The sequence below is a fragment of the Bacillus salipaludis genome (assembly GCF_030938565.1).
Lineage (GTDB): Bacteria > Bacillota > Bacilli > Bacillales > Cytobacillaceae > Neobacillus > Neobacillus salipaludis_A.
In genome coordinates this window covers 3,801,526-3,916,868 of record NZ_JAVGVR010000001.1, presented here as the reverse complement: position 1 = coordinate 3,916,868, position 115,343 = coordinate 3,801,526, and the positions used below count along the sequence as shown (strand labels likewise).

General features: G+C 38.5%; 114 protein-coding genes, 3 pseudogenes and 1 riboswitch (2 of these 118 only partly in view). Of the genes and pseudogenes, 81 read left to right on the top strand and 36 right to left on the bottom strand.

Annotation, left to right across the window (positions count from 1 at the left end; genetic code table 11):
* Window positions 1-1,126, bottom strand: partial view of an aldehyde dehydrogenase gene (locus RCG21_RS19465; protein ID WP_308913648.1) — the 5' portion only. The gene continues 245 nt to the left of window position 1, outside the view; 1,126 of the gene's 1,371 nt are visible here — the first part of the coding sequence; it begins with the start codon at window positions 1,124-1,126; its stop codon lies off the left edge, out of view.
* 217 nt (window positions 1,127-1,343) lie between these two features.
* On the opposite strand from RCG21_RS19465, the gene RCG21_RS19460 reads away from it, so the two are divergent.
* From RCG21_RS19460 to RCG21_RS19445, 4 genes are all read left to right on the top strand, one after another.
* Complete coding sequence (locus RCG21_RS19460; protein ID WP_308913647.1) at window positions 1,344-1,697, top strand: hypothetical protein; 354 nt, start codon at window positions 1,344-1,346, stop codon at window positions 1,695-1,697.
* A gap of 109 nt (window positions 1,698-1,806) precedes the next feature.
* Window positions 1,807-2,262, top strand: a complete 456-nt coding sequence (locus tag RCG21_RS19455; protein WP_308913646.1) for a hypothetical protein — start codon at window positions 1,807-1,809, stop codon at window positions 2,260-2,262.
* 263 nt (window positions 2,263-2,525) lie between these two features.
* Window positions 2,526-3,467 (top strand): agmatinase, encoded by a 942-nt coding sequence (gene speB / locus RCG21_RS19450; protein WP_133335274.1) that lies wholly within the window; start codon window positions 2,526-2,528, stop codon window positions 3,465-3,467.
* Between the two features lie 127 nt (window positions 3,468-3,594).
* A complete protein-coding gene (locus tag RCG21_RS19445) occupies window positions 3,595-4,176 on the top strand; it encodes a TetR/AcrR family transcriptional regulator (RefSeq protein WP_308913645.1) in 582 nt (193 codons plus the stop codon).
* Between the two features lie 32 nt (window positions 4,177-4,208).
* Here RCG21_RS19445 and RCG21_RS19440 read toward each other — a convergent pair.
* Window positions 4,209-4,747: pseudogene (locus RCG21_RS19440) on the bottom strand (helix-turn-helix domain-containing protein).
* A 241-nt stretch (window positions 4,748-4,988) separates the two neighbouring features.
* On the opposite strand from RCG21_RS19440, the gene RCG21_RS19435 reads away from it, so the two are divergent.
* The 5 genes from RCG21_RS19435 (at window position 4,989) to RCG21_RS19415 (ending at window position 8,316) form a co-directional block, all read left to right on the top strand.
* Entirely contained in the window at window positions 4,989-5,633 is a 645-nt protein-coding gene (locus tag RCG21_RS19435) for an alpha/beta hydrolase (protein ID WP_133335278.1), read from the top strand.
* Window positions 5,634-5,675: 42 nt separating this feature from the next.
* Complete coding sequence (locus tag RCG21_RS19430) at window positions 5,676-6,098, top strand: DoxX family protein (protein WP_133335280.1); 423 nt, start codon at window positions 5,676-5,678, stop codon at window positions 6,096-6,098.
* Between the two features lie 51 nt (window positions 6,099-6,149).
* Entirely contained in the window at window positions 6,150-6,929 is a 780-nt protein-coding gene (locus tag RCG21_RS19425; protein ID WP_133335282.1) for a DODA-type extradiol aromatic ring-opening family dioxygenase, read from the top strand.
* A gap of 144 nt (window positions 6,930-7,073) precedes the next feature.
* Window positions 7,074-7,496, top strand: a complete 423-nt coding sequence (locus RCG21_RS19420) for an OsmC family protein (RefSeq protein ID WP_133335284.1) — start codon at window positions 7,074-7,076, stop codon at window positions 7,494-7,496.
* A 25-nt stretch (window positions 7,497-7,521) separates the two neighbouring features.
* Window positions 7,522-8,316, top strand: coding sequence for an alpha/beta fold hydrolase (locus RCG21_RS19415; RefSeq protein ID WP_308913644.1), 795 nt, complete (start codon window positions 7,522-7,524; stop codon window positions 8,314-8,316).
* A gap of 42 nt (window positions 8,317-8,358) precedes the next feature.
* On the opposite strand, the gene RCG21_RS19410 is transcribed toward RCG21_RS19415, so the two are convergent.
* Window positions 8,359-9,513 carry a glycoside hydrolase family 18 protein gene (locus RCG21_RS19410; protein ID WP_308913643.1) on the bottom strand — a complete coding sequence of 385 codons (1,155 nt, stop codon included), beginning with the start codon at window positions 9,511-9,513 and terminating at the stop codon, window positions 8,359-8,361.
* A gap of 164 nt (window positions 9,514-9,677) precedes the next feature.
* Between RCG21_RS19410 and pepF the strand changes: the two genes are divergently transcribed.
* The 3 genes from pepF to pruA all read left to right on the top strand — a co-directional run bounded on the left by pepF (window position 9,678) and on the right by pruA (window position 14,179).
* On the top strand, window positions 9,678-11,465 hold the full coding sequence (gene pepF, locus RCG21_RS19405; protein WP_308913642.1) for an oligoendopeptidase F: 1,788 nt from the start codon (window positions 9,678-9,680) through the stop codon (window positions 11,463-11,465).
* 120 nt (window positions 11,466-11,585) lie between these two features.
* A complete protein-coding gene (locus RCG21_RS19400; protein ID WP_308913641.1) occupies window positions 11,586-12,161 on the top strand; it encodes a GNAT family N-acetyltransferase in 576 nt (191 codons plus the stop codon).
* A 386-nt stretch (window positions 12,162-12,547) separates the two neighbouring features.
* The gene (pruA, locus tag RCG21_RS19395; RefSeq protein WP_308913640.1) at window positions 12,548-14,179 is read left to right on the top strand and encodes an L-glutamate gamma-semialdehyde dehydrogenase; all 1,632 of its coding nucleotides are present in this window, start codon (window positions 12,548-12,550) and stop codon (window positions 14,177-14,179) included.
* A 56-nt stretch (window positions 14,180-14,235) separates the two neighbouring features.
* Here pruA and RCG21_RS19390 read toward each other — a convergent pair whose 3' ends face one another.
* The gene (locus RCG21_RS19390) at window positions 14,236-15,177 is read right to left on the bottom strand and encodes an AEC family transporter (protein WP_308913639.1); all 942 of its coding nucleotides are present in this window, start codon (window positions 15,175-15,177) and stop codon (window positions 14,236-14,238) included.
* A gap of 200 nt (window positions 15,178-15,377) precedes the next feature.
* On the opposite strand from RCG21_RS19390, the gene RCG21_RS19385 reads away from it, so the two are divergent.
* The 3 genes from RCG21_RS19385 (at window position 15,378) to RCG21_RS19375 (ending at window position 18,681) form a co-directional block, all read left to right on the top strand.
* Entirely contained in the window at window positions 15,378-16,742 is a 1,365-nt protein-coding gene (locus RCG21_RS19385; RefSeq protein WP_308913638.1) for a sigma-54 interaction domain-containing protein, read from the top strand.
* 121 nt (window positions 16,743-16,863) lie between these two features.
* The gene (locus tag RCG21_RS19380) at window positions 16,864-18,459 is read left to right on the top strand and encodes an amidohydrolase (RefSeq protein WP_308913637.1); all 1,596 of its coding nucleotides are present in this window, start codon (window positions 16,864-16,866) and stop codon (window positions 18,457-18,459) included.
* 72 nt (window positions 18,460-18,531) lie between these two features.
* Window positions 18,532-18,681, top strand: coding sequence for a hypothetical protein (locus RCG21_RS19375; protein ID WP_155925791.1), 150 nt, complete (start codon window positions 18,532-18,534; stop codon window positions 18,679-18,681).
* Window positions 18,682-18,711: 30 nt separating this feature from the next.
* Here the strand turns inward: RCG21_RS19375 and RCG21_RS19370 are convergent, their stop codons facing one another.
* Both RCG21_RS19370 and RCG21_RS19365 read right to left on the bottom strand, forming a co-directional pair.
* On the bottom strand, window positions 18,712-19,107 hold the full coding sequence (locus RCG21_RS19370; protein WP_308913636.1) for a spore coat protein: 396 nt from the start codon (window positions 19,105-19,107) through the stop codon (window positions 18,712-18,714).
* 18 nt (window positions 19,108-19,125) lie between these two features.
* On the bottom strand, window positions 19,126-19,416 hold the full coding sequence (locus RCG21_RS19365; RefSeq protein ID WP_133335324.1) for a ferritin-like domain-containing protein: 291 nt from the start codon (window positions 19,414-19,416) through the stop codon (window positions 19,126-19,128).
* 188 nt (window positions 19,417-19,604) lie between these two features.
* Here RCG21_RS19365 and RCG21_RS19360 point away from each other — a divergent pair, with 188 nt between their 5' ends.
* The 4 genes from RCG21_RS19360 to RCG21_RS19345 all read left to right on the top strand — a co-directional run bounded on the left by RCG21_RS19360 (window position 19,605) and on the right by RCG21_RS19345 (window position 23,255).
* Complete coding sequence (locus tag RCG21_RS19360) at window positions 19,605-19,988, top strand: hypothetical protein (RefSeq protein WP_308913635.1); 384 nt, start codon at window positions 19,605-19,607, stop codon at window positions 19,986-19,988.
* Entirely contained in the window at window positions 19,978-20,472 is a 495-nt protein-coding gene (locus tag RCG21_RS19355; protein ID WP_198313181.1) for an aminodeoxychorismate lyase, read from the top strand. Before RCG21_RS19360 ends, RCG21_RS19355 begins: the two co-directional genes overlap by 11 nt.
* Window positions 20,473-20,831: 359 nt before the next feature.
* A complete protein-coding gene (locus tag RCG21_RS19350) occupies window positions 20,832-22,073 on the top strand; it encodes an ATP-grasp domain-containing protein (RefSeq protein ID WP_308913634.1) in 1,242 nt (413 codons plus the stop codon).
* A 129-nt stretch (window positions 22,074-22,202) separates the two neighbouring features.
* Window positions 22,203-23,255, top strand: coding sequence for a YheC/YheD family endospore coat-associated protein (locus RCG21_RS19345; RefSeq protein WP_308913633.1), 1,053 nt, complete (start codon window positions 22,203-22,205; stop codon window positions 23,253-23,255).
* Between the two features lie 177 nt (window positions 23,256-23,432).
* Here the strand turns inward: RCG21_RS19345 and RCG21_RS19340 are convergent, their stop codons facing one another.
* Window positions 23,433-24,818 carry a UDP-N-acetylmuramoyl-tripeptide--D-alanyl-D-alanine ligase gene (locus RCG21_RS19340; protein ID WP_308913632.1) on the bottom strand — a complete coding sequence of 462 codons (1,386 nt, stop codon included), beginning with the start codon at window positions 24,816-24,818 and terminating at the stop codon, window positions 23,433-23,435.
* Window positions 24,819-25,159: 341 nt separating this feature from the next.
* Between RCG21_RS19340 and RCG21_RS19335 the strand changes: the two genes are divergently transcribed.
* The 5 genes from RCG21_RS19335 (at window position 25,160) to RCG21_RS19315 (ending at window position 29,781) form a co-directional block, all read left to right on the top strand.
* The gene (locus RCG21_RS19335; RefSeq protein ID WP_026576387.1) at window positions 25,160-25,483 is read left to right on the top strand and encodes a hypothetical protein; all 324 of its coding nucleotides are present in this window, start codon (window positions 25,160-25,162) and stop codon (window positions 25,481-25,483) included.
* A gap of 318 nt (window positions 25,484-25,801) precedes the next feature.
* Entirely contained in the window at window positions 25,802-26,209 is a 408-nt protein-coding gene (locus tag RCG21_RS19330) for a GNAT family N-acetyltransferase (protein WP_308913631.1), read from the top strand.
* 428 nt (window positions 26,210-26,637) lie between these two features.
* Complete coding sequence (locus RCG21_RS19325; protein ID WP_308913630.1) at window positions 26,638-28,092, top strand: spore germination protein; 1,455 nt, start codon at window positions 26,638-26,640, stop codon at window positions 28,090-28,092.
* Between the two features lie 170 nt (window positions 28,093-28,262).
* Complete coding sequence (locus RCG21_RS19320) at window positions 28,263-28,394, top strand: hypothetical protein (protein WP_268884103.1); 132 nt, start codon at window positions 28,263-28,265, stop codon at window positions 28,392-28,394.
* A 547-nt stretch (window positions 28,395-28,941) separates the two neighbouring features.
* Window positions 28,942-29,781: a YitT family protein gene (locus tag RCG21_RS19315; protein WP_133335340.1), complete on the top strand. Its 840-nt coding sequence runs from the start codon at window positions 28,942-28,944 to the stop codon at window positions 29,779-29,781.
* Between the two features lie 432 nt (window positions 29,782-30,213).
* On the opposite strand, the gene RCG21_RS19310 is transcribed toward RCG21_RS19315, so the two are convergent.
* On the bottom strand, window positions 30,214-30,711 hold the full coding sequence (locus RCG21_RS19310; protein ID WP_133335599.1) for an exosporium protein C: 498 nt from the start codon (window positions 30,709-30,711) through the stop codon (window positions 30,214-30,216).
* A gap of 388 nt (window positions 30,712-31,099) precedes the next feature.
* On the opposite strand from RCG21_RS19310, the gene RCG21_RS33580 reads away from it, so the two are divergent.
* Window positions 31,100-31,657: a CotD family spore coat protein gene (locus RCG21_RS33580; RefSeq protein ID WP_372512717.1), complete on the top strand. Its 558-nt coding sequence runs from the start codon at window positions 31,100-31,102 to the stop codon at window positions 31,655-31,657.
* A gap of 255 nt (window positions 31,658-31,912) precedes the next feature.
* On the opposite strand, the gene RCG21_RS19300 is transcribed toward RCG21_RS33580, so the two are convergent.
* Window positions 31,913-32,542 carry a hypothetical protein gene (locus RCG21_RS19300; protein WP_308913629.1) on the bottom strand — a complete coding sequence of 210 codons (630 nt, stop codon included), beginning with the start codon at window positions 32,540-32,542 and terminating at the stop codon, window positions 31,913-31,915.
* A 422-nt stretch (window positions 32,543-32,964) separates the two neighbouring features.
* Here RCG21_RS19300 and RCG21_RS19295 point away from each other — a divergent pair, with 422 nt between their 5' ends.
* Window positions 32,965-33,372, top strand: coding sequence for a hypothetical protein (locus tag RCG21_RS19295; protein WP_308913628.1), 408 nt, complete (start codon window positions 32,965-32,967; stop codon window positions 33,370-33,372).
* A 265-nt stretch (window positions 33,373-33,637) separates the two neighbouring features.
* On the opposite strand, the gene RCG21_RS19290 is transcribed toward RCG21_RS19295, so the two are convergent.
* Entirely contained in the window at window positions 33,638-33,850 is a 213-nt protein-coding gene (locus tag RCG21_RS19290; protein ID WP_165976263.1) for a hypothetical protein, read from the bottom strand.
* Window positions 33,851-34,333: 483 nt separating this feature from the next.
* Between RCG21_RS19290 and RCG21_RS19285 the strand changes: the two are divergent.
* Window positions 34,334-34,699, top strand: a pseudogene (locus RCG21_RS19285) (DUF3231 family protein); the annotation flags it as partial.
* A 72-nt stretch (window positions 34,700-34,771) separates the two neighbouring features.
* Here the strand turns inward: RCG21_RS19285 and RCG21_RS19280 are convergent.
* The gene (locus RCG21_RS19280; RefSeq protein WP_308913627.1) at window positions 34,772-35,860 is read right to left on the bottom strand and encodes a GerAB/ArcD/ProY family transporter; all 1,089 of its coding nucleotides are present in this window, start codon (window positions 35,858-35,860) and stop codon (window positions 34,772-34,774) included.
* A 434-nt stretch (window positions 35,861-36,294) separates the two neighbouring features.
* Here RCG21_RS19280 and RCG21_RS33575 point away from each other — a divergent pair, with 434 nt between their 5' ends.
* The 13 genes from RCG21_RS33575 to RCG21_RS19215 all read left to right on the top strand — a co-directional run bounded on the left by RCG21_RS33575 (window position 36,295) and on the right by RCG21_RS19215 (window position 48,722).
* Window positions 36,295-36,576, top strand: a complete 282-nt coding sequence (locus tag RCG21_RS33575) for a heterocycloanthracin/sonorensin family bacteriocin (RefSeq protein ID WP_372512716.1) — start codon at window positions 36,295-36,297, stop codon at window positions 36,574-36,576.
* 165 nt (window positions 36,577-36,741) lie between these two features.
* Window positions 36,742-38,700, top strand: coding sequence for a putative thiazole-containing bacteriocin maturation protein (locus RCG21_RS19270; protein WP_308913625.1), 1,959 nt, complete (start codon window positions 36,742-36,744; stop codon window positions 38,698-38,700).
* On the top strand, window positions 38,700-40,640 hold the full coding sequence (locus RCG21_RS19265; protein WP_308913624.1) for a TOMM precursor leader peptide-binding protein: 1,941 nt from the start codon (window positions 38,700-38,702) through the stop codon (window positions 40,638-40,640). The genes RCG21_RS19270 and RCG21_RS19265 overlap by 1 nt, the downstream gene beginning before the upstream one ends.
* 21 nt (window positions 40,641-40,661) lie before the next feature.
* On the top strand, window positions 40,662-42,254 hold the full coding sequence (locus RCG21_RS19260; RefSeq protein WP_308913623.1) for a SagB family peptide dehydrogenase: 1,593 nt from the start codon (window positions 40,662-40,664) through the stop codon (window positions 42,252-42,254).
* 317 nt (window positions 42,255-42,571) lie between these two features.
* Window positions 42,572-43,243 carry a DUF975 family protein gene (locus RCG21_RS19255; protein WP_308913622.1) on the top strand — a complete coding sequence of 224 codons (672 nt, stop codon included), beginning with the start codon at window positions 42,572-42,574 and terminating at the stop codon, window positions 43,241-43,243.
* Window positions 43,244-43,409: 166 nt separating this feature from the next.
* Window positions 43,410-44,411, top strand: a complete 1,002-nt coding sequence (locus RCG21_RS19250; RefSeq protein ID WP_308913621.1) for a macro domain-containing protein — start codon at window positions 43,410-43,412, stop codon at window positions 44,409-44,411.
* Window positions 44,412-44,761: 350 nt separating this feature from the next.
* Window positions 44,762-45,154 (top strand): vWA domain-containing protein, encoded by a 393-nt coding sequence (locus RCG21_RS19245; protein WP_308913620.1) that lies wholly within the window; start codon window positions 44,762-44,764, stop codon window positions 45,152-45,154.
* A gap of 3 nt (window positions 45,155-45,157) precedes the next feature.
* Window positions 45,158-45,412 carry a hypothetical protein gene (locus RCG21_RS19240; protein ID WP_235824815.1) on the top strand — a complete coding sequence of 85 codons (255 nt, stop codon included), beginning with the start codon at window positions 45,158-45,160 and terminating at the stop codon, window positions 45,410-45,412.
* Window positions 45,413-45,596: 184 nt separating this feature from the next.
* Complete coding sequence (locus RCG21_RS19235; protein WP_133335361.1) at window positions 45,597-46,943, top strand: cation:proton antiporter; 1,347 nt, start codon at window positions 45,597-45,599, stop codon at window positions 46,941-46,943.
* Window positions 46,944-47,105: 162 nt separating this feature from the next.
* Window positions 47,106-47,843, top strand: coding sequence for a DUF2161 domain-containing phosphodiesterase (locus RCG21_RS19230; RefSeq protein ID WP_133335363.1), 738 nt, complete (start codon window positions 47,106-47,108; stop codon window positions 47,841-47,843).
* 188 nt (window positions 47,844-48,031) lie between these two features.
* Window positions 48,032-48,211, top strand: coding sequence for a hypothetical protein (locus RCG21_RS19225; protein ID WP_133335365.1), 180 nt, complete (start codon window positions 48,032-48,034; stop codon window positions 48,209-48,211).
* 24 nt (window positions 48,212-48,235) lie between these two features.
* Window positions 48,236-48,385 (top strand): hypothetical protein, encoded by a 150-nt coding sequence (locus tag RCG21_RS19220; RefSeq protein WP_165976277.1) that lies wholly within the window; start codon window positions 48,236-48,238, stop codon window positions 48,383-48,385.
* Window positions 48,386-48,572: 187 nt separating this feature from the next.
* Window positions 48,573-48,722 (top strand): hypothetical protein, encoded by a 150-nt coding sequence (locus tag RCG21_RS19215; protein WP_165976278.1) that lies wholly within the window; start codon window positions 48,573-48,575, stop codon window positions 48,720-48,722.
* 54 nt (window positions 48,723-48,776) lie between these two features.
* Here the strand turns inward: RCG21_RS19215 and RCG21_RS19210 are convergent, their stop codons facing one another.
* A complete protein-coding gene (locus RCG21_RS19210) occupies window positions 48,777-52,103 on the bottom strand; it encodes a trifunctional glycoside hydrolase family 18/polysaccharide deacetylase/glycosyltransferase family 2 protein (protein ID WP_308914281.1) in 3,327 nt (1,108 codons plus the stop codon).
* Between the two features lie 695 nt (window positions 52,104-52,798).
* On the opposite strand from RCG21_RS19210, the gene RCG21_RS19205 reads away from it, so the two are divergent.
* A complete protein-coding gene (locus tag RCG21_RS19205; protein ID WP_308913619.1) occupies window positions 52,799-53,518 on the top strand; it encodes a hypothetical protein in 720 nt (239 codons plus the stop codon).
* 102 nt (window positions 53,519-53,620) lie between these two features.
* Here the strand turns inward: RCG21_RS19205 and RCG21_RS19200 are convergent, their stop codons facing one another.
* From RCG21_RS19200 to RCG21_RS19175, 6 genes are all read right to left on the bottom strand, one after another.
* Window positions 53,621-53,761 (bottom strand): hypothetical protein, encoded by a 141-nt coding sequence (locus RCG21_RS19200; RefSeq protein ID WP_308913618.1) that lies wholly within the window; start codon window positions 53,759-53,761, stop codon window positions 53,621-53,623.
* Window positions 53,762-53,998: 237 nt separating this feature from the next.
* The gene (gene ftsX, locus RCG21_RS19195; RefSeq protein WP_308913617.1) at window positions 53,999-54,892 is read right to left on the bottom strand and encodes a permease-like cell division protein FtsX; all 894 of its coding nucleotides are present in this window, start codon (window positions 54,890-54,892) and stop codon (window positions 53,999-54,001) included.
* Complete coding sequence (ftsE, locus tag RCG21_RS19190; protein ID WP_308913616.1) at window positions 54,889-55,569, bottom strand: cell division ATP-binding protein FtsE; 681 nt, start codon at window positions 55,567-55,569, stop codon at window positions 54,889-54,891. Before ftsE ends, ftsX begins: the two co-directional genes overlap by 4 nt.
* 30 nt (window positions 55,570-55,599) lie before the next feature.
* Entirely contained in the window at window positions 55,600-56,832 is a 1,233-nt protein-coding gene (locus tag RCG21_RS19185) for a glucosaminidase domain-containing protein (protein ID WP_308913615.1), read from the bottom strand.
* Window positions 56,833-57,189: 357 nt separating this feature from the next.
* Window positions 57,190-58,686 (bottom strand): sodium:solute symporter family protein, encoded by a 1,497-nt coding sequence (locus tag RCG21_RS19180; RefSeq protein ID WP_133335375.1) that lies wholly within the window; start codon window positions 58,684-58,686, stop codon window positions 57,190-57,192.
* Window positions 58,683-58,889: a DUF3311 domain-containing protein gene (locus tag RCG21_RS19175; RefSeq protein ID WP_133335377.1), complete on the bottom strand. Its 207-nt coding sequence runs from the start codon at window positions 58,887-58,889 to the stop codon at window positions 58,683-58,685. Before RCG21_RS19175 ends, RCG21_RS19180 begins: the two co-directional genes overlap by 4 nt.
* A gap of 367 nt (window positions 58,890-59,256) precedes the next feature.
* On the opposite strand from RCG21_RS19175, the gene RCG21_RS19170 reads away from it, so the two are divergent.
* The 3 genes from RCG21_RS19170 (at window position 59,257) to RCG21_RS19160 (ending at window position 63,496) form a co-directional block, all read left to right on the top strand.
* Window positions 59,257-60,207, top strand: coding sequence for a ribose-phosphate diphosphokinase (locus RCG21_RS19170; RefSeq protein WP_026572934.1), 951 nt, complete (start codon window positions 59,257-59,259; stop codon window positions 60,205-60,207).
* Window positions 60,208-60,600: 393 nt separating this feature from the next.
* On the top strand, window positions 60,601-61,770 hold the full coding sequence (trpB, locus tag RCG21_RS19165; RefSeq protein WP_133335379.1) for a tryptophan synthase subunit beta: 1,170 nt from the start codon (window positions 60,601-60,603) through the stop codon (window positions 61,768-61,770).
* 217 nt (window positions 61,771-61,987) lie between these two features.
* A complete protein-coding gene (locus RCG21_RS19160; protein ID WP_133335381.1) occupies window positions 61,988-63,496 on the top strand; it encodes a DHA2 family efflux MFS transporter permease subunit in 1,509 nt (502 codons plus the stop codon).
* 44 nt (window positions 63,497-63,540) lie between these two features.
* Here the strand turns inward: RCG21_RS19160 and RCG21_RS19155 are convergent, their stop codons facing one another.
* Window positions 63,541-64,566 carry an acyltransferase gene (locus RCG21_RS19155; RefSeq protein WP_165976281.1) on the bottom strand — a complete coding sequence of 342 codons (1,026 nt, stop codon included), beginning with the start codon at window positions 64,564-64,566 and terminating at the stop codon, window positions 63,541-63,543.
* A 243-nt stretch (window positions 64,567-64,809) separates the two neighbouring features.
* On the opposite strand from RCG21_RS19155, the gene RCG21_RS19150 reads away from it, so the two are divergent.
* The 3 genes from RCG21_RS19150 (at window position 64,810) to RCG21_RS19140 (ending at window position 67,099) form a co-directional block, all read left to right on the top strand.
* The gene (locus RCG21_RS19150) at window positions 64,810-65,721 is read left to right on the top strand and encodes a DMT family transporter (protein ID WP_308913614.1); all 912 of its coding nucleotides are present in this window, start codon (window positions 64,810-64,812) and stop codon (window positions 65,719-65,721) included.
* Between the two features lie 125 nt (window positions 65,722-65,846).
* On the top strand, window positions 65,847-66,170 hold the full coding sequence (locus tag RCG21_RS19145; RefSeq protein WP_133335387.1) for a hypothetical protein: 324 nt from the start codon (window positions 65,847-65,849) through the stop codon (window positions 66,168-66,170).
* A gap of 455 nt (window positions 66,171-66,625) precedes the next feature.
* Window positions 66,626-67,099 carry a hypothetical protein gene (locus RCG21_RS19140; protein ID WP_133335389.1) on the top strand — a complete coding sequence of 158 codons (474 nt, stop codon included), beginning with the start codon at window positions 66,626-66,628 and terminating at the stop codon, window positions 67,097-67,099.
* 7 nt (window positions 67,100-67,106) lie between these two features.
* Here the strand turns inward: RCG21_RS19140 and RCG21_RS19135 are convergent, their stop codons facing one another.
* Entirely contained in the window at window positions 67,107-67,310 is a 204-nt protein-coding gene (locus RCG21_RS19135) for a hypothetical protein (protein ID WP_133335391.1), read from the bottom strand.
* Between the two features lie 176 nt (window positions 67,311-67,486).
* Between RCG21_RS19135 and RCG21_RS19130 the strand changes: the two genes are divergently transcribed.
* The 3 genes from RCG21_RS19130 (at window position 67,487) to RCG21_RS19120 (ending at window position 69,506) form a co-directional block, all read left to right on the top strand.
* Window positions 67,487-68,008 carry a DUF2179 domain-containing protein gene (locus RCG21_RS19130; RefSeq protein WP_308913613.1) on the top strand — a complete coding sequence of 174 codons (522 nt, stop codon included), beginning with the start codon at window positions 67,487-67,489 and terminating at the stop codon, window positions 68,006-68,008.
* 92 nt (window positions 68,009-68,100) lie between these two features.
* A complete protein-coding gene (locus tag RCG21_RS19125) occupies window positions 68,101-68,526 on the top strand; it encodes a hypothetical protein (protein ID WP_308913612.1) in 426 nt (141 codons plus the stop codon).
* Window positions 68,527-68,606: 80 nt separating this feature from the next.
* Entirely contained in the window at window positions 68,607-69,506 is a 900-nt protein-coding gene (locus RCG21_RS19120; RefSeq protein WP_133335397.1) for a TIGR01777 family oxidoreductase, read from the top strand.
* A 64-nt stretch (window positions 69,507-69,570) separates the two neighbouring features.
* Here the strand turns inward: RCG21_RS19120 and RCG21_RS19115 are convergent, their stop codons facing one another.
* Both RCG21_RS19115 and RCG21_RS19110 read right to left on the bottom strand, forming a co-directional pair.
* On the bottom strand, window positions 69,571-70,914 hold the full coding sequence (locus RCG21_RS19115) for a TldD/PmbA family protein (protein WP_133335399.1): 1,344 nt from the start codon (window positions 70,912-70,914) through the stop codon (window positions 69,571-69,573).
* 3 nt (window positions 70,915-70,917) lie between these two features.
* Window positions 70,918-72,306, bottom strand: a complete 1,389-nt coding sequence (locus tag RCG21_RS19110; protein WP_133335401.1) for a TldD/PmbA family protein — start codon at window positions 72,304-72,306, stop codon at window positions 70,918-70,920.
* Window positions 72,307-72,486: 180 nt separating this feature from the next.
* Here RCG21_RS19110 and RCG21_RS19105 point away from each other — a divergent pair, with 180 nt between their 5' ends.
* The 3 genes from RCG21_RS19105 to cysP all read left to right on the top strand — a co-directional run bounded on the left by RCG21_RS19105 (window position 72,487) and on the right by cysP (window position 74,999).
* Window positions 72,487-73,068, top strand: coding sequence for a hypothetical protein (locus tag RCG21_RS19105; protein ID WP_133335403.1), 582 nt, complete (start codon window positions 72,487-72,489; stop codon window positions 73,066-73,068).
* 134 nt (window positions 73,069-73,202) lie between these two features.
* Complete coding sequence (locus RCG21_RS19100) at window positions 73,203-73,703, top strand: hypothetical protein (protein WP_133335405.1); 501 nt, start codon at window positions 73,203-73,205, stop codon at window positions 73,701-73,703.
* Window positions 73,704-73,916: 213 nt separating this feature from the next.
* Window positions 73,917-74,999, top strand: coding sequence for a sulfate permease (gene cysP / locus RCG21_RS19095; protein ID WP_133335409.1), 1,083 nt, complete (start codon window positions 73,917-73,919; stop codon window positions 74,997-74,999).
* A gap of 64 nt (window positions 75,000-75,063) precedes the next feature.
* Here the strand turns inward: cysP and RCG21_RS19090 are convergent, their stop codons facing one another.
* Complete coding sequence (locus RCG21_RS19090; RefSeq protein WP_165976282.1) at window positions 75,064-75,219, bottom strand: hypothetical protein; 156 nt, start codon at window positions 75,217-75,219, stop codon at window positions 75,064-75,066.
* A gap of 413 nt (window positions 75,220-75,632) precedes the next feature.
* Window positions 75,633-77,012 (bottom strand): amidophosphoribosyltransferase, encoded by a 1,380-nt coding sequence (gene purF / locus RCG21_RS19085; RefSeq protein ID WP_308913611.1) that lies wholly within the window; start codon window positions 77,010-77,012, stop codon window positions 75,633-75,635.
* Window positions 77,013-77,166: 154 nt separating this feature from the next.
* Here purF and purK point away from each other — a divergent pair.
* The 7 genes and pseudogenes from purK to purN all read left to right on the top strand — a co-directional run bounded on the left by purK (window position 77,167) and on the right by purN (window position 83,898).
* Window positions 77,167-78,277: pseudogene (gene purK, locus RCG21_RS19080) on the top strand (5-(carboxyamino)imidazole ribonucleotide synthase).
* Window positions 78,278-78,341: 64 nt separating this feature from the next.
* Window positions 78,342-79,061 carry a phosphoribosylaminoimidazolesuccinocarboxamide synthase gene (purC, locus tag RCG21_RS19075; protein WP_133335413.1) on the top strand — a complete coding sequence of 240 codons (720 nt, stop codon included), beginning with the start codon at window positions 78,342-78,344 and terminating at the stop codon, window positions 79,059-79,061.
* Entirely contained in the window at window positions 79,054-79,308 is a 255-nt protein-coding gene (purS, locus tag RCG21_RS19070) for a phosphoribosylformylglycinamidine synthase subunit PurS (RefSeq protein WP_133335415.1), read from the top strand. The genes purC and purS overlap by 8 nt, the downstream gene beginning before the upstream one ends.
* Before the next feature lies 1 nt (window position 79,309).
* On the top strand, window positions 79,310-79,993 hold the full coding sequence (gene purQ / locus RCG21_RS19065; RefSeq protein WP_133335417.1) for a phosphoribosylformylglycinamidine synthase subunit PurQ: 684 nt from the start codon (window positions 79,310-79,312) through the stop codon (window positions 79,991-79,993).
* Window positions 79,980-82,268: a phosphoribosylformylglycinamidine synthase subunit PurL gene (gene purL / locus RCG21_RS19060; RefSeq protein WP_133335419.1), complete on the top strand. Its 2,289-nt coding sequence runs from the start codon at window positions 79,980-79,982 to the stop codon at window positions 82,266-82,268. Before purQ ends, purL begins: the two co-directional genes overlap by 14 nt.
* Window positions 82,269-82,282: 14 nt before the next feature.
* The gene (gene purM / locus RCG21_RS19055; protein WP_308913610.1) at window positions 82,283-83,317 is read left to right on the top strand and encodes a phosphoribosylformylglycinamidine cyclo-ligase; all 1,035 of its coding nucleotides are present in this window, start codon (window positions 82,283-82,285) and stop codon (window positions 83,315-83,317) included.
* On the top strand, window positions 83,317-83,898 hold the full coding sequence (gene purN / locus RCG21_RS19050) for a phosphoribosylglycinamide formyltransferase (protein WP_133335423.1): 582 nt from the start codon (window positions 83,317-83,319) through the stop codon (window positions 83,896-83,898). Before purM ends, purN begins: the two co-directional genes overlap by 1 nt.
* 601 nt (window positions 83,899-84,499) lie before the next feature.
* On the opposite strand, the gene RCG21_RS19045 is transcribed toward purN, so the two are convergent.
* The 3 genes from RCG21_RS19045 to RCG21_RS19035 all read right to left on the bottom strand — a co-directional run bounded on the left by RCG21_RS19045 (window position 84,500) and on the right by RCG21_RS19035 (window position 88,568).
* Window positions 84,500-86,812, bottom strand: coding sequence for a thiamine pyrophosphate-dependent enzyme (locus RCG21_RS19045; protein ID WP_133335425.1), 2,313 nt, complete (start codon window positions 86,810-86,812; stop codon window positions 84,500-84,502).
* Between the two features lie 19 nt (window positions 86,813-86,831).
* Window positions 86,832-87,842, bottom strand: a complete 1,011-nt coding sequence (locus RCG21_RS19040) for a 2-oxoacid:acceptor oxidoreductase family protein (protein ID WP_133335427.1) — start codon at window positions 87,840-87,842, stop codon at window positions 86,832-86,834.
* A gap of 252 nt (window positions 87,843-88,094) precedes the next feature.
* A complete protein-coding gene (locus RCG21_RS19035; RefSeq protein ID WP_133335429.1) occupies window positions 88,095-88,568 on the bottom strand; it encodes a hypothetical protein in 474 nt (157 codons plus the stop codon).
* A gap of 158 nt (window positions 88,569-88,726) precedes the next feature.
* On the opposite strand from RCG21_RS19035, the gene RCG21_RS19030 reads away from it, so the two are divergent.
* From RCG21_RS19030 to RCG21_RS18960, 15 genes are all read left to right on the top strand, one after another.
* Window positions 88,727-89,137 carry a hypothetical protein gene (locus RCG21_RS19030; RefSeq protein WP_308913609.1) on the top strand — a complete coding sequence of 137 codons (411 nt, stop codon included), beginning with the start codon at window positions 88,727-88,729 and terminating at the stop codon, window positions 89,135-89,137.
* Window positions 89,138-89,253: 116 nt separating this feature from the next.
* Window positions 89,254-89,973 carry a TerC family protein gene (locus RCG21_RS19025; RefSeq protein ID WP_133335433.1) on the top strand — a complete coding sequence of 240 codons (720 nt, stop codon included), beginning with the start codon at window positions 89,254-89,256 and terminating at the stop codon, window positions 89,971-89,973.
* Window positions 89,974-90,044: 71 nt separating this feature from the next.
* The gene (locus RCG21_RS19020) at window positions 90,045-90,425 is read left to right on the top strand and encodes a hypothetical protein (RefSeq protein WP_133335435.1); all 381 of its coding nucleotides are present in this window, start codon (window positions 90,045-90,047) and stop codon (window positions 90,423-90,425) included.
* 812 nt (window positions 90,426-91,237) lie between these two features.
* Entirely contained in the window at window positions 91,238-91,438 is a 201-nt protein-coding gene (locus tag RCG21_RS19015; protein WP_026572960.1) for a hypothetical protein, read from the top strand.
* 64 nt (window positions 91,439-91,502) lie between these two features.
* On the top strand, window positions 91,503-93,674 hold the full coding sequence (locus tag RCG21_RS19010) for a transglycosylase domain-containing protein (protein ID WP_308913608.1): 2,172 nt from the start codon (window positions 91,503-91,505) through the stop codon (window positions 93,672-93,674).
* Window positions 93,675-93,818: 144 nt separating this feature from the next.
* The gene (locus RCG21_RS19005; protein WP_133335439.1) at window positions 93,819-94,163 is read left to right on the top strand and encodes a hypothetical protein; all 345 of its coding nucleotides are present in this window, start codon (window positions 93,819-93,821) and stop codon (window positions 94,161-94,163) included.
* Between the two features lie 123 nt (window positions 94,164-94,286).
* Window positions 94,287-94,400, top strand: a riboswitch (TPP riboswitch).
* 140 nt (window positions 94,401-94,540) lie between these two features.
* Entirely contained in the window at window positions 94,541-96,310 is a 1,770-nt protein-coding gene (thiC, locus tag RCG21_RS19000) for a phosphomethylpyrimidine synthase ThiC (RefSeq protein ID WP_308913607.1), read from the top strand.
* On the top strand, window positions 96,288-96,482 hold the full coding sequence (locus tag RCG21_RS18995; protein WP_133335443.1) for a hypothetical protein: 195 nt from the start codon (window positions 96,288-96,290) through the stop codon (window positions 96,480-96,482). The genes thiC and RCG21_RS18995 overlap by 23 nt, the downstream gene beginning before the upstream one ends.
* Window positions 96,483-97,603: 1,121 nt before the next feature.
* Window positions 97,604-98,434 (top strand): basic amino acid ABC transporter substrate-binding protein, encoded by an 831-nt coding sequence (locus tag RCG21_RS18990; protein WP_165976283.1) that lies wholly within the window; start codon window positions 97,604-97,606, stop codon window positions 98,432-98,434.
* A gap of 63 nt (window positions 98,435-98,497) precedes the next feature.
* Window positions 98,498-99,160: an amino acid ABC transporter permease gene (locus tag RCG21_RS18985; RefSeq protein ID WP_133335447.1), complete on the top strand. Its 663-nt coding sequence runs from the start codon at window positions 98,498-98,500 to the stop codon at window positions 99,158-99,160.
* Window positions 99,157-99,879 (top strand): amino acid ABC transporter ATP-binding protein, encoded by a 723-nt coding sequence (locus tag RCG21_RS18980; protein ID WP_133335449.1) that lies wholly within the window; start codon window positions 99,157-99,159, stop codon window positions 99,877-99,879. Before RCG21_RS18985 ends, RCG21_RS18980 begins: the two co-directional genes overlap by 4 nt.
* A 12-nt stretch (window positions 99,880-99,891) precedes the next feature.
* Complete coding sequence (locus RCG21_RS18975) at window positions 99,892-101,097, top strand: M20 metallopeptidase family protein (protein WP_308913606.1); 1,206 nt, start codon at window positions 99,892-99,894, stop codon at window positions 101,095-101,097.
* A gap of 115 nt (window positions 101,098-101,212) precedes the next feature.
* Window positions 101,213-102,394, top strand: coding sequence for an MFS transporter (locus RCG21_RS18970; protein WP_308913605.1), 1,182 nt, complete (start codon window positions 101,213-101,215; stop codon window positions 102,392-102,394).
* Window positions 102,395-102,412: 18 nt separating this feature from the next.
* Window positions 102,413-103,693 (top strand): Zn-dependent hydrolase, encoded by a 1,281-nt coding sequence (locus RCG21_RS18965; RefSeq protein WP_308913604.1) that lies wholly within the window; start codon window positions 102,413-102,415, stop codon window positions 103,691-103,693.
* Between the two features lie 68 nt (window positions 103,694-103,761).
* Entirely contained in the window at window positions 103,762-103,920 is a 159-nt protein-coding gene (locus tag RCG21_RS18960) for a hypothetical protein (RefSeq protein WP_308913603.1), read from the top strand.
* Window positions 103,921-103,979: 59 nt separating this feature from the next.
* Here the strand turns inward: RCG21_RS18960 and RCG21_RS18955 are convergent, their stop codons facing one another.
* The 3 genes from RCG21_RS18955 to RCG21_RS18945 form a co-directional block, all read right to left on the bottom strand.
* Window positions 103,980-104,237, bottom strand: coding sequence for an HPr family phosphocarrier protein (locus RCG21_RS18955; protein WP_133335459.1), 258 nt, complete (start codon window positions 104,235-104,237; stop codon window positions 103,980-103,982).
* Between the two features lie 121 nt (window positions 104,238-104,358).
* Window positions 104,359-104,499 (bottom strand): hypothetical protein, encoded by a 141-nt coding sequence (locus RCG21_RS18950; RefSeq protein WP_165976286.1) that lies wholly within the window; start codon window positions 104,497-104,499, stop codon window positions 104,359-104,361.
* Between the two features lie 39 nt (window positions 104,500-104,538).
* Window positions 104,539-104,664, bottom strand: coding sequence for a hypothetical protein (locus RCG21_RS18945; protein ID WP_268884104.1), 126 nt, complete (start codon window positions 104,662-104,664; stop codon window positions 104,539-104,541).
* A gap of 185 nt (window positions 104,665-104,849) precedes the next feature.
* Here RCG21_RS18945 and RCG21_RS18940 point away from each other — a divergent pair, with 185 nt between their 5' ends.
* Window positions 104,850-105,974, top strand: a complete 1,125-nt coding sequence (locus tag RCG21_RS18940) for an NADH-dependent flavin oxidoreductase (RefSeq protein ID WP_308913602.1) — start codon at window positions 104,850-104,852, stop codon at window positions 105,972-105,974.
* Window positions 105,975-106,001: 27 nt separating this feature from the next.
* Here RCG21_RS18940 and RCG21_RS18935 read toward each other — a convergent pair whose 3' ends face one another.
* From RCG21_RS18935 to RCG21_RS18915, 5 genes are all read right to left on the bottom strand, one after another.
* The gene (locus tag RCG21_RS18935; RefSeq protein WP_165976287.1) at window positions 106,002-106,139 is read right to left on the bottom strand and encodes a hypothetical protein; all 138 of its coding nucleotides are present in this window, start codon (window positions 106,137-106,139) and stop codon (window positions 106,002-106,004) included.
* A 225-nt stretch (window positions 106,140-106,364) separates the two neighbouring features.
* Window positions 106,365-107,447, bottom strand: coding sequence for a C40 family peptidase (locus tag RCG21_RS18930; protein WP_165976288.1), 1,083 nt, complete (start codon window positions 107,445-107,447; stop codon window positions 106,365-106,367).
* Between the two features lie 357 nt (window positions 107,448-107,804).
* Window positions 107,805-108,317 carry a cupin domain-containing protein gene (locus RCG21_RS18925; RefSeq protein ID WP_308913601.1) on the bottom strand — a complete coding sequence of 171 codons (513 nt, stop codon included), beginning with the start codon at window positions 108,315-108,317 and terminating at the stop codon, window positions 107,805-107,807.
* A 30-nt stretch (window positions 108,318-108,347) separates the two neighbouring features.
* Complete coding sequence (locus RCG21_RS18920; RefSeq protein WP_133335466.1) at window positions 108,348-108,725, bottom strand: hypothetical protein; 378 nt, start codon at window positions 108,723-108,725, stop codon at window positions 108,348-108,350.
* Window positions 108,726-108,733: 8 nt separating this feature from the next.
* Window positions 108,734-108,958: a heavy-metal-associated domain-containing protein gene (locus tag RCG21_RS18915; protein WP_133335468.1), complete on the bottom strand. Its 225-nt coding sequence runs from the start codon at window positions 108,956-108,958 to the stop codon at window positions 108,734-108,736.
* Between the two features lie 125 nt (window positions 108,959-109,083).
* On the opposite strand from RCG21_RS18915, the gene RCG21_RS18910 reads away from it, so the two are divergent.
* The gene (locus RCG21_RS18910; protein ID WP_308913600.1) at window positions 109,084-109,959 is read left to right on the top strand and encodes a proline iminopeptidase-family hydrolase; all 876 of its coding nucleotides are present in this window, start codon (window positions 109,084-109,086) and stop codon (window positions 109,957-109,959) included.
* A 208-nt stretch (window positions 109,960-110,167) separates the two neighbouring features.
* Entirely contained in the window at window positions 110,168-111,715 is a 1,548-nt protein-coding gene (locus RCG21_RS18905) for a catalase (protein WP_372512768.1), read from the top strand.
* Window positions 111,716-111,795: 80 nt separating this feature from the next.
* Here RCG21_RS18905 and RCG21_RS18900 read toward each other — a convergent pair whose 3' ends face one another.
* Window positions 111,796-111,942, bottom strand: a complete 147-nt coding sequence (locus tag RCG21_RS18900; RefSeq protein WP_165976289.1) for a hypothetical protein — start codon at window positions 111,940-111,942, stop codon at window positions 111,796-111,798.
* A gap of 408 nt (window positions 111,943-112,350) precedes the next feature.
* Between RCG21_RS18900 and RCG21_RS18895 the strand changes: the two genes are divergently transcribed.
* The 3 genes in view from RCG21_RS18895 to RCG21_RS18885 are tightly spaced (at most 27 nt apart) and all read left to right on the top strand, a layout consistent with a single transcriptional unit that may run on beyond the window.
* Complete coding sequence (locus RCG21_RS18895) at window positions 112,351-113,925, top strand: spore germination protein (protein WP_133335474.1); 1,575 nt, start codon at window positions 112,351-112,353, stop codon at window positions 113,923-113,925.
* A 27-nt stretch (window positions 113,926-113,952) separates the two neighbouring features.
* Window positions 113,953-115,047 (top strand): spore germination protein, encoded by a 1,095-nt coding sequence (locus RCG21_RS18890; RefSeq protein WP_133335476.1) that lies wholly within the window; start codon window positions 113,953-113,955, stop codon window positions 115,045-115,047.
* A protein-coding gene (locus tag RCG21_RS18885) for a Ger(x)C family spore germination protein (protein ID WP_133335478.1) crosses the window boundary here: on the top strand, window positions 115,037-115,343 show its 5' end (the start). Its footprint extends 875 nt past the window's final position; 307 of the gene's 1,182 nt are visible here — the first part of the coding sequence; its start codon is at window positions 115,037-115,039; its stop codon lies beyond the right edge, outside the window. Before RCG21_RS18890 ends, RCG21_RS18885 begins: the two co-directional genes overlap by 11 nt.

The window sequence follows — 115,343 nt, the reverse complement described above, 5'->3', positions numbered from 1 at the left end:
ATGACTGAAATTCATTGCTTTCTGAAAAAAGGTAAAGGGATAGCGGCTTAGGCCGGGCATTTATTTTTTCAACCATTTTTTCGGCAATATCATATTCTAGGACAGGAAGGATGGGACCGAAAATTTCATCCTGCATAACGGAATCATTCCACGATATGTGATCAAGAATGGTAGGTTCAATGGTAAGTGATTTCATTTCCTGCTTTCCACCGTAGTAAACTTCTCCATTGGAAAGAAAACCAAGTAAGCGGTTAAAATGTCTCTCACTGACGATTTTTGTAAATGCTCCACTGTTAAATACATTGTTACTATACAGTTCTTCAATGGCGTTAACCAATGCGTTCAAGAATTCTTCCTTAATGTCACGATGAACATATAAATAATCAGGGGCCACACAGGTTTGTCCTGCATTTAAATATTTCCCCCACGCAATCCGTTTTGCTGCCAATTTTAGATTAGCATCCTTATGTATAATACAAGGACTTTTCCCACCCAATTCGAGTGTTACGGGAGTTAAATTTTTAGCAGCGGCTTCCATGATAACTTTACCGACCGAAACACTACCTGTGAAGAAGATATAATCAAAGTTTTCATTTAAAAGGGCCTTGCTTGTTTCAACGGCGCCTTCAACAACGGTGATATATTCTTCAGGAAAGGTTTGTCCGATTAATGTTGCCAATAGCTTTGAGGTTTGCGGCGTCAGCTCGGATGGCTTTAAAACAGCGCAATTTCCTGCTGCAATTGCTCCAATTAATGGGGCAATCGCAAGTTGGAATGGATAGTTCCATGGGGAAATAATTAAAGTTACACCGTACGGTTCTGGATAGATATAGCTTTTGGAACCAATTTGAGCAAGTGCTGGTTTTACTTTTCTGGGTTTGGCCCATTTTTTAACATGCCTAAGGGAGAAGCGAATCTCCTCTAGAACAATCCCAATTTCGGTTATATAGGAGTCAAATTCGCTTTTATTTAAATCTCTTTTTAAGGCGGCCATGATTTCCGTTTCATTTGTGCGGATCAACTGTCCCAGTGCCTGTAGGGCTTGAATTCGATAGGAAATTTCTTTTGTTTTCCCACTCTGAAAGAAAGTTCGCTGTTTTGTTAATAAATCATGATAATTTTCCAAAATCTCCACCACCTAACCTTGTAATGTTATTTTATCATATTGTTTTTGTGTATAGAAAAAGATGTAAAAGAGCAAAAGGTCGATAAAGGCCAAAATTCATCAGGGAAGCGAAGAATCGTCCTTCATAAGGTCGAAGCGGTCGGCTTATTAGAAATAAAACGGTCGATGAAGGCCAAAACTCATCAAGGAAGCAAAGGGAACGTCCTTCATAAGGTCGATGAAAGCCAAAACTCATCAAGGAAGCAAAGAAACAATCCTTCATAAGGTCGATGAAGGCCAAAATTCATCAAGGAAGCGAAGAAACGTCCTTCATAAGGTCGATGAAGGCCAAAACTCATCAAGGAAGCAAAGAAATGTCCTTCAAAAGGTCGATGAAGGCCAAAATTCATCAAGGAAGCGAAGAAACGTCCTTCATAAGGTCGATGAAGGCCAAAACTCATCAAGCAAGCGAAGAAACGTCCTTCATAAGGTCGATGAAGGCCAAAACTCATCAAGGAAGCGAAGGAACGTCCTTCATAAGGTCGATGAAGGCCAAAATTCATCAAGGAAGCAAAGGGAACGTCCTTCATAAGGTCGATGAAGGCCAAAATTCATCAAGGAAGCAAAGGGAACGTCCTTCAAAAGGTCGATGAAGGCCAAAATTCATCAGGGAAGCAAAGGGAACGTCCTTCATAAGGTCGATGAAAGCCAAAACTCATCAAGGAAGCGAAGAAACGTCCTTCATAAGGTCGATGAAGGCCAAAACTCATCAAGGAAGCGAAGAAACGTCCTTTAAAAGGTCGATGAAGGCAAAAATTCATCAAGGAAGCGAAGAAACGTCCTTCATAAGGTCGATGAAGGACAAATCTCATCAGGGGAGCGAAGAAATGTCCTTCATAAGGTCGATGAAAGCCAAAACTCATCAAGGAAGCAAAGAAACAATCCTTCATAAGGTCGATGAAGGCCAAAATTCATCAAGGAAGCGAAGAAACGTCCTTCATAAGGTCGATGAAGGCCAAAACTCATCAAGGAAGCAAAGAAATGTCCTTCAAAAGGTCGATGAAGGCCAAAACTCATCAAGGAAGCGAAGGAACGTACTTCATAAGGTCGATGAAGGCCAAAATTCATCAAGGAAGCAAAGGGAACGTCCTTCATAAGGTCGATGAAGGCCAAAACTCATCAAGGAAGCGAAGAAACGTCCTTCAAAAGGTCGATGAAGGCCAAAATTCATCAGGGAAGCAAAGAAACAATCCTTTATATGTTCGAAGCGGTCCGCTTATTAGAAATAAAACGGTATAGGTTGCCTTAAAATCTTAAAAATATTTTAAAAGAATTGTTTGACTATTCAATTCCTTCACCTTATAATTTAATTAAACTAACTACCGGTAGTTAATACTTAATTTTAAGGAGACAAATTATCATGAAATACCCATTAAGTCCTGATGTAAAACCAGAATTTTGTACAAGCGGAACGTTTATGCGATTACCAGTTGAACGAGAAAATGCGAAGTTAGCAATCATAGGGATGCCTTTTGATACAGCTGCTTCCTTTAAGGTCGGAGCACGTTTTGCACCGCAAGCTATTCGTCAGTCTTCGATGACATTATTTCCTTATCATCCAGTTCATAAGGTATTTCCTTTTGAAGATACGAATGCCATCGATGTTGGTGACATTTCAGTAGTTCCACATAATATCCATCGCAGCTATCAATTAATTGAAGCAGCAGTGTCTGATTTAATGAACAAAAATATTATTCCTATCGGTTTAGGTGGAGACCACTCTGTGACTTTAGCCAATCTCCGTGCTGCAGCTAAAAAGTATGGACCAGTGGCAATGATTCATTTTGATTCCCATACAGATACTTGGGACACTTATTATGATGAAAAATACTGGCACGGTTCACCATTTATTCGTGCTTATGAAGAAGGATTATTAATCCCAGAAAAAGTATTCCAGATTGGAATTAGAGGAACATTGAACGATCCGGGTGACTTAGATGCCAGCTATGAGTTAGGTTACAAAGTCGTTACTACTCCAGAACTTAGTGAACGTGGTTTTGCAGATGTTTTACGTGAGATGAAAGAAGTAATTGGTGACACACCATGTTTCTTAACATTTGACATTGATTTCGTTGATCCATCCTGTGCACCTGGAACAGGAACATTAGAAGTAGGCGGATTTAGTAGCCTTGAAACATTGAAAATGGTTCGCTCCTTAACTGATTTCAATTTTATCGGTTATGACTTGGTAGAGGTATTGCCATCTTATGACCCAACAGGAATTACCTCATTATTGGCAGCAACGCTTGTTCATGAATTTGCTAGTTTAGCAACCTTAAAGATTAAAAAAGAAACGGTATAAATCTTGAGAAAGTTCTGTTTTGGGCAAAACAGAACTTTTTTTTATGAAGGAAAACTGTCTCCTTTAGACTTTTCGTATCATTAGGGTTTATAATTGACGAAAGATGTAATTTTTTCGGGGGACAGTTATGACAAGAGATAAAATTATTGCAGCAGCATTATCACTTTTCGCAAAAAATGGATATGAAGGAACGAGCTTATCTGAAATTGCAAAGGCAGTGGGGATTCAAAAGCCTTCTATTTATAACCATTTCAAAAGTAAAGAAGAGATTTTTCTGACGATTTACAAGAATATTTTGATGTTTCATGTTCAAAAAATTAAAAATATCATGGATAGTATTAAAGGTTTAACAGCTGAAGAGCAGCTCCTTCAAATTCTTAAGGTAACTTTTGAATATTATATTGAGTTTGAGGATCAATCCACTTTTCTAAATAGAGCAATGGTTTTTCCTCCAGAGTCATTAAAGGAACAATTACACCATCAGTTTTTCCGTTCTGAAGAAGAAATGTCTGATATCTTTCGGACGCTTATTAGGGAAGGGATGGAAAAAGGGGAAATTCGCGAAGGGAATATCGAGGATTTCATCATGTCTTTCTATTGTTTAATTGACGGGATTTTCATTGAATTATCCTTTTATGGTGCTGAAAAGATGAAACCAAGGATTGCAAATATCTGGACAAACTTTTGGTATGGGCTTAAAAATGATTAACAGCTGCGGATATTCGCAGCTGTTTTTTCATCTTAAAACAAATCCCTCAGCTCTGTATCTGAATAAATCGAAATTAATACGACTGCTTTTGTGTCACCGATATTCTTAACAAAATGCGGGACACTTGCATTCCAGCTAAAGGAATCGCCTTCTTCTAAAATAATGGAATCCTCTCCCTGTTCCGCCAGGACTTTGCCTTCTAAGACCAAATGACATTCTTCCCCTTCATGCGCATTCGCTTCCCCCATTGACGCCCCAGGGGGAACTCCACACTCATCATTCGCAATCCGCCTTTTGATGAAATATGTTCGATTTTTAACGTATGAAAAGTTGTTTGCGAACGCTCATTTTTCCTCACTACCCGCATATGGTGTTCTTTTTTTAACAATAAATATGGCAATGGTACTTCCAGAAATTCAGCAATGGTTTGCAAGGTATTAATGGATGGGGAAGTGTTATTGTTTTCCACATTACTGATAAAACCTTTTGAAAGACCAGTACTTTCACACATTTGGGCAATGGTAATTTTTTTTCTCTTACGTATTGCGCGAATTTTTGAACCAATATCCAGAATAACCACCTCGTAAGTTTTCTAATAGGAAACATAATTATATATTAGCAAAAAAATAATTGACATTCTATATGCAATATTGTTATCTTATAAATAAATAATATTCATATTAGGAAATATTATTTCTTTTGAGTTTTGTAATATGAATTTAATATTATTATGTGGATACTAATGTTTTGGATTTTATATTCATAAATAGCCAACCTATTAGTAAAAGAAATAAATGAAAGGATGATCACTCATGAATTCACCGATGATTTATGAACTAAGAAGACCAAAACAAACAGACCCAAATAAAATCTATCCCGCCTTGTTTGTTATGCACGGAATCGGCAGCAATGAACAAAATATGTTGTCTTTAGTAGAGGGACTAGAAGAGAAGTTTTTCATTTTTAGTGTTCGGGGACATTTAACACAGCCGCCTGGCTATGCTTTCTTTACGATTGAAGGCTATGGAAAACCGCATCGATCGGTGTTTGATGAAGGAATTCGCAAGCTAACCAGCTTTATTGATTATGCTAGCGAACAATACCCAATTGATCCAAATCAATTGTATTTGCTTGGTTTTAGTCAAGGTGCAATTGTTTCGATGACGCTTGGTTTAACATTAGGCAATCGGATCAAAGGAATTATTGCACTCAGTGGATATATTCCTGGTTTCGTTAAAGAGGAGTATGATATCAAACCAGTCAATGACTTGTCTTTGTTTATTTCTCATGGTGATATGGATCAGGTTCTTCCATATGAATGGGGAGTGGCCAATGATGAATATTTCAGGGAGTTAGGTGCGGATGTTACGTTCAAAACCTATCATGAAGGACATACCGTTTCATTAATGAACCAGCAGGATTTTATGGAATGGATCATAAACAGTTTAAAGAATTAATTAGAAAAGAATTATAGTGGAAAAATAGAGGAGGAAGAAAAAATGATGAAGAAATATGAGGTTGGTACGATTATTTTACGTGTAATATTAGGGATAACATTTTTTATTCATGGGTTAGCTAAGTTCCAAGGCGGGATTGAAAATATTGTCGGCTGGTTTAGCAGTATGGGATTACCAGGATTCATGGCATATGTTGTAGCTTCTTTTGAAATCCTTGGAGGTATTCTACTTGTTATTGGTTTAGGAAGCAGAGTGGTTGCAGGATTATTTGTTTTGTTAATGGCTGGAGCAACGTTAAAAGTAAAATTAGCAGTAGGTTTTTTAGGAAATGGTCAAATGGCTGGTTATGAATTAGATCTTGCATTCCTTGCAATGGCAATCTTTATCGCAATCAATGGAAGCAAACTGTTTTCGCTCGATTCCCTAATTGTCAAAGGACAAAAAACGAATACAACATCACTTTAATAGGTGAAATCAGAATTTTATTTGGAAATTAAAAAGTGAGGAGGAAATAACATGATACCATCACTGTTTATTGCACACGGTGCACCGTTAATTGCAATTGAAAACAATGAGTATACCCAGTTTATTACCCAGTTGGGTCAATCGATGCCACGTCCAAAAGCGATTGTTGTTTTTTCTGCGCATTGGGAGTCAACTGATCAAAAAGTTAGTGAGGTTGATACGTATTCCACCATTTATGATTTTGGTGGTTTCGACCCGTCTTTATATACGATTCAATATCCCGCAAAAGGAAAATTAGAAATTGCTAAAGAAATTGAAGATTTATTTACCCAAAATGGAGTCCCTTTTCAAATTGAAACGACTCGCGGTTTAGATCATGGCGCTTGGGTAGTGCTTCGGCTGCTTTATCCAAATGCTGATATTCCTGTTATTGCGATGTCCGTTAATCCGAATCTTACACCAGAAGAGCAATATAAAATTGGTAAATCTTTAGCCGTTTTAAGAGAAAAGGATATTTTAGTTATTGGCAGCGGAGGGACCGTTCATAACCTAAGAGCAGTGAAGTGGGCCGACAATGGCGAAGTTGATTCGTGGGCACTGGAATTTGATGAGTGGTTAAGCTTACATTTGAAAAAATGGGATTTAGACTCTCTTTTCAATTATGAAAAGCTGGCTCCAAATGCACAATATGCAGTTCCTCCTTATGGAAATGAACACTTTGTTCCACTTTTTTATGCGATGGGTGCAGCGGATGATGCGAAAAAAGCTACCTTGCTTCATAGAAGTTTTCGTTACGGAAACCTCAGTCACAGTGTTTGGCAATTTGGATAATATTTATTGAAAACAGATCATATTGGTCTGTTTTTTCTTTTTTGAACAAAAAGATTAAAATGCAGGTCCAATAGGGACATTATTAAATAATTGTACTAATATGGTAAATGATTACTAATTTATATAACAGGGGGGTTCTAACCAATGAAGACAAAAATCGAGTGGACCGAGAAAATGGCGTTTTCCAGTACGACTCCATCAGGTCATGAAATCAAAATGGATGCAGCAGAAGAGGTAGGAGGAACAAATAGCGGGGCAAGACCTACAGAATTACTGTTAAATGCGGTTGCGGGCTGTACGGGGATTGATATTATCTCGATTTTGACAAAAATGCGTTTAAATCCAACTAAATTTCACATGGATGTCGAAGGTCAGCGGGCCGATGAACATCCGAAAAAATTTACTGAAATTCATATTCATTATGCATTAGAAGGGGACCTTTCTGAAGATAAGGTACTTCGCGCCATCCAGCTTTCTATGGATAAATATTGCTCCGTATCCCATTCATTAAGTGCGACCATTCATGCAAGTTATTCAATAAACGGTGGGGAAACAAAAAGTATTTAAATGGCTTTGAAAGGAATGTGACGTTATGATGGAGGTAAAATCTATTCAATTGAAAAATGGAACAATGGACTATATCGATGAAGGGAAAGGAATGCCCATTATTTTTCTCCATGGATTTTGTGGCAGCAGCCGTTATTGGGAGAAAGTCATTCCAAGTTTAGCGGAAAAATATCGGGTTATTGCTCCAGACCTCCCGGGGCATGGAGACACAACTATTTTTAAAGAAAATGATACGATTGAAGTCTTTGCTGATGTCATCAAGGAGTTTTTAGCCGAGTTAAATGTTGATAAGGTTACTATGTTTGGTCATTCACTCGGAGGTTACATAACGCTAGCTTTTGCGGAAAAGTATAGTGAACGGTTAAGTGGATTTTCACTAGTTCATTCCACGGCTTTTCCGGATTCTGATGACGCGAAAAAGGGTAGGGAAGCAAATGTTACAAAAGTCCAAGAGCTCGGAATTTCTGTTCTTATAGATGGATTAGTCCCTAAGCTATTTTCGCCTGAAAACGTCGAGAAAAATGCTGAATACGTTGATACGACGAGACAAATCGGGTATTCAACATCGCCTCATGGTGCAATGAGTACCCTTATTGCCATGAAAAACAGACCAAATCGTAATTATGTCTTAGAAGAGACGACACTTCCTGTCTTATTAATTGCTGGTGAAAAGGACCAGATTATACCGAAAGAAAATACCTTTTCTGTTACCAAATCCAATATTAAGCAGAGAATAATCACAGATTCAGGTCATATGAGTATGTATGAGAATCCGAATGAACTCATTTCTGAAATAGACAAATTCCTAATAGAAGTTTAAACAATAAAGCAGTTATCTCCCGAAAAGATAACTGCTTTGCTTTTACTGATAATACGTATATTGCTTTGATTCCATTAAAGTATCATAAATCGAGCTTGTCAAACTATCTTGACCTTTTGTATCATGACCTGCTTCCCACATCATCATGCCGCCGAAGCCATGGTCAAGAGCCAGTTTGGTTTTCAATTTCATCGTGGTTTCACCGTTATAGTAATAAGTGGTGCCATTCATTTGGACAACATTTTTCGTTGCATTTGCCGGATCTTTATGGACAATTGCGGCATAAGAAACCTGCTTAATTTTAGGATTAACTGGCTGTGCGTAAGCCGGGACACCCAAAACGAGCTTTTCGGTTGAAAGATGGTTTACTTTAAACAGGTTTGTCCAATAGTTAACGATTTTCTCCGTTAACGGGTAGGGAGACAAGTTGGACGCATGATAGCCGCCATCCCATTGTCCGTCATAAGCCATAATATTGACATGATCCGTATATTGGAACATCACAGGATTATAGACGATAAAACCAACAACCGTACCGGCTACAGCATGAATCTTAGAATTAACCGCCATGGATAGTTCTTTGTTTTCTGCATGTAATTTGTTGCTTAATTCTTTTGTGAATTTTGTTAAGTTTTCAGCATCAGCTGTCGAACGAGGAAATTCAAAGTCAATATCAATTCCATCAAGTTTTTCACGGTCTGCTAAACTAGTAAGTTCGCTCACAAGTTTTGTCCGGGAAGCTGGATTGGAAATCGCTGCTTTAAAATAATCATAGGATTCCCCGCCGTTCATATGATACCAGCCGCCTACTGCAACCATCGCTTTGACATGATGGCTATGTGCCTTTGAAACCATTGTTCGTAGATTGGTTAGGGCTGTTTTGCCATTGAGTTCAATGTTACCGTCCTTCATGGGATGGGCAAATGAAAAAATAACATGTGTGATTTTGGTGTAATCAACCACATTTGGATCACGAAAATCCTGTACATAGCTGATCAGCACGTTTGATTGCTGTTTTGGTTCTTCCCATTTAGGCAATGCCTTTTGTTCCGGCCTTACCGCCGATTTTGGTACTTGTTCTATTTTAAGCACTTTTGCTTGTTCTACCTTTTTATCAGAATATAAAATTCCCGAAATAAATCCTCCAATAAAAATGATTAAAAGTATAACGGTTAGGAGGATCAAGTGTTTTTTCATGGAGTCCAATTCCCCCCTTATAACTTCACTTATAAAATTGTAACAGAAAAAAAGCCGAATCAGGGCTGGTAATATCTAGTTCAAAACCGAAGTAAAATATTTTAAGTATTTCAATAAAAATGTGATAATAGTAAATAAGAAAATTGTGGTAAAGGAGTCCTAATATGACAACCTATACAAATAGAAAAGAAATTCCTCTAAATGAAAAATGGAATTTGGATGATTTATATGCAGGTCTAAGCAGCTGGGAAAATGATTATAAACAAATCGAAGAAATGGCTGAGAAGCTGAAGAAATTTGATGGAAACATTGTAGATGGGCAATCACTGTACCAATACCTAAAGTTGAGTGAAGAGTTATCTTTTGTTTTTAATAAATTATACGCGTTTGCAATGCTGAAAGTGGATGAGGATACAAGAGAGACCGCTTCTCAAGTCTTACAGGACAGAGCAAAACAGCTAAGTGTAAAGGTAAGTTCATCGACATCCTTTTTCATGCCATTTTTATTAAGCTTAGATGAGGAAACTTTAAACCATTACATTGCTTCAGAAGAGGGGCTTCAATACTTTAAAGAAGATTTATTAGAGTCATTCCGATATAAGCAACATGTTTTAAGTAAAGAGCAGGAGGAACTCCTTTCTCAATTGGGAGAGGCACTTTCCGTTCCGAGTCATACCTTTGGGATGATCAATAATGCAGATATTAAGTTTGGTGAGGTAACGATTGATAATGGGGAAAAAGTAGAATTAACGAGGGGGATGTATTCAAAATTAATTGAAGATGAGGATCGTGAAAAGCGAAGGGAGGCTTACAAGGCATACTATCAGCCATATGTTCAGTTGAAAAATTCGATTGCCTCGACGCTATCCGCTGCCATAAAAAATAATGTGAAGCTGGCAAAAATCCGTCAATATCCATCCGCTCTTGAGAAAGCGCTATTTGGTGATAAAGTGCCTAAAGAGGTATACGAAAATCTGATTCATACGACGAAAAATAATATTGCTCCGATGCATCGCTATACACAAATCCGCAAGGAGAAATTAATGCTTGATGAACTCCGCCAATATGATTTAAGTGTCCCACTCGTCAGCGGTGTAAAGCAAGTGATTTCCTATGAGGAAGCATTTGACATAATGTGTAAAGCATTAGCCCCTTTGGGTGAAAGTTATATCAGCATCCTTAAAGAGTTTAAAGATGGGAGATATATTGATGTTCGTGAAACACCGGGAAAGCGCTCTGGGGCTTATAATCTTGGTGTGTACGGTATCCATCCGTTTATCCTGCTGAATCATCAGGATGATTTGGACAGTTTGTTTACCTTAGCCCATGAATGCGGCCATGGAGTTCACAGCCGGTTGAGTTCAGAACATCAGCCGCAAATCACGGCTAGATATAGTATTTTTGTAGCGGAAGTAGCCTCCACTGTTAATGAAGTGTTGTTAATTAATTACTTATTAAACAATGAAAAGAATCCGAATTTACGAAAACATTTGCTTAATCATTTTATTGATCAATTTAAGGGTACCTACTTTACCCAGGTGATGTTTGCCGAGTTTGAAATGAGGACGCATGAAATGGCGGAAAAAGGGCAGCCATTAAATGTAGAGGTGTTTAATCAGCTTTATGAAGGCTTATTCCGCGAATATAATGGGGATGAGATTGTGTTTGATGAAGAAGTAAAGTATGGCTGGTCACGGATTCCACATTTTTATCGTCCGTTTTATGTTTACAAATATGCAACAGGATTTGCCTCCGCTATTCATTTAGCAACGAAGATTTTAGAAGGCGACCAGCAAACATTGGATTCCTATATCGAGTTTTTAAAGAGCGGCAGCTCCGATTATCCACTAGAATTATTGAAGAAAACCGGAGTGGATTTGACCACTCCATATCCAATCGAAAATTCCTTAAAACGGTTTGGGGAATTAGTGGAAGAGTTTTCGCAACTATAGAAAAAAGCCCACAACGTTTCTATTTAGTTGGAAACGTTGTGGGTTTTTTAGTATGAAAAATTTAAATCAACACATACTTCTTTTATTAGAGCATTGAAATCGATAATAAGGAGTACTATTATGCATTGGTATGAAAAATTAAATCAATATTTTCCCATTGAAGAGATGAAATCACGAGAACATATGGAAACCTTACTAAAGGAACGGTCTAATATTTATCATAAGGATGAGGGACCACTTCATGTAATGATGTATGCAGAGTTAGAGAATTTTCTCTTTATCGATTACCTCTTTGTTTCAAAAGATGCTCGGGGCCAAGGGCTTGGCCATAAACTTTTAGAAAAATTGAAACAGAAAGAAAAGCCAATTATTCTTGAAGTTGAGCCAGTCAATTATGAAGACAGTGATACTGAAAAAAGGCTGCATTTTTATAAGCGTGAAGGTTTTGAACATGCCACGTCAATTGGTTATCGAAGAAAGTCCTTAGCGACAGATGAGATAAATCAAATGGAAATCCTCTATTGGGCCCCTAATCAAGAGTCTGAGGAAATGATATTTGAGGCGATGAAAAAAACATATGATTTAATACATACCTATAAGGATAAACATTTTTATGGTGAATCCTATGAACCGGTTGACGAAGTCCTAACATTCAACGAAAATACAGAAAGCGAAAATATTTTTAACCAACTATAATGATGGATGAGGTTAACAGTTTCTATTCAAATAGACTGTTAACCATTTTTTTGCACAAATCCATAAAATGCAAATTTATTTTGCGCCAAAGAAATGATATAATATGATTTGTGCAAATGAATTTTGCACTAGAATGATAGAAAATCCATTAATCATGCAAAAATTGAAGTTGGCACAGAACTTGCATTATATCTTTACTGAACAACCAACATGGAGGTTTGCAAATTATATAACATACTGTATTTCAAGAATTATTCAAAATACAAAAAGTGTGGTTTCCTATTCGTAAGTAGCAAAAGAATAGAAGAAGTATGTTATAATTTGTCGGTAGAAGAAATTTCTATATTAAAGTAATAAATTTTTTAAACAGAAAGGAACGTGCAAGAATGACTAACGGAATTTTCAAAATCCCAACACCTAAAAATGAGCCTGGTAACACATATGCTCCAGGTACAAAAGAGCGAGAAACATTAAAAGCAGAATTAAAACGACAATCTGAAACAGTAGTCGATATCCCTGTGATTATAAATGGTGAAAATATTAAAACAGATACAGTGAAACAAGTAGTTATGCCACATGATCATCAACATGTTTTAGCAAACTATTCCCAAGCTGGGGAAGAAGAGCTTCGTGCTGCTGTAGAGGCGGCGATGGCTGCAAAAGAATCATGGGAAAATACTCCATGGGAACACCGTGCAGCTATTTTCTTAAAAGCTGCAGATTTAATTTCTGGTCCATACCGTGACGTAATGAATGCGGCTACGATGTTAGGACAGTCTAAAACCGCTATTCAAGCTGAAATCGATTCTGCACAAGAATTAGCAGATTTCTTACGTTTTGGCGTTGATTATGCAAATCAAATTTATCAAATTCAACCTGAAAGTATGAAGAATGTTTGGAATCGTTTAGATTACCGTGCATTAGATGGTTTTGTATTGGCTATTTCTCCATTTAACTTCACAGCAATTGGCGGGAACTTACCATCAGCTCCTGCAATGATGGGGAACGTTGTCGTTTGGAAACCAGCAACAACTTCTATTCTAGCAAACTACTACTTTATTCGTATCTTAGAAGAAGCAGGATTACCAAAAGGCGTAATTAACTTTGTACCTTCTCGTGGTTCACAAGTATCAGAAGTAGTATTAACAGATCCTCGTATGGCTGGATTCCACTTTACTGGATCAACAAGTACGTTCCAAACTATTTGGAAAACAGTGGGAGAAAACATTACAAACTATAAATCTTATCCTCGTTTAGTTGGGGAAACTGGTGGTAAAGACTTTGTATTTGCTCACGAAACAGCACAAGCAGATAAAGTAGTAGCAAATCTTGTTCGTGGTGCATTTGAATACCAAGGCCAAAAATGTTCTGCTGCTTCTCGTGCCTACATTCCAGCTAGCATGTGGGAAGAATTAAAAGCTGGTTTATTGGAAGAAACTGCGAAGCTTAAAGTAGGCGATGTCCGTGACTTTACAAACTTCATGGGTGCAGTAATTGATAAACCTGCTTTTGAATCCATTACAGGTTATATCGACTATGCAGCAGCTTCTGAAGAAGCAGAAATTATTGCTGGTGGTACGTATGATGATTCTGTTGGATATTTCGTACAACCGACAATCATTGTGACAACGAATCCAAATTTCAAAACAATGGTAGAGGAAATTTTTGGACCAGTTTTAACAATCTATGTATATGAAAATGATAAATTAGAAGAAACATTGGATGCGGCAGATACAGCGTCTATGTATGCCTTAACAGGTGCTATTTTTGCACAGGACCGTCAAGCAATTGCTCACTTAGAACGCCGTTTATCTGGTGCTGCTGGTAACTTCTATATCAATGATAAACCAACTGGTGCGATGATTAATCAACAACCATTTGGTGGTTCTCGTGGTTCTGGTACAAACGATAAAGCAGGTTCTGTCTTTAACATGATTCGTTGGACTAGTCCTCGTGTTATCAAAGAAAATTTTGCTCCAACAGCAGAAATTGCCTATCCATTTATGGATGCAGAATAATTTAAATGATCGATAAAAAATCCTCTTACCGTTTGAGCGGTAGGAGGATTTTTTTGTTAATATACACCAATTAAGTTGATTAAAAAGATCATGAGCGGAATCGTAGATAAAGAAATAATCGTCGATATGATAGTTGTCAGTGCACCCATTTCTTCGTCTGCAGAATATTTGGCAAATAGAATGGAAGCAAGGGTTAAGGTTGGCATCATCGACTGAATCAGAAGCGTTTGGATAATCTTTGGATTCAACTCAAAAAAATGGATAAACAAAGCAACTGAAAAGGGTAAAAGGATTAGTTTAACCATCAATGGGATCCACAAATGGTGCCCTTTTTCCCGTACCTTACCACGCTGAAGTGTCATGATCAGCATTCCAATATAAAACATTGCCAGCGGTGTTGCCAGGCCAGCTAGCTGTTCAGTCAAGTGAACAAAAAATGCTGGGGGCTTAAAATTAAAATAAGCGACAACCAAACCAACTACAATGGCAGCAGTAGGCATATTTAGCATTGATTTTAACGTTTGAAGAGCAAATTTTCTATTTTTCTGCAACATGATGACCCCGACTGTCCAAATCGTAAAATCTACTCCGGCATCAAATATGGCGGCATACAAAGCTGCTTCCGGACCAATCAAGGTGGCACATAACGGAATTCCGATAAATCCAGTATTTCCAAGTCCTGACATTAAGGCGATTTCTCGTTTTTTTGTTGAATCTCCTTGGAAAGTAATCGATAGAATCCATCCAAGGGCAATTCCGAGTAGATTAATGAAAATCGATAAACAAAAAACAATGAGCATCGATTTAAAAATTCCAGCATTCAAATCCACTTTAAAAATGCTGAAAAGTATCATGCAAGGCATGGCGATATTAACGATTAAATTAATAAACATCTTCCTTGTTTCGTCATTAAAGGAAAAAGTTTTAGATAGAAGGACGCCTATCAAAATCAATATGGTGATATTTAAGATTGATTGAAAGACGATTGAAAATTCCATATTCCACTTCCTTAATCCACGTAAAATAAACAGATGGATAATTACTGAATTATAATAATATTCACATAATACAGTAAATCTGTCTAGGTGTTTAAGTGGAGCAATTGCTTTTTTTATTGATTTTGTTTTGGAATGAATTGCTATATACTAAAGTAAATAAAAGCAAATCTTTTCTATTTAAAGTAAAAATAGGTGAAAAAATGAAGATTGATGTAAATAATTTTAAGCATTTAAAGGACTATGACAATATTTTGGTAACGGATGAGAACGGAACGATTATTTTCTATGACATGGCCGATCTAAAAGTTTTAAACGAGATGGGTGTTAGACCAGAAGAGTTTATGGGTAAGCATATTCTAAGTTCCTATCAAAATCTTACGTTTGAAAACAGTACGATTATTAACGTTTTAAAAAACGGAGAGGCCGTCTGTAATGTAAAGCAAGAATTAATTGTGAAAAATGGGAATACCCTTGTTCTTGTAAGTTCTACCTATCCGATTAAAGTTCACGATAAAATCATTGGTGCCATCGAGTTTTCTAAACATTATTATTCAAGAGAAAATATACAATCCTTGGAAAAGTTCGCAAGCCACAAAGTCTTTCGAAAAAACAATACAATCTATACGATTGAAAATATGATTACCGCAAATCCAAATATGAAAGCGATTAAAAATAAAATTGGGAAAATCGCTAAAACAAACTCCACGGTTTTAATCTATGGTAAAACAGGGACTGGAAAAGAATTGGTTTCCCAGTCTATTCATAATTTAAGCGACCGGTTCAGCGGTCCCTTTATATCTCTTAACTGTGGTGCGATTCCACCCAACTTGATGGAAAGTACCTTGTTTGGAACCGTTAAAGGAAGTTTCACCGGGGCAGTGGACATGCCGGGGGTATTTGAACAAGCCAATAGCGGGACATTATTTTTGGATGAAATCAATTCACTTGATTTTTACCTGCAGGTTAAACTTCTAAAGGCAATTGAGGAAAAGATGATTAGAAGAATTGGCGGGACAAAAAATATGAATGTAGACATTAGGGTGATTTCTGCCACCAATGAAGACCCTGATTTGTTAGTTTCTGAAAAGCGGCTAAGAGAAGATCTTTATTACCGTTTGGGTGTTGTACAAATTGATTTGCCAACCTTAGCCGAACGGCAAGAGGATATTGAAAAACTGATTAAATACTATATTGATTTTTACAATAATAACATGAATATACACATTGAGGGTGTTGAGCCTGAGGTATTGGAGTGTTTTAAAAAGTATCAATGGCCAGGGAATATAAGGGAACTTAAAAATGCGGTCGAAACTGCTTTTAATAATGTCACCTCTTCTATTATTACAATGGAAGATATTCCGAAGAGAATTCGTGAAAATAAAGAAACACCAGTACCTATTGGCACAGAGAATTTTGATCATCTGAAAGAGGCGGTCGAACATTTTGAAAAAGAAATGATTCAAAGGCAACTAACCAATATGAACGGAAAACTAACGGACGCTGCAAAACGATTGGGTGTCTCCAAACAATTATTGAAATACAAAATGGAGAAATATAAATTATGATGACAAAACGGCTAATAAAAATCTTAGTCGTTTTTTTCTGAATAATAAATCATTATATACCTTTCGTTTCTTGTTTTATTATATAATATATAATATACGGTTTTTCGAGGAGGAAATTTCGATGGCAAAGACCATTTTCACGAATGGAGTATTTTATACACTTGATTCAGAGAATCCAGTGGTGGAAACAGTGGTAGTTGAGGACGGTAGAATTGTAGATTTAGGTTCACATCAGGATATGCAATTGAAATGGGGCAGACACAGTGTACCTACTATTGATTTACAAGGAAAAATGGTTACTCCAGGATTAATTGACAGCCACTTACATTTATCAGGGGTTGCGTTTAACTTTTTAGACTTGGATTTGACAGGCGTGAAGTCGAAAAAAGCAATGCTTGAAAAAATCAGAGAGAAAGCAAGTACCGTTGCACCGGGAAGCTGGCTAGTCGGAATGGGATGGGATGAAAATCTCTTTGAAGATGGAACAACCCCAACGATTGAAGAACTTGATTATGCAGCACCGCATTGCCCGATTTATTTAAAAAGAATTTGCCACCATGCTTTTTTAGTCAATAGCAAGGCCATGGAAAGATCCAATTATTTTTCTTCAATGGAAATTCCGATGGGTGGCAGTATTATCTTGGATCCGATTACAAAAAAACCAACTGGACTAATATTAGAAACAGCTTCGAAATTGTTTACGAACCACATACCAGAAAAAACATATGAAGAGTTAAAACATGGCTTAGGTCAAGCTATGAAATTCGCAGTGAAAAAAGGTTTAACGAGTGCTCATACAAATGACCCACTTTACTTTGGCGGCATTGATCAAACCTATAGATTGTACGATGAGTTGATTAATCAGGAACAATTTGGATTACGCTGCAATTTACTGATTGATTATCCTTTTCTTAAAGATTTAAAAGAAAGAGGGATGTCCGCTGGCTATGGCAATGATAAATTGCGGATTGGCGCGATAAAGATTTTTGCTGATGGTGCATTCGGAAGAAGAACCGCTTTACTTTCGAAGCCATACCAGGATGCTCCTGGACAATTTGGCGAGGCGATGCATGATCAGGAAACCCTTTATCAAATGGTAAAGGATTCCCGTGAATATTCGATGCCAATTGCTGTTCACACGATTGGTGATAAGGCATTGGAAAATGTCTTAGATATACTGGATCAGTTCCCAGCGGTGAACCATCGTGATCGAATAATCCACGTATCGCTTGTTCGCGAAGATTTGATTCAGCGTTTAGCGAATCACAGCCGGATTGCAGATATTCAACCACGATTCGTGGTCGGAGATTACCCTTGGATTAAAGAGCGGCTTGGTATAGAACGTGAGCAGTATTTATATGCTTGGAAATCCTTACTTTCAAGTGGAGTTTTGTGTGCCGGAGGTTCGGATGCACCGGTAGAACCGGTTGACCCATTGCTTGGAATTCACTCGGCGGTAACGCGCAGAGCACCACAGGATCAGCATGAAGGATGGAATGTAAAAGAAAAGTTATCCATGCTTGAAGCGATTCAAGTGTTTACAATTGGCGGTGCCTATGCAACCTCCGAAGAGAATAAAAAGGGAACTCTTTCAAGGGGAAAACTAGCGGATATGACGGTGTTTTCGAAAAATCTTTTTGAAATCCAACATCCAGATGAATTGTTGGATACTACAATTGAAATGACGATGATTGATGGAAAGATTCAAGAGGTTTAGCTATAAATACTTGATTTAATTTAATAAATTTTAGCCATACTAGAAAGGAGCATGAATAGGGAGGTTGATAGCATGTTCGAGGATTTCTTTGGTGATTTTAAAAATTTGTGGGCTGGAAAACCTATCGATGACATTGATATAGAAGAATTTTATCGTTTGGAGTCCAAGCATACAAGAATTCGCCATGATGAGGATTTGCGAGAAGTTATTCGTGTTCATTAAATTTGTGCGTTTCTTTAAAAAAGCCCGGTATCAATTTACCGGGCTTATATCATTGTACGGGAACTGTGAGGAATAGTTGTTAAACTGTTGATACGCCTGATCCAGTTTTTGTTGTTCTTCGGCTTCGAGTTTGTACCAACCGCTTTGAAACATTAAATGATAGAACTCTCGGCAGCTTTGGTGGGTTTCGTTTAGAATTTGAAGTAAGTCGTTATGTAACTGCTGATGACTTGCTTCCCGAATTGCAATATTCAAACTGTCCGTTATATATTTACAAGTGCTTAGGCCGTCATTCAGAAAGTCGCGGTCGTTCATTTCTGGTCCTTTTACTTTGGGCAATTCACCCGTTTGCGGGTTTGCGATTTGATTTGGGTTTTGTGACTGCTGGCTTTGTTGATTTTGCTGAGCTTGTTGATTCTGCATCATTCCACATAAACCTCCTTACTAAATTTGTGATTGTTGCATTTGTTGTGTTTGCTGTGGTTTCGGGATACTTGCCATCGCCATATTGTTATTAACCTGAAGGTGAGTAAGCAATCTTTGATAATGATTTTGATGCATTCTCCCTGCTTTATCGAGTGCCTGTTTAAATTGTGGATTGGTTGCTTGTTGGGCGAGATGATGAAATTTCTTAAAAGCCAAAAGTTCCCAAGATAGCACGTCTTTAATGTAAAGAAGGTCCTTAGTTGTAATTGCCCTTGGAGGAAAGGGAATAGGTGGTTGATTATTTTGCATGACAAAAACTCCTTTCAACTTTTGTTTCTATCTATAGACTTCACCAATACACACCGTTTTATGAAATGTGCTTGAAAAGAACTTCTTTTCTACGACTTTTTGCTTAATTTAAGAGAAATTTGTCGAAAAATCCATCGTTTCCATGTATAATTACAACTTGTGACCACCTAAAAAAGGAGGAATGCATTATGATGGAATGGACAATAGCGGGCTTGTTTGGAGTCTCAGTATTGCTTTTAATTATTTCGCTGACAAAAACAGCTCGAGCTACAAAAGCACAGAATAAAGGAATTGATTTAGTTCACGTTGAGGTTATGAAAGAAATCAATGATTTGCAAGAATCAATTCGGAATATTGAGCTTGATATTGAAGTTGTCATGAATGAAGCAGGAGTTGAACTTTCTCCTAAGGAAAAAGTGTTTATGCGTGAAATACTAGACTTATATAAACGCAATTATTCAATTGAAAGCATTGCTGAGAGAAAACAGGTTTCTGCAGAAGAAATTAAAGAACTTCTTGCTCCTTACCTAAGATCTAAGGATGAAAGGAGAAGTATTTCAAATGCGGGTTAATCTATTGACCAGTTTTGCAGCAGGGATTCTTATTTCTACCACAATAAGCGGCGCTGTTTATTTTACCAATAAAACAGAAGCTTCAACTAAACCTGTTAAGGTAACTGAACAAACCAAAACGGTGACCGTTCAGCCAACAGAAGATGAGATGAAAACTAAGCTTGCAGCAGCAGGTTATGTTGTTCAAACAAAAGCTGATTATGATAAAAATCTAAATGATGCCAAAGCAGCTGCCCAAAAGGCAGCACCGGCAGATGACAATCAATCGAAAAAAACAGTTTACAGAGTTGTTCTGAATGTAGCAAATGGGATGACAAGTATTGATGTCGGCAGGGCACTTGAAAAAGCAAAAATCATTGATAATGCTTTTAAATTCTCGAAAGATATTGAGAAAAAAGGAATTGAAAACAAGTTACGACCAGGTACATTTGTAGTGGATAGTAACATGTCCCGTGACCAGATTATTTCAACGATATTTAAATAATTATTTTTTTAAAATTAAAATCCCTACATGATTAGCTTTTGCTAAGTTTTGTAGGGATTTTTTTTATTAAGAGATATAACCGTCTGAACATTTTACATCTTTTTTATGAGTGTATAGCCTATTGCTAAGGTCTGATCATCCTTTAATTTATTTTTACCTTAGAGAAGGAGTGCTCATATATTAGCAGACGGTCTTTTCTTATTTATAAATATTTTACTTTTTTTGTAAAAATATGATGTTTGTCCATTCCATCCTTGTACTAAAAAAATATAAATACAACGTGAGAGTGTTTTTCTTCCAGATCATTCTTTAATGAGTTAAATCCTTCAAAATACATTGAGGATAGGATGATAAAGCTAATGAAAACCATAGTTTTTATTGAAACTAGTAAATCTGGGTCGAGTAGAGAAGCAATTAAAGCAGCAGAACGACTTGGCTTTTTTACAGTGTTATTTACCAATAAATCAAAATTCATTGAACAAAGAACAGAATTTCCCGATGTCCATCAAATGATATTAGTGAAATTATCCAATTACGATTTATTAAAAGAAAACATCATCAAGTTACAAAAACAAGGTAAACAAGTAAAAGGTATTATGAGTTTTGTAGATCCTTTTGTCCATGTGGCCGCTGCCTTATCACAAGAATTTTGTTGCAGTGTTGTCTCTGTTGATCCAATTTTAAAAATGGAAAATAAAGTTTTAACTCGTAAACTCCTCAAAGACCACAGCATAACTCCTAATTACGCAATATATACACAAGATAAATCCTTAAAGAATTTTATCGAAAAATACAAGAGATATTTACCCCTTATAGTAAAATCTCCATTATCTAACGGATCAAAAGATGTTCTGTTGGCAAATGACGAGAAGGAATTTAAGGCTGCGATAAAACAATTATTAAAGAAAAATGAACAGGTTTTGATCGAGGAGTATCTAACAGGACCTCAATATTTAGTTGAAGCTTTAGTACACAATGGAAATGTGCATATTGTCGCAATAATCGAACAAACAATCAATTTGATTCAACGATTTATCGTAACTGGTTATAGTTTATTTGTGGATATCGAACAAGCTTTTTACGATAAAATCCATGATACAGTAAGTTCCGTTTTAAAGGTTTTTCGAATGGAAAATGGTGCCTGTCATCTAGAAATGCGCTTAGTACAAGGAGAATTGAAATTAGTTGAAATCAACCCAAGAATCTCAGGTGGTGCAATGAATCGAATCATTGAAGTCGGATATGGAATTAATTTAGTAGAGGAAACGATTCAATTAATGTTAGGAAATAAACCAAACCTCACTAAAAAGCATAAGAAGTATGTATATGCACAATATTTAATTGTTGATTCCCTAGGAAGATTAATCAAAGTAAAGGGGAAAAATCGCAGCTCTCAGTATCCCGGTGTAGAAGAGGTGTATATTAAACCCCGAAAAGGACGAATCGTGCGTCCTCCTTTATCAATGGGGGATCGTAATGGATACATTTTGGCATCCTCAGATGTTAAAGGAGAAGCGAAAAAAATAGCCAGGAAAGCAGCAAGCGAAATTACTTTCTATCTTGAACCAATAGACAGATTTCCGGATAGAAATACAATCTGAAGACGTTTTCTTATTCAGTGTGCAAGTCCGAAGTTAGTTAATCGTGAACTTATAATGATTGAACAAAAATTTTAGTTTGAAATGATTATGATTCTGATAGAATTTGAAGAAAGGTGGTAAAGAAGTATAATGACGCTTATTGGAATGCTTCATCACCGGTCAGATCCAAATGATGTAAAGAAGGCGTATGCTTTTGCCGCTGTAGCAAAAGCTGAAGGTGTAAACTTTTTTTACTTTACCCTAGGGAAGGTAAATATAAAAAAGCAAAAAATTCTGGGGCGAACATATGAAAACGGCGAGTGGATTGAAAAGGAGTTTCCCTTTCCTGATGTCATATATAATGCGAGTTCTCCTGTGAGTCATAAAACTGAACAAATCTTTGATTATTTATCTGAGAGGGTTCCGTTTACAAGTCATTCCATCGGAGACAAATTAAGCGTATATAACAGAATAAAACAGGCAAAGGAATTTGAACAATACCTTATTCCTTTTTATAAATTAACTGACATTAAAATGTTTTTGGACATGATCAAACATTATGAAAAGGTTATTATTAAGCCGTTGTCTGGACATCAAGGTGGGGGTGTTGTTTATATTGAATATATTGAAAAATATGGAATAGAGAGTTACAAAATGAATGAGGCAGGATCGATTTCATCTCCTAATGAAAAAGAATTGTTAAACTTGATATCCCAGAAAATTCAGGAACAAGAACACTTAGTACAAAAGTATATTTCAAGTCAAACAGAATCAGGGCATGTTTTTGATTTTCGATTGCATGTTCAAAAAAATAGAGAAGGTAAGTGGGTTATTACTTCTATTTATCCAAGAATTGGACGTTTGGGAACCATTACATCAAATATGGGTAGTGGCGGTTATAGTACTTACCAAGACACCTTTTTAAAAATGGAGTTTGGTGACTCTTGGTATGATATTAAAAGGTATCTTGAACAATTTGCGATAAGCTTTTCTAACCATTTTGATTCTTTATATGAAGTTCCGTTGGATGAATTGGGAATTGATGTCGGAATCGATGAAAACCAAAAATTGTGGTTGTTTGAAGTAAATTGGAGGCCAGGTCCACCAAATATATATAGTGTTGAATTAGATGTAGCTAAAAATACGATCTTATATGCTAAATATTTGGCTGATAAAAATAAACAAAAAAGAGGAAAAAAATAGTATTTGCTTTTATCCCGTCATGCAGCCTAAGGCTGCATTTTTTCTAAAGGAAAAAGGATTTTTATTACTTTTAAGGCTTAGAGAATAAGAGGCCTGCTTCAGGCAATATTGTTAGGTTTCGCGATTTTAAAAAAAAGACGATGTGATTCAATCGTCTTTTCTAATATCTATTATAATCTATCCATTACTTCTTAAATATTCGATCACATCATCGAAGTCTGAGTCATTCCCGCCTGTTTTGAAATAAACAATGTCATTTGGGATTAAAAATGAATCAAAAAATCTCTTCATTTCATCTGCATCTGAAAAATGATAAACATTATTCGGATTTATTCCCGCCTCTATGGCTGGCTTTGCAAAATCTTTTGCAATGAATCCTTTGGTGATTAGAACATCGATCCCCAAATCACCGAGTAAATGTCCTGCTCTTTCGTACTCTTCATCTGCATATTGACCCAATGCTGCCATTCTTCCCAGGACAGCAATTTTTCTTTGGGATGGCAAAGCTATACTGCATAATGTTTCTAAGCCTTTTCTTAAGGAAGCAGGATTTGACTTCCAAGTATCATCCACCAACGTAATTTGTTTCCGTCCCTCAATTATTTGAAAATGGGATCCCATATGATGAAAAGAAGATAATCTCTTTAAAGCATAGCGAAGATCCACTCCTAAGATTGCAGCGGCGGCAAATGCTGCGGCGGCATTATATACATTATGCTCACCAAGACCGGGTATAAATCCTTTAAATTCACTTTCCTTATATTTAATCCTGAAACTCATGCCGGATGAATTATATTGACATTTTTTAATCCTAAAAATAGCATCCCTGTTTTTACCGAAAGTTATAATCTCTCCCTTAAACCTAGAAGTATCAATGAGCTTGAGATATGGATCGTCTGTATTTAGGATGAGTGTCCCCTCATTGTTCATACCTTGCATTATTTTTGCCTTTTCTGCTAGATAATCATCAAAAGATCGAAATTTATCCGTATGGTCCACATCAATCATTGTCATAATCCCAATATTGGGGTAAAAATACCTACACGATTCCATCATATCCCCTTTTGAAGATACAGCTGTTTCAAATACTGCCACATCTGTATGTTCATCTATTCCCATTAAATAAGGAAGGTTGTAATAACTGGCATTTTTGCTGGATATTGTGGCCTGGACATTGTTTGTTTCTTCTAAAATGTGTTTTAGCATTTCTTTGGTAGTAGATTTCCCACATGTACCCGTAATGGCGACTACAGGAAGGTTAAACAGGTGCCTGTAATACGAAGTGAATTTAAAGAAAGAGTCATTTAGGTCCTTTACCATAATGATTTGCTCAGGATTTAATCTATCCATATGAGAAAATGGTGTATCAGTAACAATAAAAACATTCTTGTAATCTATAATGGATTCAACAGGAATCTCTCTATTGTTCCAACGAAAATATAATGTATGACTTCTAATTTCATATCTGTCATAAGTGACCGTTTTGATTCTTATACCTTTTTGCTTTTCATTGGGCTGAATGTTCATTGCGGTTAAAATGTTCTCCAATAATAATGTCTTCAAAATGTTCCTCCTAAGTTCCTTTTTTCGAATAAGGCATCTCCCCAATAATGCTGTTTTGTATAGGAATAAGTGATCGAATCACTTTGAATTCAATAGCTAATGTATCATATGACATGTCCCACAATGCAGGTGTGTGATAAATACTCAGGAAATTAGCGGAAAATGAATAATTGTTAGTCATAAACCTATGAGCCTTTAGAATTTGAATAGCTATTTTGCATAAGCTTATTTATTAATTTAGTAATGTCAGGCTTTAGTGCTGCCACTTCAATTTTCCACTAAACTTTTTCAAGTTTTGAAAATTCAGCTGCCTTCATACATATTTAATGGAGGTGTCGAGATTGAGACATAAAACGAGTGAAATTGAGTGTCTTGTATGCAACGGGATTCATTTTCGAAAGGGTTATTTTGTTCCGGAATATGAAAAGTATGATGATCTAACAAAATATAATGAAAAAGCAGAAGGGAAAATAAAATTCTTTTTGCATTCAGAAGAGAAGAATCCATTATTAAATGTTCCCGAGCAAACGGATTTATTTTCTTACATTTGTGAGGATTGCGGTTTTATCATGAATTTTAATCAGGAAAAACAAGTTGAGAGTAAGAAGGAGGAGCGAATTAGAAAACAAAGGCAAAAAATGTATGATTGGACTAAATTTAAATAGTACCTAAAATGAAGATTCATGTGTATGGAACAAAAAGGGCTAGACACGATTATTTGTAGTGTCTAGTCTTTTCTGATATAAGCATAAACAATTAAGCGGGGAGTCATGCGTCCATCCTTTGATCATTAAATGAAAAATGTAAGGTCCAGGAGGGAAAACATCATTTAAATCTAGAATGCATAGTTTATTCAAATTGTAATAAACTCTATTTATATATGAATCATTTTTGTTAGGATTCTTCCATCATGTATCACTGGCACGATTATTGCTTGTAAATAGGTTGAAGATTATTTTCAACAAATGGGGGATGGATTTATCATGACTGTAAAACGATTGAATAATTTCACGGTAAGAAAGGCTGACAAACAAGATGTTTCTAAACTGTTACCGATCATGCTAAATTACATGATCGATTTTTCCGATGAAAAAATGCATATCCACTTCTTAAACGAAATCTACAACGATTCTACAAAAGGATTACAATTTGTGGCTGAAAAGGATAACAAAATTGTTGGATTCGCAACCTTATATTTTACTTTTGATAGTCTTAAGGACAAGAAAATCGCCCTGCTGCATGATTTATTTGTAATTCCTGAATGCAGAATGGAGAAAGTTAATCAAATTCTATTTGAAACATGCCTAAAATATATTAGAGAAAATGATTTTCTATATATGATCTGTGAAACAACCGAAGGAAATAGCATAGCGAAAAAAGTCTATCAATAAAATCCGGGGCCAGTTTAGGCCCCGGATTTTAACATTTCAAGCTCTTTCTTGAATTTAACCAAGAGGCCAAGGGGCTCATGTTATTAGGAAATGAAAGTGACTGTTGTTAATCGAATCAAATATTGTTTAATGACATGAATCTCACTACTTCGAGATACGCTTTTCAGCAACTAATGTGCTTTTGACGCAATAGGATGTAATAGAACATTAAGGACAAATATCACGATTTTAAATAAAAAGCATTGGAACTAATTGCTTTTTTTGTATAAATTTATTTTCGATTTTATTGCGATACCAAAGTAATAAATTGGCCTTGAAGCCAATTTACCCAAAACAAAATCCGGTGTAAAAAAAGAGTTGTAGTATACATTTTATAAAGCAAAATTTATAAACGACAGGACATACTAAAAATAAAAAGGAATCGAGTTATGACCAGAGCAGATAGTTTAACCTTATCAATAAGTCTAGATAACAATCTTATAGTTTTATCGCAACAATTTAATGGGGGATCCAATCTAAAAATAAGAAAATTAAACGTCGAGGAAGATTTAAAAAGAAAAGCTGCCATTATTTATATAGATGGAATTACAAATATCCAAAACATTCAAGAGAATATATTAGCCCCTTTATTAAAAATGTCGAGCATGGAGAGTATTGAGTCTGTTATAAATGATCATCTTTCAATCATTGACGTAACTGTTGAATCTTCTATCGATGAAATTGCAAAAGGTCTAATAAAAGGGAAATGTTTGGTTCTAATAGACAACTGTAATCAAGGGATTCTTGCAGATGTCGCAAATTGGCAAAAAAGATCTTTGAGAGAACCTGATACACAGCGAACGATTAAGGGGAGCATGGTGGGTTTTAATGAACAATTGAAGGTGAATTTAAACCTTTTGCAGAATATGATCCAAACACCGAATTTGAAGATTGAATCGTTTCAAATTGGAATTGAATCACAAACAGACGTAGCTTTACTCTTTATAGATGGATATGTAGATGAAAAGGTACTCGAAGAAGTGAAAAAGAAAATTAACGGAATTGATGTAACGTATTTATTGGAAGCTCGTGTTATTGAAGACGCTTTGGAGGAGAAAAAAACGTTATTCCCCTTAGTTTTTACATCCGAGCGTCCTGACGTAACTGTATCCGCATTATATGAGGGACGAGTAGTCATTGTTGTAAATGGTATACCTTTTGTATTGATTGTGCCTTGTTTATTTATCCATTATTTTCAACAACCAGATGAATATAATTCAAAAGCTGGACGTTTTGGAATACGGATTTTTCGAATGTTCAGTTGGCTTTTAGCCCTTTTATTACCTGCTATTTATATAGCCATAACTCGGTTTCATACAAATTGGTTTCCTTCTTCATTTGAAAAAAAGTTATTTACAAATTCTGATACATTAATCCCTTTTGTATGGGAAGTTTTGTTTATCCTATTTATTTTTCATTCTCTTCTTGAAGCCACTTTGCGAATTCCAAAAAATACCACTCTTCTTGTTACGCTAATTGGAACAATCACTATTGGCGAGACAGCCGTTTATGCTAAAATCATTCACCCTTTAACAATGATCGTGGTCGGTGTGAACTTTTTGACAGGTATCCATATTGCTAGCGGTGGTTTATGGGGATCTTTAGTTTTACTGCGTCTTGTCTTTATCTGGATTGGGTATTTTTTCGGAATTACAGGCATTCTTATCGGTTTTCTTTTATTAAGTTTTTACATGGCATCGATTAAATCAATAGGTGTTCCCTATTTATCTCCTTTTATTCCATTTCGTCTTCGTGAAATGAAAGACGTAATATTTAGAGGTGATTTACGAGGACTGATTAACAGTAAACATTCCTATCCTCATAAAAAAAATAATGAAAAGTGAGTATTGTACTCATTTTTCCCTAAAGGGCACAGTGTAATAATACGAGGCATTCGTCTTTCCTGTTAAATCCGCATTGGTCATATATAATTTGATGATTCGGGACAAATACCCAGGAATTTATCCGAAAAAATGCATATGTTCTAATGAAAAAGGAAATGAGGAGGATGAAAGTGATTCCTATTTATACAACATATGAAAGAATCGGCCTAGGAGGCCCCGGCTCAGGATTTGGTTATTATCCAGGACTTGGTTTTGGTTATCCACATCATCCGCACCCATACCCATATCATCCATACCATTAACATTATTATAATTTGCCGATAAAAAAGTCCAAATAAAAAATACTACTTCTATGAAACAGGGGGTTCTATTTAAGGGGTTCCCAAATGTTGAAAGACTTAAAAAAGAACCATTTTTGACCACCTTTTACGGTGGCTTTTTTGTTTTACAATAGGTTATCTGAATTTGTGAACAATAAAAGTGAGGAAATTCACGTGACAAGCAGGGGCAATTTGGTCACTGGACAGAAGTTCTGCTGCATAACGGTGCGATAGTTATATGAAATGGATTAGTAGGAATGTTTATATACGGAGAAAGACGCGGGAACGGCGTGAAGAGGGGGACAGAGTGATAACTGCAAACCCTTACCTCTGTATCGAGGGTAAAGAGTAAGAACAATTAACTAAAGCCAAAGAAATAAGATGATTAAAGTTATTTTTGAAAATTGTAATAAAGTTTGAGTAAACTCCTGTATTAAAATAAAAAACAGACTGTTCGATTTAAATGTTCCACGATATAATGGTGAGAGTTTGTGCCTGAGTAAATATTTTATAAGCAGTGAGGTAGTGTATGAAAAAGAGAACCACAGACATTATGTTTATCATTATTGGTGCATTTATTTTTGCGTTAGGTGTTAATTTATTTGTTATTCCAAACGAGCTTGGTGAAGGAGGAGTAACTGGTATCACGATTATTACCTATTATTTATTTAAGTGGTCACCAGGTTTAGTCAACTTAATTCTGAATGCATTTTTATTAATAATTGGTTATAAATTTTTGAATAAGGTAACAACGATTTATACCATTATTGCTGTAGTCTTTAACTCGCTTTTTCTTCATCTGACAGAAGGTTGGAATATTGCTTCTGATGAAATGATGGTGAATGCTATTTTTGGAGGAATCATAATTGGGACCGGGATTGGCTTAATTCTTCGGGTTGGCGGAACAACGGCAGGTACTACCATCTTAGCAAAGATAACACATAAATATTTTGGATGGAGTATTAGCTATGGTCTATTGTTTTTTGATTTAATAGTTGTTTTTTCATCTTATTTTGTCATTGGTGCAGAAAAGCTGATGTTGACAATTATTATGCTATATGTAGGTACGAAAGTGATGGAATTTGTAATCGAAGGCTTTAATCCGAAGAAGGCCATTACGATTATTTCTGATAAACCGAATGACATTGCCAAACAGGTGACTACAACAATGGACAGAGGGGTAACCGTATACTCGGGTCATGGTTATTACACAAAAACCCCAAAGGAAATTCTTTACATTGTTATTAGTAAGCAAGAAGTAATAAAGTTGAAACGGATTGTTCAATCTACTGATCCGAATGCTTTCATCGCTATACACGATGTTCGTGATGTGTTCGGAGAAGGATTTATTGATATTTCAAAAGCTTAATTAGAGGTTGTTTTAAAAGTGTTAGAATTTGTAGAGTTGGTATTAGATAGATACCTAGCTGTTTAAATTACTTTTCTACTGGCAGAGTCAGCCCCTTATTAAGGACTTCTTATTTTGACAATTCTTGTTTAAAAAAGTTGTCTCCTGGAGTGCAGGGTTAATCAAGAACGATATTCTTTAAAGTGCTCAATTCTGCAGCAAGAATTGAGCTGTTTCTTTATGTTAAAGGAGAGATTGCTTTAAGAAAAAAAGAACATAAGGAAATTTTATACAAATATCCTGCACCAAGGGAGATAAAACATTTTTTTAAAAGTTAAAAAAGTCCCGACAAAGGGACTTTTTCTGCCTTTTGTGGCAGTCAGACTTCAAGAAAGGACCATTTAGTTAATTGACTCTACTTTTAATATTACTTGTTTATTTCAGTATCGACTTTTAGTCGTCGGATTTATCAGATTTCCGTTCAATTGCCAACGCACTAAACGAGATAGGACCAACTACAGCTGCTTCCGCACATGGTGTTGCATTTTCAACTGTAAGCACGTACGTATGAGATCCAGACCTAACATTTGTATCGATTGCTTGGAATGTTTCTATATAAAATAATTCCGATGAAGGGTCTGATTCAACTCCCGCCTGTGCTTCAAAAATTTGTGAACCATCGCGGAAAATACGAAATTTTAATTGCGATGTTTCTGTTATACCTTCTACACCTACGGTGGCAATCAATTCAACTCTAGTGTTTCTTTTATGAAAGCTGTTCGGAATAGTTACAATGAGAGTTGCAAGTGTTAGACGATTTGGACTGTGGGGGATAGGTTGGGGTTCGGCATCATTCGTGTTATCCCGTGGTTGTGTTGCTTGGTAATCTACAATTTCAAAAGTTCTGTCTCCTGAGTGAGAGCCTGAGCCAAATCCTTCATCATTCCTCATATCCGCCCAACCGGGATTATTTCTATTATCTAGCATTTAATCACCTCACTTTCAAAGCATGTACCATAATATATTCAGGATTTAAAAGAGTGCTTGGGTAAATGTTGAAATAGTAATAAGAACTACGATTGTAATATATGACATTAAGAAAACTGGATCTACATATAAAGAAGAATTTTTGTTCAACTAATGTGTGCAAGAGTTGAAGATTCAACTGTCATTTGGGCGGCTTTTCTTATTGTGCTAAATGGGCAGTTTTCTTGAATAATTACAATAATCTCATAGTGTGTATCATTTTTACAAAATAGGTAATACACTAGTTCACACAAATTTAAGTCACATAGACTAATGTTGTAACAAGACAATTTTACATGGAGGTCATTTATCGATGATGAGAAAAGAATTTCCGAAAGCAGTGCCGCCCAAGAAGGAATTTCCAAAATCAGTTCCTCACATGAAAGAAATACCAAATGTAATACCGCCTAAGAAGGAAATACCAAATGTAATACCGCCTAAGAAAGAAATACCAAATCTAGTGCCGCCCAAGAAAGAAATACCAAATGTAATACCGCCTAAGAAAGAAATACCAAATCTTGTGCCGCCCATGAAACAAATACCAAACGTAATACCGCCGATGAAACCGATGCCAGCCCAATCCGTTCCACTTCAAGCATGTCAGCCAATATACTGTCCGCCTCAAATGTTCCCTGCTCAGTATGATCCACCACTAGTCTCACCAGGACAACAATATGTAAAAACAAATTTGTTTAATAATGTGGTGACACATGTTCACCCTTCGCATACCACTACTGTTAACAAGCAAATGATTCATCATCAATACTATTTCCCTCACACAGAATCATGTGTAAACGAATGCTGTGAAACACATACGATGTGCGGATTCCCAGTCAACCCTTGTTGGCCGCCTAGACCATTTGGATACTAGCTTCAAATACCTCCGCTATTAGGCGGGGGATTTTTATTACAGTCGTTTTTACCTCGAAAAGGGGCCTAAGGAAATAGCCTGAAGTAGCATGGCAATAATCGCGCTTGGCTGAAGTCCGTTACGGGGGATAGATAGAGCGACCGGCGTGCTATTTCTTTCGAGATAAGCACAGACAGATTCATGTTAAAAAGAGCCCATTTTTGATATGGGGTCTTTGACATAAGCTTATGAAACTCTTGATTCGAAAATCAAACCTTATTTATTAGCGTTGATCTTTTGTTGCAATTGCTGATTCAAAGCTTTTAGTGTTTGATCGATTTTTTGTAATGCAGAATTGACAGCAGCTTTGTCTTTCTTTTGGACGGCTGTGTCTAACTCGTGATAAATAGCAGGGGTTCCTTGTTCTTTTCCTTTATCTTTTTCTTGTTTTTTACCTTCTATTTTATCGAATATTGCGTCTAATTTTTGATGTGCTTTCTGTTTTGTTAATTTTCCATCTTTCACTTGTTGTTCGATAGCATTAATTTCTTTTTTATGAGCTTGATAAGCTACTTGTCGTTTCGCTTTTTCTTTAGTCTCTTGTTTTTGGAAACCTGGTGTTTGTTTTAATTGCTTCACTAAAATGTCACGGTTTACAAGATCTTTTGTTAATTGATCCTTCAGCGAAGCTGTGGCATAATGATTGATTATATTCATGAGCTCTTTCCGCTTTTCGCCTTTGCCATGTTCATAGAGCCCTTCTTGACCTTCTTTTTGATCTTGTTTTTGAACAGACGCGTTTGTTTTTGTAGAACTCGTTGTGTGATTGGAAATGGCTGTACCAAAAGCCGGTACTAATAAAGCTGCCGCTACGGCAGGAGCGATTAAACTAGATTTAACTTTCATATTGTGAACCTCCTCAAATAATCAATTGCCTTACATCATCCAATATAGCCACATAATTTGAACAAACCTTGACCAAGATATGAAAATTAGTCGTATTTTTTATGAAAATTTCAGTCTAATATGTGTCACTTTTGACGTTATTTTGCACCTGTTTTAGTCGTTGTCTTACATGATAAAAAACAAAAAAAGCTATCAAAATCTAATATGATAGCATTTTCGTATTTACTTAATTCTAATAACACCAGTATTCTAAGTAAAATGGAGATATCGGCAGATTAAGCTTTCTTTATTGAGGGAGTTCAGTGGAATATAGACATCATAAATCTTCTCCCTACAAAAGAGGCGTTTTTATTAGTACAACCCCAGTACAGAATTCATATGTATAAAAAAAAGCTTGTTTCATGGAGAGGGGAAATTTGTTTATGGTTTTAGGCAGGATGAAGTCATTTTTAGGTAAAATGGTCAAAATTGATCAAGGTTTTCAAGAAGCAGGGGTTGGAAGGTTATTAGATGTTTATGATGATTATCTTGTCCTACTCACTGAAGAAGATGGGGTTGTTTACTATAATAACGATCACATAGAAAGTGTGACAGAGAATACCAAGGAATTCAATATCGGATTTCCAGAAGATATTGAGTACGATAAAGCTAATAATTTACTAAATCTGTTAGAAAATCAAAAACTAAAATGGATCAAAATAAACAGTGAGGGACCAGTAAAAATAGAAGGAGTTTTATATGATGTAAATAATGATATTATTTCATTGATTTATGATGAAGAGATAGTTTACGTCTCCTTCAACCATCTCCATAATATGAGCATAGACTAGAATTTTGAAAAAATAAAAAATGAAGGCGATTTTTAGGGGTAGGGTGTTATTTTTATTTATAGTGGTAGCCTTTAAAAGGCTGTAAAGGAATACCACAAGATGTATCAAATAATGATTGGAATTTCACACCAAATTCCTTTATTACTCTCTTTTAAAATCCCGAACGGGTGCTTTAGTTGAAGAAAGCCGCTGACTTTTTATCAGAGGCTTTTTTGTTTAATGGAATACCTCCGTGATTAAGTATTTATTCAATCACGGAGGTATTCTAATTATTTAATTCCATTAACAATTCGTGGGCAATGTGTTGTTCCAAATCTTTTGGCTTTTCCAATAGTATCCCTCTACGTGACGCAACTGCAATTATTAGTCCCAATTCATAGTACATATTTCTAGAAACTAATCCTCTTGAAATCATTTTCTTCACTTCATAATAAAATTGAATTAAAAATTCACTTGGTAACTTTTCATACAAAGACACTTTCAAAACACCTACTATTCCTACTTTGTTAATAGGAATAATATCAATTAAAACTGAAATTGAAAAGAGTTTTTGCCAGATTCCTAAATTTGTCCCCGAGTAATCAAGGAAAACACTTGATCATATTAGTGGAATTCAAAATACAAATCCTGGTGATATTATTGAATATAGAAGTGAAGATTAAACTTTTATAAAGGAATATGGCTTGGAAAATTCCAAGCCATTTTTTATACGAATTATAATCAAAAAATATTGGACTTGGCAAAAGCACATCCAAATTTTTCAAGTGTTCCCTCCATTCCTCCCTCTTTTGGGACGGAGTTTATGGATTCAACTGGAATTATTTCAAATTTATTTGGAGATAAAAGACCTCTTAACAGCTCCGAAATCAGCAATCTTTTCTTTAATTCCAAGAAAACTGGATTTGTCAGACCATTAAGTTTGGCTTTTAGTCAAGTAGCAAAGTTGTAAGATGTTCGACATTTCATGGTGAAAAACGTTAGCTTAGCGGGGAAAGATGCTGAAAGCTTTGACACTATTTTAGAAGAGGATCATCTGCCAATTCCCAAAAGATGGGATGGTGAAATTACTGACTCTACCATAAGTCCGTTTTCGGACAAATTGATGATGTCTCACGCAGCGTTTCTAGTCAATACAACTCTATCCTATTATGGTGCAGGATTAGGCTCCAGCTTAAGATTGGATATGATTTTAAACTACTATAAGGTTTTTACCCATGCCATGGAGGCTGGTGTGATTTGTTACAATATTATGGTGAAACATGGATGGTTGGAAAAACAACCGGAAGCGGTTGATAGAAAATCGTTGTCACAGGGTTCAGGGAAATGAAACAATTGTATCCTATAAAAAAATTACAAATTTCCTATTTTAAAAATGAAAAGAGCCAAACCATGGTTCTTTTCATTTTTTCTTCACCTTCTTCTTTAGCAACACCAGAAATAAAAGAATTGGAATATATCCATAATTCATAAAAAAGGATATACTCCCTGTAAAATTGGCGACCATGTATATTTGTTGTCTTGTTTTAAAAAAATTGATTGAGATTAATATGATCAATGAAATAATAAAAACTCCATATTTTTGTTTTAAATTCACCACTTTTTTTACAATGCGACTGGCACACCAAATAGCAATACAAAAATTAGGGAGAATGAGAATAAGCCAATTGGCAATTCCAATGTATTCAAATCTCTCGACAAACGGCATTTCAATGATTTTCCACATCGTCAAAGTGGCCCATCTGTTTTTCTGCAGCTGCCCCTCTGAAAAATAAGAAAACGTTATAAACGTTAGAATCGTATAGAGAATCGTGCTAAATAAGACAGCAAGATGGGCCCATTTCTTTGATTTATCCGGTTGCTTAATGAACGGATAAACAAAAAATAAAATTTCATAGCCGAGATAGGTTAGGGACATTTGATAAGATGCCTTCATTAGGTCCATGATCGAGTGGTCAAAGATAGGCAGTAAATTTCTCATATCCCCATAGGGTACCGTAAATAAAAAAGTAAAAAATAAATATGCAGGAAGAACCACTCCAAAGAATGCCACACCTGTTACGGTTCTAAATCCCCCGAAAACGATATAGATGGCTAAACCGCAGAAAGCTAAGGAAAACCAAAAGGTACTAAAATCATCGAACATCCATACTTGTATGACCTCAATAAATATCCTAAGAGTCGTTATGGCGATCATAATAAAATACAAAACATAGGGGATAGATAAGAGTTTATCGATTTTCTTTCCATATACGAAAGAATGAGCGGTCAGAATATCCCCATTAACCGTTTCCATAATTTTATAAAGCATCCATACTAGAATATGGATGCTTAAACCGGCAATAAGAACCGATATCCATGCGTCATATCCTGCAATTTGGGCAATATAGCGCTGGAAACCAAGTGTTCCTACACCAAACTGCATAGAATGAACAAGAAAGAAAACTAAAAAGGGGGATATCTTTACATGTTCAGGCACCGATTGTTCCATGGTTTATCCTCCGGTTCTTACATCAAAAAGCATATCAAAAATATAAAATTAGGTTTTTATTATTTCCTCATTTGGAATATTTATGAATGACAACCGATGAACTGGAAGGAATAGGTGTTTCCAGATTTTTTCGGATTAGTTTATCCGTTCAACCTAACCCCATATCCTACAACACCTCAAAAATTAGCTTATCAAACTTTTTCTCGAGAACTTCAATGATCAAAAGTACTTACTGGAATGAAAACTATAGGCTTTTTCATCGTGAAATAGGCGCATAAATCAGTAACAGCAACCTAATAAGAATCATAATTTGTTGAAGAGAGTTCACGTAGGATTGGTTGGTTGTATTTACACAAAACTGACAAATTACACTTCGTTAAACTCCGGTTTCAGGTATCCTTAAACCTGATTTTAAATACAAAGGGGAGGAAAAAATGCAGAATTTTCATAATGAGCTGCAAGGGTTGGGTATCGATCCTTATCAAGTTGGTGAATTAGTTCCAATGAATCTACAGAGCTATGATCCGCGTGTGTTTCGCTGTGGAGGCTTTGGTCGCTGTGGAGGCTTTGGTCGTTGTGGAGGCTTTGGCTTCCGTTGTGGAGGCTGCTTCGGTTGTGGGGGCTGTGGCTTTGGTTGCGGCGGCTTTGGTTGTGTCGGATTTAGTTGTTTTGGTATTGGTTTTAGCTGTGTTGGCATCGGTTTCGGATTTATTTAATGGGTTTAGATTCTGGAAAACTGCTGAAAAAAAATATGATTTTGTGAAACAAGTGCCCCTGCCTGTACATGTGCCGCAGGGGCACTTATTTTATCATATTGGACAAAAAATCGTACATAAACTGATAGTGCGCAAGTAGTTACGATTAGAATAAGGAGGAGCCGAATGACAAATCTTACCTCGTCCTCACGTTTGAAGGCTAAAAGGGATACATTTTTTATCCCGGATCCAAAGGGTGGAGTTTATTTTAGAAATAACCTAAATTCATTCCGATTGGAAGGTCAAACCATCTATCAATGGATTGAAAAATTGTTGCCGATGTTTAATGGGGAACAAACATTGGGAGCTTTAACGGAGGGATTAACAGGACCTTACCGTGACAGGGTATATGAGATTGCAGAAACGTTGTTCAAGAATGGGTTTGTTCGCGATGTAAGCAAAGACCTTCCCCATCAATTAAGACGTCCAGTTCTTGAAAAGTATGCTTCACAAATTGAATTCATTGAGAATTTTACGGAATCGGGTGCTTACCATTTTCAAGAATATCGACAGGCTAAGGTTCTCGCTGTCGGCTCAGGGCCCATTTTGGTTTCGTTGGCTTCTGCCTTATTGGAATCGGGGCTGCCCAAACTTAATGTCTTGGTAACTGATACAGTTCCAACCAATAGGCTGCGGCTCCATGAGTTGATCCAGAATGCGAGAAAAATTGATTCCGATGTGGAGTTCGAGGAAGTATCCTATCCTAAAGGAGCCAGGGGAAATTTTTGGAAACAAGTAGTTCAGCCCTATGATTGGATTCTGTATGTGTCACAGGATGGAAATATAAATGAATTAAGGAATCTGAATCAGGTTTGCCAAGAAGAAAAGAAGTCATTTCTCCCTGCTATCTGTTTAGAAAAAGTGGGACTCTCCGGTCCGTTAACCCATCCAGAAACAGAAGTATGCTTCGAGTCTGCATGGCGTAGAATTCATCCATCTCTTGTGGAAGCCGAGGGGGAAATACAGTCATTCTCTTCCACCTCAGGAGCGATTTTGGCAAATGTGTCTGCATTCGAATTTTTCAAGAAGGCTACAGGAATCGCAGGCTCAAACCAAGATCATCAAATTTATTTGCTTAATCTTGAAACGATGGAAGGTGACTGGCTTTCATTCATTTCACATCCCTCGGTAATGTCAAAAAGTTTGAGACCAGGACTGGTTGATGATCTTGATGTAAGACTGAAACAAGAATCTGACAGGAATGAACAAAAGGATTTGCTTGAATATTTCAGTCGATTAACTTCAGAAGAAATCGGCATTTTTCATACCTGGGAGGAACGAAATTTACCACAGCTTCCTCTTTCCCAGTGCTATGTTCAGACCGTTAACCCTGTGTCAGAGGGACCTGCAGAACTACTGCCGGAAGTTGTCTGTTTAGGTCTGACACATGAAGAAGCCAGAAGAAATGCCGGATTGACCGGTATTGAAAGGTATGTTTCAAAAATGATTGATTCACCTGTTTATGGGTTTAGAAATCAGACAGGACATGTTCATGCGAGTCTTCCAGAAGGTTTTATTGGTATTGGTTCAGGAGAAAACATCGCTGAGGCTGTTTGTCGAGGGCTGCAAGCCTATCTGGATGAAGAATTGAAAAATAGAAAAGGGGATCAGCTGAATACGGTTAAGGGTGTACAAATGGGAGCCATAGAAGATAAAAAATGCCGATTTTATTTGAATGCCCTTACTACCTTAAACGGTTCACCTGCCATTGGGTTAAAAGAGGACGTACTTGGATTCCCTGTGGTTTGGGTAAGATCAAAGGGCTGTTGGTACACAGGGGTAGGTTTAAATCCAACCTTGGCATTACAAAATACATTGCAGCAAGCACTTTTGGATGCGCAAAACCAGAAGAATGCCGTAGAGAGACATGAGAAGGAGTCTATGATTTACCTCAAAAAAAATGAAAATAAACTCGAAATCCCTTCTTGTGAGGAAATGACACAATTGGAGCTGTTACAATCTTCCATTCAGGTCTTAAATCGAAACAGCAAACAACTATTGGTTTATGATCTGTCGATTGAGCCGTTTTTAAAACAAGAGTTGGCAGGGGTGTATGGTGTGCAGGTACGAGAGGGGGATTCATAATGACTGCACAGATTCTCATTGACGGAGACGGTTTATTAGCAGAATATGTCTTCGAGCAATTGTCCACTACCTATCAAGTTAGACGTCAAAGCATGAATGAAGAAATTCCCGAAGAAACAGAATTGGCTCTAGTGCTCGACGATGCTTGGTATCCATCCAAACATCGAAAAGCGGATGAAAGATTCAAGGCCGCCGGTATCCCTTGGCTTCGAGGTTTTGTTTCGTTTGGTGAGGGAATTATTGGCCCTTTCGTACGGCCCAGCACTCCGGGATGCTCCCACTGTGCTGACAAACGGCGCTTGCTTGCCGGACCTGACCGCCTTGAAATGTCGGAGATTCAGGCAAGATTGACAATAGGATCAGCTGTCACGCGAGATGCATGGTCATCAAGAATGGGATTAATGCAAATGGCTATCTTCATATGTAACGAAGTGCAGAAAGTTCTTCAAGGAGATTCCTCGACCTTAGAAGAAAGGATGTTCATTACCAATTTGAAAATGTTAACGAACTCCCGTCATTTTTTCTTGCCTGATCCATTGTGCCCGATTTGCAGTCCATTACCTGAAGACTCACCAGAATTAGCTCAAATTAGGTTAGAGTCCAGTCCTAAAATAAATGGTGAAGGGTATCGCTGCCGCTCGATGGATGAATTGAAAACAGTGCTAGTAGATGACTATCTGGATTTTCGTACTGGCATCATGAATGGAAAAATAGAAGATTTCAGGCTTCCATTTGCAGATGTTTTGGTTAATATGCCGTTGTTTGGAGCGGACGAGGGAGTTGCTGGCCGTACTAATTCATATGAAATGAGTGAGTTAACAGCGATTTTGGAGGGGTTAGAGCGATATTGTGGAATTGAACCTCAAGGGAAAAGGAAGAAAGTTTGTGAAAGTTATCAGCATTTAAAGGAAGTAGCATTAAATCCAGCAAGGGTAGGATTTCATGACCAGATTCAATATGCAAAGCCTGGTTTTCCATTTAAACCGTTTCATCCTGATCAACCAATGAATTGGGTCTGGGGTTATTCCTTCATGCAAGAACGTCCTATACTCGTTCCGGAGCTGCTTGCTTACTACAGTTTAGGCAATGGGGAGGGTTTTGTTTATGAAACCTCCAATGGATGTGCATTAGGAGGGAGCTTGGAGGAAGCCATCTTCCATGGCATTATGGAGGTCGTCGAGCGCGATTCCTTCTTGTTAACCTGGTATGCACAGCTGCCCCTTTCACGTCTTGATCCCTATTCTGCTAACGACAAAGAATTAGAGTTAATGGTTGACCGTATACGTGAAGTGTCGCAATATGACCTATATTTTTATAATTCGACAATGGAAAACGAGATTCCTAGTGTTTGGGCAATAGCCAAAAACAGAAGATCCAAGGGTGTCAACCTCATTTGTGCAGCAGGTGCGAATCCTGATCCTGTAAGAGCAGTAAAAAGCGCGATTTACGAGCTCGCTGGAATGATGGTTAGGCATGACGAAATATTGGAGAAAAACCGGCAGAAATATGAAGAAATGCTCAAAAATCCATTTGCCGTCCGGAACATGGAGGACCATGGCCTGCTATACGGTCTGCGGGAGGCAGAGGAACGGCTAAGCTTTTTATTGGATGATCAGCGGCCATTACGAACGTTTGCGGAGGAATTTAAACAGCCTCCGGTGCATCCCGATTTGAAAGATGATCTCCAGGATATCCTTCAGAGGTTTCGCAGTTTAGACCTTGAGGTTATTGTGGTAGACCAAACGACACCAATTACCAAACGGAACGGTTTATACTGTGTAAAGGTGTTGATTCCTGGTATGTTACCAATGACCTTCGGACATCACCTTACTCGTTTCAAAGGGCTAGAAAGGGTCCTCCAAGTTCCAATGAAACTTGGATATTCCAAACAGCCGTTGTTGTATGAACAGCTTAATCCCTATCCTCATCCATTCCCATAATGAAAAGTAGGAGGTGTAAGAGTGAAGCTTGAAACCTTTCTGCATCATCTTCACTTTGATACGGAAAAACTTGCTCCGCCAGATTGGCAAGTGGATTGGGAGGACGCACCACTTCCCTATAAACTGTACCGCGGCTTGCCAGAAATTCCACTATCAGGAGATGTTCCGTTAACTCTCAGGGAACGGGAAGCTCAGGCAGATCCTGGACTGGAGGAGCTCGGGACTTTCTTATGGTATATATACGGGCTTACTCATTATGCACAATTCGCTCAATCCGCCTTCATAGAGGGGACTGAGGAAAATAATGCTGTAAGCTATGCTCAGTTATTCCGGAGATTTGTACCGTCTGGAGGTGCATTGTACCCGAATGAATTATATGTGTATGTAAAGCTGGAGGGTGTACCACAGGGGATTTACCATTACGATGTGGCACATCACCGACTCCTATTGTTGCGGGAAGGAAAATACGATTCCTTCTTATCCAGAAGTCTTGGAAATTGTGATGTTTCTGACTGTTTTTGTACTGTTTTTATCTCGACGGTTTTTTGGAAAAATTTCTACAAATATAATAATTTTTCTTATAGGCTCCAAGGATTAGATGCCGGCGTGTTAATTGGGCAATCGTTAGAAGTCGCCAATCGGATGGGGTTCTCTTCACGGGTATGCTACCAATTTCTTGATCGCTCTATCAATCATTTACTTGGGCTATCTGAACAAGATGAAAGTGTTTATGCTGTGATCCCATTATCTATTCATCCATCTATCTATTGTGATGAAAACGATCATGATGAAGAAAATGTTTCTGCTGTTGAATTATCCCAGGAAGTGCCCTTGCTAAAGCATGAAACCTATAACCGTTCCAAGAGAATCATTGATTACCCGATGCTGAAAGAGATGAATGAAGCATCGTTGCTTGAAACGACACAGTCATTTGTAAATATAATAAAAGAGAGAAGTCGTAGTAGTAATTCCTTAGGTGCGGAGTTAATCATGCTGCCATTTACGGAATCCCCCACATACGATCTTGCATCAATTTGCAGGGAGAGGCGTTCTCCCGATCTTGATTTTATAATAGGGAAAGTTAGTCAAATACAACTATCCACTTTGTTAAAAGAGACTTTTTCCTTCTCTTATCAGAATGACCTATACGACACCAGTGGGGGGCTTGAGACTCGTGTTTCTTTGTACGGCTGTTTTTATAATGTAGAAGGAGTTCCAAATGGCACTTACTCTTATGACAATAACACTCATGGACTTTGTAGAATATCGCAGGGAGATTTTCGGGAGTATTTACAAAATGGATTAACAATGCCCAATTTAAATCTGTTTCAAGTGCCGCTCTGCCTGCATGTCGTCGGAGACAAAAATCACCTTAAGGAGAAATTGGGGTATAGAGGATATCGGATTCAACAGATGGAAGCAGGCATTCTCTTGCAACGCCTGCTCTTGGTTTCATGTGCTTTAGGAATGGGAGGACATCCACTGCTAGGATTCGATGTGAACCAATGTGATGAACTTTACAGAATCAATTCCAAAGGAAAAACCAGCTTAATCCAAATCCCTGTGGGTCCTTATCGTCCACGGGCCTGGTTAAAGGGGAGTTTGCTTAGCTAGGTGAGACATGCGGACTGTAAAAAATAACATAAGTGTAGTTAGGGGCCTTTATAGGCTCTTTTTGTTTAGGCTGTGTTAAAGGACATTGTTGATTTTTAGCCCTGCTGATTGAAGAGGAAGGCACGAAGACTAGAATATGAAGAAGAAAAGGTATAAATCCAAAAAGCATGACATACATTCTAAAAAAATGTAAAATTGAAAGCTGTTTACTACAATTTTGTTAGTTTAAAATAATGATAGGCAGTTAGGTATTAAAAAACTTACCATTTATTGCTTATGATTATTTGCAAATTATGAGAGAAAAGGAGTACAGAAAATTGAATTTAAGCATTTCAGAAATCAAAAGACAGGCAAAACTATCTTTAAAAGGAAAATGGGGATTAGGTGTTTTATTAACGTTCGTACTATTCCTTCTCAATTTTTTATTACCTACACTGGTTGAAATGATGATGTGCGGCGGCCCTGCTGAATGGATTAAGCAAGAGGATACATCGCCAGGAGGAAGTTTTGTAAGTACCCTCATTACAATTGCGCTCATTCCTTTTACGGTTGGTGTGTATTGGTTTTATTTGTCATTGGTAAGACTAAAAAATCCGGAAATTTCTTATGCTTTTTCGATCTATAAGGATGGAAAAACATCCTTTAAAATGATCGGTGTATCTATTTTACAAGGTCTATTTGTATTTTTGTGGTCCTTATTACTGTTTATTCCCGGTATCATTAAAAGTATTGCTTATTCTCAAACCTATTACTTATTACGAGACCACCCAGAATATTCGGTGCTGGAGGCGATCACAGAGAGCAGAAGAAGAATGAACGGGTACAAGTGGAAATATTTCTTATTGGGACTAAGTTTTATTGGCTGGGGGATTCTTTGTTTGTTCACATTGGGAATTGGGTTCTTGTGGTTGGTTCCCTATGTCTCAACAGCAATGGCTGCATTTTATAATGAAATAATTGATATTCAGGACAAAGACATAGAATATTAAGTATTCATCATATCCTAACATCCAAGAGTGGCTGAAAAGTCATTCTTTTTTCATGCAAAAAAATCGATGGAATCAAGAAGTATGAGGTGTTCTATTTTAAAATTCCTTTCATTCTCTAGGATTGTTAGAATAGAAAAAAGATCTCTTATTGGAAAGGAAATAAATTATGCCATTAGAGATTGTTCGCCAGGATATAACAAAGATGAAGGTTGACGCGATTGTGAATGCTGCCAATATAGCGCTGAAAATGGGCGGAGGTGTAAGTGGCGCTATATTTCGTGCGGCAGGTGCAAGGGAGTTACAAGAGGCTTGTGATAAAATTGGGGATTGCAAGGTAGGGGAAGCTGTTATTACTGGGGGATTCCAACTGGATGCAAACTATATCATTCACACACCCGGTCCCATTTGGCAAGGCGGAATACACCAAGAAGCAGCTCTATTAAAGGCATCCTACTCTCATTCCTTGGAGCTGGCCAAAAAGTATCAATGTGAATCAATTGCCTTTCCGTTAATTTCAACGGGCATCTATGGATATCCGAAAGAGGAAGCCTTGGAAATTGCCGTTTCCACGATCAGTTCATTTTTATTCCATCATGATTTACTCGTATATCTCGTTGTTTTTGACAAAAACTCTTTTGGTTTAAGCAAGAAGTTATTTACCTCTATTCATCAATATATTGACAAACACTATGTAGAGGAAGTCGAAAAAGCGTTTCAACGGACCAGAGAAGAACCATACCTATTCGAACAACGGCAAGAAATCGAAAATCTTCAGCAGGAAGTCTATAAAGAAGCAGAGGAATCATTACTAAACCTATTGAATCAACTCGAAGAATCTTTTTCCGAACGGTTGCTTCGATTAATCGATGAAAAAAGAATGACAGATGTTGAGACCTATAAAAGGGCAAATCTAGACCGGCGGTTATTCTCAAAAATTCGGAATGCTGTAGATTATACTCCCAAAAAGAAAACGGCCGTTGCATTTGCCATTGCATTGCAACTGGATTTTAAGGAAACGATTGATCTGTTATCTGCAGCTGGTTATACTTTGTCACGCAGCAGTAAATTTGATGTCATTATTGAATTCTTTATCCATCAAGCGAATTTCAATATTCATGAAATCAATGAAGCTTTATTTGCCTTTGACCAACCCATACTCGGTGCTTAAAATGTCGCTTTTAAAGCGACCCAGGCTGTCGAAATCTTTCGAAAGCCTTTATTTTATTTGCTCTCTTTAATAATTCACTGTGTTAATTTATTGTAATATTATTAGTGTTTGGTCTTTGCAACAAGTCTGCTGATTTCCGCTCCAGGACCTCCCCGCGGAAAGCGAGTGACCGGAGCGAAATCAACAGGTACTTTAGCAGGGACAATCAATAATTTAGCATTTTAGATTTGACAAAGTAAAAAATTGCCGAGAAAATTACTTTTCTCAACAATCTGTGTCGCTTTTAAAGAGACCATCTCTGATTGGATTATTGTTATCCTTTGATTATCAAAGAACGGAGGATGATCAGGATGAAAAAGGATTTAACGGAGTTAGTGTTTATTTTAGATAAAAGCGGCTCCATGGCAGGACTTGAGGCTGATACGATAGGCGGTTATAATGCGATGCTGAAGAAACAACTAAAGGCGGAAGGGGAAGCTGTTGTTACGACTGTATTATTTGATCATGATATTGAATTATTGCATGACCGGATTCATGTGAAAGGCATCTCTCCGATTACCGATGAAGATTATGAAGTGGGTGGTACGACGGCACTATTAGATGCCATCGGTTTAACGATTCAAAAAATCGTGAAGGTGCAAAAGAAAACAATGGAAGAGGAACGGGCTGAAAAGGTACTGTTTGTGATTACCACAGATGGCATGGAAAATGCCAGCAGGGAGTTCTCTAGAGAGAAAATTTAAAAAATGGTGCAGCATCAAAAAGAGAAATATGATTGGGAATTCCTGTTCCTCGGTGCCAATATTGATGCCATCTCTACTGCGGCTCAATTTGGAATCCAAGAGGACTTTGCAGTTGATTATCATGTGGATGAGGTAGGAACACAACTGAATTATGAAGCGGTAAATGAAGCCGTGAGCAACCTTCGAAGTGGCAAAAAGCTTGATCGAAGCTGGAAAAAAGGAATTGAAAGAGACTTTAACGGGCGTACAAAAAAATAATTGGAAAGGAAGACCCCTTTGGCTTCATCTAAATTTCATTTGTCGTAATCGCTATGGGGTCCTATGTCCATAACAATAAATCGACATGTCCAAAATAGTTTGGAATGTCTAAACAATTGCCCTCCACAAACTTGTACGACTCAGCATAGGTTATGTTGTGTACTAAATTTAGGGAGGGTTTAGATTGTTTGATTTTAGTTCTATAGAACTTAGTCACTTTTTATTGGCCACTGCCATCTTGTTAGCATTCGCCCATTTACTGGGCTTTATTGCAGAGCGGTTAATGATTCCCCGCGTGATTGGTGAAGTGGCAGCGGGAATTATCTTGGGTCCTACATTGCTTGGCTACTTTTATCCCCATGCTTTTTCTTGGCTGTTTGCCGGGTTTCCACAGGAAGACCGTATGTTTGGGCTTATGTACCAAATTGGTCTGACACTACTTATGTTCTGCTCCGGGTTAAAATTCCACACTAAATTTAAAAAAGGTGATGGAAAAATTACATCTGTTATTATTCTTGCATCGACCATTCTACCATTTGCACTTGGTTGGTTAGCATCTTATTTAATTGATTTTGGTCAGTTTTTAGGTCCAGCCAATAGTGTATTCTCCATCAAGATAGTCGTGGCCATTTCGATTGCTGTAACATCCATACCTGTTATCTCCAAAATTTTCAATGACCTGGGAATCATGCACTCAAGATTTGCGAAGCTTGTGATCGCCATTGCGGGTGTTCATGATACATTACTTTGGGTGGCTCTAGGAATCGCTACAGCGGTTGCGGGGCATGGGGGACCTGTTACGGCTGGAGCTGTTTTAAAAAGTGTAGGGATTACTGTAGGGTTTATTCTTGTTACTATATTTGTTCTCCGGTTTTTGTTTAAAAACTTAACGATTCGAAACGGGAATTTTTTATTTAGAGCCTCTCATGTAGGATATTTTTTATTTATCATGTTTGTTGTCTCTTCGGTTGCAGGGTATTTGAATATCGATACGATTTTCGGTGCTCTTTTAGCTGGAATAGGCGCAAAAATGGCTTTACCACCCACATTGTTCAAACGATTAGAGCAGTCCGTCTTGCATATTTCATTTTCATGGTTTATCCCCGTTTACTTTGCTGTGGTAGGACTTAAATTAGATTTAGCGAAACATTTTGATTTAGTATTCTTTATTCAATATTTGCTATTTGCGACACTTGCACAATCGATCATTGTATTCCTTGCTTGTAAACTGATACGTCAGGATCGGATTACAAGTTTGAACTTTGCAATGGCCATGAATGCAAGGGGAGGTCCAGGAATTGTTCTTTCAACCGTTGCCTTTTCGGCAGGGATTATTAATCAAGATTTCTTTGCCATTCTCGTAATGCTAGCGCTCATCACCTCATGGCTTGCAGGTTCTTGGCTCCGTTTCGTCTTAAATAAAGGGTGGAGGTTAATGCCAGGGGATGAGGATATCGTTCCTGAAAAAATTAATAACGATAGTGATATTATTCATCTGCAACAACAAATTAAACGCGAAAAATTGGAGTAATTATTGTTTGTATATACAAAGTAGATTGTGCCTCAAAAAAATACAAAAGAAGGTAGAAAAATCTATGAGGGTGGTTCTATCTTCTTTTACATAAACGATTTTGGTTTCTTATTTTTCAATGTTAGAATAATAGGTATAGAAAATAGAAATGGTGACTACATAATGAATGAAGGTAAGAAATTACAAGAAAAAGATTTATATAAACCCATTCAAAAATATTTTTCCCGAGAAGGTTATGATGTCTACGGTGAAGTCAAAGACTGTGATATGGTTGCCGTGAAAGGGGAGGAGCTTGCGATTATTGAATTAAAGCTCACGTTAAGTGTTGATTTACTCATCCAAGCAGCAAAACGCCAGCGCATAACAAATCAGGTTTATGTAGCAATCCCCAAACCCAAATATCGATTAAACTCAAGGCGTTGGGCAGATAAATGTCATTTTATCCGCAGACTTGAGTTAGGTCTTATTGTTGTTTCTCCTTCAGGAAAAGGCTTAAAAGCGGACCTGATTTTTCACCCATCACCATTTCATTCAAAAAAGAGCCGGGGGAAAAGCAAGGGGAAGCGGGCGGCAATTTTGAAAGAAATAAGCGGACGAAGTGCTGACTTTAATATCGGTGGTAGTAATCGGACTAAAATTATGACCGCCTATAAAGAAAATTGTATTCAAATTGCCTGTTTCCTGCGTGAGTCTGGTCCCTTATCTCCAAAGGCACTCCTCCAAATGGGGTCTGGAGATAAAACCTCCTCCATCTTAACAAAAAATTATTATGGCTGGTTTGATCGTATAAAAAGGGGCACCTATTGCCTTAGTGATCAGGGAGCAAAGGACATATTGGAATACCCGGAATTACTAGATTACTATTTAAAAAACATGATAAAAGACGATGAGAGTACCTGAATTATTGGTTTATTTTTTCAAATGTACTTTTGGGCTTTTATTCGCCAATCTTACCTTTAATAATTCCATAACAATTCTTTGGGCTTGTTTATCCAAAAGACAAATTTTAGGCACTAAAATCAAATCTCCTTATATAAGAAAATAAAATTACAAATATAGAGGAAAATAGAAATTGGAGGTGAAATATAGTGCCGGAGAATCAACCAAAAGTAAACATACCTTTTTCACCAGAGGTTATTGCGGTGATGAAAGATGATCCCGTTTTTCCTCAACTTGGACATCAAAGCTTTCCGGAAAAATCGAAACAAACAACTGAATTAGGGAACAAAATTTCAGAAGATCAGGGTTCACCTAATTATCCTGAATGATCGAAGCTAGTTAGGGGGTAAAAAATGGACAATAATGATAAAGTTCAAGATCATATCCAACAACCATTAATGTCAACTGGTACCACGGAGCCTGGGTTTGAAAGGGATACTAATAAGTCTAAACAGGAGACTAAACCTAAAATTGGCGAGACAATTGTGGGAGATAAGGAATAGATTGTAATATATCTGGTGACCTACCAAGCAAAGCGACGCAGCCAAAAAACTTTTGGCTGTTTTTTTCATGTGTGGATTTTAGTCTGAACTTTTTGGACAAAAAAAGGCGGTTTTCATTCGCCCCTTTTTAAGTGATTCAATGTAAAATTATACGTTTCATGAATATTCTATAGGGAGCTAAGGCGAAATGAAGCTTATTTTACCGAGAGGTGTGATGGGGATGGGGAAAAGTTCAAATAACAACAAGAAACAAAATAGCAATAGCAATAGCAATAATAAAAACAAAAGCAATAGTTCGAAAAATAGTAACCAAAAGAATAATAAAAAAAATAAATGATTCATTTGAAAGAAGGTCCTCCCCAAAATAGGGAGGACCTTCTCATAAATTACATTACATATTCTCTTCAATTTTCGCCATATAAGCATCCTGGGTGACATTCCCATTGCGCTTTAATTTATTCCATCCAACGGTAACACCTTTTATTGCCGCGAAAATCGATTTGATCACGACATACGTCATCAGCTGCTTGTACAAGATGCGTTGCAGAAACAAGGAAGCCAATGGTTTCGAGCTTTCTTTTTCCAATCTGAATGCGTATAGAGACGTAGCGAAATCCAGTACATAAAACAGGATAAACCCAATGGAGGCTCTGCCTGGGTGCTCGCCAAAAAGGGCGAGAATGAACAAGAAATCCGCAATCGGCGAGATCGTTTGATAAAGATATTGGAATATCCACATGTTTGGCAGGCCGATATATCCTAATGATGGATGCTTTAAATTAAATAAAGCCCCTCGATGTTTCCATAGGCATTGCAGGGTCCCATAAACCCAACGGTAACGCTGTTTTGCCAAGCTTTTAAGATCCTCCGGAACCTCAGTATAGGCGTAGGCCTTTTCTTCAAATTCAATCTTTTTCCCTTGGCGTAAAAGGGTGAGCGTGATATCGGTATCCTCTGCCAGTGTATCTTCTTGAAAGTATCCCGCTTCTTCCACCGCTGTTTTTCTCCATGCCCCGATTGCACCTGGTACAACCGTAATGCAATTGAGCGCAGCGAAGGCTCTTCTTTCCAGGTTAAAGCCGGTCACATATTCGATATGCTGCCAATTTGTAAGGAGATTTCCCTTATTACCTACCTTTACATTACCTGAAACAGCCGCAACCTTTTCGTTTTTAAAATGGTTCACAAGCAAGGAGATGGCGTTTTCGGCAATGAGTGTATCTGCATCAAGTGCCACTACGATTTCTCCTATTGCTTCTTTAAAACCAAGATTCACGGCGGAGGATTTTCCGCCATTGCTTTTTTTAATTAATCGAACCCGAGGATGGTTAGCAAACGCTTTTTGAACCACACCAGCGGTATCATCCTTTGATCCATCGTCGATGACCAGCACCTCAAATGCAGGATAGTCACTCGATAAAATTGAGTCAATCGTTTTGCAAATGACTTTTTCCTCGTTATAGGCCGCAATCACGACACTTGTAAAAGGGGTAAAGCCAGGATCTACCTCCGTTTTTTTATACCGTTTTACCTGTCTGTTGGAAAGGAAAACAAAGAGCAGCAGACGTAAAATTCCTAAAACGATTGCGGAAAAGAAAAGCACGTTTAATCCTGAACGCCAGCCTTGTACGAGCACAAATATCGCTCGATCATAGACAAAATAAGGTCGGTCTGCATCTGCAAGCGGCATGATCTGATGATGATCTTTTCCAATAAGATCTGAAATGGTAGTAAAGGTATAACCCTGTTGTTTAAGTTCTTTTATCAAGATCGGCAATGCCTTTACTGTATGGGAGCGGTCACCACCGGCATCGTGCATCAAGATAATATTCCCTTCCGGCAGTTGATCCAAGACCTGCTTTACAATCTCTTTACTTGAAGGTCTTTGCCAATCTTCCGAATCAATGGCTTCACCGACCATGGTATAACCCATTTCCTGCGCACGCCATATCGGCAGCAGTTCTTCCCTTGTGCTCGGTTCCGCATCGGCGACATAGGGCGGGCGGAAAAGATTCATCGAATGCCCGGTAATTTCCTGAAACAGTCGCTGATTTGCATTGAGCTCAACTTTGGTTTGTGTTGATGTCGTGGAGGCAACATTTGGATGTGTAAAGGTATGGCTGCCGATTTCATGGCCCTCATTATACATCCTTTTCACCAGTTCCGGGTGTTGCAAGGCATTTTGGCCAACGATAAAGAAGGCCGCTTTTATATGATTCTTTTTCAGAATGTCCAATATTTCTGGTGTATATTTTGGATCCGGTCCATCATCGAAGGTCAGGACCACTTTCTTCCGTTCCACATTACCAGAACGAACCACTTCAAAAGGCATTGGTAATTTTGTATAGGATTCATTTTGAATCCAACCCTGTGAATCAGTTTGAATCGTTCTTTTTCCACTTTGTGCTGGAGAAGCAATTTTCAAAATCTCTCCATCACCTGTATAGTGAACGGGGTCAGGACTGACCAGGGTTTCTAGTGTCTTGGAAGGATTAGCCATTTCCTTTGGTTTATTGATGTACTTCCAGATTGATGGATCTTCAGAACCGAGGCGCCAAACCGCAATTCCTTTTGAGCCGCTATTCAGTGCGGTTTTCATTTGATTATAAAAGGTCGCACCATCTAAAAACCAAACAATATGGTTTTTTCCCTCTATTTTGTAACGGAAAAAGGGGTTGCCTGCTTGTTTATTCCAAAAAATTTGCAGGTTGGTGCCGATTCCGAGATTCATGATATCCCCGAATGTCATGGTTTCAGCTGGCCATTTAGCATTTTCCTCCCAATCGTAACCAAAGCTTCCGAGACTTACAATTAATTTTTCAGAAGGGATTGGGAGCTGGTTTAAACTCTCTTTTACCCAATCCGTTTGAGCAACAGGTCCAGGTTTACTCGTAGAGTTGTGCTGGTCATAAAGCATGACAAACATCCGGTCAACTTTAGCGGCTAATGAGGCATAGTCAAAACTATTGTTCATTGGCGGAACATCCATTGTGAACATGAGATCATGTTGATGAAAAGCTTTCGAAGTTTTATCGATAAAAACAGTTAAATTCGCTTTGTCCTTTTGCTGGACGCCTTCAAAATCTATATTGATCCCGTCAAAGTGATTGGTTCTTACATACGCTAACAAATTGTTTATCAAACGCTCTTCAGCCCCAGGTGTCGTAAATAACCGATGGAGAGTTTCTCCATCCCATTTATTGTTGGTGTAATTATTCACTAATGGGAGAACCTTTATTTGGTGTTTTTTTGCCTCGGCCTTTATAGACGAGTCTGTACTTGTCTTTAAGGTGAGGTCAGAATTGAGCTGAAGCCACTCTGGGATGATGGTTGTCATGGAATGGATGTGCTTATTGAAAGACGCTTTGCTGTTTTCATCCCAGTTGACGTAAAAGCCATATACTTCTTGTTTGCTTGATTGATGAATCCCTTGGTTATTCTTTTTTTGAATAAGCGGTGAAGGATTCGTTTTCTGAAACTGTGCGGCTAACTGTTCTTCACTTAAGGGTTGATTAATAGGAACAATTCCGCTCGTTTCAGCTGTTTTACTCAATTGCAGTTCTGGAAACATTGGATCTGTATAAAGGCTATCTATAAAAATCATTGAAACTAATAGGATGAATACACTAAAGCCTGTCGTCATTCGAATGATAATCGACCAGCGTCTTTTAGCAGGATCAAGAAAAACGTGTTCTTGGTCTCGCTCATTTTTTTTCAGTCCTAAATTGTAGAACCAATGGAAGAAAAAGAAGCAAGAAAGTCCGATTAAACCTCCAAAAATCCCAGTTGTAATGGATTGGGTAAGCTGTATTTTTGTTTTAAGGGTGGAGGTTAGCCAGTCATTCATAAATCTTTCCATGGCCTCTAAATTTAGGAACGGTAAGTGACGAACCATCGGAATAAAAATGGTAATCAAGGTTCCAAAGAATAAAGCAATAATATTAAGACGGAAAATGAGGGAAAAGGCAAGCATTAATGGAATTCTAGCACTATATAAAGGTATAAAACCCAAGAAAAATCCAAGTGTACTCGCCACCGCACCGCCACTTCCCGTTACAGGCGCAAACAACGATCGAACCATCCACCTAAAAATTCGATTCATAAAACTCCTCCTTTGTTGGGTGACAGGCACCGTTCGTGGACTTTTTGATGAAATTGTCCGTATGCAGTGGACAGTGTTTTTTCGACAAAAAATGACTACCAACAGAAGGTTAGGATGGCGGTGTAGGATTATGGGGGTAGGGTAGAAGGTTTTCATTTTTTGATGGTTAAGGACTATGTTTTTGGGTTTAATTACCTTGAAGAATAGAGATAAAATAAGTAAATATGACTATATCGAATACCCCCAGAAACTCTTTGAATTGGTCGAATTTTGTAAGGCTATTGCGCGTAAAAAGATAAGAGGAGAACCAAATGAATAAACTGACTAAAGGAGCACTCACGATGGTGTTAGTGGGATCGGTTACGTTTTCTGTCACTAATGCCTTGTTTGGAGATACTATAAAACAAATCACGCAAGGAAAAGATGTAACAGAGCCTGAGAACCAAAAAATTACGGACCAAATGGACAATGTCGAAAAAACTGGGAAGAATCAACCACAAAAAACAGCAAATAATGTGAACCAAGCGGAAAAAACGGTGAAAGTACAAAAAACGATGGCTGTTGGGAATCTAGTAGATAAAGCGGTGACCGTTGCAACACAAGAAACTGTAAATGACAAAAATGTGAGGACTCTAACAGCAAAAACTCAAACAGGAAAAACGACTGTAAAAGACGTAAAAATCACAGCTTCACATCCTAGTACTGCCCCAAAAACGGTTGTAACGAATGCAAAGAAGAGTGATAAGGTTGTAGCACCAATTCCAAAGAATAATACAACCACTAGAACAACCTCAACGACCACTCATTCAGCAGCCCCTGCGACTCATCCTACTGCTTCGGGTCAAAATTCTACTGCAACAGGGTCAACAGGGAAGGGGGCATCAAATACGAAGCCAGTGGCCAACACTGCTCCAAAGCCCTCAACAACTAAGACTGCGACAACCAATCATGGACAACAGGTTTCACAAGCAGCAAAAGAAAAAGCTGCGATCCGTCAGGCTACCAATGAAAATAATGGAAAGAACAAGTAAAGGATCACCGAGAAGGCGATCCTTTTTTTCAACTCTTTATTTAAATGAGTCTATTTTCCTTAAATTCTTGCATTTTAATATTTTACACATTTAAATATCATATCAACATTTTTCTTTGTATTTTCCATGATCTTTTTGCGGAATTCTTTTGCTATTTTTGAAGGCTTCCATCATTCCTGATGCTTCAATTTTAATCTCTCGAGGACCTACCGGTTCATTCAAGAGAAAAATATATTGTCTCATGTTGTAATCACCCTTCGAACAGTAAATTTGTATAAAGTATATCGTATAATGTAATCGTTTACAATTGTTTTCTATCAGGTTACAGTTTTTAACAAATAGGTGAAACGGAAATTAGGAAACAGAATGGCAGGGAAAGACAAAAAAAAGTGCCAAAGACCAGAATTTATGATCTATGACACTTTTTTATCCAAGTGTATCTTTAATTAGTGTAGAAGGTTTATTCGTTCGATCCAAAAATCAAACCTTTAAAATTCGTCTTAATGATGAAGTAGCTCCCATCATTCCGATGAAAACCCCAAAAAGAAGCAGAAACAAACATGAAATCGGAATGAGGGGGAGAGGAGAGAGCAACTCAATAAAGTCCAAATCGATATATCTACTAAAATAAAGATAAACAAAATAGTATCCTGTCAGGATGAGAATGCTTGCAATGATTGCTCCTAGCAATCCAATGAAAGAACCTTCGATAAAAAAAGGAAGACGAATAAATCCGTTTGTAGCTCCAATCAATTTCCTAAGCTGAATTTCTTCTTTTCTCGCCAATACCGTAATTTGAATTGTGTTCGTTACTGAATGAACAGCAGCAAGGGTGAGACAAATAATAAAGATGGTCCCAGCCAATCGGGCAATTTTTGTAGAGGTAACCAGGGGACCAACCACGTTTTTAGCATACGCTACTTTATCCACAAGCGCTAATTTTTCTACTTTTTTGGCAACACCTGCTACATCTTTTGGCTGTTCGGTTTTAATCACCAATTCATCATTTAATGGATTATCGTTTTTTAATGTTTGAAAAGCTGCGCCCTCATCTCCTAAATTTTTCATAAAGCTTTGAAGGCCTTCATGTTTAGAAATGAACGTAACAGACGTAACATGATCATACGTTTGAATTGTACTAGTGAGAATTTTTACGTCCTCGGAATCAATTTCCTTTAAATAGGCGTGTATTTCTACATTTTTCTCTACTTTTGTTGTCATGTGGTTTAAGTTGACCAACAGTAAGAAGGTAATCCCGATGAGGAAAATCATTAAAGTTAAAGAACTGACCGAAGCAACCGTCATCCAGCCATTCCTTTTAAAATTATTCATTCCTTCTCTAATATGTCGATTCAAGTAGGATCCTTTTTTCAACTTGTTCGCACCTTCCTTTGATGATCACGAAGAATGCTTCCATTTTCGATTAAAATAACCCGTTTCGTGGTATGTTCTACAAACTCTTTATTATGAGTGGTCATAAGGATCGTTGTCCCGAGTTTGTTGATATCTTCAAAAACCTTCATGATTTCCCATGCCGTTTTACTATCTAAATTTCCAGTCGGTTCATCCGCGATAATCAATTTTGGGCGGTTCACTATTGCTCTGGCGATAGCAACCCGTTGCTGCTCTCCACCGGATAATTCCTTTGGAAAAGCATTAACTTTCGATTCAAGGCCTACCATTTTTAGAGCATGAAAGACATTGTCACGAATCAAGTTTATCGGTACTCCAATCGTTTCTTGGGCAAAAGCGACATTCTCATAAACAGTCATTTTTGATAACAAACGAAAGTCTTGAAAAACCATCCCAATCGATCTTCTTAACTGCGGAATTCTCTTCTCTTTTATCGTTGATACTTTTATTCCGTTAACGAATAGCTCACCGCTCGTTAATTTTTCTTCTCGTGTAATCAGTTTATTAAGGGTCGATTTTCCTGCACCACTCTCACCAATCATCAAGATGAATTCACCACTTGAGATCTGCAGGTTAATGTTTTTTAATGCATGCACTCCATTGGGATAGATTTTTGTTACTTCTTGAAACTGAATCAATTTACTCAAACCCCTTTTCAGAAGGTGATGTTAATCATTAAATTCATCTAACTTCCATAAATCATACTGGTAGATTATTTTAAGCAGTTTATTTGCATACTCCGGGTCAGTCGCATATCCTGCGTCGTGTATGCCATGGGCGTAATCTACAATATTGGTAGCATCTTTTAAATATTTTTGATACCTAGGAGTTAATAATAGATTTGCATGATCTAGCATACTATCATAATAGGTTTTATATTTGGCAAATTCGGCTATGACCACGATTTTTTCACCTTTTACATATTCCGTTGTTTCTACTTTGACCGAACCTGCTGTGCCTGTTCCTTTTATTCCAAATAGGTTTTTGGCTTTATAGGCGAGTCCGGATAGACCATTATAACGACCCGAACTTTCCAGAATGATTTGACCCAAAGTAATTGAAGCCGGAACACCTGTCACTTGTTCAAGCTTTTGGGAATCTGGAACGAAGGGAGCGATAATCGAATTGATCTTTACCACATTTTCTTTATTTTCACTGCCATTATGATTGATTAGGTCTAGAATTTCTTTTCCTTTTTTCTGTAACAATTCAAGGGCGATCGTTTTTTCCTGTTCTTCTTTTTCTAATTGTTTTTTCTTCTTTTCAAGAAACTTAGATAATTTTTCTTTTTCCTTTTTGTTTTTCTCTTGTCCTGCTTTTATTTCTTCTAATTCTGCTTTTTCTTCCATCGTTGACTTTTGTAAGGATTGAACTTTACCTTTGATACTCGCAACCTTGTTTTGGTTTGCGATGTATTCTTCAATAAATTCCTTATCTTTGTTTACAATTTTATCATAAGCAAAAAAATGGTCGATAAATTCTCCAAAACTATTAACAGATAGAACTACATTTAGAAATGATATTTCACCATCTGTTCGATAATACGCAGCAACTCTGTCCTTAAATTCTTGTTTTCTATTATTAAGTAAGGTTGTAATTCTCTTTTCCTCTTTATTTAAACGGTTCATTTTCCCTTGAATTTTTTTTAATTCATTTTCTTTTTTTTGAATTTTTTCCTTTGATGTGGTGATTTGTTGATCAAGGGCTTTTATTTTTTCTGCAGTTGCTTCCATTTCTTCTTGGACTAGAACTTTTTGTTGTTTAATCGCTGTTAAGTCATCTTGGATTTGTTTTTGTGAATCCGTTGGAGGTTTAGAGTCAATGCTTTTTGCATTGGCCGCAATCGGAGCTGTCATGAATGTAAGAAAGCAAGCAGATAACAAAATCATCTTTTTATCCATAGTTCAGTTCCTGCCTTTAAGTTTAATAGAATCATTACTTATCAGATAAAAATTATAGATACAATTCGTATGTATTTGTACTGTATTTATCTTCCTTTTTGATATTAACAGAACTAGGAATAAAATACCATGTAGAAATTGTAACGCTTTATAGACAATATTGTTTCATTTTTGAGGTGATTCCTAAGTTGTATCTTAAAAATTTAATTTCAAGCGTAAAATTTCTTAAAAAATGAGAAAAACCCCTGGATCGATATTCACAGGGATTCTTTTCAATAGAAGAATTATTCTTTATAAACAATCATTATCCTAAAAAAAGAAACATCCCTGAATCTACTGGGATGTCTCTTTAGAAGATTATGCCTCTTTTTTAAATTTGAGAGGCGGCTCGTTTATTCCAAATAACTCTTCCGTGATAGGATTAGTTTTGTTTTTGATTTTACTCACAAACATCGGATTGACGATGACCGTTACGATGATATTCGCCAATAATCCCCAGAATCCTTCGTAAATACCAAAAGACTTTCCGGTCGCATAAACGGTGAACGTGACAATCAATCCGACGAGTAAGCCCAAAATCGTGGCTTCTTTCGTTTGGTTTTTCCAGTAAAGGCTAAACACAATTGCCGGGAAGATTTGAACCATTCCTGATACCCCTAATAATTGAAGTGACACAAGGGCAGAAGGGAAGACCATTCCAAAAATTAACGCCAGACCGATGACAACAAATACCATCGAACGAGTGACCATTGTTAATTTTGCCTGTGTCACGTTCGGATTAATAAAATCCCGATAAATGTTATTTGCAAATAAGTTTGAAGCACCGATGGCCATAATCGAACACGGAATCAGAGAGGCTAGTGCAATCGTTGCATAAGCTAAGCCTTGAACTGTCCCGCCATAGGAAACTTGAATTAAGTTTAACAAGGCAAACCGAGGATTCGTACCCTGTGGCAATACATGATAGGCAACAAAGCCTAAGAAAATAAGCAAAATTAACACAATATTATACAGCGGTAAAAAGATTGCATTTTTCCTTAGTGCATCTGCACTTTTCGCTGTAAAGACCCCTGTAGCTGCATGTGCCCACATGAATAGGGCTAAACCAGAAATGAGTGAAGCGGTTAGAAACCATGGAATCCCTTTTGGCCCGGAAGTAGGGATGGTAAGTAACTGCGGTGAATCCGAAGCTACCTTGTGAATCATTGAACCCCAACTGCCAAAATGTAAGATTGGTAGATTGACAACCAAGAATAACATAATCACCCAAACCATGATGTCCTTTATAACTGCCGTATAAGTAGGTCCCTTAATTCCGCTAAAAAAGGTGTATAGTGCAACTAATAGGAAAGAGAAAACCACTACGACTTTGACATTGATAAAGCCTGTCCCTGCAACGGTTAAAGTATCTTGAATCCCGGCTAACTGTAAATCTATGTACGGGATTAACATTAATACTCCAACTGCTGCAATTAAAAAGGATAAAAATTTACTATCAAATCTTACTTTTGCATAGTCAGCCAGCGTCGTTAGCTTATGGCTTTTCGAAAATTTCCAAAGTTTTGGTAAAAAGAAATAAGAAATAAAGTAGGCAATGATCGTATAGGGAATAGCAAAGAATGCTAAACTTCCACCTGTATAGGCCGTACTGGTTAATCCTAAAAAGGTATAAGCCGTATAAAGATCCGCCCCGACTAAGAACCAAACGAGTAGTGTCCCAAATCTCCGACCGCCGACAGACCATTCTTCAACAGAGCTTCTATTTGATTTATCACGCCCTGATAAAAATCCAATCAAAACAACGACTAAAACGATGGCAGCTGTAATGACCAATGCAGTTAAATTTCCCTTCATGATTCCGTACTCCTTTCTGATTTTTGTAGGCGAAAGATCAAAAAGGTACATAAAGGAGTAATAATCATCCCCAAAAAGAGCCAAAATGCAAGAAATGGTAATCCAAAAATAATCGGTTGGATCCGATTAACAAATGGGATTGCCACAATCATAAATACAATAGGCACCATGGATAGTATCGCAATGATTGTCTTTTTGCCCATTTTAATAAACCCCCTAATTTTTAAATATTTCATCAATTCAAAAATTGACCTCAATAATAGTATCAGTAATTTCCGACTAAGACAAGCGGATTACATGAAAATGTCAAAAAATATTTTATTTTAAAATAATAATAGGGATGGTAAGCGCATTCAATCCATTTAGGAGAATCACGCAAATTTTCAAGTGGGAACAGTGAAAAGGGAGAAAAGTTGCATTTTTCAGGTGATGCCAAGTATAAGCAGGGCCTTGTTTGTAAATAACAATGAAATGTGAAATATATTTGCTATCTCTATTCCTTCAATTCATGTAAAATAAGATGTTGGACAAAGGTTTTTAAATGACGAAACAAAGCATGGAGGATTAAAGGTGACGTATCAACTGCATAAGAAATTTAAAATGTTTTCATTAAATTCAAATCCTAAGCTGGCAAATGAAGTGGCGGATCTTTTGGGCTGCGAACTAGGGAAAAACTCCACTACTCGATTTAGTGATGGTGAAATTCAAATACATGTACAAGAGAGTGTCCGTGGTGGTTATGTATATTTAGTCCAATCTACATCACAGCCAAACAATGAACATATTATGGAGCTCCTCATTATGATTGATGCCATGAAGAGAGCTTCTGCAAAAAGAATTAATGTGGTCATGCCTTATTACAGTTATGCCCGTCAAGACCGCAAAGCTCGTTCGCGGGAACCGATTACGGCGAAGCTGATTGCGAATCTTTTACAAAAAGCGGGAGCTACACGGTTACTTACCATTGACTTCCATTCTCCACAGGAACAGGGCTTCTTTGACATTCCAGTGGATCACTTAACAGGTATTCCGATTCTTGCCGAGTATTTTATGAAAAAACAATTGGAAGATGTTGTCGTGGTTGCTCCACATAATGGAGTAGTGGTGAAAGCGAGAAAACTAGCCAGCCCATTAAACGCACCGATTGCCTTAATTGACCGCAGGAATCCTGAATCCAATGTGTCTGAAGTCTTGAACATTATTGGGAATGTGGAAGGGAAAAATGCGATTATTATTGACGGTTTAGTCGACACGGCATCGAACATTACGTTATCAGCGAATGCATTGATAGAGGCGGGGGCCAAGGCGGTTTATGCCTGCTGCACGCATCCGGTTCTCTCAGGTCCAGCTATTAGCAGAATCGAAGCCTCACCGATTAAAGAATTAGTTGTCACGAACACCATTGATCTGCCAAAAGAAAAGCAAATTGATAAAATTACGGTTTTATCCGTTGCTCCGTTGCTTGCAGAAGCAATTGATCGGATCCATAACGAAAAAGCAGTTAGTCCGTTATTTGAATAAGGTAAAAAGGTATCCTGAAATTAAATCGGGATGCCTTTTTTAATTTGCTGTGTTAAAGGACAATAATGATTTTTGAGCAACGTTGATTGGAGCGGAAGGCGCGAAGACTCCTCGAAAATGCTAACGCATTTTCTTCGTGCGTGGGCGGATTCGAGGATGTAATTCAATGTCCTGTGGGAGTACGGGGCAGGGGAGACCCCACAGGAGCGAAGCGACGAGGAGGCTCCCCGGTCCGCCCACGAACCGCATGCGCCTAGAGCGGAAATCAACAACCAAGTTTAACAGAGTCATTAATTTAACGCTTAAAGTAGTGGGTCAGACGCCAAAATAGTTGGAAAATTCACTTAAATAAAGTATAATAATTCAAAAAGTAGAGAAGGAGACGAGTTGAGTATGACGAGCTTGAGCACAGATAAAAAAGGGTATTTCGGGGAATTCGGAGGAAGTTTTATTCCGAAGGATCTCCAAGTGGTAATGGATCAATTAGAGGAACAATTTTTGCGCTATAAAGATGATCCTGAATTTCAGGAAGAATTTAAATTTTACCTAAAGCAATATATTGGTCGTGAAAATCCGCTTACATATGCTGAAAACCTAACGCGGAAAATTGGCGGAGCGAAAATCTACTTAAAACGGGAAGATTTAAACCATACCGGTGCCCATAAAATTAATAATGCCATTGGACAAATTCTGCTTGCGAAACGAATGGGTGTAAAAAGAATCATCGCCGAAACAGGCGCCGGGCAGCACGGGGTTGCAACCGCAACGGCATGTGCAATGTTCGATATGGAATGTATCATCTACATGGGTAAGCTTGATACGGAGCGCCAGGCATTAAATGTTTTCCGCATGGAATTATTGGGTGCTAAAGTTGTTCCTGTCGAGAAAGGACAGGGCCGCCTTAAAGATGCAGTTGATGAAGCTTTAGGGGATTTAGTGCAAAACTATAAAAATACTTTTTACTTGCTTGGCTCTGCGGTCGGTCCGCATCCATACCCAACCATGGTGAAGCATTTCCAATCAATTATTAGTGAAGAGTCAAAACGCCAAATCCTTGAGCAGGAAGGGAAGCTGCCTACAGCTGTTATTGCCTGTGCCGGCGGTGGAAGCAATGCAATCGGAGCGTTTGCTCATTATATCGACGAAAAAGATGTGCGTTTGATTGGTGTAGAACCAAAGGAAGCTCCTACTTTAACAGAAGGAGTACCGGCGGTCATTCATGGTTTCAAATGTCTCACTTTGCTCGATGAGAAAGGGGAGCCTCAACCAACCTATTCCATTGCGGCAGGCCTGGATTATCCGGGTGTTGGTCCCGAACACAGCCACTTAAAGGTTAGCGGCAGAGCTGAATATGTGACAGCAACAGGACAAGAAGCATTGGAGGCCTTCCAAATTTTATCTAAAACAGAAGGGATTATCCCTGCTTTAGAAAGCTCTCATGCTGTTGCCCATGCAATTAAATTGGCAAAGGAACTCACAAAAGACGATATTTTGATTGTGAATTTATCAGGGCGTGGCGATAAGGATGTAGAACAAGTATTTCATATGTTGAAAAAAAACTAACAGAAATTCTAAACAAAAGGAGAATCCCAGAATAGGGATTTTTCTTTTGTTATTTATCGTTTTCATCAACAATTACAAAATTTCAGGCATTTGCTTGTAGAAAGCAACTAGTTTGACAAAATCCTATTAACCCAATATAGTAGTAAAGTTCATTTGTGTTTGGGTAACCTAACAGGGACTCGTTTTCTTATAATAAAATCAAGGGGGGAATTTTTACTTGGACACCACAAAATCTTCGCAACCATCGCTTCGGACCGCACCCATTTTTGCTGTTTTGATAGCTGGAGCGTTTGTCGCTTTTTTAAATCAAACAGTCATTAATGTCGCATTGCCGCAAATTATGAATTCCTTTCAAATTTCAGCTGCTACTGCAAACTGGTTAAGTACTATTTTCATGTTAACAAACGGAATTGTAATCCCGATCACTGCATTTTTAATGCAAAGATTTACAACCAGGCAATTATTTTTATTTTCAATGGGTATTTTTTCAGTTGGAACCTTTATCTGTGCGATTGCACCATCTTTTTCCGTTATTTTAGTAGGCCGTGTTGTTCAGGCAATAGGTGCCGGAATTCTTTTTCCACTCATTACGAATGTTATTTTTACCATCTTCCCTTTGGAACGTCGTGGATTTGCCATGGGAATCTTTGGGGTTGCATTGAACTTTGCTCCAGCGATCGGTCCAACATGGGCTGGATGGATTATTGAAACGTATTCGTGGCATGTGATGTTTTATATCATTGCCCCAATTGCACTAATAGACTTTTTTATTGCGATTTTTCTTGTGAAAAATGTAACAGAAACAAGCCGTCCAAAACTCGACGTGCTCGGTGTAATTTTATCAACGATAGGATTTGGCGGAATTCTTTATGGATTCACCACTGGAGGAACAAAAGGGTGGTCTGATCCTGAGGTGATTACCTTGTTTATTGTAGGGGGAATCAGCCTAATCCTGTTTGTATGGCGTCAGCTAACAGTGGGGCATCCAATTTTAGAATTTAGAATCTTTAAGTATAAGATGTTTACATTAACGACGATTATTAACGTGATTGTGACAATGGCCATGTTCTCAGGAATGATTTTAATGCCAATCTATATGCAAAATATTCATGGCTTCAGCCCGCTTGAAGCAGGTTTTATGCTACTCCCGGGCGGTGTGGTAATGGGGATTATGTCGCCAATCACAGGGAAGCTTTTTGATAAATATGGTGCAAGATGGTTAGCGATTGTTGGTTTAGCGATCACCATCCTTACCACCTATGCATTGACCAGACTTCATACAGATACATCGTTTTCTTATGTAATATGGGTGTATACCATCAGGATGTTTGGAATTTCGCTCTTGATGATGCCAATTTTTACAGCTGGTTTGAATGATTTAGGACTTAGTTTAAATAAATACGGCACGGCAATGGTAAATACGTTAAGAATGGTTGCCGGGGCTGTCGGAATGGCCTTTTTCGTTTCCATTATGACGAATAATGGGAAAAGCCATGTGGAGACGATTATGAGTCAAAATCAAATTTCACCAACTGATAAAATTCATATGGCACTGGCGATCAAACAGGGAACGGTAATGGGAATTGACGATGCCTTTATGATTGCTACCTATTTAACGATTGCAGCCTTTATTTTGGCCTTCTTTATTAAAAAAAGAAAACCCGGAAGAGAGCAAGAAGAGCCAATTAGAAGAAAAGTTATAAAAAAGGTCCCACAAGCACAATAATGGATTGAAACGAAAAAAGCTTGCATCCATTGCAAGCTTTTTTATTACTTACCAAAAAGTTGTCGGGTTTTAGTATATTGAATAAAGTTGTAGGTAATATACGACATTGAAAAAACAAGAAAAGCATCAATTAGGTTTAATGTTAGATCATGGGTCATATTCCCAATGCCAAATTTGTGAAATATAAAGTCGTCGATATCAATAAATAACACATGAATCGTATAAATTCCTAAAGCGTTGCCGCCTATTTTGGTGATCAACATTCCCTTACCAACTTGTTGATTTTTGATTGTAAACAAAAACAAAAAAATGGTTAAAAGGATCGTGGAGAAAAAATACTCGCCATGCTTGGCAGATAACACCTTTTCGAGCCAGTATCCTTCAGAAAGTTGAAGGGCAAAGAATAGGAAAAAGAAAAAAAGATAGGTTTTAATTTCTACTTTTTTAGACTGTTGGAAAGGGGAAGCAGAAGCAAACCAAAATCCAATTGTTGTATAAAATAGACCAATGAATAGTGCGTCCCGGGTGCTGTCAATGGGAATTTCTAAAAATTGCGAGTATCCTTGACCAAAAAGACCCACTATATTTAAACAAAGACTAAGGATTAATAAAATCCTAATTTTTTTTAGCCTGTAGAATAGATATAATAGGGCAATGCTCCAAGCAAGAGAGATGACAAACCACAATTGATATCCGCTTGTACCTTCGCCATAGTATAGGAGATTTAGAGGAGTTAAGTTCTCGATATATTTTTCTAATTCGTGGCTATGGTATCCTTTGTCTATATAAATTTGAAAAACATCATATAAAACATAAAAAAGTAACCAGCTGAAATAAATCTTTAGGATTTTTATAACGTATTTTTTAAAATATTCGATTGATTTAGGGTTATTTATTATTTTAAGTCCAAACAAATATCCTGAGGCTGCAAAGAAAAAAGGTACAGCAAACCTGGAAAAGTTATCTAGAATGAAGTATCCGAGCTCATGGTCACTAGGGAATGTATGAATGACAACGACGGCTGCTATTGCAAAAAATTTAATAAAGTCGATTGCATAATTTCTTTCCATTGTCATGCCCCTCTGTTTGTTCAAACAAGTAGTCCTTATATTTTGTCCAATTCAGTATGGATTATGTTTATCGTTATGGTGATGTGAGTCGAATTTGGTGAATTTATAACTTTAAAGTGATAAATTCATATTTGAAGAGGTAGTAAATTAAATAAAAAACTTTTTAAACTCAGACGATGAGAGCAAAATATAAGTAGAAAAAGCTTAGGCTGGTTCCAAAGGTATAAAGGGGGAGGATAAATAATGAGAAGATTTTCACCAAAAACATTTGCAGCCATTGCAGGTTTAGTATTGATTTGGGGCTTTAGCTGGCCTCTATATAAAGTAGCATTAGCTTATACCCCGCCAATATTATTCGCGGGGATGCGCCCACTTATTGGAGGAATATTATTATCCACCATTTTGATTCCACAATGGAAAAAAATAAAGTGGCGTGAAAACTGGAGAACTTATTTCATTTCTGCCCTATTAAATACGTTTCTCTTTTTTGGATTACAAACGATTGGCTTGAATTTTTTGCCGGGAGGATTGTTCTCCGTGCTCGTCTATTTCCAGCCGGTTTTAATTGGACTGCTGGGCTGGCTGTGGTTAGGAGAGAAAATGTCCATTATTAAAATTACCGGGCTGGTTGTGGGCTTTTTAGGTGTTGCTGCAGTTAGTTCGGAAGGATTTACGGGACATGTCTCGATCTTAGGGATTGTTTTAGCTCTGGCAACAGCGATTTTTTGGGCAATTGGTGTCATTTATGTGAAAAAAGTAAGCCATAAGGTAGACTCTTTGTGGATGGTGGGCTTGCAGTCTCTAATCGGTGGAATGGTGCTTACCGGGATAGGGATTGTTACGGAAGATTGGTCAAGTATCGTTTGGAATGGAAAGTACCTGTTCGGTTTATCGTACGGGTCCATTTTAGGGGTAGCAGCAGCCTATATCCTTTATTTTAAATTAGTCAATTCGGGTGAGGCAACAAAAGTAGCCTCGTTCACCTTTCTTGTTCCACTTATCGCTGTCTTAGTTGGTACTGTATTTTTGGGAGAAAAATTCACTTATTCCCTTTTGGTCGGTTTAATTCTTATTGTGATTAGTATTTATTTTGTAAACCATTCTGGAAAAAAACATGAACTCAATACGAAGGAGCCAATCACTTTTGATGCATGAGATTAAGTAAACGATCCAATCTTCGTTTGTATCAAGATAAAGGTCGCTAATCACCAGAATAGGTATTCCTTTGTTGAATTACTTTTTAATGGTCATACTATTGAAAAATAGTAAGGAGGGTCACAATGCCAAGAAAAACTGTGCAAAATGCCGAAGCATCTGACGAGGAAACCATTGTTACTTTTCCAACTGAAGAAGAAAATGAGGATGAAGCAGAAAAACTTTCCCGAATGTTAGCTGCTGTCATGGAATATCTAACGGATGATGATTTAGAAGAAATGGATATTGAATACCTATTGGACAGCACGGAAGGTCTTCGCAGCTGGTGGGATCAACATCGAGAAAGTAACAAAAAAGTTATAGAGGAAGAAATTAAAAAATCCCTCGGCGACCTGTCCTTAAAAGACCTTGAGAAAATTCGGGAACAAATCAAAGAAATTAAGGAATAATCACGTCGATAGATTATCTCTCATCTCCCAATTTGTTACTGTAGCGATTCTTCTATTAGGAAGGGTTGCTATTTATTTTTATGGCTGTGTTAAACGTGGTTGTTGATTTCCGCTCCAGGATGCTCGCTTTCCGCGGGGCGGGCGGTGAGCATCCTCGGCGCTTTAGCGCCTGTGGGGTCTCACCTGTCCCTCTGCTCCCGCAGGAGTCTCGCACCTTCCGCTCCAATCAACTTTGTTTAAAAATCAAGATTGTTCTTTAACAAAGCCATTTTTATAAAAACATATTTTCATCGTTACTTCGTATGTGACATGCGCCCAATTCATACATATATTTAAAGGGGCTGTGACTCATTCATTGCCATTAAAAGGATCGCATTGAAACCAATACTCTGCACTGATGTGATACTTCAAAAAATTGTAGAGAATTACATGTTTACTAACAGGAGGGGATGTTTATGAAATTCACCATCCAGTATATCCCACTAAACAAAATCAAACCGGATTTATCACAGAAAATTACGGAGCATATAAAGAAACTTCAAAGACTAATGTGGGACTGCATGTATGTTTTAGTGGTCAAAAAAAGCCGGAAAGATGGGACTTACATTATTGTTAGCGGACAAGATCGATTCGAATCCCTGAAAAAACACACTAAAAATATTTATGCGCCATGTATTGTTGATAAAACTAGTTCCGATAGAGTAATCTCCTGGTTTTATCGCTTGTGGAACAAACAACCCCTAGATGACTTTCCTTTAATGCCTCCTAGCTGGTCAATCTTTCGGTCTTTTTTGAAACAAGAGCCCCGGTTTAAAAATCTATCCAGATCCGAACAAATAAGAGTGTTGCTTTTAGCAGCACGTTATAAGAAAACTGTGATTTATACAATGAAAATGACCGTGGACTCTATTCTAAAAACGAAAGTATAATCCATTGTTAATTCGTTCTCTCGGTTATTAACCATCCATCTGGTGTTTTTTCAATATTAAATATATGTTCATCGAAATGTTTTCGAAGGAGTTTGTATTCTTCATTTTCAATTTTAATCTGTGTTTTTTGAATTTGTTTAACGGTAATTTCTGGCTTTCTAACTTCGAATACTAAATCATCAATCAGAAAATAGGTTCTTTGACATTTCATTCTTCAATTCCCCCTTTAATTATTTCATACGTATACAATTCAGCAAAAATGTATCAAACCCTATAAAAATTTTGTAAATTTCATGTTAAAAAACACCCCCATCATTACTGTTCATTTCTTAGAAAAAGCATGTTTTCTTTGAAGAAATAATAAGGTAGGAATGTGGGGGTGTTATTTTGTTTGGCTTTGAACCAATTATCTTCATCATTATTGTGATTAATATTCTCTATGTGACCTTCTTTACATTACGGATGTTACTTGTGATCAAAGGTCAGAAGGTATGGGCCTCAATCATTTCGATGTTGGAAGTGTATGTTTATTTGGTAGGTTTAACGATTGTTCTGGACAACCTTAAAGATCCAGTCAATATGGTCGCCTATTGTTTGGGTTGGGGCCTCGGTGTTTATTTAGGAGGTAAAATTGAAGAATACCTTGCTTTGGGCTATGTAACGGTACAAGCCATAGTCAATCCATTCGATTTTGAGCTCCCACGTGCACTTAAGAGTCAAGGCTATGGGGTTGCATCTTGGACAGCTGATGAAAAAAGTGGAAGGCGTACCGTAATTCAGGTATTGGTGAAGCGCAGGCATGAACAAAAAGTGGTAAAAGTGATTAATAAAATGTCACCGAATGCTTTCGTCATTTCTTATGAATTAAAAAATTTCCAAGAAGGCTTTTGGGGCAAAGGAACACTTTAGTAAATTCATGTGAAGGATAATTTTGAATAAATGAAAACATATTTGCAAAGCCTTTAGTAAAGGAACTATGTTGGAAGAAAGAGGATAGGAATATGTTTTCACTTCGCGGGGATGCCCATAAAATATACCTTCAATTAAAAAAAGCCTCGAAATTTGATCCATCATTTAAAGAATTAAAAAGGCTTTTAGAAATAGAGGATATTCAAAATTTTTATCATGGTATTGATACTGAGACGTTAAAAAGAATTTATTATTGTATGATTAAGGAGAAAAATGGGTCAGGGATGATCCCGATTCTTGTTTCAACGATTCCCTGGCTGTTAGTCATATTTGCAAAACAATTGCAAGATTTTGTTTTTCAAGACCATAGTATGGTGTGGGCGATTTTCGCGATTATTTCATTGGTTATCCTCCTATATAGCGTAATCATCCACTTTTACGAAAAATCGTGGGCCGCTGTTCATATTGAAATCATTCAAGCCATTTTAAAAGAACGAAAAAATAGTCAGCAAAAATAATCGTTGCTGGCCGTTTTTATTTTACAATGGAAACAGAGAAAGAGATTCTATTAGAATCGAATCTTGATAGGAGTGAAACAATGAAAATTCTTATTGCAGGCGGTTCAGGGTTTGTGGGACAAAAATTAACGGAGCTTCTTTTTAAAAAGGGCCATGATATCATTATTTTGACAAGAAAAGGGAAGCAATCAGAAGGTACCATAAAGTTTGTTCAATGGATTAAGGAAGGTTCGTCCCCAGAAAAAGAAATTGGCGGGGTAGACGTGGTGATTAATCTTGCGGGTGTATCGATCAATGATGGCCGCTGGACGGAAAATCACCAACGGCAAATCTATGAAAGCCGAATGACAGCGACTGCTGAGTTGTTAAGAATAGTTGAGGCTCTTTCAGAAAAGCCATCTGTTTTTATCAATGCAAGTGCGATTGGAATTTACCCTCCGTCCCATGATACTGTTTATACCGAAAAATCAACGGAGGTGGCCAATGACTTTCTTGGCCGAACCGTTCATGATTGGGAAAGAAAAGCGGCTACGATGATGGAGCATGGAATTCGTACAGTTTTTATGAGATTTGGCGTTGTTCTTGGAAATGAGGGAGGAGCGCTTCCTCTTATGGCGTTGCCTTATCGGTTATTCATGGGAGGTACAGTTGGTTCGGGTGTGCAGTGGGTTTCATGGGTACATATAACGGATGTTGTCCATGCGATTGTTTTTGCGATTGAAAACAATCGTTTGAATGGTCCTGTTAATGTTACCGCACCAAATCCAAAAAGGATGAAAGATTTCGGCAAGACGATTGGAGCTGTTTTACATCGTCCGCATTGGTTTCCTGTACCTGCCTTATTAATGAAGGCAGCTCTTGGGAAAAAAAGCTCGCTTGTTCTTGAAGGTCAACATGTTTTACCTAAGGTATTGACGAATGAAGGTTTTGAGTTCAAGTTTCCGACACTCGAATCTGCTTTAAGGGATTTATTCTATTAAGAAAAAGTCAGTCCCCCACCGTATTAACGCGGCGGGGGACTGACTTCAAAACTGACCTCCAAAATTATTCCACTGTTACCGACAACGACTTCACCAATATCGAGGGGGATCCTACTGGCGTCAGCGGAAAGGTTAAATCTGATCCGATTTCTTCAACGTCCTGTAGCAGCTGATAAAAATTCCCGGCAATCGTCATTAGATTTACTGGGAATGCAATCTTGCCATCCTTCACATAGTACCCATTCGCTGCAAGTGAAAAATCGCCTGAAACTGTATTCGCGCCAGAATGCAAGCCTGATAGACCAGTGATCAAAACACCTTCTCCCATGGCAGCAAGCAATTCATCAAACGATGAATGGGCGGGCTCAATATATAAATTCGATGGCCCCACTTTGACCGCACTCTTATAGGAATCTTTATGGGCATGACCTGTTGTAACAGTCGAATCCTTTTTGGCTGTTTTCTGATTATGCAGCAGGGAATGTAAAATACCTTCCTCTACCAATGTTACTCTCGTAGATGCCACACCCTCGCTATCAAATGTTCGACTTGCGAGACCATCCTCTAAGAATGGATGATCGACAATCGTGATCTTATCAGTAGCAATTTGCTTCCCGAGCTTATCTTTTAAAGAAGAAATCCCCGCTTGTGTATTTTCTGCAGAAAAATTAGCAGCATAAGTCGCCAACAGATGCGCTGCAGCATCATTTCTCAAAAGGACTGGATAATCTTTGCTTTCGATATTCCTTGAGCCTAGCTGTGAGAGTGCTTCATCTGCAGCTTTTTTGGCGATTTCCTTGGCATTCAAGCTATGAAAATCCTTGGTAACAACAAATTCAAATGAGGTTTTCGTTTCCTCGCCATCTTTCACAATCACTTCGACCATGACGGTTATGTGATTCATTTTATCGCTTAAGGACAGGCCCTTATTATTAATCAGATTTTTTGTCATTGATTCAGTTCGGACCATACAATAATCTGTTGCTACAATCCTTGGATCAACAGCATAGATTTCACGTTCAATCTCTTTAATTAATTGGATTTTTTCAGCAGCAGTTACCTCATTCAAGGATGAAGAGTAAAAGCTAGCTTTTTCATACTGAGCACTTCCGGCAAAGATTTCTTCCACTTCATCCTCCTGCACCAAACGAGCATTTTCCTTTGCATTCTCAATCAAAAAAGGGATCGAGGCATCATCTAATTTCTCGGAATAGGCATAGCCCATTTTTCCATTTATGATTCCACGGAAAGAAACGCCACTATCTTCTGCAATTTCGTATTGGTCGATTTCACCTTTGAAAACCTGACAGCCGAATATTTCCTTGTTTTCATAATAAATCTCAACATCTGTAAAACCACTGCATACTGCTTGTGAAAATAGCTTTGCTTGGAATTCTTGAATGTTCATTCTTTATTCCCCCTTTGTCCCGCCGACCGTCATTTCGCTTACCCGTATCATTGGCTGGCCTACATTTACTGGGATACTTCCACTTGAGGCACCGCACATTCCGGCACCATGTCCCAAATTTTTCCCAACCATATCAACAAGCTGTAAGGTTTTCGGGCCATTTCCGATTAAGGTTGCACCCTTTAGCGGTTTTCCGAGTTTTCCATTTTTTACTTCGTACGCTTCCGCAACGGCAAAGTTGTAATCACCTGTTGCCGGATTGACCTGTCCGCCGCCCATATATTTTGTATAAATGCCATGTTCGGTGTTAGCAATGATTTCTTCTGGCGTTGATTTTCCCGGAGCAATATACGTGTTGGTCATCCGAGAGGTAGGGGCAAAACGGAAGGATTGTCTTCTTCCGGACCCTGTTGATTCCATTCCCATCCTTCGTGAATTAAACTTATCAATTAAATAGCCTTTTAAAATACCATTTTCAATAAGGATATTTTTTCGGGCTTTTTCACCTTCATCATCAATATTGATTGAGCCCCACTCATTTTGCAGTGTTCCGTCATCAATATATGTAACAATTTCCGGTGCAACCCGTTCCCCAATGCGGTTTGCGAAAACGGAATTGTTTTTCGCTACAGCAGTTGCTTCTAATCCATGTCCGCAAGCCTCGTGAAAAATAACACCGCCAAATTCATTATCGATAATCACTGGGAATTTTCCGCTTGGACATGGACTGGCATCTAGCATCGTCAAGGCCATTCGAGATGCCTCTTTTGCATAGTGGTCCAGGTTTAGGTTTTCAAAAAATTCAAAGCCTTGATGGGCACCTGGACCGTAGAAGCCTGTTTCCATTTGGTTGTCCCTTACGGCTACAGCCTGGATGGCAAGCCTGGAGCGGACCCGTTTATCTTCAATGAATTTACCTTCGGAATTGGCAATTAGAACATTTTGTTCTTCATCCATATATCGGACGGTGACTTGTGAAATACTAGAGTGATAGTTTTTTGCGGTATCAAAAGCATTTTTCATAATGGTGATTTTTCTTGATTTATCTACCTCTAGGGGCAGAAGATAAACTGGATGACTGGATTCGAAGGATTCTTGGATGAAAGGGGCAGGTTGGATGATTGAATTTCCGCTAATAGCTTGTGCGGCATTTTTGGCTGCTTTTAAAAGGCTATCTTTTCGAAAATCTGTTGTATAGGCATAAACACTTTGAAATCCTTTAAACACACGAATGCCAATCCCAAAGTCACGGCCGGAGAGGCAGGTTTCGACTCTACCGCTCCGCAGTGACATATTACTGGTGAAGCGATCCTCCACAAAGATTTCTGAAAAGTCACCACCAGTAGACAAAGCAGCTGTGAGTACGTCTTCAATTAAAGATTTACTAAGCATAGGGTCCCCCTTCGAATTAAAAGATTTGTATCCTCTTTGATTATATGTGTTAATCTCTTAATCATACAAAGGAAATGCGCTATTTTGGTAAAAATACATTTTTTTAGAAAAGGGACTTTTCTACCATATGTGTGTTATATATAATAAAAAAGTAATCATACAAAAGGAGGATTTGGAGTTTTGTTGTACAACTTTGTTTTATTTCTACATATTTTAGGTGCGGTCATCATGTTTGCCGCAGTAGGAATCACCTTAACAGCGATGATCGCCATGCTCCATTCTACAAAAACGGACTACATACGAATTTGGTCCGCGTTAGCTGTGAAACTTGATGGCCTGCTGCCTTTTAGTGTTATTTTGATTCTACTGCTCGGCCTTTACCTTGTGATTTCCACATGGGGATGGGGGAAACCGTGGGTTGATTTTTCGCTTGCAGCATTAATCATTATGACGTTTATGGGCCCAATCATTAATTTGCGCCGCTTAAAAGCGGTATTAAGCGCTGCAATTACTGAAACCAATGAGGTACCTTCTTCGGGTTTAATTGAAAAAGTCAGAGACCGTGTCCTTTGGAATTCTGTTTTGATTATGACGATGCTGACACTTGCCATATTATTTTTAATGGCGATGAAAATCGCTTTATTGGGCTCCATCATTACTCTAGTAGTAGCAATTATTCTTGGGTTTATTGTCTCAAAAATCGTTCTAAGTCGAGCATCTACTAAGATTGCAACATCTAATAATACATTTATTGAAAAATAGTTCTTTATAAGAACCTTACTAGCCTTTTTAACTAGTGAGGTTTTTATTTTTTCTTTGAAGATGCATCATTTTTTGTTATAAAATTAGATTTATCAAATGCAATTGGATGGAACAGCTGTATGGAGGAATTGTCTATGGTTCGTGTCAAGTCGGTAAAAGTGGATGGTGAAGAGATCCATGTTTTTAAAAGCGCCATTTATATTTTTGAAAGCAGTGCAGGGGTTACTCTAGAGTTAGATTTGATTGTCAGTGAAGTGGTTATAAAAAAATATAAAAAAGAAGAAACGCTCATAATGGAAATAGAATTAAAGGATGGTAGAATCATTAATTCAATTATGCATGTTAAAATCCTGTCAGGCGGATTGCCGCAGCTTAATTTGTTCTGCGAACTGGATGATATTGATGAGTATGGAGATTTCCATCGAATAAACGAAAATGATTCCTGGTTTCCGAATATTGAAGAGGGCATAACAATAGAAGAAATCAGAAGAGTGGAAATGCCGGACGAAGATATTAGTTTAAAACTAAGACTGCCAATTGACCAAGTCGAATGGTTAAAAGGACAAAAAAAAGCAAGCTTAAATGAAATATTTAAGGAATTCATTTGTGATTTTAGGAAAAAGCTGGAATCTTAAATAACTATATCGATATTTTAAATTGGAGCACGCTGATTAAAGCGTGTTTTTTTTATTATTTTTAAAAAATTCCCCAACATTTGAATTTTCCTAATTGATTATTGCTGAATGGGACTGTATAATAATCTTCATATAAATTATTCCTATCTGATTAGTATGAATTAAAGTTCAAAACATTAGGAATTTTAAAATGAAGCATAAGGGGAGATTGAGATGTTTTGGACATACATAGCATTTATCATCGCATTCTTTTTTGCCATGAATATCGGGGCCAGCGGGACAGCTGCATCCATGGGTTCTCCGTATGGAGCAGGAGCCATAAAGAATAAGCGATTGGCGATGATTCTTGTGGCACTAGCAGCCTTTCTTGGCGCAGTACTTGGTGGTGGCGAAGTCGTCAAAACAATTGGAAAAGGAATTATTCCGACTTCGATACTCAGTATTGAAATGGTCGCCCTCATACTTTGCGGAGCAACATTAACCCTATTTATCGCCAATCTTATGGGAATCCCGCTATCAACTAGTGAGGTAACAGTTGGTGCGATCGTCGGTGCCGGAATTGCTTATAAAAAATTGTATTTTGATAGCCTTATAGTTATTGTTTCATTTTGGGTCATTGTTCCACTCGTCTCTTTCTTTATCACATTTTTCCTTGGAAAACTAATCTCCAAGGCTGAAAAGCGGTGGATTGGGCTGACCAAGCACGGAAAATGGAAAAAATGGCTGGCGCTATTACTCGTAATAGGAGGCTGTTTTGAAGCATTTTCTGCCGGAATGAATAATGTAGCCAACGCCGTTGGACCGCTTGTTGGCGCCGGAATGCTGTCTGCAAATAAGGGAATTTGGATTGGCGGACTATTTGTTGCTATAGGCGCCATATTATTGGGTGGTCGAGTTATTGAAACAAACGGAAAGAAAATCACCAAACTCTCGTTATTGGAAGGGAGCGCCGTTTCGTTTACTGGAGGAGCGCTTGTGACAGTTGCCTCACTATTCGGATTACCAATTCCGCTGACACAGGTAACCACTTGCGGGATTTTAGGAATAGGCGTATCCCAAAAAGGGTTTGGGATTTGGCAAAAATCTGTCATCCAAAAGATCTTAAAGGTCTGGTTGATTTCACCGTTGGCGTCCCTAGTGATTTCCTATCTGCTCGTTAATCTCTTTATTCAAGGCAATATGTATAATATTTTCATCATCTTGAGTACCTTTATTGCCGGATTAGGTGTATTAAGTCTTTATGCCAACGTCCGAAAGGAGAACAGTACGACTCATGATGAGGGCGGGGGAATCTAACCAGTTAGGAGTAAATGAAATATAATTTTTTAAGCCTCATTCTCTGTAGAATGAGGCTTTTTTACTATTTTTTATTTACTTGTTTACCACTTTTTTTCTGGCTTTGAAAGCTTGAATTTCCAATTTGAAATTCACTGCCTAATTCAATGTCATTTCTATTGTCCTGTTTCTCAATTTGCTCTCGCGTTTGATCCCTATTTTTCATTCCCTGCTTAGACATCCCGTTCCCCCCATTTCATTTTTAAATTTGACCTTTTTTATTATGTGTAAATATCAGGGGGTGATGTATCTCCAAACAAATAAAAATCCAGCGCGCGATGGCTTAATCTCCTCCTTCATTGGGTATTGGTTCGTTTACTCAAAATAATCATACTGAATTTATGTGAACAATGAATTAATAAATTTTAAAATATTATTATTTTGAGAACTAGGATGGATCGTTATGGGTTGTCTAGCTTGATTTTTCCAAGAAACGGGGACTATGAGACCTCGTCAATGCCCGTGAAGCCTGATTTTTCCAAGAAACGGGCACTATGAGACCTTGTCAGTGCCCGTGAAGCTTAATTTTTTCAAGAAACGGGCACTATGAGTCCTTGTCAGTACTCTCAAAGCTTATTTATCTTAACCGGAACTTCATTTCAAGTACAATTTGGTTGGATATGCCCCACTAAAGCAAGCGATACAGCGACTGCTTGTTTCTGCGAGATCTACATCTACTGCCTCCAATAATCCTTCGGTGCTTAAAAAGGCTAAGGTATCTGCGCCGATGACTTGTCCCATTGCTTGCTCATGTTCATGCTTGTTCGCAAATAACTCTTCTTTTGTCGGCATATCCACGCCATAAAAACAGGGGCTTTTTACCATTGGTGAACTAATTCGAACATGGACTTCCTTGGCACCCGCTTGTCGAATCAAATCAACAATCCGCTTACTTGTCGTTCCCCGAACAATCGAATCATCTACTAAAACTACTCTTTTTCCTTCTAAAATTTCTTGTACAGCGCTTAATTTCAGTCGAACCGCCAAATCTCGCAATTCCTGAGTGGGTTCAATAAATGAACGACCTGCATATGGGTTTTTGATGATTCCCATTTCATATGGAATTCCTGATTGCCCAGAAAAACCGAGGGCGGCTGGGACACTCGATTCCGGGACGGCAACCACAACATCTGCTTCTATTGGATGTTCTTTGGCTAAAATTTGTCCTAATTCCTTTCGAATGGCTAATACACTTCTTCCCTGAATGACACTATCAGCACGGGCAAAATAAACAAATTCAAAGGAACAAAGGGAGATGTCACCTTTTGCGGCAAACCTTCCTGTTTGAACCCCAGTTTCATCAACAAGAAGCCATTCACCTGGTTCAACATCTCTCCAAAACTTGGCATCAACTGCATTTAACGCGCATGTTTCAGAAGCGGCGATAATGGAATCCCCAATTTTCCCAAGACTAAGCGGCCTTAATCCGTGACGGTCCAGGCCAATTAACATTTGTTTTTCCGTAATAATGAGTACAGCAAAAGAACCGTCAAGCCGCTTGAGAACATCAGGTCCCGCTTGGGCAAAATATTTTTTACTTGATCGAGCAATTAAATGAGCAATAATTTCAGTATCTGTTGTGGTTTGAAAGATGCTTCCTTGCTGTTGCAGGACATCTCTTTCAAATCTTGCATTCACAAGGTTTCCATTATGAGCTACCGCTAAATTTCCTTCGCTGTATTTAAAGACAAGGGGTTGTGCATTTTGCAGTAAGCTTTCTCCAGAGGTGGAATAGCGCACATGGCCAATGGCCATATTTCCGGTGAGGCCATCAAGGATCTTACGACTAAATACTTGAGTAACCAATCCCATTCCTCGATGATGCCTGAATGATTTTCCATCACTTGCTACGATCCCCGCACTTTCCTGACCGCGATGCTGAAGAGCATGAAGTCCATAATAAGTTAAATCAGCTGCTTTAGGGTGATTAAAGACTCCAAATACCCCGCATTTCTCCTGCATTTCCGAAATCATCTTGCCTTCCTCCTATTGACATCATTTCTTTATTTTGGGCGTAGGGAGAATTTCTATCCTTTTTGATTTTACATTTAAAGATTATTGAGATTGAAAAAGTATAATCAGGTATTGCGGGAAGTCTAAAAATAAACATTTACTTTTGGAGGAGGGAATATTGGTGAAAGTAATTAAACCTGGCTCTACGATTGGTATTTTAGGCGGGGGACAGCTGGGAAGAATGATTTCGATTGCGGGAAGAAATATGGGGTATCGATTTATTACTTTGGACCCGACGCCTGACTCTCCCTGCGGACAAGCAGCCGATCGCCAAATTATCGCTTCCTTTTCGGTGCTAAATGCGGCAAAGGAACTAGCAAACGCTTCAGACGTCATTACATACGAATTTGAAAATGTTGATTCCCATTTAGCTTCAATTTTAGAAACAACGTCCTTTGTTCCACAGGGAAGCAAGCTCCTTCAAATCACACAAAACCGAATTCGTGAAAAATCTACGTTACAGTCAAACGATGTGCCTGTTGCCCTTTATAGTGATTCAATCTGAAAAGGATATCCACACTGCTGTTGATCGCTTTGGCTTTCCCTGTGTCATGAAAACCGCGACAGGGGGTTATGATGGAAAAGGACAATGGGTATTTCATGAAAAGGATCAAATACCCATTGCAGTTGAGGCATTAAAAAATTCAGGTGTAGAAATAATCGTGGAACAATTTATTTCATTTAGTAAGGAACTATCTGTGATTGTCGCTAGGAATTTAGCAGGACAAGCAAAAACATTCCCAGTAGCTGAAAATATTCATATTAACAATATCCTTCATCAATCTATTGTCCCTGCAAGAATTACTGAGGAGCAAAGGAAACAGGCAGAGAAAGTTGCTTTGGAAGTGGCCGAATCACTAAAAGCAGTAGGTTTAATTGCTATAGAAATGTTTCTTACGAAGGATGGTGATATTTTAGTTAATGAGCTAGCCCCAAGACCTCATAATTCCGGTCATTATTCCATGGATGCATGTGTAACCTCACAGTTTGAACAACATATTCGGGCAATATGCGGACTGCCCTTAGGAGATACTACTCTTTTAAGTCCAATTATTATGGTGAATATATTAGGTCAACATTTGAGCAAAGTGTCAGATAACCTGAAACAGCTCCCTTCAACAGCCAAACTCCATTTGTATGGAAAAAAGGAATCAAAAGAGAACAGGAAAATGGGGCATATAAATTTTTTAGGTCCTTCACTTGAAGTAATCTTTCAACAAATTTAAAAAATGCAAATCTGGGACTCATAGAATAGATCCTCCCCAATTGACCAGTAAAAGGAGAGAAAAGATGGAAAAATTAGAAATGCTTTACGAAGGTAAAGCTAAAAAAGTGTTCAAGACATCCGAATCGGGAAAATGTTGGATTGAATATAAAGATGATGCCACAGCCTTTAATGGAGAAAAAAAGGGGAAGATTGCCGGTAAAGGAACAATGAATAACGAGATTAGTGCGATTTTTCTTAGCCTATTAAAGGAAAAAGGGGTAAACAATCATTTTGTTCAACGAATTTCGGGAACAGAACAAATTGTCTTACAAGTTGAGATCATTCCAATAGAAGTTGTGGTTCGGAACATCGCAGCCGGATCACTCGCTAAAAGACTGGGATGGGAGGAAGGGAAGGAGCTCCCGCAAGCCATAGTGGAATACTACTACAAAAATGATGAACTGGGAGACCCTATCATTAACAATGATCACATTGCCCTACTTGGGTTGACTTCAGAATCGGACTTAACCAAAATTCGAAACCAAGCTCTGAAAATTAATAAAATTTTACAAGAATTTCTCAAAATGAAAGACCTTATCTTGGTCGATTTTAAATTGGAATTCGGAAAAACTCTAGAAGGTGAGATTATTTTAGCTGATGAAATTTCCCCGGATACCTGTAGGTTCTGGGATGCCAGCACAAAGGAAAAATTAGATAAAGATCGGTTCAGAAGAGATTTAGGTAACGTTAAAGAAGCCTATCAAGAAATTCTACGAAGAATTGGGGGTACTGTTGGTGTTTAAAGCAATTGTCTATGTAACTTTACGGGAAAGCGTTTTGGATCCACAAGGAAATGCGGTTCACGAATCTCTACATTCACTGGGGTATGATGAGGTTGGAGAAGTACGAATCGGAAAATATATGGAGCTTGAAGTTAATAGTGAGGATCATAAAATGGCAGAGGAACGGGTTAGGGATATGTGTGAAAAGCTGTTAGCCAACACGGTCATTGAAGACTATAGGTTTGAGCTAAGGAAGGGAGAAAATTAAAGTGAACTTTGCTGTACTTGTTTTTCCTGGTTCGAACTGTGACGTGGATATGTATAAGGCTGTTGTTGATACGATTGAACAACCAGTAGAGTACGTATGGCATCTGGAAACGGACCTATCTAAATATGATGGAATCCTTGTTCCAGGGGGATTCTCTTATGGAGATTATTTGCGTCCTGGTGCAGTGGCAAGTTTATCTCCAGCAATGGAGCAAGTCAAGATTGCCGCGGAATCGGGAAAGTTGGTTCTTGGAGTTTGTAATGGGTTTCAAATTTTAACAGAAGCGGGTCTGTTACCGGGTGCGTTAAGGAGAAACCAGCGTTTAAAATTCCATTGTGAAACCATTAATCTCATCGTCGAAAATAACCAAACTCCATTCACTTTAGAATATGAGGAAGGGGAGAAGATTCGTATTCCGATTGCCCATGGAGACGGAAACTATTATTGTAATGAGGATACCTTAAATGAGTTAGAAAAAAATAAACAAATTGTTTTCCGATATGAAGGAAAGAATCCGAATGGTTCAGTTTCTGAAATTGCCGGGATCATCAATCAAAGAGGAAATGTTTTAGGATTAATGCCCCATCCGGAACGTGCGGTTCATAAATGGCTGGGGTCTGATGACGGCAAACGCATGTTTTCATCTATATTAAGTTACTGGAGGAAACAAAATGGAACAGCATAACGAACCAACCCCGGAGCAAATTTACGAACAAAAACTTTATCGAGAAATGGGCTTGACAGACGAAGAATTTGACAAAGTGATCGAAATACTCGGCCAAAAACCTAATTATACTGAAACGGGAATTTTTAGTGTAATGTGGTCTGAGCATTGCAGTTATAAAAATTCGAAGGTAGTTTTAAGAAGATTTCCCACTTCTAGTCCCCACGTTCTTCAAGGACCTGGAGAAGGAGCTGGGATCGTAGACATTGGAGACCAACAAGCGGTTGTCTTTAAAATTGAAAGTCATAATCATCCCTCTGCGATTGAACCCTATCAAGGAGCAGCTACAGGTGTAGGAGGAATCATCCGTGATGTGTTCTCAATGGGTGCCCGTCCCATTGCTTTATTAAATTCACTTCGTTTCGGTGAATTAGATAACCCAAAAACCAAATATTTATTTGAGAATGTTGTTGCGGGGATCGCTGGATATGGAAATTGTATGGGGATTCCAACGGTAGGAGGAGAGATTTACTTTGATTCCTCTTATGAGGGAAACCCCCTGGTAAATGCGATGTGTGTCGGATTAATCGACCATGATCAAATACAAAAAGGTGTGGCAAAAGGGATTGGGAATCCTGTCATCTATGTCGGCGCAGCTACCGGAAGAGATGGGATCCATGGGGCTACCTTCGCCTCAGAGGAGTTAAGCGAAAATTCCGAGGCCAAACGACCAGCTGTTCAAGTTGGCGACCCCTTTATGGAAAAGTTGTTACTGGAAGCTACAATAGAATTGATTGCCTCTGGCCATGTTGTCGGGATTCAAGATATGGGAGCAGCAGGATTAACCAGCTCCAGTTCTGAAATGGCCAGCAAAGCAGGAAATGGCATTGAATTAAACCTTGACCTTGTTCCACAACGGGAAAAAGGAATGAGTGCTTACGAAATGATGTTATCGGAATCTCAAGAACGAATGCTGGTCGTTGCAAAAAAAGGAAAAGAAGAGGACGTAGAAAAGATTTTTAACAAATGGGGACTCCATTCTGCTGTAATTGGAAGAGTTACCGATGATAATCAACTTCGAATCCTACATCAAGGAGAAGTAGTGGCAGAAATTCCTGCGGATAAGCTGGCGGAAGATGCTCCTGTGTATTGTAAGCCCTCTAAAGTGGCTCCTTATTATGAAAAATACGCATCATTGGACCCTGCCGCACAATTTGAAAAGCCAAAGGACTTTAACTCAATATTGAAACAACTGTTAGCATCCCCAACAATTGCCAGCAAAGAATGGGTATATCAGCAGTATGATTATATGGTCAGAACCAATACCGCTGTCATACCAGGATCCGATGCGGCAGTTGTGGCGATCCGTGGAACACGGAAAGCTTTGGCGATGACGACAGATTGCAATGGAAGATATGTGTATCTTGATCCCTTTACTGGAGGCGCCATTGCCGTAGCAGAAGCAGCTCGCAACGTCGTTTGTTCCGGTGCTGAACCACTTGCTATAACGGATAATTTAAATTTTGGCAGCCCGGAAAAACCGGAAATCTTCTGGCAGTTCGAAAAAGCAGCAGATGGCATTAGTGAAGCCTGCCGGCAGCTGAATACTCCGGTCATTGGCGGTAACGTCAGTCTCTATAACGAATCAAATGGAGAAGCGATCTTTCCTACACCAACCATTGGGATGGTGGGCTTAATTAAGGATGTCGAACATATAACAACACAGGAATTTAAAAAAGACGGGGATTTAATCTTCTTAGTCGGTGAAACGAAAGCGGAGATTGGCGGGTCTGAATATCAAAAATTAGTGACAGGAAAAATTGAAGGACGCCCGCCTCAATTAAATCTTGCGTTAGAACGAAACATCCAAGCTTTTACACTCAAGACAATTCAAGAGGGTCTTGTTCAGTCAGCCCATGATGCTGCTGAAGGAGGATTAGCTGTTGCGATAGCTGAAAGCTGCATTAGCGGGAATAGTGGCGCAGAAATTCAAATAACGGATGAACTGCGAACAGACATCTCCCTGTTTAGTGAAACTCAATCTCGAATTGTTCTTTCTGTCTTAAAGGAACACGTCGAAAAAGTACAAGAAATCGCGAAATTAATGCAGGTTCCAATAATGGAAATCGGCAAGGTAAGAGGAAAAGAACTGTCGATTTCACATAATGGGCAAATCGTCATTTCACAGCCAATTGCTGAACTCTCCGAATCCTGGAAGAATGCTATTCCGGATATCATGCATTCAAATCGATTAAAAAAGCTGAACACACAAGACATTTCTGCAAGTTTATCGTAAAGGAGTGAATCAAAATGAGTGATGCCTACCGCAATGCCGGAGTCGATATTGATGCGGGTAATGAAGCCGTTGAACGAATGAAAAAGCATGTAAAAACGACGTTCCGACCGGAAGTTTTAACTGGGTTAGGAGGGTTTGGTGCACTGTTTAAACCGAACCTGCTGGAAATCGAGGAACCAATTTTTGTCTCTGGGACAGATGGGGTTGGGACAAAACTAAAAATTGCCTTTGCAATGGACAAGCATGACACAATTGGAATTGATGCCGTTGCCATGTGTGTAAATGATGTAGTTGTCCAAGGGGCTGAGCCTCTTTTTTTCCTCGACTATCTTGCTTGCGACAAGATCATTCCGGATAAAATTGAAGCCATTGTCAAAGGGATTGCAGAAGGATGCCTACAGGCAGGATGTGCGTTAATTGGCGGAGAGACGGCTGAAATGCCAGGGATGTATCAGAATGAAGAATACGATATTGCCGGGTTTACTGTAGCGATGGTCGATCAAAAACACCTTATCGATGGATCAAAAGTAAAAGAGGGTCAAGTGCTAATTGGTTTAGCCTCTAGTGGTGTACATAGCAATGGCTTTTCTCTTGTCCGTAAAGTTCTATTAGATGATGCAAAACTCTCCTTAACAGACTATGTCGAAAAATTGGGTGCACAATTAGGTGCAGTATTACTGGAACCCACTAAAATTTATGTAAAATCTGTTCTTTCCACGATAAAGAAATTTCCTGTCCATGGAATGGTACATGTTACAGGGGGTGGCTTTTACGATAATATCCCCCGCATTCTTCCACGTGGTCTGCAAGCTGAAATTTACGATGGTTCATGGAGTATTCCAAAGATTTTTACCTTTATCCAAGAGACAGGAAATATTTCAGACTATGATATGTTTCGTACTTTTAATATGGGAATTGGTATGATTTTAGTCGTTGACACTAAGGATTCTCAGGCTATTTTAGACCACTTTCAAGGGCTAGGGGAAGCTGCATCTGTGATTGGAACAGTGCAAAGAGGGACCGAAGACGTCGTGTTCAAGAAGGAGTAATCATGAAAATTGCCGTTTTTGCTTCTGGAACAGGAAGCAATTTTGAAGCGATTCTGGAATCCATTCAATTAAAAAAAATAAAAAACGTGGAAGTAGTTTTGTTAGTCAGTGATAACCCCAATGCACTTGCAGTCACGAAAGCAAAAAATGCATCGATCCCAGTGTTTAGTTTTCAAGCAAAGGATTATCCGGACAAACTTACCTATGAACAAGAGGTTCTTGAGAAATTAACCAACCACCAGGTGGATTTTATCGTTTTAGCAGGATATATGAGATTGCTGGGACCTGTTTTGCTAAAGGCTTATGATGGAAAAATTATTAATGTCCACCCATCCTTATTACCTGCATTTAAAGGAAAAGATGCCATTGGTCAAGCGCTTGATTATGGGGTAAAGGTGACGGGGGTAACTGTTCATTTTGTAGATGAAGGCATGGATACAGGACCAATCATTGCTCAGGAGTCCGTTCCCGTCACTATGTCCATGACAAGAGAAACATTAACAATCAAAATTCAGGAGATTGAGCACCGATTATTACCAGAAGTGATCCAAAGTCTTGCTAATAAGGAAACAACGATATGAAACCAGCAAACGGTAACAAATTTATTGGAATTGTCAGGACGATAAGTTGGTGGGGAAGGAAAGTTTTTTCTCTTTTGAATATTTATGTCAGTGCCCTATGAGCATGATATTTTATAGGAACGGGAACTAAGAGACCTTGTCAATGCCCGTCAAGCTTATATTTTCAAACGAACGGGCACTATGAGGGCTTATCAATGCCCGTCAAGCTTATATTTTCAAACGAACGGGCACTATGAGGGCTTATCAATGCCCGCAAAGCATATATTTTTAAACGAACGGGCACTATGAGGGCTTGTCAGTGCCCGTCAAGCTTACATTTTCAAACGAATGGGCACTATGAGGGCTTGTCAGTGCCCACAAAGCTTATATTTTCAAACGAACGGGCACTATGAGGGCTTGTCAGTGCCCGCAAAGCTTAAATTTTCATTCGCGCGGTCACTAAGAGCGATTGTCAATGCCCGCAGAACCTGCTTTTTCAATTAAAAGGTCACTTAAACGCTTCAGTATATCTAAATTTCTGCAATAACACTTCAAAAATCTCTAGCTCCATATAAAAAATGCACACGAGACCATAAATCTCGTGTGCATAGCTTAACCCAATTTATAAAAACGGACTCTCGTGCTTCGCCTTCAGCCTCATCCAGCGGCGCTCCACTTCATCATCAAACATCTGCAGCATCTCTTTACTTTCTTCCCTAAGCAAATGCTTCGTTTTTCCCATCATCTGCAGCCATTCAGACACCGCAACCCGCTTCTTCTTACTCTCAGGGTCATACGTAATCGTCGTAATGCCGCGTTCGACTTCATAAAGAGGGAAGAAACAAGAATTAACCGCCGCTTCCACAATCGTCTGGCCTAATTCATCCTTCGATTTCCAGTTCAATGGGCACGTAATCAAAATCTTGCCGTACACCAAACCCTCATTCTGCGCATACCACTGGGCTTTGGCAGCTTTTTTCAATAGATCCCGATCAAACGCTTCCGTTCCGGTAAAAACATACGGAATATGGGTAGCGGCCATAATTTGTGCCGTATCCTTATGATGAAACGGCTTGCCATTTTGAAAGCTGCCGACACTTGAAGTACTCGTCATATGACCCATCGGCGTCGAATAGGACATCTGGCTGCCCGTGTTCATGTAACCCTCGTTATCATATTCAAGGATAATCATTTTATGGTTGCGCAAGGCCGTACCGATCGCCGGACCCATGCCAATATCCATACCGCCATCACCCGTCACCATCACAAAGGTGAAATCATCGCTCAAGCCGAGATCATCCAGCTCGCCCCGGCGTTTTCGTTCATGGAACATTTCGACAAGACCGGAAAGAGTAGCAGAACCATTTTGAAAGAGGTTGTGAATATAGGTCGCTTTATGGGCACTGTAAGGGAACCCGGTTGTCACCACCATGGCACATCCAGTATGAAATAGGGCAACAATATCTCCTTCAATTCCTTTGAAAAACAATTCAAGGCCTGAGAAAATCCCACATCCAGGGCAAGCACCGTGCCCGGAGGCGAGCCGTTTTGGCTTTTTCGTTAAGCTTCGTAACGGGGGGATTTTCACCTTTAATTCACCGGTTTTTCCATCTGGGGTTACCGTGATTAAACCAGTGTTTAAGTCATCTTTTTTCATCGGGTTTAAAACACGTTTTGGTGCATATTCAGGTCTGCCGGGATTATGCCCAAAATAGTCAAACGCCTGATCGACCACACCTTTTTCATCGGCATCCAAAGCTATTTGGAAAAAATGCTCCGCATCATCGGCATAAAAATCTTTGCCCCCTAGGCCATATACTCTATTAACTACTTTCGTATGACTGTTCCCAAAGGTTTGTAAAGCTGCCCTTACTTCGAGTGCCATGTTTCCGCCGTGGGCACCATAGGAGTCTGCACGATCGCCAACTGTAAGCGCTTTTACATTTTTCAAGGCTTCTACTAATTTTTGTTGCGGGAAGGGACGAATCATATTAGGAGAGATGACTCCGGCTTTAATCCCTTTTAAACGGAGCCTGTCGGCTACATCCTTACAAACTTCAGCCGCAGAATTTAACATAAACACTGCAATCTCTGCATCATCCATCCGATATAAATCAAGAACAGGATATTCGCGTCCTGTTAATTCTGCATACTTTTTTGAAATCCTTTCGAAAACCTGTTCCGCTTTATACATTGCTTCAGATTGCTGAAAGCAATTATTCATATAGTCCGGTTCATTCATATAAGGCCCGATGGTCACTGGGTTTTCCCGGTCCAAAGCATGAGGGAAGTCCCTTGGCGGTTCACCAATAAACTGTTGTACATCTTTTCGATCTTTCACTACTAGTACCCGCCGTTTTTGGTGAGAAGTAAAATAACCGTCAAATGAAACAATGACTGGAAGCCGTACTTCTGGATCTTCTGCTAATTTAATAGCCATAATATTCATATCATAGACAATTTGCGGGTCACGGGCCATCAAAATCGGCCAGCCGGTATTTAAGGCGAAGTATAAATCAGAATGATCGCCGTGGATGTTCAAAGGTCCGGAAACGGAACGGTTGACCAAATTTAAAACCATAGGAAAACGTGTACCGGACTGCACCGGAAGTTGCTCTAGCATGTAGAGAAATCCGTTTGCACTGGTTGCGTTAAAAACTCGTCCGCCTCCAGTCGAAGCCCCGTAGCAGATACCGGCGGAGCCGTGCTCGCCATCAGCCGGAATTAAAACAATATCGTGTTCGCCTTTGGCTTTCATGCTATCGAGGAACTGGGCCACCTCGGTGGAAGGAGAGATTGGATAATATCCCATCACATGATAATTAATTTGGTGGGCTGCATAGGCCGCCATTTCATTGCCGGATTCAAAAACAACGGTTTGTTCCGCGGAACCCTTTGGAACCTGTAATTTTTCTTGGTTTAAATCGATCGACATTTATATACCGCCCTTTCCTTTAATTTTGGTTCACTAAATCGAATAAATGAGGGACACGATTCTTGTCGGCGTAGCCGTCATTGTATTCTCTTTCTCCTGATAAAGCATCAACTGGGCAAGCTGTCACGCATTTTAAGCAGCCTTTGCAATATTGATAGTCAATCCCTTTCAGGAACATTTGCGGCCGGCCCCGTTTGTCTTCTTTTTCCTCCCAGACAAAGCAAAAGTCCGGACATGCAGTGTCACAGGCTGCACAATTAATACATTTTCCTTCGTGAAAATGCGGGAGCATACCAGCTCGCGAAATACTTAAATCTTTTAAAATGCTGTTTCCTGGATTGGTAATGGTGCCGCCAATTGCCTGAGTTTCATAGCCAAGCAGTGGTTCCGCTCGTTCAAACGGTTTTAGTTCCGTGCTATTTTCTAAAGTATACGTTTTGAATTTAACTTCTTGATAGCCACGGTCAAATGTACGGAGGTTGGGTTCAACAAGGTGGGGGTATTTTTTCTCAAAGGTGCGCCGAATGGTTTGTTTCATGGACTCAGGGTCTAGGAAGTCTAAAATACGGTAAAGCGCCCCAAGCATTGCAGTATTGGCTTTGGTCTTTTCATCTAAGGCGATTCCGGTTGCATCAACAATGGCAATCGTTCCGCCCTGTATTTTCATTTGTTGTTTAAGTTCATCGGGAGATTTTAAAGAATTTACTAAAATAGTACTGTCAGGATAGATTCCATTTGTACAGTTGATGGTTTTAAAAAGGGCATCATGGAAAATGCCGACCACGTGGGGGCGTTCAATCGGTGTTGTATCTCGAATGGTGGTTTCAGGATCGCAAAATCGGATATGTGCTTTTACAGGGGATCCTTTTTTCTCAGAGCCGTAGGATGAAAAACCGATCCCATTTAGTCCGTTTCCAACGACTCCATCCTCGGAAAGTAATTTTCCCGCAAGATTTGCACCTAATCCGCCGATCGATTCCAGTCGGATTTCAAAAAAACCTAATTCATTCACTTTTGGTAATTTTGACAAATAGATTCCTCCAATCCTAACAGTAGTATTAATATTATGAATTATCAATAAATTAAACATCTTTATTGTAACAGGATAAAAAAATAAATACAACAGCTTCTGTTTATAAATCATTTATATGTGTATTTCGGTGCGTTTATGTTGAGGTTATAAGGGTTTATAAAAAAATAAGAATTAAAGGTTGATATAGCACAGTGATTTTACTGTTGTATAACAATATGACAAAAAAGTGAAGGAGTATTCCTTCACTTTTTATCTATAGTATAAAGATTTTCGAAACAGTTTTTCATATAGTAATTGAAAACCATACATGAAAAATGATTTTACTAAAAAGAGCAATGATAATTGAAATTTACTTAAACGAACAAGGGTGACGTAACCAATTTTTTTAAATAAATCTAGCCCCAAATAGGTAAAGATAGCATCGACGATAATATTGACTAAAAGGTATAAGTTAAACTTTCCGAAGGTGAATTTTAGGACCCAAAGGGAACCAACTAAAAATGGACCAAAGATTAATGGCATTTCACCTAATACATTCGGTTTAATTTTATATGGAAACCACCACCATTTTCGTTTCTCAGCTAACATACCTTCAAACATTAGATAAACACACATAAATAGTGCACCTGGTAGAAATCTTTTAACTGTTTTCCCACCAATAAGTGGGAGTGAAAGCCAGGGTAGTATAAACATTAGCAGAATTAAAAATTTTGTATTTTTCATGCTAAAACATCCTTTAGGGTATCTTAATATATTTATTTTTCCTATTTTAGGCAGGTTTATGTAGTATAAAATATTGCATTTCAAATATTGTAGAGATTGGAATAAAAAGGAAGATAAATAGAAAAAATAATTAAAATATACAAAAAAAGGAAATTGCCATGAGGATTATTGCAGCATTGTTTTCGATCATTATGCCGGGATTTGGTCAGTTCTATAATCGGCAAATGATTAAAGGTGTGCTTTTTGTTGTGTTTGAACATTTTGATAACATGGTAGGGAAAATTAATAGTGCGATCCAGCTTGATTTTAATGGCTTTCACCAAAAAGCACTCGAGACGGTCGTATATGATGGATTGTTATTTTATCCAGGATTTTACGTTTATGTTGTTTGGGATGCCTGGTTTTATGCAAAGGAAGGGGCGAATAAAATAACTTCTGCTATTCCCTTTATCATTGGAGGTTTTTTAGGGGAGCTATGTACCATTTTTTCAGCTAAATTACCGTTCCCATCCTTGACAGCAGGCTTGCTTATGGTAATACCAATGGTAATCGGCATGGTTATTTTTTAGAAAAGAATAAACGATGATAGGATTAAAAGTTCATTAATAAAAAGTCCAGACATACATATTAAAGGAGGACGACCTATAGATTAATTAAAACTGAATTTAAAGGGGAAAGAATCCTTATGGAATTTTTACAAGAATTAATCCATCATTTTAGCCCATTTTTGTCCTTAGAGGCTGTTGCAAAAATTATCTCAGATCCCGCTAGCTGGGGTGTTATTGGCACCCTTGTCCTTCTTGAGGGATTATTATCCGCCGATAATGCTGTTGTTTTGGCAGTTATGGTCAAGCACCTGCCGAAGGATCAAAGAAAAAAAGCCTTATTCTATGGGATTTTTGGAGCCTATTTTTTCCGTATATTCGCAATTGGATTAGGGGTAACTCTAATCAATATCGCCTGGATTAAAATTATCTGCGGCCATTATCTGTTATGGATTGTATTTCAAAACTTTATCAACAAAAAAGAGGAGGAAGGCGAAGTCCATGCTAAAAAAATGGGATTTTGGAGGACCGTTTTAACCGTGGAACTCATGGACATTGCTTTTAGTTTTGACAGTATTATTGCTGCTTTTGGTGTATCCAATCAAGTGTGGGTACTCTTTTTAGGTGGAGTGTTAGGAATCTTAATGATGCGCGGTGTGGCCCAAGTTTTCCTTACCTTGATTGAAAAAGTACCGGAGCTTGAAACAACTGCTTTTATCTTAATTGCGATTATCGGCGTAAAAATGATTGCCTCTGTATTTGGATTCCATCTTGACCATATCGTCTTTTTCAGCACGTTAGTTTCCTTATTTTTGGGGACCTTTATTGTTCATTTCTTTAGAAAAAAAATAATTTTGTAGGGCCCCTCCTGGTTGTTTCGCCGTTGCCCGAACCTTCATTTTTCATTTATTAATATATATGGAGAAAGTCGGTGGTTTTTTTGGCAAATGGATTTTATCATACGGAAGTTATTGATATCGTAACAAGCGTAACGGGAGGAGCAAAATGCAGGATGCATTTTCAACTGACGACAGAAAGTATGACTGGCGGGGGATTAACGACGATTACTTATACGATTACAAACTTTCTAGATTCAAACTGTATGATTTTTTACTTAACAGTAGATGAGCATTTGTTTCCTTTCGATCCGGGCATCGCTCCAGGCAGTATCGGAACAATTAAATTCTCCAGAACTGGTGCTGCCGTTCCCGCAATCGGAGATGTCTATGTGGAATGCGGCGGCCTCGAATTTGAATTCGGCTCATTATGTACCGCTGTGTTAAAGGGAGATTGCGGTGCGCCAACAGAATAACACCTTGAAGGAAGTTCGATCAGATTGGAGTTCAAGATTTTAATTTCCAGAAGTTCTATTTGGGATAATCCTATTTTAGAATAAATCTCGTTTATTTGTGCAGAATAATAACCATAAATTAATGGAGGTTATTATTTTGTTAAATAAAAAAACAAAGTTAACATCATTATTTTGGATAGCTATACTTGGTTTAATATTAACAACTATTTACACAATAGTCTTGGGTATTTTAGGTTACAGAACCATGAACAGGATTGATTTTATCTATAAACAGAATAAATAAGGAAAAAACAGTTAGAATCAGATCGCTCATTTGGGCGTTTTTTTTATCAATATTGGGATATCTTACCAACAGTAAATATATGGTAGGTTGGGGTGTAATGGTTTATGGCAATTTTTTATCGACCTACACTATAAAGCCTATTTATTATATGGAGTCCAGTATTTGTTTGAGAAAATAAAAAGCTTTAATCGACAAGACACCTAAAATTGAAATCCCTTACTCGAAAAGAGAGTGGGCAAAAAACCCAACGTTCAAAGTGCATTCTTTGAGCGTTTATTTGTTTTCTCTTATTAAACAGCAAAAAAGAAGAATCTTTTTTATGGCAAAATATGACACCTCTTGGTACAATAATCATCAAAATAAGTTCTAATCTAGTTAGGCCTGAAAAAATTAATTTATACCCCCCTAAATCAACGGGGCTCTGTCGAATGAATATGATTGTACGATAACCCTATTTTGGTAGATAATGAGATTGTATTTGTAAAAATAATGAAAATGTTTTTAGGAGTTTTTGAAAGGGAGATTTACATTGAAGGAATATATTGTTTGTTATACATTGGATCATGATATTAAACGCGTAAAAATTTTAAAAGATCAAGAGGTTAAAAAGGAAGAGATCAAACAAGAAGTGTTAGATAAGGTTCTCCAGCATTCTTACATTGTGGCAAATTGTGAACAAGGGGATTACCGGATCAATTCTTCCTCCATTCGATATATACGAGTTTTATAAAGCGTGATACAATGTTCACTTAGTAACAACATTGTGTAACTTTTAGCAACGGGAGAGAGAAAGAATGTCAGAAACCTATCGCTACCGTGAGGAACGAAAACAAGCGGAAAGAGAAAAACAAAGAGAACAAAAAAAGAAAAAATCACCGAAAAAAGGTTCTCTATGGAAGAAAATTTTATTGATTTGTATCGTACTAGGTGTCCTGTCCATTGGAGCAGGTGTCATTACGTTTGCTGCTATGGTTAAGGATGTTCCTTCATTGGATGCATCTAAACTTGTCGACCCGCTTTCAACGAAATTTTATGATCAAAACGGGAAGTTTCTTTATGAATACGGGAAGGAAAAGCGAACGAAAATCACCTATAATCAAGTTCCAAAACAGCTTGAACATGCCTTTATCGCCACAGAGGATTCGCATTTTTATGAACATCATGGAATCGACATCAAACGGACCGCGAAGGCAATTTTCTTAAATGTAACAGGAGACTTTGGTTCCCAAGGTGGAAGTACGATTACACAGCAAGTCATCAAAAGGTCATTTTTAACCCCAGAAAAAACAATAAAACGAAAGGTTCAGGAATGGTACCTGGCCTATAAATTGGAGCAAAAATATTCCAAGCATGAGATTTTGATGATGTATTTTAATAATATTTACCTTGGCAACCGTTCCTACGGAGTTGCTGCGGCAGCAAAAAATTATTATGGAATCGACGCAAATAAATTAAATAAATTAACGCTTCCGGAAGCTGCAATGATTGCCGGTCTTCCGCAAAGCCCAAATAATTATGACCCGACAAAATCAATAAACAAAAAGGCAGCGACGAACCGTCGAAATCTGGTTCTAGCTTCTATGCACAAACAGGGTTATATTTCAAAGCAACAGATGCAGGATGCGATGAAGGTTCCCGTAACCAAGGGATTGGTGAAGAAAAAAAATGAAGGGATGCCTTATGAAGCATTTATTGATGCAGCTGTAAAAGAAGTGGAAGGAAAGCTTAAGGGTATTGATATCGGTACGGATGGTTTATCCATTTATATGACCCTCGACCAAAAAGCGCAGAAATATGCAGATAAATTGATGGACAGCAATGAGATAGTCAACTATCCGAATGATCGATTCCAAGGAGCTTTTGTATTTTTAGATTCAAAGACAGGTGAGGTTAGAGCAATTGGCAGCGGTCGGAAAGATTATAAAGCCGGATTCCGCGGCAACAATTTTGCAATTGATCTTGTCCGCCAACCAGGCTCTACTTTTAAGCCAATATTAGATTATGGTCCTGCCATTGAATATTTGAATTGGTCGACACATCATATGTTAAATGACCAACCGACAACTTATTCCACCGGCCAACAGATTCAAAACTGGGATCGTCGCTACCATGGGATGCTTTCAATGCGGACAGCATTGGAATGGTCTTATAATATACCTGCCCTACTCACGCTCCGCGAGGTCGGTATGGACCGGGCAAAAAACTTTGCTGAAAAATTGGGAATTACCTTTGATCACGATCAAATTTATGAGTCTTATGCAATCGGCGGAAATACGGTTAGTCCATTAGAAATGGCGGGTGCCTACAGTGCGTTCGCTAATCAAGGGGTATATAATCAGCCGCATTTTGTGACAAAAGTGGTGTTCCCAAATGGTAAGGTTGTCAGTTTTAAACCAAAACCAAAACAGGTTATGCATGATTATACTGCCTATATGATTACGGATATGCTTCGAGATGTTATACATTCTGGGACAGGGAAGGCTGCCAATGTTCCTTGGCTGGATGTAGCCGGTAAAACAGGGACAACTAATTTTGATGCTCAGACAAGCTACCGTTATGGTTATCCACTTAATAATGTTGCGAAGGATAGTTGGTTTACAGGTTATACTCCGCAATATACGATGTCGGTTTGGACGGGGTATGTAAAGAATGGCTCCGGTAACTATTTGCCTGGAGATACCACCCATATCGCGCAAATCATGTTTAGTAAAATGATGCAAGAATTTGATAAGGGCAACTCCACCTTCCAGCAGCCGGCTGATGTATATCAAATGGGAAATGATCTTTATATTCGCGGTGCAGCCGAGGTACCACCGCCACCTAAGCCGGTAGTTCAGCCGAAAAAAATCCAAAAGATAGTGGAAAAGCAACAGAAAGCTGAAGAAAAACAACAGGAAAAACCTCCTGGACATCAAAAAAACCAAGAGAAAAAGCAAAAAGGAAATGGAAAAAATAAAAACCATTAAGTTCTTTAATGACTGTCTGAAATTCAATTTCAGCAGTCTTTTTTATTACTAAAACTGGAATATAATGAAAAAAGGTGAATAAACCAAATCTTCAAAGTTAACTCTATATACTAACGGTCAAATTGACGGTATGAGGTGTTTTCTTTGCAAGATTGGTGGATTTATCAACATTTTATTAATACGATGTGGTTTATCTTGTTCCTAATTTCCTTACCTGCAGCACTGGGACTTTTCATCCTCTATTCCTATTTAAAAAATAATAAACAAAATGGTAGTCAGGAAAGTAATCAAAATAACCAAGACCAACAGCAAGATAATAAGCAAAATCAAAGTAAGCAGAGTAATCAAGAAAACCAAAACGATCAGCAAACAGACAATCAAGAAAACCAAAACGATTTGCAAGCAGACAATCAAGAAAATCGAAACAATCAGCATGCCAACAATCAAGGAAATCAAACAAGTGAAACGAAAGAAGAACAACCAACTTGACGAAAACCAGAAAAAATCTAGGTCTATTTTCTTATTTCAATAAAAAATAGAGAAAAACGCTTTTATAATCTAAAAACCTATGTTATTTTTTATAGGTAAGTTTCATATTGTATATTGTTTCCAATGCTCTACTAGGGGGGTCCGATAGCTCGGACTGAGAGAAGAATGCGTTAAATTCTTTGACCCTTCGAACCTGATCTGGATGATACCAGCGTAGGGAAGTAGTTATGAAGGCGTCCATTCATACAAACGCGCCGCTACTTTTTGACGATTTAATCAGGTTCTGTGTAAACAGAACCTTTTTTATTGTCATTCATTCTCCGTAATGAACGATGCTGTATCTTCCAGATTTGGAAAATATTAAAGGAGGAAGTTGCATGCAAACGGAAATGAACATTGAATTAAAATCACAATTTACAGGAAGTAAGAAAGTTTATCAAAGGGGATCCAGGCCGGATATCCAGGTTCCAATGAGGGAAATTAGCCTAAACCGAACTGTCACTACTTTTGGTGAAGAAGAAAATGCCCCTCTTCGAGTTTATGATACAAGCGGTCCCTATACAGATGCGAATTATGATATCGATATTCGCAAAGGGTTGCCCGCTTTACGTCGAAAGTGGATTCTCGAAAGAAATGATGTGGAGGCATATGAAGGTAGAGAGATCAAACCTAAGGATAACGGCTACCTTGATGGGGATGAACGCGCCAACCTTGAATGGTTCCCAAATTTAAATAAGACACCTTTAAGAGCAAAGTCTGGAAAAAATGTTACACAAATGCACTATGCCAAAAAAGGTTTGATAACTCCCGAGATGGAATTTATTGCGATTCGCGAAAACTTAGATCCGGAATTTGTTCGAGATGAGGTAGCCCAAGGCCGAGCAATTATTCCTGCTAACATCAACCATCCTGAAAGTGAACCGATGATTATTGGTCGAAATTTTCATGTAAAAATCAATGCCAATATCGGAAATTCGGCCGTCACTTCCTCCATTGAGCAGGAGGTTGAAAAAATGACATGGGCCACACGCTGGGGAGCCGATACCATCATGGATTTATCAACCGGAAAAAATATACATACAACAAGAGAGTGGATTATCCGTAATTCACCTGTTCCAATTGGTACGGTACCTATTTATCAAGCATTAGAAAAAGTAAATGGGATTGCTGAGAATTTAACGTGGGAGGTGTACCGGGATACGTTAATCGAACAAGCGGAGCAAGGTGTAGATTATTTTACAATTCATGCCGGTGTGTTATTGCGCTATGTTCCAATGACTGCGAAACGGACAACAGGGATCGTATCTCGAGGCGGTTCCATTATGGCCCAATGGTGCTTAGCTCACCATCAGGAAAGTTTCCTGTATACGCATTTTGAAGAAATTTGCGAAATCCTAAAGAAATATGATATTTCTGTTTCACTCGGAGATGGACTACGTCCAGGTAGTATCGCGGATGCAAATGATGAAGCTCAATTTGCCGAGCTTGAAACACTTGGAGAATTAACAGAAATAGCCTGGAAGCATGATGTCCAAGTAATGATAGAAGGTCCAGGGCATGTGCCAATGCACAAGATTAAAGAGAATATGGATAAGCAATTAGAAATTTGTAAGGAAGCTCCTTTTTATACATTGGGTCCGTTAACCACAGATATTGCACCTGGATATGATCATATTACATCTGCAATTGGTGCGGCTATGATTGGCTGGTTTGGGACGGCGATGCTTTGCTACGTTACTCCAAAAGAACATCTCGGCTTACCAAATAAGGAGGATGTGCGTGAAGGGGTTATTACGTATAAAATTGCTGCACATGCTGCCGATTTAGCGAAGGGCCATCCGGGAGCACAAGATCGTGATAATGCCTTATCGAAAGCTAGGTTCGAATTTCGTTGGGAGGATCAATTTAATTTATCTTTGGATCCTGAGCGGGCAAGGGAATATCATGATGAAACATTGCCAGCTGAGGGGGCAAAAACGGCTCATTTCTGTTCGATGTGTGGACCAAAGTTCTGTTCGATGAGAATTTCTCATGATATCCGCGGCATGGCAAATGAGGATAACGGGTTTGAAGGAACCTCCATTGAAGAAGGGATGAAGCAAAAAGCAGAGGAGTTTGTCCATGATGGCTCAAAAATCTATCGATAATTCGAATGAGATTAGGAATTTAATGGAGAATGTAGTTGCTTTAGAGGAACAGATTCAACACCTGACGAAAAGGATCCAAACGATTCAGCTTCACTGTAAGCATGTCTTTTTAGAAACGGCCTTCATGAGGAAATGCCGGAAATGCAGTTTTACGGAAAGTACGTATTATTAATGTCATTTTCCTTATTTAACCTTAACGTTGATGAAGGCCAAAACTTGAGGGAAGACTCTTGGAAATAGGTTTCATAGGCCCGATGAAGGACAAATCTTGGTAAAAGAGCTATAGAAATGGTCTTCATAAGCCCAATGAAGGACAAATCTTGGCAGAAGAGTGATGGAAATGGTCTTCAATAGCCCGATGATGGTCAAATCTTAGCAGAAGTGTGATAGAAATGGTCTTCACAAGCCCGATGATGGACAAATCTTGGCAGAAGAGTGATGGAAATGGTCTTCATAAGTCCGCTGAAGGACAAATCTTGGTAGAAGAGTGATAGAAATGGTCTTCACAAGCCCGATGAAGGACAAATCTTGGTAGAAGAGTGATAGGAATGGTCTTCACAAGCCCGATGAAGGACAAATCTTGGTAGAAGAGTGATAGAAATGGTCTTCATAAGCCCGATGAAGGACAAATCTTGGTAGAAGAGTGATAGGAATGGTCTTCACAAGCCCGATGAAGGACATATCTTGGCAGAATAGCTATAGAAATGGTCTTCATAAGCCCGATGAAGGACAAATCTTGGCAGAAGAGCTATAGAAATGGTTTTCATAAGCCCAATGAAGGACAAATCTTGGCAGAAGAGTGATAGAAATGGTCTTCACAAGCCCGATGAAGGACAAATCTTGGCAGAATAGCTATAGAAATGGTCTTCATAAGCCCGATGAAGGACATATCTTGGTAAAAGAGCTATAGAAATGGTCTTCATAAGCCCAATGAAGGGCAAATCTTAGCAGAAGAGTGATAGAAATGGTCTTCACAAGCCCGATGAAGGACAAATCTTGGTAGAAGAGTGATGGAAATAGTCTTCATTAGCCCGATGAAGACCAAAACTTTCCAAAAGAGTAATAGAACGTCCTTCATCAAAAACTTTCTATCATAATGGTTTTTACAGCCGCCTGGTTAGGCGGCTGTTTTTTATAAAAAAGGCCATTTTAATAGAATGATAATTCAAAACTATCAAAACTATCGAACTTTGATGAAACGTATTGCGTTTTTCTGTGTATAAAATTACAATGAAATACATAAAAACACTTTAGTTTGCTAAATTGATAAAGAGAATAATGGAGGAATACATCATGAAGAAGGTCATCCAGATATTTATCATCATGGCCGTTGCTATAATGGCAACTGCTTGTGGCGCACAGCCAAATCTGCCGGATGCAAAAACAAAAGAAAAAATACAAAAGGCTGAAAGTGGAAATACACTGGATTCCATTAAAAAACAAGGTGTGATCACCATTGCTATGGATGATACATTCCCGCCAATGGAATATCGAAATGATAAAAATGAATTAGTAGGTTTTGACGTAGACCTAGCAAAAGCCATTACGAAGGAGCTCGGCGTGAAAGCTGAATTTAAACCAACCGCATGGGACGGCATTTTACCTGGATTAGATGCGAAACAATATGACGTCATTATGACTTCTATGAATATTACTGATGAACGAAAGCAAAAGGTTGATTTTGTAGAGTACCTGAAACTAGGACAAGTTGTTGCCGTTAAAGCCGGAAACCCATTAAGCATTCAATCCAAGGAAGACCTTTCTGGAAAAGTTGTCGGTGTTCAAATTGGTTCAACGAGCGAAACGGCAGCAAAACAGATTAAGGGAGTTAAAGAGTTAAAGACTTATAATGCTTATACCGATGTATTTAATGACTTAGGTCTAGGGCGACTTCAGGGAGTAATCGTTGCTGAAGCGGTCGGTCGTTATTATAAAGCAACAAAACCTGAAGCTTTTGATGTGGTAGGAAGCTCATTCCAAAAGTTACCAATTGGAATTGCCGTTCGAAAAGGTGATGACAAACTTGAAGAGGCATTAACAAAAGCTGTGCAAACTGTGAAAGATAATGGCACTTATGCGAAAATCAGCCAAAAATGGTTTGGAAAAGATCTTTCAAAAGAATAGGGGAAGAGCGGATAAATCGGTTTGTAGATTTATCCGTCTTCTTTTTAAAAAGGAGTCGTAAACATGAAGGAATTTTTGTTATTCTCACTTACCTACCTCCCCTATTTATTACAAGGGGCGTTAGTGACCATCGAAATCGCGGCGATAGGAGTAGTTGCCGGAAGTTTAATTGGATTATTATTTGGTCTTGGACGTGTTTCAAAAGTGAAATTATTTTCACAGATTAGCAGATTTTATATTTGGGTGATTCGCGGAACACCGCTTTTATTGCAATTATTTATGATTCATTTTGCCATTCCGTCTGTGATCCCAGCACTCACGATGCCGCCATTCGTTTCGGCCTGCATTGCCTTGTCATTAAATGCGGCAGCTTATATTGCCGAAATTTCTCGGGGGGCCATTCAGTCCATCGATAAAGGCCAAATGGAAGCAGCGCGGTCACTAGGCTTAAGTTACGGACAAGCGATGAGACGGGTCGTTATTCCTCAAGCTTTTCGCCGGATGCTACCGCCATTGGGGAATGAATTTATCGCACTTATCAAGGAATCGTCCTTGGTTTCAACAATCGCTTTATATGATTTACTTCGAACAGGTCAACAAATTATCAGCAGTACGTACCGGTATATGGAAATTTTTATCTTAGTCGGGTTAATCTATTTATTACTTACCACGATCATGACATATATCGTTGGAAAAGTAGAGAAAAAGGTAGGTGCATATGAATGATTTCCTGCAAGAAGGTTGTAAAATCCTTTGGAGATTTGGAAGTTTTAAAAGGAGTTGATTTGGACGTTTCACAGGGTGAGGTCGTCGTAATCATTGGACCGAGCGGATCTGGTAAAAGTACCTTTCTTCGTTGTATGAACCATTTAGAGACCATCAATAGTGGCAGTATTACGGTAAAGGGTAAAATGGTAGAAAATAAAGAATCAACTTTAAATAAACTGCGTCAGGAAATAGGTATGGTCTTTCAGCAATTTAACCTTTTTCCCCACAGGACCGTGATGGAAAATATTATCGAAGCTCCGGTTCTCCTGAAAAAAATGTCAAAAGCGGAAGCCAAGAAAAAAGGGATGGAGCTTTTGAAGAAAGTAGGATTAGAAGCAAAAGCCGATGAATATCCGAATCGTTTATCCGGTGGGCAAAAGCAGCGGGTAGCGATTGCCCGGGCGTTAGCTATGGAGCCGACCGTGATGCTTTTCGATGAACCAACTTCGGCTCTTGACCCGGAGCTAGTTGGAGAAGTACTGGCTGTAATGAAACAACTGGCAAAAGATGGGATGACCATGGTCGTTGTCACACATGAAATGGGATTTGCAAAAGAAGTAGCAGACCGAGTCATCTTCATGGACGGCGGCTATATGATTGAACAAAATACTCCTGATGAGTTATTTGGCCATCCGCAGCATGAACGAACGAAAGAGTTTTTAGGGCATATCAAGTAGGGAGAGATCATCATGAAACAAGCTTCAAGTTTGGATTTAACCTCAAAGATTAATGAAAAAGTAGATCAATTGTTTCCTAGATTAGTGGAAATGAGAAGACAGCTTCACATGTATCCGGAACTTAGTAACCGAGAATTTAACACAACTAAACAAATCAATGACTGGTTAAACGAATTCAAGATTCAACAAATTCCACTTAGCCTTCAAACCGGGACTGCAGCAGAGATTATTGGTAAAACCTTAGGACCAACCGTTGCTATCCGTGCTGACATTGATGCCCTGCCGATTTTTGAAGAGGCCGACGTACCGTTTCGTTCGAAAATTGATGGGATCAGTCATATGTGTGGCCATGATGTTCACACGACGATTGCCCTTGGTGCAGGGATTATTTTACAAGAAATCAGTGATTTACTCCCAGGCAATGTCCGAATTCTTTTCCAGCCGGCTGAGGAGTCGGAGGGCGGCGCCGAGTCAATGATTCACCAAGGGTTATTAAATGAAGTAAAATCAATCATCGGTCTTCACAATGTTCCCGAACTTCCAGTAGGAAAAATCGGGGTTAAAGAAGGCTTTTTGATGGCCAGTGTGGATGATTTTACAATCACTATTAAAGGAAAAGGCGGGCATGCGGCACTTCCGGAAAAAACAATTGATCCAATCGTCATCGGCAGTGCGGTCGTCAGCCAGCTGCAAACCATTGTCAGCCGCACAATTTCTGCAAAAGAATCGGCGGTGGTCACGATTGGCTCATTCCAAGCAGGCTCGACGAACAATGTCATCCCAGATAAGGCCATTCTTAAAGGAACGGTTAGGACATCCAATGAAGATGTCAGGAAGAAAATCTATGATGTCTTTACCAAGACGGTTACGAATACAGTAGCTGCCCTAGGTGGTGAGGTGGAAATTGATTATCAATTTTTACTTCCTGCTGTTTATAATGATGCAAGCGTTGCTGAAATTGTTCGGACTGCCGCAGTGTCTGTGGTCGGAAGTAAGAATACGGTTATTGCTGAGCCTACCATGGGTGGAGAGGATTTTTCTTTTTACCAAAAAGAAGTTCCCGGCTGCTACGTTTGGCTCGGATCCGGTAACGAAGAAAAAGGGATTCAATATAGCTGGCACCATCCGAAATTTATGGTAGATGAGGAAGCTATTAAAATCGGTGTTCATTTGATGGTCCAATCTGTCTTGCTTTTATTAGAAAATTCTTCTATATAATATTGCCTGCCTGCTAGTATGTTGTAGCAGGCAGAATTTTTATAATCCTCTTGTATTTATATTCCAGTTGTATTAGGTTAAATACGATGTAACTTCTTTGGCGGGAGCGATGAATGTGTTTGGACATAAACGGGCCTTTTTGTACTTAAGTATTTTTCTATTTTTCTTTCACTCTTCTTCGACGGTGATCTCAACTTTTCTACCAGTCTATTTTCAAGAAGAGCAGCTTACCGGGACTCAAATAGGTTGGCTAATGGCTGTTGGGCCGTTTTCTTCATTATTATCGCAGCCTTTTTGGGGCTACATCAGCGACCGATATAAAACAATTAAAAAGATTCTGCTGCTTTGTCTAGTAGGGGTGATCTCTTGCAGCATTATCTTGTTTCAAGTTAACTCCTTTTTAATGCTTCTATTCTTATGTGCCATCTTTTATTCGTTTCTCAGTCCGATCGGAGCATTCGGTGACAGCTTAGCATTGCATACCTCTCAAATCGTTGGCTCTTCTTTTGGAAGGATTCGCATGTGGGGTTCTTTGGGCTATGCGGTTACCTCATACCTAGGGGGCCAAATTCTTACTCGAATTGGACTTGAGCATTTACTCTACCCTTATCTTGCTTTTACTATTATCGCTTTTGTTTTTTGCTGGAAGGTCATGGATATTAATACACCATCTGCACCCATAAATCTTAAGGGAGCGATCCGAAATATTCTCCGCCCAAATTTCTTATTTTTCTTACTCATCATTATGTTTGTTACGATTCCGCATCGAACGAATGATATTTTTTCAGGAATCTACATTAAGGAGCTTGGGGGTAATGAATCCTTAATCGGGTTATCCTGGTTTGTAGCAGTTGCATTTGAAGCGATTGTTTATTTACTTAGTCCTTTATGGCTGCGTTTTTTTAATGAAATGACTTATATGGTTATTGCATCGGGATTATATGGGGTAAGGTGGCTTTTATTTTCTCTTGCAGAAACTCCTTCGCAAATCATCTTGCTTCAGGCTTTGCACGGGATCACCTTTGGGATATTTTATTTGTGCTCGTTTCAATATGTTTCAAACTTATTCCCGAACGAATTTAGAGCTACTGGGCAATTATTCTTTATTTCCGTGTTTTTTGGACTGTCAGCGATCATCGGTTCTTTAGGCGGAGGGATGATTCTTGATGTTTTTAATGGTCAAATGTTATATAAACTGTTGAGTTATCTGGCTTTTGCTGGATTTGTTGGATTATTGGGATTCACTGCCTATTCGGGCAAAAAGTTAAGGCCTGTTAGTGAGATTTTACAGAAGTAAGGAAAGGAATGGAAGTTGATGAGTGAAGGAACGGGACTAATGATTCAAGCTGACCGTCTTTGGAATGATTTAATGACGCTTGGAAAAATTGGTAAGGGAAAAGATGGGGGAGTAACCCGCACTTCCTTTGATTCAGAAGATATAAAGGCACGGAAATTTTTACTTCAACTTTTAAAAGATGCAGACTTAGATCCTTATATGGATGAGGCTGGTAATATTTTTGGGCAAATTCACGGAAAGAATCCTAATTTGCCTGCGATTCTTATTGGTTCGCATATTGATACGGTGCATTCAGGCGGGCGCTTCGATGGCGCAATGGGTGTGTTAATGGGGGTTGAAGTGCTCAGGTCCATAAAGGAGAAGGGAATTCAACCGGAGCGAACAGTGAAAGTTGTCTCGTTTACGGATGAAGAAGGAGCCCGTTTTGATTATGCTTTTGTCGGAAGCACCGCCTTGTCGGGTGCGATCAGTTCTGATCAATTGCAAAAGGATTTAGCGACAGCCCTTGATCAGGAGGGATTTTCTTATTTAGAAGCGATGAAACGTGCTAGTATGGAAGGCGGCTATTTTAGCCGAATTAATCCTGAAGAGTTGGGAAAGGCTTGTGTCAGAAAAGCTGAAATAAAAGCCTATATTGAAGTACATATTGAACAAGGAAAAGTTTTAGAAAGTCGCGATTTAGCTGTCGGGGTGGTGAGCGGCATATCAGGCGGGCACTGGGCCGAGGTTACCATTACAGGAGAGGCTGGTCATGCTGGGACAATCGGAATGTTGGAACGAAAAGATGCGTTAACGGCAGTGGGTGAATGTTTGCTTGCTATTGAAAAAATTGCACGTGATAGCGGTGGAAGTGTGGCAACCGTTGGAAAGGTAGCGGTCAAACCCGGAAGCGGAAACGTGATTCCTGGTCGGGTTGATTTTACATTAGATGTCCGAGATATCTCCGATGAACGTCGCGAGCTAACTGTTAAAAAAATTAATGAGGCATTACGAGAAATCTCTGCAGATCGAGGTGTGGACTGTGAAATAAGGCCGTTTCAATTTATTGCATCCGTTATGAGTTCACCGTTGGTGGTTGAGGCTATTAAAGAAGCATTTATTGAGCTGGATTATCCGATTTGTGAGTTACCAAGCGGAGCTGCGCATGACGCTATGGTCATGGGAGGCATTACTGAAATTGGTATGATTTTTGTGCGAAGCAGGGGAGGAATCAGCCATCATCCGGATGAATGGAGTTCGTTTGAAGATGTTGCGCTAGGCTGTGAGGTTCTTTACCACACAACCATGAAGCTTCTTTAGTATGTTGAATATTCAAGACCTCTGCTGCAAAAAATAAGCTGAAGTTTTTGCAGCAGGAGGTGGCACATTTGGAAAAAAATCAACCAAACCAGGATTTAATCTCAAATAATAGAGGGAATGAAAAGGAACTGGTCATCAGTTCGACAGGGTATGGATTAGAATCTGTATCAAAAGAGGAAGCATCAAAGGAATCAAATCGTACAGACTCATCCTGTGGCGGATTGTAAGAATAATCAAAACCCTATTCCTTTTATGGGAGTAGGGTATTTTTTATTAATAATCGTTTTTATTGAAACGATTCCACCGTACGTATGATTTGATTCACCGCTTCTTCCTCATCATTCCCGCTTGCTTCAAAGGTTAATTCTGCATCCTTTGAAACAGCTAAGGACAAAACTCCCATCATAGATTTCAAATTCACTCTTCGTCCATTATGAGTAATAAAAATGTCGGAATCATAACGAGAAGCCTCTTGGACCAATCGGGTAATATATGGCGGATACAGACCTACTTTTGTTTGCAATTTTACCGATTGTTGAATCATGTAAGTACCTCCCCAATTTTCTTAAAACTCTCTGTTTTATGTATGAATCCCCACTCTAAAAAATGCACCGATTACAAAGAAAAATCCCAAAACCATTTTGGGTTTTGAGATTTTTAACACGTTAAGTTTGCTTTTTCTGGTAGGCAATCACGACAATATCGTCATGAGCATTTTGATTTAATTCGTGTTCGAAAGATTTTATTTTTTCAACCATTGAAGCATCCAGATCTGCCGTCTCATATTTTAAATCCTGTTGGTCCATCGTACCTGCCCCTTTCATCGGAATCCCGAAATATTAAATCTATTTTTCCCTGCCATTTTTCTCTTTTAATTCATAACGAATCTTGCCTGGGTCTTGTTTTCCTTTTGGTACAGATCGTTTTCCACCCAGACTTACATTTGGATAGCTTGTGCCTTTTTCACTCATCGATTTTACCTCCCATTCACTTAGGTTCTACTCATCAATCTTAGTGTAAGAAATAAGCAAACATTTCATGCAACTATAATTTTAGAAACCTTAATCGAAAAAGGAATGCACATAATGAAAAATCGGAACACTAACCGTGTTCATTTTTTAAAACGCTATCGCATCTTTTTAGGAGGATTTCCAAGATGAATTCAAAATATGAACCATTATTTGAGCCATTTACATTTCCAAATGGTGTTCAAGTTAAGAACCGCATCGTAATGGCACCGATGACAAATTTCTCATCGAATCCAGATGGGACTGTAACCGAGGCGGAGGTGAAATACTATTCACGCCGTTCGGCCGGTGTAGGCATGGTGGTAACGGCTTGTACTTATGTAACTGAAAATGGAAAAGGATTCAATGGTGAATTTGGAGCAGACCAGGATGATTTCATCCCGAGTTTAAAACAGGTAGCAACCGGGATTAAAGAGCAGGGCGCAAAAGCGATTCTGCAAATTTTCCACGGCGGCAGGGAAGTGCCTTCAGCGCTTATTCCCAATGGCGATGTTGTCAGTGCCAGTGCGGTTCCAACCGAGGGTGAAGGAAAACCAGTTCCAAGGGAACTATCCGATCAGGAAGTAGAATCAATTATCCGCGACTTTGGTGAGGCAACGCGCAGGGGGATTGAAGCAGGGTTTGATGGGGTGGAGATTCACGGAGCAAACGGCTATATCATCCAGCAATTTTTTTCACCACACTCCAATCGCCGGGAGGACCAGTGGGGTGGCAGTATCGAAAAAAGACTTGCTTTTCCATTAGCGATTGTGGAGGAAGTTAAGAAAACAGTTGCTGAATATGCGAACGGTTCCTTTATTATCGGCTATCGGTTTTCACCTGAAGAGGCAACAACTCCGGGAATTACAATGGCGGATACGTTGGTATTAATCGATGCCCTTGCTGATAAAGGCCTAGACTATCTTCATGTTTCTCTAAATGATTTCTGGTCCACTCCAAGACGCGGTATTGATGATACCCGCCCGCGGATTGAAATTATCAAGGAGAAGGTAGGCGATCGTGTTCCTGTTATTGGCGTCGGCTCGCTCTTTACTGCAGATGATGTGTTAAAAGCTTTTCAAACCGGAATACCACTCATTGCATTAGGACGAGAAATGATCATGGATCCCGACTGGGTGCAAAAAGTCAAAGAAGGAAAAGAGTCAGAAATTATCACAAAAATTGATAAAGATAAGCAGCAGGAGCTTATGGTTCCGGATCCGCTATGGCAGGCGATTGTTAATAGTCCGGGCTGGTTCCTTGGTGTCGAATAATTTTTTCAAAAAGAGATGGACCGTCTTTTATAGACGGTCATCTTCCCATCCACGAGAATAATCTTCTATTGTATTTTTCTCCTTTAAGGTTTCAACATATTGAGTTAAATCCACAGCTTGATTGGTGATTGATTCATTTTCTGTGTTTGGATTTTCTTTTTTCATCCTATAACCTCCAACTATTGTTATCCCTTTTGTAATGTATCCAAATTTTGAAAAATTACCCTGTTTAAAAACTGATAAAAAACTAAGGAAAAAGAATGCGTATTGTAAATGATTTTTGTGAATAGGATAGATTTTTAAAAGGGGATGGGAGAGTCAGGATTTTAACTTTAATAACATGCGAACCTGTCAATCCGGGAACCCATCGGTTAATTAGTTATTTTGGTATTAGATCCTTACCACACGTCCATTAAAGGTCTGTTTCCAATATCCTTTCGACAAATCCTCAATCGCAACTCCTGTATTGTTTTGGGAACCGATGAATTTCCCATTCCCAATATAAATGCCAACGTGCCCGTCTTTTTTGTAGGTATCAAAGAACACCAAGTCACCAGGCTGGATTTCATCGAATGGTACCTGTTTGCCTTCATTTTTTAAGCTGTCTGTCGAGCTGCCAATCTCAATCCCGGCTTGGCCAAATGCCCAATGAACGAACCCTGAACAATCAAACCATCCATTGGCAATATCACTTGCGTTCCTCCCGCCGCCAAATATATAAACAGAGTTGCCTATATATTTATAACCCGCTTTTATTACCGTTTGTATCGATCCTTTCACAGGGGCTGTTTGAAAGTTTTCCAATGTTTTCATGCTTTTAGGAATAGGCTTTTTTGACGTTGCTTTATGTATTTGTGCCAGCTTTTTTGACGTTGCTTTTTGTATTTCTGCTAGCTTTTTATATTGTTCTCGTTGTGCCTTAAGCTCTGTTTTCCTATTTGTTAAACTAGCCTTCAAATCATCCAATTCCGCAAGTTTATCTTTTAAAGAATGCTTCTTATTTTCATACTCTTTATTCTCTTCCGCCTGTTGATTTAATAGTTCCTTGTCTGCTATCACAACAGTGGAAACAGCGCCGGCCCGCTCAACAAAATCTTTGATATTTGTAGACCCAAGCAATACATCAAGATATTGTAAGTTTCCGCCATTTTGTTGATAGGCTTTAGCCCGTTCTTTTAATACTTTATTTCTCTTTTTCATCGAATCCTTTAATTGTAAAATTTTCTTTTTTAACTTTTTAACCTGGGATTTTGTAGTTTTGGCTTGCAAATTTGCCTCTTCAAGTTCCTTTTTGTTTTTTTGAATCGATTGGTTAACTTTTTTAAGTGAAAAGTCATTTGGAGTATTTTGAACAATTGGTGGAAGATCTTCTGTGGGATGGTAAGGAAGTTCTGTATCAGCGAATGCTTTTGGAATGGTTCCGATTGCTAAGAAAACTATTGAACTCAACATTATAAACATGAATCGAATCAAATTCATCACTTCTTTCTTAAAAAATGGTTCTGTTAAACTTGGTTGTTGAATTCCGCTCCAGGCACTTCGCTTTCCGTGGGCAGTCTGGGGAGCCTCCTCGTCGCTTTGCTCCTGCGGGGTCTCCCCTAACCCATACTCCCACAGGAGTCTTCGTGCCTTCCGCTCCAATCAACTTTGTTTAAAAAATAATAATTGTTCTTTGACAAAGTCTAAAAATAACCAGAGACAAAATGTATTTTCTTAAAATTCTTACAATTGAAATTATAACATTACATTTTTTCAGCTTTGTAAAAAGGTAATTACAATTCAATATCAGACTAGCTACAAAAAGAGACAGGGACAAAAAAGTCCCTGTCTCTATTCTGGAATTTCTTCGTAGGCTAATTTTTTAATGATGGCTTCATGTTGAGGGTATTTTTCTAAAAGCTCTGCCTGTGTAAAGAGTTCAAAGTCCTGAAAATCAAAACCTGGCGAAACCATACACCCGACCAGTGAATAGGTATCCTTTTCCATAACAGATGATCCGAAGATGGAATTTTTCGGAACCAGCGCCTGCGGGACTTCACCGTTTTCACAATTCATCCCGATCTTCATTTCTTCATAGTTTCCATTTTCATGAATGACATGGACAGTTAACGAACTACCACCATGAAAATACCACAATTCATCGGATTTCAAACGGTGGAAATGGGAAACGTCGTCTGAAGTTAACAGAAAATAAATACTAGTAAAAAGCTTTCGGTGACCATTAAATCTCTCTGAATCAGCGAACATCTCCTCCGATTCAAACGTTCTTTTATAATAACCGCCTTCAGGATGGGGCTCCAGCCCAAGAGTTTGGATTAAATCTGATAATTCTCTTTTATTCATTGCAAAATTCCTTTCAAACTATCTACGTATTCACTGCTTGTATTCGGCATTGTAGGAATTTTCTCCTGCGTGGACAGATAGAAGTGTGTCTGCATATCCGACTAGACGGTTGACAATTTCATCCGAAATCGCATATACAAGACGATGGTGTTCGCCTTTATGGAGAACCGGATTATCAAAAATGATCGTCGTATTAATGAAAATATGCTTGGTATCATAAAGGTTGTAATGGATGATCGTTTTTCCCGCGGCACCGCCTGTTAGCGGATCTTTATAATGAGGCAAAAAGATATACCATTCTTCCGCAGTCGGTGACCGAAAATTTTTCGTAAAGGTCATGCCTTTAATTTCCTCATCAATTAGTTGTTTCAGTTGTTCGTCCATTACATCAATGATGTTATTTTCCATGCAGATTCCTACTTTCTAAAAAACAATGCCTCGAGATGCAGCCCGTGCTGTTGAACTCTTTTTTGAATGTTTTCTGGTGTGATTTGCATTTCATTGTATTCAATTTTAACTTCACCATCATCTGTGTCAACTAAAGCGCGCTCGACGCCGTCAATTTGAATTAGGATAGACTCTAAAGTCTGAATAGCTTCTAGGTTCATGGCTTCTTTTAGCTGTAATGTTAGGTTATTCATATAGCTTCTCCTTCCTGAAAATAAATCCAAGATTACTTTTTCCACAATTCAACTGTTTTATTTAGAAATGTATTACATAAGAATTGTATAATACTAATAGGGTTCATTTGGGATGAGGAGGAGAAATGATGCGTGATGAAGGATACATAGAGGTAACAGGGGGAAAGGTTTGGTATCAAATTTTTAATAAAAACGTCAATGGCACTCCTGTCGTTGTTTTACATGGCGGACCAGGGTCATCGAGTTTTTCACTGCAAAGTCTGCAAGCATTGGGGACTGAGCGGCCAGTTATTCTCTATGACCAATTAGGCTGCGGCAGATCGGAACGGCCAACAGATCCATCCCTATGGCGGATTGAACGATTTGTAGAAGAATTGGGTCAGGTGAGACAAGGGCTAGGGCTTGATGTCGTTCATATTCTTGGACACTCCTGGGGAACAACGCTTGCGGCTGCATATTGTTTAACAATGCCAAGCGTTGTAAAAAGTGTTATATTTTCTAGCCCGTGTTTAAGTGCGCCAATTTGGGAACAGGACCAGCGTCGAAACCTTATGAAACTGCCAAAAGAGGTTCAGGAGACGATTAGGCGGTGTGAAGAGAATGGAACGACGGATTCTAAGGAGTTTGAAGAGGCAACGAAAGTTTTTAACAAAAATTTCGTCTGTCGAATTGATTCAGATCCGGAATATTTAAAAGAAGCTTCAAAATACAAAAATCCAGAAGTGTACAATATTATGTGGGGGCCTTCTGAATTTACGGTTCTTGGTAATCTTAAAAGTTTTGATTGTACGTCACAGTTGTCGGAAATTACTTGTCCAACGCTTTACACCTGCGGCCGTTATGACGAAGCTACACCGGAGTCTACAAAATATTTTAGCTCTCTTACTCCTCAGTCGGAATTTCATGTTTATGAAAACAGTGCTCACCTGCCGTATATTGAGGAGCCCGAAGAGTATTTACGGGTTGTAGGGAGCTTTCTTGGAAAAATTGATTCTTTATGAAACTCGTCAGTTGACGGGTTTTTTCATTTTAATCATAGGTGATTATCTACAGTTTACCTTAACGTATAATGAAATACTTCATAGGAAAGTATACCATTGGAATATTTCCTTAAGGAGGGACAACATGGAAAATAGAAATGAAGATGGGACTGCCATAAATGGTGTTGGCAGCTCCAATGATCACCGTTTTGCTACGAACGAGCATGATATGACATTAACAAATCGCCAGGGGCATCCCATTACAGATAATCAAAACATCCGGACTGTTGGAAACCGAGGGCCTTCTACACTCGAAAATTATCATTTTATTGAAAAAATCTCTCATTTTGACCGCGAAAGAATCCCTGAGCGGGTTGTACATGCACGAGGTGCTGGCGCACATGGTTATTTTGAGGCGTACGGAAAAGCGGGCGATGAGCCGATTTCCAAATATACGAGAGCAAAATTACTACAGGAGGCAGGGAAGCAGACACCTGTGTTTGTCCGTTTTTCTACGGTTGTTGGCGGCGGACATTCTCCAGAAACTCTTAGGGACCCTCGTGGCTTTGCCGTTAAATTTTATACCGAGGATGGAAACTGGGACCTGGTCGGTAACAATCTAAAAATCTTCTTTATTCGAGACCCACTAAAATTTCCTGACATGGTGCATTCCTTCAGGCCTGACCCTGTAACTAATTTGCCAGATCCAGAAAGAATGTTTGATTTTCTTTCTCAAACACCAGAAGCTACACATATGGTGACATTTTTGTTCTCCCCATGGGGAATTCCTGCCAACTACCGCCAGATGCAGGGTTCAGGGGTGAATACTTACAAATGGGTGAACAAAAATGGTGAGGCAGTATTGATAAAATATCATTGGGAACCGATCAAACAAGAGATCAAAAACCTGTTGCAAAAAGAAGCGGATGCCATTCAGGCAACCAATTATAATCATGCCACCCAAGATTTGTATGAAGCAATCGAGCGAGGCGAATATCCGGAATGGGAGCTTTGTGTTCAAATTATGAGTGATGATGAACATCCTGATCTTGATTTTGATCCGCTTGATCCAACAAAGTTGTGGCCGACGGATCAGTTTCCATTTTTGCCTGTTGGAAAAATGGTGTTAAATCAAAATCCGGAGAATTATTTTGCAGAGGTGGAACAAGCTGCTTTTGGAACAGGTGTATTGGTAGATGGACTTGATTTTTCAGATGATAAATTGCTGCAAGGGCGGACATTTTCTTATTCTGATACACAGCGTTACCGGGTTGGAACAAATTATTTACAATTGCCAATCAATGCTCCGAAAAAGCATGTGGCAACCAATCAGCGCGATGGGCAAATGTTGTATCAGGTTGATTCGGCTCCGGGACAGAATCCACATGTAAACTATGAGCCATCGACATTGGGCGGGCTTAAAGAAGCGGACAAAAACGGCAAGGACCATGAGCCGCAGTATAGTGCAAAGCTGGTTCGGGAAAAAATTGAGCGCACCAATGATTTTCAGCAAGCGGGCGATACGTACCGGAGCTTTGATGACGTGGAACGAAATGAACTTATTTCAAATCTTGTAGATGCGCTAAAAATATGCAAACCACATATACAGGATCAGATGATTGAATATTTCACAAATGCAGATCCGGAATACGGAAAACGAGTTCAAGAAGAGTTGGAGAATGCAAAGCGAGAAATGCAGGCGCATACCAGCACAGCTGCCGCCGATGAAACCTCTCTTAACGCCCAAAATAAAGGTCGAAAAACAGACGGGTATTAAAACGGAGTTTTTGTTCTAATTGAAATTCATTCCATCCTGATTAAATATTTCAGGATGGATTTTTTTAAGAAGCAGTATTCTTAATGATTTAGTTTTTCTTCTTTTTCTTTTGTCTGTATAGCAGAGGATTTCCTCCGAGGATTTTTTGCAATCTTTACTAAAGAAATAATAAACACAACACCTAAAATGGCTGTTAGAACCCACGCAAAAACTTCAATTCCATTCATTCCTAAAAGCCTCCTTGTCAAATGCTGTTTCTTACATCTACGCTATTCATTCCGGAAATATGTCTAATCAACTATTATAAAAATATCCCAAAACAAAAATGTAAGCGTTACCATATACAATTCTCCGCTACTTTTTATTTTCCTTTAAATAATTTCTAATAATCAAAATAGTAAATCCGACAAAAATCGAGTGGTGACAGGAACCACCCGATTTTTGTTGAAAAACTTTGGTTAAGTTTCCATAAATTAGACATGATAAACGTAGTGGTGATGTGTATGTGGAAAATGGTGCTCGGGTTTATTCCGGATTGGAAGGTTTTGGTTCAAGCTTTGGTTACTTTTTTGATTCCTTATGGCATCACTAAAGTGTTTAGTTGGATTCGTCAGATAGAGGAGGATTAGAGGGCTATGAAGGGACGAAAGTTCGAGATTAGAAAACTGAAAAAACAGTCATTTCCATCTACGGAACATCAGGAATTCAAGCCTTTACATTCTACCTCTAACCATTTTAGCGGGGATCTTCATGCAGATTTAGAGGTGATCCGCCAGGAAATTGGACATAATTCCGATTTGAATATTCGCGAGTTTATTATAGGTGGAACAGGGGTTCAGGCAGCACTAATTTTCATCGATTCCCTTTCTGACAAGGAACTCATTGATCAGCACATTATGAAGTCCCTGATGATGAATTTCTCAGAAGTTTGTAATCTGCCTAGCTCTCCAAACCATTTGACCATCCCAATGGAGTTTTTAAGAAATCAAGTTTTACCTATTAGCGAGATAACCGAAGCACAAGAGCTGCAAGAGCTAGTTACAAAAGTTTTTAAAGGCTCAACAGCCTTAATGGTTCATGGGCAAACGGATATTTTAATTTTAGGGACCGCGAAAGGAAAATCGCGTTCAATTGAGGAACCAGTATCCGAAGCATTGGTAAGGGGACCAAGGGTAGGCTTTACGGAAACCTTGGGCGATAATACGGCCTTATTGCGTCAGCAAGGTGATAATCGAAATTTAACCTTGTTCCATTTTCAGGTAGGGGAGCGATCACATAAAGACCTTGTAATCGCTTATAACCAGGAAATTGCCAATCCAGAATTGATCGAGGAAGTAAAGAAAAGAATTAATAAAATTAACCTTGATGATGTTGCCGAATCAGGCTATATAGAGCAACTAATTGAGGACAATTTCCTTAGCCCTTTTCCGCAAGCACAAAACACAGAGCGGCCTGACCGTGTAATTAGTGCCTTAATGGAAGGTCGGGTGGCAATATTACTGGACCGAACACCATTTGCACTAATTGTCCCGGCCACTTTCAATATGATGCTGCAATCGCCGGAAGATTATTATGAACGATGGATCCCGGGTTCACTCATTCGTATGCTTCGTTATTTGGCTGCATTTATTGCTCTTTTTGGACCATCTTTGTATATTGCCTTTATTTCATTTCATCCTGGTTTAATTCCAACAAAGCTCGCGATTTCAATTATGAAAACACGCGAAGGAGTCCCTTTTCCCGCCCTTATTGAAGCCCTCATTATGGAGATATCCATTGAAATTCTTCGTGAGGCAGGGTTACGTTTGCCGAAACCGATCGGTCCGGCAATGGGAATCGTTGGAGGTCTCATTATTGGTGAAGCTGCAGTACAAGCGGGAATCATTAGCCCGATTATGGTTATTGTAGTGGCAATTACGGCGATTTCTTCGTTTACCATCCCGCAATATAGCACGGGAATTTCATTACGAATGCTCCGTTTTGTGGCAATGTTTAGTGCAGCCTTATTTGGTTTGTACGGGGTCGTTTTATTTTTCCTTTTCCTCTGCAGCCATATGGTAAAACTAAAGAGTTTTGGTGTTCCCTATGCCAGCCCAGCCGTTCCATATCGGCTTAATGACTGGAAAGACTTCTTGGTGCGGATGCCATTAATGCTCATGAAACGCCGTTCAGAAATGATGAAGACAAAGAATCCAATTCGAAAAGGTTAACCAATACTGAAAGGAAGCGGATCAAGAATGATTCGTACAAATGAAAAAATTACGACCCCGCAAGCAGCTGTCATTGTCATCAATTATATTTTGGCTGCAATCATTTTAACTTTGCCACGTTCAGCTGCGCAAAAAGTGAAAACACCCGACGTATGGATTTCCGTTTTAATCGGCGGTTTTATTGCAATGGCCGTAGCGATATTGATTGCCAAACTTAATCAACAATTCCCGACGAAAACAGTCTTTGAATATACCCAAGACCTTATTGGAAAAATTGGCGGCAGGCTATTGGGAATATCGATTTGTATTTATTACTTTACGATTTCTGCCTATGAAGTTCGAACCATGGCCGAAGTGACAAGAATGTTTTTATTAGAAGGAACACCGATTTGGGGGATTATCATGCCCTTTATGTGGGTGGGGCTGTACTTGATCTTAGGGGGGATTCCTTCCATTGCCAGACTCTTTGAAATTATTTTTCCAATTACAGTCATTTTTTTTCTTTTAGTTGCTTTTATGAGTTTTAAAATATTTGAAATCGATAATTTGCGACCTATTTTAGGAGAGGGGGTTATGCCAGTCATCAGGGGGCTGGAAACCACGGCACTGGCCTATACCGGGTTTGATATTATGTTAATTCTAGTTCCATTTATGCAACAGCCGAAAAAAGCAGTAAAAGCAGTCGTTGTTGGTGTTTCGCTTGCAATCGTTTTTTATCTGATTACTGTTGTGATGGTAATCGGTGCCTTGTCAGTGGACGGAGTCCTAACAAGAACTTGGCCAACATTGGATATGATTCGGAGCTTTGAATTTCCCGGTCTGCTCTTCGAACGTTTCGAATCCTTGGTGTTGGTTATTTGGATCATGCAAATTTTTGCTACGTATGTAATCACGTTTTATGCATCAGCATTAGGTTTTTCCCAAATATTCAAAAGAAGGATTCAGCCCTTTATGTATGGGTTGCTGCCAATTATATATATCGTTGCCATGCATCCCAAGAACCCTAATTCGCTATTTAAATTAGGCGATTGGATTGGAAATGCTGCCTTATTCTTCTTTGGAGCAATGCCGGTAGTTATGCTGACAGTTGCAAAAATTAAGAGGAAACGACATGAAAAGTAGCATTAAAATCATGATGCTTTCTCTTGTCGTTCTACTGCTCGGAGGCTGCTGGAGCAGTAAAGAAATCGAGGAATTAGGGTTAATTGCCGGTACTGCAATGGATTTGGAAAAAGACGGAGAACTAAAAGGAAAATTAGAAGCAGATGATAAAAGTCTTCCTAATAGACCTCTATTCACTTTAAAGAATCAATTTGTGATATCAAGTGGAACGGGAGCAGGGAAAACAGAGAACCCTACTGCACAACAATCTTATATTAACATTTCTGAAACAGGCGATTCCATTTTACCAACCTTAC

Bases quoted from the DNA above. Each gene is read 5' to 3' on its own strand.
- trpB (WP_133335379.1), top strand. From the start codon at position 60,601: ATGACGAGCTTGAGCACAGATAAAAAAGGGTATTTCGGGGAATTCGGA.
- RCG21_RS19125 (WP_308913612.1), top strand. From the start codon at position 68,101: ATGTTTTCACTTCGCGGGGATGCCCATAAAATATACCTTCAATTAAAA.
- RCG21_RS19135 (WP_133335391.1), bottom strand. From the start codon at position 67,310: ATGAAATGTCAAAGAACCTATTTTCTGATTGATGATTTAGTATTCGAA.
- RCG21_RS19025 (WP_133335433.1), top strand. From the start codon at position 89,254: ATGGAATTTTTACAAGAATTAATCCATCATTTTAGCCCATTTTTGTCC.
- RCG21_RS19410 (WP_308913643.1), bottom strand. From the start codon at position 9,513: ATGAAAAAACACTTGATCCTCCTAACCGTTATACTTTTAATCATTTTT.
- RCG21_RS19200 (WP_308913618.1), bottom strand. From the start codon at position 53,761: ATGAGACAATATATTTTTCTCTTGAATGAACCGGTAGGTCCTCGAGAG.
- purC (WP_133335413.1), top strand. From the start codon at position 78,342: ATGGAAAAATTAGAAATGCTTTACGAAGGTAAAGCTAAAAAAGTGTTC.
- RCG21_RS19415 (WP_308913644.1), top strand. From the start codon at position 7,522: ATGATGGAGGTAAAATCTATTCAATTGAAAAATGGAACAATGGACTAT.
- RCG21_RS19460 (WP_308913647.1), top strand. From the start codon at position 1,344: ATGAAAGCCAAAACTCATCAAGGAAGCAAAGAAACAATCCTTCATAAG.
- RCG21_RS18990 (WP_165976283.1), top strand. From the start codon at position 97,604: ATGAAGAAGGTCATCCAGATATTTATCATCATGGCCGTTGCTATAATG.
- RCG21_RS19035 (WP_133335429.1), bottom strand. From the start codon at position 88,568: ATGAAAAATACAAAATTTTTAATTCTGCTAATGTTTATACTACCCTGG.
- RCG21_RS19360 (WP_308913635.1), top strand. From the start codon at position 19,605: ATGATGGAATGGACAATAGCGGGCTTGTTTGGAGTCTCAGTATTGCTT.
- RCG21_RS19120 (WP_133335397.1), top strand. From the start codon at position 68,607: ATGAAAATTCTTATTGCAGGCGGTTCAGGGTTTGTGGGACAAAAATTA.
- RCG21_RS18975 (WP_308913606.1), top strand. From the start codon at position 99,892: ATGAAACAAGCTTCAAGTTTGGATTTAACCTCAAAGATTAATGAAAAA.
- purM (WP_308913610.1), top strand. From the start codon at position 82,283: ATGAGTGATGCCTACCGCAATGCCGGAGTCGATATTGATGCGGGTAAT.
- RCG21_RS19270 (WP_308913625.1), top strand. From the start codon at position 36,742: ATGACAAATCTTACCTCGTCCTCACGTTTGAAGGCTAAAAGGGATACA.
- RCG21_RS19045 (WP_133335425.1), bottom strand. From the start codon at position 86,812: ATGTCGATCGATTTAAACCAAGAAAAATTACAGGTTCCAAAGGGTTCC.
- cysP (WP_133335409.1), top strand. From the start codon at position 73,917: ATGTTTTGGACATACATAGCATTTATCATCGCATTCTTTTTTGCCATG.
- RCG21_RS19430 (WP_133335280.1), top strand. From the start codon at position 5,676: ATGATGAAGAAATATGAGGTTGGTACGATTATTTTACGTGTAATATTA.
- thiC (WP_308913607.1), top strand. From the start codon at position 94,541: ATGCAAACGGAAATGAACATTGAATTAAAATCACAATTTACAGGAAGT.
- RCG21_RS19400 (WP_308913641.1), top strand. From the start codon at position 11,586: ATGCATTGGTATGAAAAATTAAATCAATATTTTCCCATTGAAGAGATG.
- speB (WP_133335274.1), top strand. From the start codon at position 2,526: ATGAAATACCCATTAAGTCCTGATGTAAAACCAGAATTTTGTACAAGC.
- RCG21_RS18955 (WP_133335459.1), bottom strand. From the start codon at position 104,237: ATGATTCAACAATCGGTAAAATTGCAAACAAAAGTAGGTCTGTATCCG.
- RCG21_RS19425 (WP_133335282.1), top strand. From the start codon at position 6,150: ATGATACCATCACTGTTTATTGCACACGGTGCACCGTTAATTGCAATT.
- RCG21_RS18965 (WP_308913604.1), top strand. From the start codon at position 102,413: ATGAGTGAAGGAACGGGACTAATGATTCAAGCTGACCGTCTTTGGAAT.
- RCG21_RS19365 (WP_133335324.1), bottom strand. From the start codon at position 19,416: ATGCAAAATAATCAACCACCTATTCCCTTTCCTCCAAGGGCAATTACA.
- RCG21_RS19100 (WP_133335405.1), top strand. From the start codon at position 73,203: ATGGTTCGTGTCAAGTCGGTAAAAGTGGATGGTGAAGAGATCCATGTT.
- RCG21_RS19315 (WP_133335340.1), top strand. From the start codon at position 28,942: ATGAAAAAGAGAACCACAGACATTATGTTTATCATTATTGGTGCATTT.
- RCG21_RS19205 (WP_308913619.1), top strand. From the start codon at position 52,799: ATGAATAAACTGACTAAAGGAGCACTCACGATGGTGTTAGTGGGATCG.
- RCG21_RS19350 (WP_308913634.1), top strand. From the start codon at position 20,832: ATGAAAACCATAGTTTTTATTGAAACTAGTAAATCTGGGTCGAGTAGA.
- RCG21_RS18900 (WP_165976289.1), bottom strand. From the start codon at position 111,942: ATGAATGGAATTGAAGTTTTTGCGTGGGTTCTAACAGCCATTTTAGGT.
- RCG21_RS19380 (WP_308913637.1), top strand. From the start codon at position 16,864: ATGGCAAAGACCATTTTCACGAATGGAGTATTTTATACACTTGATTCA.
- RCG21_RS18995 (WP_133335443.1), top strand. From the start codon at position 96,288: ATGGCTCAAAAATCTATCGATAATTCGAATGAGATTAGGAATTTAATG.
- RCG21_RS19230 (WP_133335363.1), top strand. From the start codon at position 47,106: ATGAATGAAGGTAAGAAATTACAAGAAAAAGATTTATATAAACCCATT.
- RCG21_RS18935 (WP_165976287.1), bottom strand. From the start codon at position 106,139: ATGAAAAAAGAAAATCCAAACACAGAAAATGAATCAATCACCAATCAA.
- RCG21_RS19280 (WP_308913627.1), bottom strand. From the start codon at position 35,860: ATGGAACAATCGGTGCCTGAACATGTAAAGATATCCCCCTTTTTAGTT.
- RCG21_RS19155 (WP_165976281.1), bottom strand. From the start codon at position 64,566: ATGGAAAGAAATTATGCAATCGACTTTATTAAATTTTTTGCAATAGCA.
- RCG21_RS19090 (WP_165976282.1), bottom strand. From the start codon at position 75,219: ATGTCTAAGCAGGGAATGAAAAATAGGGATCAAACGCGAGAGCAAATT.
- purF (WP_308913611.1), bottom strand. From the start codon at position 77,012: ATGATTTCGGAAATGCAGGAGAAATGCGGGGTATTTGGAGTCTTTAAT.
- RCG21_RS19150 (WP_308913614.1), top strand. From the start codon at position 64,810: ATGAGAAGATTTTCACCAAAAACATTTGCAGCCATTGCAGGTTTAGTA.
- RCG21_RS19110 (WP_133335401.1), bottom strand. From the start codon at position 72,306: ATGCTTAGTAAATCTTTAATTGAAGACGTACTCACAGCTGCTTTGTCT.
- RCG21_RS19455 (WP_308913646.1), top strand. From the start codon at position 1,807: ATGAAAGCCAAAACTCATCAAGGAAGCGAAGAAACGTCCTTCATAAGG.
- RCG21_RS19115 (WP_133335399.1), bottom strand. From the start codon at position 70,914: ATGAACATTCAAGAATTCCAAGCAAAGCTATTTTCACAAGCAGTATGC.
- RCG21_RS19030 (WP_308913609.1), top strand. From the start codon at position 88,727: ATGAGGATTATTGCAGCATTGTTTTCGATCATTATGCCGGGATTTGGT.
- RCG21_RS18910 (WP_308913600.1), top strand. From the start codon at position 109,084: ATGATGCGTGATGAAGGATACATAGAGGTAACAGGGGGAAAGGTTTGG.
- RCG21_RS19245 (WP_308913620.1), top strand. From the start codon at position 44,762: ATGAAAAAGGATTTAACGGAGTTAGTGTTTATTTTAGATAAAAGCGGC.
- RCG21_RS19390 (WP_308913639.1), bottom strand. From the start codon at position 15,177: ATGGAATTTTCAATCGTCTTTCAATCAATCTTAAATATCACCATATTG.
- RCG21_RS18945 (WP_268884104.1), bottom strand. From the start codon at position 104,664: ATGAGTGAAAAAGGCACAAGCTATCCAAATGTAAGTCTGGGTGGAAAA.
- RCG21_RS18915 (WP_133335468.1), bottom strand. From the start codon at position 108,958: ATGAATAACCTAACATTACAGCTAAAAGAAGCCATGAACCTAGAAGCT.
- RCG21_RS19445 (WP_308913645.1), top strand. From the start codon at position 3,595: ATGACAAGAGATAAAATTATTGCAGCAGCATTATCACTTTTCGCAAAA.
- RCG21_RS19295 (WP_308913628.1), top strand. From the start codon at position 32,965: ATGGTTTTAGGCAGGATGAAGTCATTTTTAGGTAAAATGGTCAAAATT.
- RCG21_RS19240 (WP_235824815.1), top strand. From the start codon at position 45,158: ATGGTGCAGCATCAAAAAGAGAAATATGATTGGGAATTCCTGTTCCTC.
- RCG21_RS33575 (WP_372512716.1), top strand. From the start codon at position 36,295: ATGCAGAATTTTCATAATGAGCTGCAAGGGTTGGGTATCGATCCTTAT.
- pepF (WP_308913642.1), top strand. From the start codon at position 9,678: ATGACAACCTATACAAATAGAAAAGAAATTCCTCTAAATGAAAAATGG.
- RCG21_RS19145 (WP_133335387.1), top strand. From the start codon at position 65,847: ATGCCAAGAAAAACTGTGCAAAATGCCGAAGCATCTGACGAGGAAACC.
- RCG21_RS19250 (WP_308913621.1), top strand. From the start codon at position 43,410: ATGCCATTAGAGATTGTTCGCCAGGATATAACAAAGATGAAGGTTGAC.
- RCG21_RS19220 (WP_165976277.1), top strand. From the start codon at position 48,236: ATGGACAATAATGATAAAGTTCAAGATCATATCCAACAACCATTAATG.
- RCG21_RS19375 (WP_155925791.1), top strand. From the start codon at position 18,532: ATGTTCGAGGATTTCTTTGGTGATTTTAAAAATTTGTGGGCTGGAAAA.
- RCG21_RS18890 (WP_133335476.1), top strand. From the start codon at position 113,953: ATGATTCGTACAAATGAAAAAATTACGACCCCGCAAGCAGCTGTCATT.
- RCG21_RS19265 (WP_308913624.1), top strand. From the start codon at position 38,700: ATGACTGCACAGATTCTCATTGACGGAGACGGTTTATTAGCAGAATAT.
- RCG21_RS19180 (WP_133335375.1), bottom strand. From the start codon at position 58,686: ATGAAGGGAAATTTAACTGCATTGGTCATTACAGCTGCCATCGTTTTA.
- RCG21_RS19345 (WP_308913633.1), top strand. From the start codon at position 22,203: ATGACGCTTATTGGAATGCTTCATCACCGGTCAGATCCAAATGATGTA.
- RCG21_RS18905 (WP_372512768.1), top strand. From the start codon at position 110,168: ATGACATTAACAAATCGCCAGGGGCATCCCATTACAGATAATCAAAAC.
- RCG21_RS19435 (WP_133335278.1), top strand. From the start codon at position 4,989: ATGAATTCACCGATGATTTATGAACTAAGAAGACCAAAACAAACAGAC.
- RCG21_RS18920 (WP_133335466.1), bottom strand. From the start codon at position 108,725: ATGGAAAATAACATCATTGATGTAATGGACGAACAACTGAAACAACTA.
- RCG21_RS19420 (WP_133335284.1), top strand. From the start codon at position 7,074: ATGAAGACAAAAATCGAGTGGACCGAGAAAATGGCGTTTTCCAGTACG.
- RCG21_RS19300 (WP_308913629.1), bottom strand. From the start codon at position 32,542: ATGAAAGTTAAATCTAGTTTAATCGCTCCTGCCGTAGCGGCAGCTTTA.
- RCG21_RS18940 (WP_308913602.1), top strand. From the start codon at position 104,850: ATGAATTCAAAATATGAACCATTATTTGAGCCATTTACATTTCCAAAT.
- RCG21_RS19215 (WP_165976278.1), top strand. From the start codon at position 48,573: ATGAAGCTTATTTTACCGAGAGGTGTGATGGGGATGGGGAAAAGTTCA.
- RCG21_RS18985 (WP_133335447.1), top strand. From the start codon at position 98,498: ATGAAGGAATTTTTGTTATTCTCACTTACCTACCTCCCCTATTTATTA.
- RCG21_RS19330 (WP_308913631.1), top strand. From the start codon at position 25,802: ATGACTGTAAAACGATTGAATAATTTCACGGTAAGAAAGGCTGACAAA.
- RCG21_RS19010 (WP_308913608.1), top strand. From the start codon at position 91,503: ATGTCAGAAACCTATCGCTACCGTGAGGAACGAAAACAAGCGGAAAGA.
- RCG21_RS18980 (WP_133335449.1), top strand. From the start codon at position 99,157: ATGATTTCCTGCAAGAAGGTTGTAAAATCCTTTGGAGATTTGGAAGTT.
- RCG21_RS19175 (WP_133335377.1), bottom strand. From the start codon at position 58,889: ATGGGCAAAAAGACAATCATTGCGATACTATCCATGGTGCCTATTGTA.
- pruA (WP_308913640.1), top strand. From the start codon at position 12,548: ATGACTAACGGAATTTTCAAAATCCCAACACCTAAAAATGAGCCTGGT.
- RCG21_RS19310 (WP_133335599.1), bottom strand. From the start codon at position 30,711: ATGAGGAATGATGAAGGATTTGGCTCAGGCTCTCACTCAGGAGACAGA.
- RCG21_RS18950 (WP_165976286.1), bottom strand. From the start codon at position 104,499: ATGGACCAACAGGATTTAAAATATGAGACGGCAGATCTGGATGCTTCA.
- RCG21_RS19385 (WP_308913638.1), top strand. From the start codon at position 15,378: ATGAAGATTGATGTAAATAATTTTAAGCATTTAAAGGACTATGACAAT.
- RCG21_RS19140 (WP_133335389.1), top strand. From the start codon at position 66,626: ATGAAATTCACCATCCAGTATATCCCACTAAACAAAATCAAACCGGAT.
- RCG21_RS18895 (WP_133335474.1), top strand. From the start codon at position 112,351: ATGAAGGGACGAAAGTTCGAGATTAGAAAACTGAAAAAACAGTCATTT.
- RCG21_RS33580 (WP_372512717.1), top strand. From the start codon at position 31,100: ATGATGAGAAAAGAATTTCCGAAAGCAGTGCCGCCCAAGAAGGAATTT.
- RCG21_RS18925 (WP_308913601.1), bottom strand. From the start codon at position 108,317: ATGAATAAAAGAGAATTATCAGATTTAATCCAAACTCTTGGGCTGGAG.
- purL (WP_133335419.1), top strand. From the start codon at position 79,980: ATGGAACAGCATAACGAACCAACCCCGGAGCAAATTTACGAACAAAAA.
- RCG21_RS19185 (WP_308913615.1), bottom strand. From the start codon at position 56,832: ATGGATAAAAAGATGATTTTGTTATCTGCTTGCTTTCTTACATTCATG.
- RCG21_RS19370 (WP_308913636.1), bottom strand. From the start codon at position 19,107: ATGATGCAGAATCAACAAGCTCAGCAAAATCAACAAAGCCAGCAGTCA.
- RCG21_RS19325 (WP_308913630.1), top strand. From the start codon at position 26,638: ATGACCAGAGCAGATAGTTTAACCTTATCAATAAGTCTAGATAACAAT.
- RCG21_RS19355 (WP_198313181.1), top strand. From the start codon at position 19,978: ATGCGGGTTAATCTATTGACCAGTTTTGCAGCAGGGATTCTTATTTCT.